This window comes from Afipia sp. MLSD5-FHT05B12 (assembly GCF_058793355.1).
In genome coordinates this window covers 57,470-172,812 of record NZ_JBXAFS010000002.1, presented here as the reverse complement: position 1 = coordinate 172,812, position 115,343 = coordinate 57,470, and the positions used below count along the sequence as shown (strand labels likewise).

At 61.6% G+C, this 115,343-nt stretch carries 99 protein-coding genes, 1 tRNA gene and 1 other RNA gene (1 of these 101 cut by a window edge); 31 read left to right on the top strand and 70 right to left on the bottom strand.

The annotated features are described in order from the left end of the window. The 4 genes from AC1Q6J_RS03095 to AC1Q6J_RS03080 all read right to left on the bottom strand — a co-directional run. Window positions 1-1,271: the 5' portion of an acetyl/propionyl/methylcrotonyl-CoA carboxylase subunit alpha gene (locus AC1Q6J_RS03095; RefSeq protein WP_492277867.1), read on the bottom strand. The gene continues 724 nt to the left of window position 1, outside the view; 1,271 of the gene's 1,995 nt are visible here — the first part of the coding sequence; its start codon is at window positions 1,269-1,271; its stop codon lies off the left edge, out of view. Further along, entirely contained in the window at window positions 1,268-2,887 is a 1,620-nt protein-coding gene (locus AC1Q6J_RS03090) for an acyl-CoA carboxylase subunit beta (RefSeq protein ID WP_492277866.1), read from the bottom strand. The genes AC1Q6J_RS03095 and AC1Q6J_RS03090 overlap by 4 nt, the downstream gene beginning before the upstream one ends. 15 nt (window positions 2,888-2,902) lie before the next feature. Next, the gene (locus tag AC1Q6J_RS03085) at window positions 2,903-4,507 is read right to left on the bottom strand and encodes an AMP-binding protein (protein WP_492277865.1); all 1,605 of its coding nucleotides are present in this window, start codon (window positions 4,505-4,507) and stop codon (window positions 2,903-2,905) included. Window positions 4,508-4,568: 61 nt separating this feature from the next. After that, the gene (locus tag AC1Q6J_RS03080) at window positions 4,569-5,432 is read right to left on the bottom strand and encodes a beta-keto acid cleavage family enzyme (protein WP_492277864.1); all 864 of its coding nucleotides are present in this window, start codon (window positions 5,430-5,432) and stop codon (window positions 4,569-4,571) included. Window positions 5,433-5,598: 166 nt separating this feature from the next. On the opposite strand from AC1Q6J_RS03080, the gene AC1Q6J_RS03075 reads away from it, so the two are divergent. From AC1Q6J_RS03075 to AC1Q6J_RS03065, 3 genes are read left to right on the top strand one after another with little or no spacing between them, the layout of a single operon-like run. Beyond that, on the top strand, window positions 5,599-6,765 hold the full coding sequence (locus AC1Q6J_RS03075; RefSeq protein ID WP_492277863.1) for an acyl-CoA dehydrogenase family protein: 1,167 nt from the start codon (window positions 5,599-5,601) through the stop codon (window positions 6,763-6,765). A gap of 27 nt (window positions 6,766-6,792) precedes the next feature. Beyond that, window positions 6,793-7,944, top strand: coding sequence for an acyl-CoA dehydrogenase family protein (locus tag AC1Q6J_RS03070; RefSeq protein ID WP_492277862.1), 1,152 nt, complete (start codon window positions 6,793-6,795; stop codon window positions 7,942-7,944). Window positions 7,945-8,003: 59 nt separating this feature from the next. Next, window positions 8,004-8,666: a glutathione S-transferase family protein gene (locus tag AC1Q6J_RS03065; protein WP_492277861.1), complete on the top strand. Its 663-nt coding sequence runs from the start codon at window positions 8,004-8,006 to the stop codon at window positions 8,664-8,666. On the opposite strand, the gene AC1Q6J_RS03060 is transcribed toward AC1Q6J_RS03065, so the two are convergent. Together AC1Q6J_RS03060 and AC1Q6J_RS03055 are read right to left on the bottom strand one after the other, a co-directional pair. Next, complete coding sequence (locus AC1Q6J_RS03060; protein WP_492277860.1) at window positions 8,663-9,442, bottom strand: helix-turn-helix domain-containing protein; 780 nt, start codon at window positions 9,440-9,442, stop codon at window positions 8,663-8,665. The genes AC1Q6J_RS03065 and AC1Q6J_RS03060 overlap by 4 nt on opposite strands. A gap of 93 nt (window positions 9,443-9,535) precedes the next feature. Further along, window positions 9,536-10,831, bottom strand: a complete 1,296-nt coding sequence (locus tag AC1Q6J_RS03055; protein ID WP_492277859.1) for an acyl-CoA dehydrogenase family protein — start codon at window positions 10,829-10,831, stop codon at window positions 9,536-9,538. 216 nt (window positions 10,832-11,047) lie between these two features. On the opposite strand from AC1Q6J_RS03055, the gene AC1Q6J_RS03050 reads away from it, so the two are divergent. Next, window positions 11,048-11,827 carry an enoyl-CoA hydratase-related protein gene (locus AC1Q6J_RS03050; protein WP_492277858.1) on the top strand — a complete coding sequence of 260 codons (780 nt, stop codon included), beginning with the start codon at window positions 11,048-11,050 and terminating at the stop codon, window positions 11,825-11,827. Between the two features lie 140 nt (window positions 11,828-11,967). Here AC1Q6J_RS03050 and AC1Q6J_RS03045 read toward each other — a convergent pair whose 3' ends face one another. The 17 genes from AC1Q6J_RS03045 to AC1Q6J_RS02965 form a co-directional block, all read right to left on the bottom strand. Beyond that, window positions 11,968-12,351: a DUF6285 domain-containing protein gene (locus AC1Q6J_RS03045; RefSeq protein ID WP_492277857.1), complete on the bottom strand. Its 384-nt coding sequence runs from the start codon at window positions 12,349-12,351 to the stop codon at window positions 11,968-11,970. A gap of 24 nt (window positions 12,352-12,375) precedes the next feature. Continuing rightward, entirely contained in the window at window positions 12,376-13,371 is a 996-nt protein-coding gene (locus tag AC1Q6J_RS03040; RefSeq protein ID WP_492277856.1) for a phosphotransferase family protein, read from the bottom strand. Window positions 13,372-13,464: 93 nt separating this feature from the next. Next, entirely contained in the window at window positions 13,465-14,664 is a 1,200-nt protein-coding gene (locus AC1Q6J_RS03035) for an ABC transporter substrate-binding protein (RefSeq protein ID WP_492277855.1), read from the bottom strand. Between the two features lie 116 nt (window positions 14,665-14,780). Continuing rightward, complete coding sequence (locus AC1Q6J_RS03030) at window positions 14,781-16,619, bottom strand: AMP-dependent synthetase/ligase (protein ID WP_492277854.1); 1,839 nt, start codon at window positions 16,617-16,619, stop codon at window positions 14,781-14,783. 127 nt (window positions 16,620-16,746) lie between these two features. Continuing rightward, window positions 16,747-17,526, bottom strand: a complete 780-nt coding sequence (locus tag AC1Q6J_RS03025; RefSeq protein ID WP_492277853.1) for an ABC transporter ATP-binding protein — start codon at window positions 17,524-17,526, stop codon at window positions 16,747-16,749. Window positions 17,527-17,536: 10 nt separating this feature from the next. Then, complete coding sequence (locus AC1Q6J_RS03020; protein WP_492277852.1) at window positions 17,537-18,295, bottom strand: ABC transporter ATP-binding protein; 759 nt, start codon at window positions 18,293-18,295, stop codon at window positions 17,537-17,539. Then, a complete protein-coding gene (locus tag AC1Q6J_RS03015) occupies window positions 18,292-19,443 on the bottom strand; it encodes a branched-chain amino acid ABC transporter permease (RefSeq protein ID WP_492277851.1) in 1,152 nt (383 codons plus the stop codon). The genes AC1Q6J_RS03020 and AC1Q6J_RS03015 overlap by 4 nt, the downstream gene beginning before the upstream one ends. Before the next feature lie 10 nt (window positions 19,444-19,453). Beyond that, the gene (locus AC1Q6J_RS03010) at window positions 19,454-20,329 is read right to left on the bottom strand and encodes a branched-chain amino acid ABC transporter permease (protein ID WP_492277850.1); all 876 of its coding nucleotides are present in this window, start codon (window positions 20,327-20,329) and stop codon (window positions 19,454-19,456) included. Window positions 20,330-20,571: 242 nt separating this feature from the next. Further along, window positions 20,572-22,314: an ABC transporter substrate-binding protein gene (locus AC1Q6J_RS03005; RefSeq protein WP_492278151.1), complete on the bottom strand. Its 1,743-nt coding sequence runs from the start codon at window positions 22,312-22,314 to the stop codon at window positions 20,572-20,574. Window positions 22,315-22,578: 264 nt separating this feature from the next. Next, window positions 22,579-22,905, bottom strand: a complete 327-nt coding sequence (locus AC1Q6J_RS03000) for a DUF2160 domain-containing protein (RefSeq protein ID WP_492277849.1) — start codon at window positions 22,903-22,905, stop codon at window positions 22,579-22,581. A gap of 2 nt (window positions 22,906-22,907) precedes the next feature. Continuing rightward, the gene (locus tag AC1Q6J_RS02995; protein WP_492277848.1) at window positions 22,908-23,714 is read right to left on the bottom strand and encodes a carbohydrate ABC transporter permease; all 807 of its coding nucleotides are present in this window, start codon (window positions 23,712-23,714) and stop codon (window positions 22,908-22,910) included. Then, a complete protein-coding gene (locus AC1Q6J_RS02990; RefSeq protein ID WP_492277847.1) occupies window positions 23,714-24,616 on the bottom strand; it encodes a carbohydrate ABC transporter permease in 903 nt (300 codons plus the stop codon). The genes AC1Q6J_RS02995 and AC1Q6J_RS02990 overlap by 1 nt, the downstream gene beginning before the upstream one ends. After that, window positions 24,616-25,701 (bottom strand): ABC transporter ATP-binding protein, encoded by a 1,086-nt coding sequence (locus tag AC1Q6J_RS02985; RefSeq protein ID WP_492277846.1) that lies wholly within the window; start codon window positions 25,699-25,701, stop codon window positions 24,616-24,618. Before AC1Q6J_RS02985 ends, AC1Q6J_RS02990 begins: the two co-directional genes overlap by 1 nt. Beyond that, the gene (locus AC1Q6J_RS02980) at window positions 25,688-26,782 is read right to left on the bottom strand and encodes an ABC transporter ATP-binding protein (protein WP_492277845.1); all 1,095 of its coding nucleotides are present in this window, start codon (window positions 26,780-26,782) and stop codon (window positions 25,688-25,690) included. Before AC1Q6J_RS02980 ends, AC1Q6J_RS02985 begins: the two co-directional genes overlap by 14 nt. Then, window positions 26,779-28,323 (bottom strand): glycerol-3-phosphate dehydrogenase, encoded by a 1,545-nt coding sequence (gene glpD, locus AC1Q6J_RS02975; protein ID WP_492277844.1) that lies wholly within the window; start codon window positions 28,321-28,323, stop codon window positions 26,779-26,781. The genes AC1Q6J_RS02980 and glpD overlap by 4 nt, the downstream gene beginning before the upstream one ends. Before the next feature lie 236 nt (window positions 28,324-28,559). Continuing rightward, on the bottom strand, window positions 28,560-29,348 hold the full coding sequence (locus AC1Q6J_RS02970) for a DeoR/GlpR family DNA-binding transcription regulator (protein ID WP_492277843.1): 789 nt from the start codon (window positions 29,346-29,348) through the stop codon (window positions 28,560-28,562). A gap of 121 nt (window positions 29,349-29,469) precedes the next feature. Then, the gene (locus AC1Q6J_RS02965; RefSeq protein ID WP_492277842.1) at window positions 29,470-31,830 is read right to left on the bottom strand and encodes a thiamine pyrophosphate-binding protein; all 2,361 of its coding nucleotides are present in this window, start codon (window positions 31,828-31,830) and stop codon (window positions 29,470-29,472) included. A gap of 135 nt (window positions 31,831-31,965) precedes the next feature. Here AC1Q6J_RS02965 and AC1Q6J_RS02960 point away from each other — a divergent pair, with 135 nt between their 5' ends. Continuing rightward, on the top strand, window positions 31,966-32,427 hold the full coding sequence (locus AC1Q6J_RS02960) for an Lrp/AsnC family transcriptional regulator (protein WP_492277841.1): 462 nt from the start codon (window positions 31,966-31,968) through the stop codon (window positions 32,425-32,427). A gap of 6 nt (window positions 32,428-32,433) precedes the next feature. Here the strand turns inward: AC1Q6J_RS02960 and pcaG are convergent, their stop codons facing one another. From pcaG to AC1Q6J_RS02910, 10 genes are all read right to left on the bottom strand, one after another. Next, a complete protein-coding gene (gene pcaG, locus AC1Q6J_RS02955; protein WP_492277840.1) occupies window positions 32,434-33,018 on the bottom strand; it encodes a protocatechuate 3,4-dioxygenase subunit alpha in 585 nt (194 codons plus the stop codon). Continuing rightward, a complete protein-coding gene (pcaH, locus tag AC1Q6J_RS02950; protein ID WP_492277839.1) occupies window positions 33,018-33,719 on the bottom strand; it encodes a protocatechuate 3,4-dioxygenase subunit beta in 702 nt (233 codons plus the stop codon). The genes pcaG and pcaH overlap by 1 nt, the downstream gene beginning before the upstream one ends. A 42-nt stretch (window positions 33,720-33,761) precedes the next feature. Continuing rightward, window positions 33,762-34,475 carry an ABC transporter ATP-binding protein gene (locus AC1Q6J_RS02945; protein ID WP_492277838.1) on the bottom strand — a complete coding sequence of 238 codons (714 nt, stop codon included), beginning with the start codon at window positions 34,473-34,475 and terminating at the stop codon, window positions 33,762-33,764. Further along, window positions 34,456-35,220 carry an ABC transporter ATP-binding protein gene (locus tag AC1Q6J_RS02940; RefSeq protein WP_492277837.1) on the bottom strand — a complete coding sequence of 255 codons (765 nt, stop codon included), beginning with the start codon at window positions 35,218-35,220 and terminating at the stop codon, window positions 34,456-34,458. Before AC1Q6J_RS02940 ends, AC1Q6J_RS02945 begins: the two co-directional genes overlap by 20 nt. Beyond that, the gene (locus tag AC1Q6J_RS02935; RefSeq protein ID WP_492277836.1) at window positions 35,217-36,218 is read right to left on the bottom strand and encodes a branched-chain amino acid ABC transporter permease; all 1,002 of its coding nucleotides are present in this window, start codon (window positions 36,216-36,218) and stop codon (window positions 35,217-35,219) included. Before AC1Q6J_RS02935 ends, AC1Q6J_RS02940 begins: the two co-directional genes overlap by 4 nt. Window position 36,219: 1 nt before the next feature. Further along, window positions 36,220-37,086 carry a branched-chain amino acid ABC transporter permease gene (locus AC1Q6J_RS02930; RefSeq protein ID WP_492277835.1) on the bottom strand — a complete coding sequence of 289 codons (867 nt, stop codon included), beginning with the start codon at window positions 37,084-37,086 and terminating at the stop codon, window positions 36,220-36,222. Further along, window positions 37,086-38,711, bottom strand: a complete 1,626-nt coding sequence (locus AC1Q6J_RS02925) for an amidohydrolase (protein WP_492277834.1) — start codon at window positions 38,709-38,711, stop codon at window positions 37,086-37,088. Before AC1Q6J_RS02925 ends, AC1Q6J_RS02930 begins: the two co-directional genes overlap by 1 nt. A 77-nt stretch (window positions 38,712-38,788) precedes the next feature. Beyond that, the gene (locus AC1Q6J_RS02920) at window positions 38,789-39,964 is read right to left on the bottom strand and encodes an ABC transporter substrate-binding protein (RefSeq protein ID WP_492277833.1); all 1,176 of its coding nucleotides are present in this window, start codon (window positions 39,962-39,964) and stop codon (window positions 38,789-38,791) included. A 51-nt stretch (window positions 39,965-40,015) separates the two neighbouring features. Continuing rightward, window positions 40,016-41,473 carry a glutamine synthetase family protein gene (locus tag AC1Q6J_RS02915; RefSeq protein ID WP_492277832.1) on the bottom strand — a complete coding sequence of 486 codons (1,458 nt, stop codon included), beginning with the start codon at window positions 41,471-41,473 and terminating at the stop codon, window positions 40,016-40,018. Between the two features lie 15 nt (window positions 41,474-41,488). After that, the gene (locus AC1Q6J_RS02910) at window positions 41,489-42,847 is read right to left on the bottom strand and encodes an aromatic ring-hydroxylating dioxygenase subunit alpha (RefSeq protein ID WP_492277831.1); all 1,359 of its coding nucleotides are present in this window, start codon (window positions 42,845-42,847) and stop codon (window positions 41,489-41,491) included. Window positions 42,848-43,282: 435 nt separating this feature from the next. On the opposite strand from AC1Q6J_RS02910, the gene AC1Q6J_RS02905 reads away from it, so the two are divergent. The 3 genes from AC1Q6J_RS02905 to AC1Q6J_RS02895 all read left to right on the top strand — a co-directional run bounded on the left by AC1Q6J_RS02905 (window position 43,283) and on the right by AC1Q6J_RS02895 (window position 45,703). Next, the gene (locus tag AC1Q6J_RS02905; RefSeq protein ID WP_492277830.1) at window positions 43,283-43,606 is read left to right on the top strand and encodes a 2Fe-2S iron-sulfur cluster-binding protein; all 324 of its coding nucleotides are present in this window, start codon (window positions 43,283-43,285) and stop codon (window positions 43,604-43,606) included. After that, window positions 43,603-44,841 carry an NAD(P)/FAD-dependent oxidoreductase gene (locus AC1Q6J_RS02900; RefSeq protein ID WP_492277829.1) on the top strand — a complete coding sequence of 413 codons (1,239 nt, stop codon included), beginning with the start codon at window positions 43,603-43,605 and terminating at the stop codon, window positions 44,839-44,841. The genes AC1Q6J_RS02905 and AC1Q6J_RS02900 overlap by 4 nt, the downstream gene beginning before the upstream one ends. A 64-nt stretch (window positions 44,842-44,905) precedes the next feature. Next, window positions 44,906-45,703 carry an IclR family transcriptional regulator domain-containing protein gene (locus AC1Q6J_RS02895; RefSeq protein WP_492278150.1) on the top strand — a complete coding sequence of 266 codons (798 nt, stop codon included), beginning with the start codon at window positions 44,906-44,908 and terminating at the stop codon, window positions 45,701-45,703. Here the strand turns inward: AC1Q6J_RS02895 and AC1Q6J_RS02890 are convergent. Then, window positions 45,700-46,068 (bottom strand): 5-carboxymethyl-2-hydroxymuconate Delta-isomerase, encoded by a 369-nt coding sequence (locus AC1Q6J_RS02890; RefSeq protein WP_492277828.1) that lies wholly within the window; start codon window positions 46,066-46,068, stop codon window positions 45,700-45,702. The genes AC1Q6J_RS02895 and AC1Q6J_RS02890 overlap by 4 nt on opposite strands. 365 nt (window positions 46,069-46,433) lie before the next feature. Here AC1Q6J_RS02890 and AC1Q6J_RS02885 point away from each other — a divergent pair, with 365 nt between their 5' ends. The 3 genes from AC1Q6J_RS02885 (at window position 46,434) to AC1Q6J_RS02875 (ending at window position 52,300) form a co-directional block, all read left to right on the top strand. After that, window positions 46,434-48,632: a TonB-dependent receptor gene (locus tag AC1Q6J_RS02885; protein WP_492278149.1), complete on the top strand. Its 2,199-nt coding sequence runs from the start codon at window positions 46,434-46,436 to the stop codon at window positions 48,630-48,632. A 202-nt stretch (window positions 48,633-48,834) separates the two neighbouring features. Further along, entirely contained in the window at window positions 48,835-51,174 is a 2,340-nt protein-coding gene (locus tag AC1Q6J_RS02880; RefSeq protein ID WP_492277827.1) for a Tex family protein, read from the top strand. A 223-nt stretch (window positions 51,175-51,397) separates the two neighbouring features. Then, complete coding sequence (locus AC1Q6J_RS02875; protein ID WP_492277826.1) at window positions 51,398-52,300, top strand: hypothetical protein; 903 nt, start codon at window positions 51,398-51,400, stop codon at window positions 52,298-52,300. 39 nt (window positions 52,301-52,339) lie between these two features. Here the strand turns inward: AC1Q6J_RS02875 and AC1Q6J_RS02870 are convergent, their stop codons facing one another. Next, complete coding sequence (locus tag AC1Q6J_RS02870) at window positions 52,340-52,981, bottom strand: alpha/beta hydrolase family protein (protein WP_492277825.1); 642 nt, start codon at window positions 52,979-52,981, stop codon at window positions 52,340-52,342. A gap of 404 nt (window positions 52,982-53,385) precedes the next feature. On the opposite strand from AC1Q6J_RS02870, the gene amaB reads away from it, so the two are divergent. After that, entirely contained in the window at window positions 53,386-54,903 is a 1,518-nt protein-coding gene (amaB, locus tag AC1Q6J_RS02865; RefSeq protein ID WP_492277824.1) for an L-piperidine-6-carboxylate dehydrogenase, read from the top strand. A 170-nt stretch (window positions 54,904-55,073) separates the two neighbouring features. On the opposite strand, the gene AC1Q6J_RS02860 is transcribed toward amaB, so the two are convergent. The 8 genes from AC1Q6J_RS02860 to AC1Q6J_RS02825 form a co-directional block, all read right to left on the bottom strand. Next, a tRNA-Lys gene (locus tag AC1Q6J_RS02860) sits at window positions 55,074-55,149 on the bottom strand. A 178-nt stretch (window positions 55,150-55,327) separates the two neighbouring features. After that, window positions 55,328-55,921 (bottom strand): Spy/CpxP family protein refolding chaperone, encoded by a 594-nt coding sequence (locus AC1Q6J_RS02855; RefSeq protein ID WP_492277823.1) that lies wholly within the window; start codon window positions 55,919-55,921, stop codon window positions 55,328-55,330. A 182-nt stretch (window positions 55,922-56,103) separates the two neighbouring features. After that, a complete protein-coding gene (locus tag AC1Q6J_RS02850) occupies window positions 56,104-57,393 on the bottom strand; it encodes a TRAP transporter large permease (RefSeq protein ID WP_492277822.1) in 1,290 nt (429 codons plus the stop codon). Continuing rightward, on the bottom strand, window positions 57,390-57,947 hold the full coding sequence (locus AC1Q6J_RS02845; RefSeq protein WP_492277821.1) for a TRAP transporter small permease: 558 nt from the start codon (window positions 57,945-57,947) through the stop codon (window positions 57,390-57,392). Before AC1Q6J_RS02845 ends, AC1Q6J_RS02850 begins: the two co-directional genes overlap by 4 nt. A 70-nt stretch (window positions 57,948-58,017) precedes the next feature. Next, a complete protein-coding gene (locus AC1Q6J_RS02840; RefSeq protein ID WP_492277820.1) occupies window positions 58,018-59,016 on the bottom strand; it encodes a TRAP transporter substrate-binding protein in 999 nt (332 codons plus the stop codon). Between the two features lie 193 nt (window positions 59,017-59,209). Then, window positions 59,210-60,775, bottom strand: coding sequence for a 2-isopropylmalate synthase (locus AC1Q6J_RS02835; RefSeq protein ID WP_492277819.1), 1,566 nt, complete (start codon window positions 60,773-60,775; stop codon window positions 59,210-59,212). A gap of 371 nt (window positions 60,776-61,146) precedes the next feature. Beyond that, window positions 61,147-61,788, bottom strand: coding sequence for a hypothetical protein (locus AC1Q6J_RS02830; RefSeq protein WP_492277818.1), 642 nt, complete (start codon window positions 61,786-61,788; stop codon window positions 61,147-61,149). A 109-nt stretch (window positions 61,789-61,897) separates the two neighbouring features. Then, complete coding sequence (locus AC1Q6J_RS02825; RefSeq protein WP_492277817.1) at window positions 61,898-62,866, bottom strand: polyphosphate kinase 2 family protein; 969 nt, start codon at window positions 62,864-62,866, stop codon at window positions 61,898-61,900. Between the two features lie 88 nt (window positions 62,867-62,954). Here AC1Q6J_RS02825 and AC1Q6J_RS02820 point away from each other — a divergent pair, with 88 nt between their 5' ends. Continuing rightward, window positions 62,955-63,740: an ATP-binding cassette domain-containing protein gene (locus tag AC1Q6J_RS02820; RefSeq protein ID WP_492277816.1), complete on the top strand. Its 786-nt coding sequence runs from the start codon at window positions 62,955-62,957 to the stop codon at window positions 63,738-63,740. After that, on the top strand, window positions 63,737-65,299 hold the full coding sequence (locus AC1Q6J_RS02815) for a glycine betaine ABC transporter substrate-binding protein (RefSeq protein WP_492277815.1): 1,563 nt from the start codon (window positions 63,737-63,739) through the stop codon (window positions 65,297-65,299). The genes AC1Q6J_RS02820 and AC1Q6J_RS02815 overlap by 4 nt, the downstream gene beginning before the upstream one ends. Here AC1Q6J_RS02815 and AC1Q6J_RS02810 read toward each other — a convergent pair. From AC1Q6J_RS02810 to miaA, 8 genes are all read right to left on the bottom strand, one after another. Continuing rightward, window positions 65,296-67,032: an LTA synthase family protein gene (locus AC1Q6J_RS02810; RefSeq protein WP_492277814.1), complete on the bottom strand. Its 1,737-nt coding sequence runs from the start codon at window positions 67,030-67,032 to the stop codon at window positions 65,296-65,298. The genes AC1Q6J_RS02815 and AC1Q6J_RS02810 overlap by 4 nt on opposite strands. 18 nt (window positions 67,033-67,050) lie before the next feature. Continuing rightward, window positions 67,051-68,772: a sulfatase-like hydrolase/transferase gene (locus AC1Q6J_RS02805; RefSeq protein ID WP_492277813.1), complete on the bottom strand. Its 1,722-nt coding sequence runs from the start codon at window positions 68,770-68,772 to the stop codon at window positions 67,051-67,053. A gap of 300 nt (window positions 68,773-69,072) precedes the next feature. Then, window positions 69,073-70,092 (bottom strand): ketol-acid reductoisomerase, encoded by a 1,020-nt coding sequence (gene ilvC, locus AC1Q6J_RS02800; RefSeq protein WP_492277812.1) that lies wholly within the window; start codon window positions 70,090-70,092, stop codon window positions 69,073-69,075. Between the two features lie 152 nt (window positions 70,093-70,244). Beyond that, window positions 70,245-70,850, bottom strand: a complete 606-nt coding sequence (locus AC1Q6J_RS02795; RefSeq protein ID WP_492277811.1) for a LysE family translocator — start codon at window positions 70,848-70,850, stop codon at window positions 70,245-70,247. A 2-nt stretch (window positions 70,851-70,852) separates the two neighbouring features. Continuing rightward, a complete protein-coding gene (locus AC1Q6J_RS02790) occupies window positions 70,853-71,725 on the bottom strand; it encodes an EamA family transporter (RefSeq protein ID WP_492277810.1) in 873 nt (290 codons plus the stop codon). Between the two features lie 19 nt (window positions 71,726-71,744). After that, entirely contained in the window at window positions 71,745-72,287 is a 543-nt protein-coding gene (ilvN, locus tag AC1Q6J_RS02785) for an acetolactate synthase small subunit (RefSeq protein WP_492278148.1), read from the bottom strand. Window positions 72,288-72,304: 17 nt separating this feature from the next. Continuing rightward, window positions 72,305-74,083 carry an acetolactate synthase 3 large subunit gene (locus AC1Q6J_RS02780; RefSeq protein ID WP_492277809.1) on the bottom strand — a complete coding sequence of 593 codons (1,779 nt, stop codon included), beginning with the start codon at window positions 74,081-74,083 and terminating at the stop codon, window positions 72,305-72,307. A gap of 278 nt (window positions 74,084-74,361) precedes the next feature. Beyond that, complete coding sequence (gene miaA, locus AC1Q6J_RS02775; protein WP_492277808.1) at window positions 74,362-75,351, bottom strand: tRNA (adenosine(37)-N6)-dimethylallyltransferase MiaA; 990 nt, start codon at window positions 75,349-75,351, stop codon at window positions 74,362-74,364. A gap of 9 nt (window positions 75,352-75,360) precedes the next feature. On the opposite strand from miaA, the gene serB reads away from it, so the two are divergent. Next, on the top strand, window positions 75,361-76,254 hold the full coding sequence (gene serB, locus AC1Q6J_RS02770; RefSeq protein ID WP_492277807.1) for a phosphoserine phosphatase SerB: 894 nt from the start codon (window positions 75,361-75,363) through the stop codon (window positions 76,252-76,254). A 1,118-nt stretch (window positions 76,255-77,372) separates the two neighbouring features. Here the strand turns inward: serB and AC1Q6J_RS02765 are convergent. From AC1Q6J_RS02765 to AC1Q6J_RS02715, 11 genes are all read right to left on the bottom strand, one after another. After that, complete coding sequence (locus AC1Q6J_RS02765) at window positions 77,373-78,890, bottom strand: DegQ family serine endoprotease (protein ID WP_492277806.1); 1,518 nt, start codon at window positions 78,888-78,890, stop codon at window positions 77,373-77,375. A gap of 223 nt (window positions 78,891-79,113) precedes the next feature. Beyond that, a complete protein-coding gene (locus tag AC1Q6J_RS02760; RefSeq protein WP_492277805.1) occupies window positions 79,114-79,314 on the bottom strand; it encodes a DUF2065 domain-containing protein in 201 nt (66 codons plus the stop codon). A 42-nt stretch (window positions 79,315-79,356) separates the two neighbouring features. Next, complete coding sequence (hflC, locus tag AC1Q6J_RS02755; RefSeq protein ID WP_492277804.1) at window positions 79,357-80,256, bottom strand: protease modulator HflC; 900 nt, start codon at window positions 80,254-80,256, stop codon at window positions 79,357-79,359. Then, a complete protein-coding gene (gene hflK, locus AC1Q6J_RS02750; protein WP_492277803.1) occupies window positions 80,253-81,395 on the bottom strand; it encodes an FtsH protease activity modulator HflK in 1,143 nt (380 codons plus the stop codon). The genes hflC and hflK overlap by 4 nt, the downstream gene beginning before the upstream one ends. Before the next feature lie 344 nt (window positions 81,396-81,739). Then, window positions 81,740-82,270 carry a dihydrofolate reductase gene (locus AC1Q6J_RS02745; protein ID WP_492277802.1) on the bottom strand — a complete coding sequence of 177 codons (531 nt, stop codon included), beginning with the start codon at window positions 82,268-82,270 and terminating at the stop codon, window positions 81,740-81,742. Then, complete coding sequence (locus AC1Q6J_RS02740) at window positions 82,267-83,061, bottom strand: thymidylate synthase (protein WP_492277801.1); 795 nt, start codon at window positions 83,059-83,061, stop codon at window positions 82,267-82,269. The genes AC1Q6J_RS02745 and AC1Q6J_RS02740 overlap by 4 nt, the downstream gene beginning before the upstream one ends. A 210-nt stretch (window positions 83,062-83,271) precedes the next feature. Beyond that, window positions 83,272-84,258: a tripartite tricarboxylate transporter substrate binding protein BugD gene (locus AC1Q6J_RS02735; protein WP_492277800.1), complete on the bottom strand. Its 987-nt coding sequence runs from the start codon at window positions 84,256-84,258 to the stop codon at window positions 83,272-83,274. A gap of 130 nt (window positions 84,259-84,388) precedes the next feature. Continuing rightward, window positions 84,389-85,903, bottom strand: a complete 1,515-nt coding sequence (locus AC1Q6J_RS02730; protein ID WP_492277799.1) for a tripartite tricarboxylate transporter permease — start codon at window positions 85,901-85,903, stop codon at window positions 84,389-84,391. A gap of 7 nt (window positions 85,904-85,910) precedes the next feature. Further along, window positions 85,911-86,405, bottom strand: a complete 495-nt coding sequence (locus AC1Q6J_RS02725; RefSeq protein WP_492277798.1) for a tripartite tricarboxylate transporter TctB family protein — start codon at window positions 86,403-86,405, stop codon at window positions 85,911-85,913. An 86-nt stretch (window positions 86,406-86,491) separates the two neighbouring features. Continuing rightward, on the bottom strand, window positions 86,492-87,025 hold the full coding sequence (locus AC1Q6J_RS02720; protein ID WP_492277797.1) for a chromate transporter: 534 nt from the start codon (window positions 87,023-87,025) through the stop codon (window positions 86,492-86,494). After that, the gene (locus AC1Q6J_RS02715; RefSeq protein WP_492277796.1) at window positions 87,022-87,624 is read right to left on the bottom strand and encodes a chromate transporter; all 603 of its coding nucleotides are present in this window, start codon (window positions 87,622-87,624) and stop codon (window positions 87,022-87,024) included. The genes AC1Q6J_RS02720 and AC1Q6J_RS02715 overlap by 4 nt, the downstream gene beginning before the upstream one ends. Before the next feature lie 113 nt (window positions 87,625-87,737). Here AC1Q6J_RS02715 and ssrA point away from each other — a divergent pair. The 6 genes from ssrA to AC1Q6J_RS02685 all read left to right on the top strand — a co-directional run bounded on the left by ssrA (window position 87,738) and on the right by AC1Q6J_RS02685 (window position 91,685). Continuing rightward, window positions 87,738-88,104, top strand: a transfer-messenger RNA (tmRNA) gene (ssrA, locus tag AC1Q6J_RS02710). Window positions 88,105-88,292: 188 nt separating this feature from the next. Further along, the gene (locus AC1Q6J_RS02705; RefSeq protein WP_492277795.1) at window positions 88,293-88,796 is read left to right on the top strand and encodes an SspB family protein; all 504 of its coding nucleotides are present in this window, start codon (window positions 88,293-88,295) and stop codon (window positions 88,794-88,796) included. 143 nt (window positions 88,797-88,939) lie between these two features. Then, on the top strand, window positions 88,940-90,343 hold the full coding sequence (fumC, locus tag AC1Q6J_RS02700) for a class II fumarate hydratase (RefSeq protein WP_492277794.1): 1,404 nt from the start codon (window positions 88,940-88,942) through the stop codon (window positions 90,341-90,343). Window positions 90,344-90,614: 271 nt separating this feature from the next. Next, window positions 90,615-90,803, top strand: a complete 189-nt coding sequence (locus tag AC1Q6J_RS02695) for a DUF4169 family protein (protein WP_492277793.1) — start codon at window positions 90,615-90,617, stop codon at window positions 90,801-90,803. Further along, window positions 90,800-91,072, top strand: coding sequence for a ribbon-helix-helix domain-containing protein (locus AC1Q6J_RS02690; RefSeq protein ID WP_024576336.1), 273 nt, complete (start codon window positions 90,800-90,802; stop codon window positions 91,070-91,072). The genes AC1Q6J_RS02695 and AC1Q6J_RS02690 overlap by 4 nt, the downstream gene beginning before the upstream one ends. A 274-nt stretch (window positions 91,073-91,346) precedes the next feature. Next, window positions 91,347-91,685 carry a ribbon-helix-helix domain-containing protein gene (locus AC1Q6J_RS02685; RefSeq protein WP_492277792.1) on the top strand — a complete coding sequence of 113 codons (339 nt, stop codon included), beginning with the start codon at window positions 91,347-91,349 and terminating at the stop codon, window positions 91,683-91,685. A gap of 33 nt (window positions 91,686-91,718) precedes the next feature. On the opposite strand, the gene AC1Q6J_RS02680 is transcribed toward AC1Q6J_RS02685, so the two are convergent. Continuing rightward, window positions 91,719-95,387, bottom strand: coding sequence for an AsmA family protein (locus AC1Q6J_RS02680; RefSeq protein WP_492277791.1), 3,669 nt, complete (start codon window positions 95,385-95,387; stop codon window positions 91,719-91,721). 113 nt (window positions 95,388-95,500) lie between these two features. Between AC1Q6J_RS02680 and AC1Q6J_RS02675 the strand changes: the two genes are divergently transcribed. Then, on the top strand, window positions 95,501-96,361 hold the full coding sequence (locus tag AC1Q6J_RS02675) for a class I SAM-dependent methyltransferase (RefSeq protein WP_492277790.1): 861 nt from the start codon (window positions 95,501-95,503) through the stop codon (window positions 96,359-96,361). Window positions 96,362-96,365: 4 nt separating this feature from the next. Here AC1Q6J_RS02675 and AC1Q6J_RS02670 read toward each other — a convergent pair whose 3' ends face one another. Next, on the bottom strand, window positions 96,366-97,190 hold the full coding sequence (locus AC1Q6J_RS02670) for a 2-keto-4-pentenoate hydratase (protein ID WP_492277789.1): 825 nt from the start codon (window positions 97,188-97,190) through the stop codon (window positions 96,366-96,368). Further along, complete coding sequence (locus AC1Q6J_RS02665) at window positions 97,187-98,599, bottom strand: FAD-binding oxidoreductase (RefSeq protein WP_492277788.1); 1,413 nt, start codon at window positions 98,597-98,599, stop codon at window positions 97,187-97,189. Before AC1Q6J_RS02665 ends, AC1Q6J_RS02670 begins: the two co-directional genes overlap by 4 nt. 96 nt (window positions 98,600-98,695) lie before the next feature. Between AC1Q6J_RS02665 and AC1Q6J_RS02660 the strand changes: the two genes are divergently transcribed. Next, window positions 98,696-99,214 carry a thioesterase family protein gene (locus tag AC1Q6J_RS02660; RefSeq protein WP_492277787.1) on the top strand — a complete coding sequence of 173 codons (519 nt, stop codon included), beginning with the start codon at window positions 98,696-98,698 and terminating at the stop codon, window positions 99,212-99,214. A gap of 46 nt (window positions 99,215-99,260) precedes the next feature. Here AC1Q6J_RS02660 and AC1Q6J_RS02655 read toward each other — a convergent pair whose 3' ends face one another. Further along, window positions 99,261-99,434 carry a DUF1328 domain-containing protein gene (locus tag AC1Q6J_RS02655; protein WP_040426347.1) on the bottom strand — a complete coding sequence of 58 codons (174 nt, stop codon included), beginning with the start codon at window positions 99,432-99,434 and terminating at the stop codon, window positions 99,261-99,263. A 394-nt stretch (window positions 99,435-99,828) separates the two neighbouring features. Between AC1Q6J_RS02655 and AC1Q6J_RS02650 the strand changes: the two genes are divergently transcribed. The 3 genes from AC1Q6J_RS02650 to AC1Q6J_RS02640 all read left to right on the top strand — a co-directional run bounded on the left by AC1Q6J_RS02650 (window position 99,829) and on the right by AC1Q6J_RS02640 (window position 104,238). After that, a complete protein-coding gene (locus tag AC1Q6J_RS02650) occupies window positions 99,829-102,351 on the top strand; it encodes an ATP-dependent helicase (RefSeq protein WP_492277786.1) in 2,523 nt (840 codons plus the stop codon). A gap of 143 nt (window positions 102,352-102,494) precedes the next feature. Next, complete coding sequence (locus tag AC1Q6J_RS02645) at window positions 102,495-103,418, top strand: ABC transporter ATP-binding protein (protein ID WP_492277785.1); 924 nt, start codon at window positions 102,495-102,497, stop codon at window positions 103,416-103,418. 58 nt (window positions 103,419-103,476) lie between these two features. Beyond that, a complete protein-coding gene (locus AC1Q6J_RS02640) occupies window positions 103,477-104,238 on the top strand; it encodes an ABC transporter permease (protein WP_492277784.1) in 762 nt (253 codons plus the stop codon). 58 nt (window positions 104,239-104,296) lie between these two features. Here AC1Q6J_RS02640 and AC1Q6J_RS02635 read toward each other — a convergent pair whose 3' ends face one another. Beyond that, window positions 104,297-104,620, bottom strand: a complete 324-nt coding sequence (locus AC1Q6J_RS02635) for a hypothetical protein (protein WP_492277783.1) — start codon at window positions 104,618-104,620, stop codon at window positions 104,297-104,299. Window positions 104,621-104,849: 229 nt separating this feature from the next. After that, window positions 104,850-105,173 (bottom strand): hypothetical protein, encoded by a 324-nt coding sequence (locus AC1Q6J_RS02630; protein WP_492277782.1) that lies wholly within the window; start codon window positions 105,171-105,173, stop codon window positions 104,850-104,852. 213 nt (window positions 105,174-105,386) lie between these two features. On the opposite strand from AC1Q6J_RS02630, the gene AC1Q6J_RS02625 reads away from it, so the two are divergent. Then, window positions 105,387-106,178, top strand: a complete 792-nt coding sequence (locus AC1Q6J_RS02625) for a L,D-transpeptidase (protein WP_492277781.1) — start codon at window positions 105,387-105,389, stop codon at window positions 106,176-106,178. 9 nt (window positions 106,179-106,187) lie between these two features. On the opposite strand, the gene AC1Q6J_RS02620 is transcribed toward AC1Q6J_RS02625, so the two are convergent. Further along, on the bottom strand, window positions 106,188-108,464 hold the full coding sequence (locus AC1Q6J_RS02620; protein ID WP_492277780.1) for a spermidine synthase: 2,277 nt from the start codon (window positions 108,462-108,464) through the stop codon (window positions 106,188-106,190). A 293-nt stretch (window positions 108,465-108,757) separates the two neighbouring features. Between AC1Q6J_RS02620 and AC1Q6J_RS02615 the strand changes: the two genes are divergently transcribed. Both AC1Q6J_RS02615 and AC1Q6J_RS02610 read left to right on the top strand, forming a co-directional pair. After that, a complete protein-coding gene (locus AC1Q6J_RS02615) occupies window positions 108,758-110,359 on the top strand; it encodes a phytoene desaturase family protein (protein ID WP_492277779.1) in 1,602 nt (533 codons plus the stop codon). A gap of 217 nt (window positions 110,360-110,576) precedes the next feature. Continuing rightward, window positions 110,577-111,467 carry a 50S ribosomal protein L11 methyltransferase gene (locus AC1Q6J_RS02610; RefSeq protein ID WP_492277778.1) on the top strand — a complete coding sequence of 297 codons (891 nt, stop codon included), beginning with the start codon at window positions 110,577-110,579 and terminating at the stop codon, window positions 111,465-111,467. Between the two features lie 140 nt (window positions 111,468-111,607). Here AC1Q6J_RS02610 and AC1Q6J_RS02605 read toward each other — a convergent pair whose 3' ends face one another. Then, on the bottom strand, window positions 111,608-111,811 hold the full coding sequence (locus AC1Q6J_RS02605; RefSeq protein ID WP_492277777.1) for a hypothetical protein: 204 nt from the start codon (window positions 111,809-111,811) through the stop codon (window positions 111,608-111,610). Between the two features lie 221 nt (window positions 111,812-112,032). Here AC1Q6J_RS02605 and AC1Q6J_RS02600 point away from each other — a divergent pair, with 221 nt between their 5' ends. Continuing rightward, complete coding sequence (locus tag AC1Q6J_RS02600) at window positions 112,033-113,868, top strand: aminopeptidase P family protein (RefSeq protein WP_492277776.1); 1,836 nt, start codon at window positions 112,033-112,035, stop codon at window positions 113,866-113,868. 46 nt (window positions 113,869-113,914) lie between these two features. Then, on the top strand, window positions 113,915-115,189 hold the full coding sequence (locus tag AC1Q6J_RS02595; protein WP_492278147.1) for a multidrug effflux MFS transporter: 1,275 nt from the start codon (window positions 113,915-113,917) through the stop codon (window positions 115,187-115,189). The last annotated feature ends 154 nt before the right edge of the window (window positions 115,190-115,343 follow it).

The window sequence follows — 115,343 nt, the reverse complement described above, 5'->3', positions numbered from 1 at the left end:
ACACCCAAGGCTGTCATCTGCGTCAGGCCCGACGTCAGCCTGCGCCGCGCCTCGTCCCGCGTCGCGCCATGGCTGATGATCTTGGCGATCATGGAGTCATAGAACGGCGAAATCTCGCCTCCGGATTCCAGCGCGTCTTCGACACGCGGCTCTGATGGCGTGCGCCAGCGCAGCATGCGGCCGGATTGCGGCATAAAACCATGCGCGGCATCCTCCGCACAGAGCCGCACCTCGATGGCATGGCCTTCGAGCCTCACGTCCTCCTGCGTCAGCGGCAACGGTTCGCCGCCCGCAACATGAAGCTGCAATTCGACCAGATCAAGCCCGGTGATCGCCTCGGTCACCGGATGCTCGACCTGCAGCCGCGTGTTCATCTCCATGAAGTAGTAATTGCCTGCATGATCGAGCAGGAATTCCAGCGTGCCCGCGCCCTCATAGCCGATGGCCTTCACGGCGGCGACAGCCGTCGCACCCATCCGCGCGCGCAACTCCGGAGACACCGCTGGCGACGGTGCTTCCTCGATCAGCTTCTGATGCCGCCGCTGCACCGAGCAATCGCGCTCGCCGAGATGGATCGCGTTGCCATGACGATCCCCGAACACCTGGATTTCGATGTGGCGCGGCTGAACGATGGCGCGCTCCAGAATCACATTTGGGTCGCCGAACGCGTTCTGGGCCTCGGAGCGCGCTGCGCGCAGCGCATCCGGGAATGCAGCCTCGTCCCTCACCAGACGCATGCCGCGTCCGCCACCGCCGGCCACGGCCTTGATCATCACCGGAAAGCCGATCCGCTTCGCGGCGGCGAGCATCGTGGCGTCGCTCTGGTCCTCGCCCTGATAACCGGGCACGCAGGGCACGCCTGCCTTCTGCATAAGGTCTTTCGCGCCGGCCTTGTTGCCCATGGCGTGGATCGCTTCGGGCGAAGGTCCGATGAACACCAGCCCGGCTTCGCGGCAGGCTTTGGCGAAATCCGCATTCTCTGCGAGAAAACCGTAGCCCGGATGAACGGCATCCGCGCCGCTCGCCTTCGCCGCTTCAATGATGGCGTCGATTCGCAAATACGACTGTGACGGCTGCGACTCCCCGATCCACACGGCCTGATCGGCCTCGCTGACGTGACGCGCATCGGCATCAGCGGTCGAATAGACCGCGACGGTCTCGTAACCGAGGCGCTTTGCCGTGCGCATGACGCGCAGCGCGATCTCGCCGCGATTGGCGATCAGTATCCTGCGGAACGGTGTCAGCTTTATCCCACTCCCGGTTGTTTTCATGGCCGCGCCACCGAGAACTGGACCTTTTGCGGATTGCGCTGTTCCGCCTCGCGGCAGATCGCCAGCACATTGGCCAGCACGGCACGGGTATCGCGCGGATCGATCACGCCGTCATCGAGCAGCCGTCCGCTGGTGGCAAACACATCCATCTGTTTTTCAAACACGTCGATGATCTGCGCCTTCATCGCCTCCAGCTTCTCCGGCTCCATGGGCTTGCCGCGCCGCGCGGCGGCGGCTTCCGCGACAATCGCCATCGTGCCGGCCGCCTGCTCACCGCCCATCACGGCGGTTTTGGCGTTGGGCCAGGAGAAGCAGAATCGCGGATGAAAGCCTCGCCCGCACATGCCGTAGTTGCCCGCACCGAACGACGCGCCGCAATAGATGGTGATCTGCGGCACGGTGGCGTTGGTCACTGCCTGGATCATCTTGGAGCCATGCTTGATCATGCCGGCTTCTTCATAAGCCTTGCCGACCATGTATCCCGTGGTGTTGTTCAGATACAGGATCGGCGTGCGCGACTGGCAGCAGGCTTGAATGAAATGCGTCGCCTTGTTGGCGCCGTTCGGGTCGAGCGGTCCATTGTTGGTGATGATGCCGATGGCGTGGCCGCCGATGCGGCCGTGGCCGCAGACGGTCGCCGGTCCATAGTTCGCACCGATCTCGAGAAAATCCGAGCCGTCGAGAATGCGCGCGATGATCTGCTTCATGTCGACGGGCCGCTTGTGGTCCATCGGCATAATGCCGAGAAGTTCTTCAGTGTCGTACAACGGCTGGCGCGGCGGCTCGCCGCTGTCCGGCTGCGCGCGATCCCAGTTAAGATCAGCCATGATCTGCCGGGCGATGCCGAGCGCCTCGCGGTCGTCTTCGGCAAGATAGTCGCCGAGGCCGGAAATGCTGGTGTGCATCTCCGCGCCACCAAGTTCCTCTTCCGTAGCGATCTCACCTGTGGCGGCTTTCAGCAGCGGCGGCCCGGCCAGGAACGCGCGCGTCCGCCCCCGCACCATCACGATGTAATCGGACAGGCCGGTCTGATATGCACCGCCCGCGGTGGACGAACCGTGGGTCACGGTCACCACCGGGAGTCCGGCAGCGGAGAGCAGCGCAAGGTTGCGAAACGTGGTGCCGCCGCGAATGAAATCCTCGACGCGATAGCGCAGCAGGTTCGCACCGGCGCTCTCCACCAGTTGCACCGACGGCAGCTTGTTCTCCAGCGCGATCTCCTGCGAGCGCAGCCGCTTGTCGAGCCCCATCGGCTGTAGCGATCCGGCCTCGATGCCGGAATCGCTCGCCGTCACCATGCAGCGCACGCCTGAAACGAAGCCGATGCCCGCAATGGTGCCGCCGCCAGGAATGCTCTTTTCCGGGTCCGGCGTATCGAGGCAATATCCCGCCAGCGCAGAGAGTTCGAGGAACGGCGCACCGGGATCGAGCAGCAGCGCGATGCGCTCGCGCGGCAGCAATTGTCCCCGCTCATGAAACCGCTTCTTCGACAGTTCAGACGCAGCGCTGGTTCGCCCCACCACCGCATTGACCCGCGCGATCTGCGCGAGCATGCCCGCGCGATTGGCCTGATAGGTCTCGCTCGTGTGGGAAATCGAGTTCTCAATCACCGTCATAAATGGTCTTTACTTTCAAGCCGCCGACGTCGCGTTGAAGTGATCGACGAATTGCTGGCGCAACTCGACCTTGCGCAGCTTGCCGGTGGCGGTCATCGGCATTTCGTCAAGAATCCGCACCAGCTTTGGAATCTGGAATCCGCCGAGGGATTTGCGGCAGTGTTCAATGATGTCAGTTTCGCCCGCCTGCGATCCAGGTTTCAGCTTGACGAAGGCGGACACCGCCTCGCCCCATTGCGGATGCGGCAGACCGACCACCGCGGCATTCAGCACCGCCGGATGGGCCAGCAGCGTTTCCTCGATCTTCACCGAGGCGACGTTCTCGCCGCCGGACTTGATCATATCTTTCTTGCGGTCAATGAACAGCACCTCACCGTGCTCGTCGATCAGCGCCAGATCACCGGTGTGATGCCATCCAAACTTGCGCGCGGCAGCCGTCGCCTCCGGGTCCTTGTAGTAGCCCATCATCACGTTTGGCCCGCGATGGACGATCTCGCCGATCTGTCCAGGCGGCAACAAGTTGCCTTCGTCATCCATGATCGCGGTCTCGTTGACGATCATCGACTCACCCCAGTAATTGCCGAATCGCGCCAATTGCCGATCCGGTTGCGACATGGTGGTCGCCGGGTACATTTCCGTTTGTCCGCTCGGCTGCACGAATGTCGGACACAGTTCTGCAATGCATCGCTCCAGCAAGGGGCGCGGCATCGGCGCCATGGTGTAAATGCAGGTGCGCAAGGCCGAGAGATCGAACTCTTTCCGGCGCGGGTGGTCGAGGATCGCCTGATACATCGCCGGCAATCCGATAAACACCGTCAACCTGTCGCGCTGAATCGCTTCCAAGCAGGCCACCGGATCGAAGCCGCGCATGATCGCCAGCTTGCCCCCGACCGATAGATATGTCAGCAGCAGCACATGGGCAGCGCAATGAAACAGCGGGAATTGCCCGGTGATGCCGTCATTGCGATCGAGATGCATCTCGATGGCGTTACTCATCGCCGCCATCACCACTGCGAGATGGCAATGCATCGCGCCTTTCGGCCGCGACGTCGTGCCCGAGGTGTAGATGATCATCGCCAGATCGCGGTCGTTGAATTCGACTTCCGGTTCGATGTCGGACTGTCCCTTGATCAGGTCGTTGAAGCTCTCGAGACCCTGTTCTTTCGCCTTGCCGGTCAGGTCAACGGCAATGAGATCGACACCGCGCTTTTCCAGCGCCGCGCGCCGTTCCGGCTGCGCATACAGGTTATCGTCGATCAGCGCGAAGCGAACTCCGGCATGATCGAGGATGTAGTCCATGTCGGACGGGCCGAGCATCGTATTGATCGGAACCCAGACCAGCCCCGCGCGGTGAATGCCGAACAGCGCTTTGACGAATTCAACCGAATTATTGCAGATCGTGGAGATTTTCTCGCCGGGCTTGAGTCCGCGCGCCACCAGATAGTTCGCGAAACGGTTGGCGTCGTGTTCCATCTCGGTGAAGGTGACCTGCCGCGCACCATCGGTCAGCGCGATACGATTCGGAAACCGGCAAGCGGCGCGGCGCAGAATATCGCCCACGGCCACCCGTCCGATGCGTCCCGGACCGGGCACGCCGCCCGTTGCAGTCAGATCGTTCATGACGTTATCTCCCTGTCTCAGCCATATTCTTGGGTGTATGGCTCTTGGTCCGTTGTGGCCGTTATTGCATCAGCTTGAGAATCTTCCGTGCCTCGGAAGGTGACGCGATCTCGCGTCCCGCCTTGCGCGCGCATGCAACGATGCCCTCGATGAGCTGACCGTTCGAGGTCACCTTGGTGCCGTCCCCGAGATAGAACGTGTCTTCGAGTCCGGTGCGCAGATGTCCGCCGAGTTCGGCGCAGCGCTGATGCAGCGGCCAGATCTCTTCGCGGCCGATCGCCGTGACGCTCCAGTTGGAGTCCGGCAATTTCAGTTTCAGCAGAATCGGGAGCAGGTCGGGATCTGCGGGCATGCCGGAGGCGACGCCCATGACGAAATTGTATTCGAGCGGTCCGGAATACATTCCGTTCTGCTTGTACATCGCCACGCTGCGCACAATGCCGACGTCGAAACACTCGAACTCCGGCAGCGTCTTCGTGACCTTCATCACGTCGAGGTATTTCTGGATCTTGTCCGGCGGATTGTCGAACACGTGCGGCGGCCAGGCCCACGAACCGTCGGCCTTTACCTTGAGATAGTTCAGCGAGCCGGCATTGCAGGCGGCCATTTCCGGCGCGGTCTCGCGCACGCAATCGAGCGCGCCCTGATAGTTCGGCCCGCTGACGCCCGTGGTGTGATTGATGATAACGCCGGGACACGCTTCGCGGATCGCCTGCTGAACCTCCTTCGACAGGTTCACGTCCCATGACGGCATATGCCCCTGATCCGGCCCTTGCTGGCGCAGGTGCATATGCATCACCGACGCACCCGCATTGAACGCAGCCTTCGCTTCCCGCGCCATTTCCTCGGGTGTGACCGGGACATGATGCTGCTTCGGATTGGTCAGCACACCATTGAGCGCGCAGGTAACAACGGCTTTATCCATTTTCGGCCCTCAGGTTCATCGCGAATTGATCCGAACGGTAGGAGGCCGGGACCGCCAACGTCTTGTGAAAACTAGCTGGCCTTGCCACAATTTTCCTGGCGTGGCGGCTTAACGCAAGTCTGCGCCGCAGGAACGGGCCATAAAACTCCTGACGAGGAGAATGAAAATGAACGCCCCGGAACAGTTCATTGATGAGCCGGCCAGCCCCTTTCTGACCCCGGAACATCTGGCGTTCCGCGACATGCTGCGGCGCTTTGTGGCGACCGAAATCGAACCTTTTGCAGCGCAATGGGACGAGGCCGGAGAGTTTCCCCGCGAGCTGTATCTGAAAGCAGCCTCCATCGGCCTGCTGCAGCTCGGCTTCCCGGAAGAATACGGCGGCGTGCCCTGCGACCGCTTCATGTCCATGATCGCGGCGCAGGAACTGGCCCGCGCCGGCTGCGGCGGCATCAGCGCCAGCCTGCAAAGCCATACCATCGGCTCGCCGCCGATTGTCCATGGCGGATCGGATGAGTTGAAGGCACGCGTGCTGCCGGACATTCTCGCAGGCCGGAAGATATCCGCGCTCGCGATCACCGAGCCCGGCGGCGGATCGGACGTGGCCAATCTGCGCACCGCCGCACGGCGCGATAGCAGCCACTATGTGGTCAAGGGCGAGAAGACGTTCATCACCTCCGGCATGCGCGCGGACTATTACACCGTCGCAGTGCGCACCGGCGGCGAAGGCGCCAGCGGCGTTAGCCTCTTGCTGATCGAACGCGACACGCCAGGCTTCTCACGCACTCCGCTGAAGAAAATGGGCTGGTGGGCGTCGGACACCGCAACGCTCTATTTCGACGAGTGCCGCGTGCCGGCCGGAAACCTGATCGGACAGGAGAATGCCGGCTTCAAGCTGATCATGAAAAATTTCAACAGCGAGCGGCTTGGCATGGCCGCGGGTTGCGCATCGGCGGCGCGAGTCTGCGTCGAGGAAGCTATCGCCTACGCCCGCGAGCGTAAAACCTTCGGCAAGCGCCTCGCCGATCATCAGGTGATCCGCCACAAGATCGTGGACATGGCGCAGCGCGTGGCAGCGACGCAGGCGATGCTCGAAATGCTGATCTGGCGGCTTGAGCAAGGCGACAATCCGGTCGCCGAGGTCTGCATGTGCAAGAATCAGGCGACACAGACGCTCGCTTACTGCGCCTCAGAAGCGGTACAGATTTTCGGCGGCGCGGGTTTCATGCGCGGGCCGAAGGTCGAGCGCATCTATCGCGAGGTCAAGGTCAACGCCATCGGCGGCGGCACCGAGGAAATCATGAAAGATCTGGCAAGCCGCCAGATGGGACTTTGAGAACATAAGAAAACATCAGGAAACGCAATGCAGTTCACGCAGGAACACGACGCCATCCGCCGCACCATGCAGCAGTTCATCAAGAACGAGATCAATCCGTTCGTCGATGAATGGGAGCGCGACGGGATCTATCCGGCGCATCAGGTATTCAAGAAGATGGGCGATCTCGGCCTGCTCGGCCTGTGCAAGCCGGTGGAATACGGCGGCGCAGGCCTCGATTACAGCTATGGCATGGTAATGGCGGAGGAACTCGGCGCGATCAACGCGGGCGGCGTCGGTATGTCGATCGGTGTGCAGACCGACATGGCGACGCCCGCGCTGGCGCGGTTCGGATCCGACGAGATGAAGCGCGAATTTCTCGCGCCGTCCATTGCGGGCGATTACGTCGCCTGCATCGGCGTCTCGGAGCCCGGCGCAGGATCGGACGTCGCCTCGATCAAGACCACCGCCCGCTCCGACGGCGACGATTACATCATCAACGGCGGCAAGATGTGGATCACCAACGGCACGCAGGCCGACTGGATGTGCCTGCTCGCCAATACCGGCGAAGGCCCGGTCCATCGCAACAAATCGCTGATCTGTCTGCCGATGAAGACCAAGGGCGTGGAGGTTCTGCGCAAGCTCGACAAGCTCGGCATGCATTGCTCGGACACCGCTGAAATCAAATTTACCGACGTGCGCGTCCCGAAGCGCAACCGCATCGGAGACGAAGGCAAGGGCTTCACCTACCAGATGCTGCAATTCCAGGAGGAGCGGCTGTGGGCGGTGGCGGCGTGTCTGAAGTCCCACGAAAAGACCATCGACGAGACCATCGAGTATACCCGCGCACGCAAGGCGTTCGGCAAGCCGCTGCTCGACAATCAGGTGATCCACTTCCGTCTCGCCGAATTGAAGACCGAAGTCGAGTTGTTACGCTCCCTGCTCTATCGCGCTTGTGAGGAGTACATCAACGGCAACGACGTGACCCCGCTGGCGACCATGGGAAAACTGAAGGCCGGCCGCCTGGGCCGGGAGATTCCCGACGCCTGCCTGCAATACTGGGGTGGCATGGGCTTCATGAATGAAACCCGCGTCAGCCGCGCCTATCGCGACCGGCGGCTGACCTCGATCGGCGGCGGCGCCGACGAGGTGATGCTTAGCGTGTTGTGCAAATACATGGGTACGTTGCCGGAGCAGTAAGCGCTTGCGCCAGATCGCGATACGCGCTGTATAGCACTGTAATCAGGGACACATCCAACATGCTCACGCTTTTTCACTGCGCCAGCGCGCGTTCGTTCCGGCCGCTCTGGACGCTGGAAGAACTCGGCATTCCCTATGACCTGAAAATGTTACCCTTCCCGCCGCGATTCCTGAAGCGCGAGTATCTCGAACTCAATCCGCTCGGCACCATTCCACTGCTGATCGATGGCGCGACCCGAATGACCGAGTCCTCGGCCATGTGTCACTACCTCGTGACGAAGTACGGCCCGACCCCGCTGAATGTCGCCGTCGATGAACCCGCCTATGGCTCCTATCTGAATTGGCTGTTTTTCGGGGAAACCACGCTGACATTTCCCCAAACTATCTACTTCCGTTATTCGCAGCTTGAACCCGACGAGAAGAAAAATCCGCAGGCCGCCGCCGATTATGCGCGCTGGTTTCTCGCCCGGCTGCGCGCGCTGGAGACAGCCGTCTCGCAATCTGACTGGGTCTGCGCCGGGCGCTTCACCGCTGCGGACATTTCGGTTGGCTACGCGCTGATGTTCGCGCAGTCCAATGGGCTGTCCGCGCAATTTACTCCCGCTGTCGCCGCCTATTGGGAGCGGCTCAAGCAGCGCGACGGATTCCGCAAGGCGATCGCGGCGCAGGACCGCGCGGGAGCCGAGCAAGGCGTCGCGCCGAGCGTGCCGGCTGCGACCTAAGCCCTCATCCCTGTCGCATCACTCGCAACATCCCTGCCGCTGATGATCTGCAGCCGCCGCGAGCCGGAAAACAGCGCGCTCGGCTGCAATCCATAAATGCGGCGCAGCGAGTGGCTGAAATGCGTCGAGTCCGGGTAACCGGCATCGAGCGCGAAATGCGCGAGGTTTCGCTCGACATTGACGTGATGCAGGATATTCCGCGCGCGCTTCCAGGCGCGGAAGGTCTTGAAATTCATGCTGGTCTCGTCCTTAAACAGATGCAGGAAGCGCGACAGCGAGAGCTTGACGCCGCTGGCGCAATCGTCGCCCGAGATGCTGCTGGACGGCTTGGCCTGGAAACGCGACACCACCGTTGAAATACGCGTATCGAGTTCGCGCTGCCTCAGGCGGCGCTGGAGAAAGATCTGGTCGAAATCAGCCGAGGTGAAACCGCTCGTGCCGCTGAGCGCCATGGTCGCATAGATCTCACGAAACCGCGCCGCGAGGCGGGTGGCCGCGACCGGGTCGTCGCATTGGCGGATGATCTCGGCGAGATCTTCATCGCTGACCGACTCCGGCTCGATCAGAAGTCCAAGAATTTCGCGGGACTCCGACGTGATCTTGTGCGGCAGATAAGCCGGGACGGCGAGGATCTCGCCAACACGCGGCGCCTGCCCTGCGATCTCGAGACGAGCTGTCCCATGCAAGGGCACGCAGACCGCGAGCGCACCCAGCGTGCGCACCGAGGGTTTGCCGTGCAGGCCGGCATAGAATACCCGCTCCGAACTGATCAGCATGAACCGGTCGGACCGGCCAGACGTACACCTGCGCATCGTTTCCTCCAGAAACATTCTTCACGGGCGATTGTTCGCCTCTTGTGAAACCTGAATTTAGCGGCTCTTTTCCGTCGTCTCGAATTTTCCCGCACCCATATAGCCGAACAGGAAACCCGCGACTTTGCGCTTCTGGATTTCCTCGCTGCCCTCGGTGATGCGATAGCGCCGGTGATGGCGATAGATGTGCTCGAACGGCTTGTGCCGCGAGTAACCCATGCCGCCATGCACCTGCATTGCGCGGTCGGCGGCTTCGCAGCACAGCCGGTTCGCCCAGAAATTGCACATCGACACCTTGTCGGACAGCCGGTGCTCGATCTCGGCCTGCGTCATCCGGTCCATTTCCCACGCCGTCTTGCGGATCAGGAGACGCAGCATCTCGGCCTGGGTCGCAAGCTCGACCAGCGGAAACTGGATCGCCTGGTTCTCGGCCAACGCATGGCCGAACGGCTTGCGCTCGCGCGCGTAGCGCACGCTTTCGTTAATGCAGTAGACGGCCGCGCCGAGCGAACTGGCAGCTTGGCGAATCCGGTTCTCATGCACAAAGCACTGCGCCAGTGACAGGCCGCGCCCGATCTCGCCAAACAGCGCATCGTCTGGCACGAACACATCCGTGAAGCTGACACGCGGATGGTCGGTCGGCATGTTGAAGGTCCAGAGATACTCTTCAACCTTCACGCCCTTCGCATTTGCCGGCACCAGAAAACACGTGATGCCGCGCGCGTCGCCGTCATTGCCCGACGTGCGCGCGAACGTCGCACAGTGGGTGGCGACATGCATGCCGGTGGTCCACATCTTCTCGCCGTTGATGACCCATCCGCTCACGCCATCGCGGGTGGCCTGAACGGCCCGTGTCTCCATATGGGTGGCATCCGATCCGTGGTCGGGCTCCGTCAAACCAAAGGTGATACGGTATTTGCCGATCAGCGAGCCTTCGATCATCGCCTTCTGGTCGTCGCGGCCATAGCGGTCCAGCATGGTGACCAGCGGAAAATTTCCGACGATGGAATGCTCGTTCTGCAAATCGTTGTGCAGGCCGAGACCCTTGGCGGCGAAATGCTCGCGGATCACCGCCATCCAGAGATTCGAGCCGTCCTTGCCGCCATAGCGCGCCGGAATCGCAAAGCGTAAATGCCCGGCTTCGTCGGCGAGAGTCTTCGCCTGACGCAGCAGGTCTTCCCACTCATGGCGCGGCAGGCCGCCCTTGTCGAAATCCGTCCGCGCCCATTCGCGGCGGTGATCGAAGAAGCGGATGTTGTCATCGCGCCGCTCGAGCGGCCCGATCTTTTGATCGATGAACCGATCGAGTTCAGAAAGATACGCAGTCAGATCGTCAGGCAGCGAGAAATCCAACGCGCAACTCCCGGACGTCCATCTCGGACCTGGTTTTTCCTTCCGCCGCCGGACATGCAGAGGCCGGCAACGGATGGCGAATTAAGGTAAGCCCGGGAGCGTTAGTCAAGCGCTTAATTAATTTGTGAAGCGGCTTCTTTGCTGGTCTAGTTTGAGCACAACAACGTCGCTCAGGTGTTGCAACGCAGCGCAAGAAACTATTCAAGGAAATCGCTCATGGCCTATGAATTCGCCAAGGTGGACCGCAAAGGTCCGCTGACCATCATCACGCTCAATCGCCCCGAGGTGATGAACGCCGTACATTCACCGATGCACTTTGAAATGCACCGCGTTTTCGACGAGTTCAACAAGGACCCCGATCAGTGGATCGCGATCGTGACGGGCGCAGGCGACCGGGCGTTTTCCGCAGGCAACGATCTGAAATGGCAGGCCCAGGGCGGCCAGCGCGGCTGGGATACCAGTGGCTTTGCCGGACTGACCCACCGCTTCGACTGCGACAAGCCGATCATCGCCGCCGTCAACGGTGTGGCGATGGGCGGCGGTTTTGAAATCGCGCTGGCGTGCGATCTGATCATCGCGTCTGAAAATGCGACCTTCGCCCTGCCCGAGCCGCGTGTCGGCCTCGCTGCGCTGGCCGGCGGATTGCACCGCCTGCCCCGCCTGATCGGCCTCAAGCGCGCCATGGGCATGATCCTGACCGGACGCCACGTTCCGGCGCGCGAAGGGCTTGAGCTTGGCTTCGTCAACGAAGTGGTTCCGAAGGGCGAAGCCCTTGCCGCCGCCGAGCGCTGGGCGAATCTCATTTTGCAGAACGGCCCGATGTCGATCCGCGCCTCGAAACAGACCATGCATCGCGGCCTCGGCGTATCGCTGGAACAGGCACTCGCGGAACAGTTCGAATACCCGGCGGTCAAGGCGCTGGCCGCGTCCGAGGATTATATCGAAGGACCCAAGGCGTTCGCGGAAAAGCGCCCGCCGCAGTGGAAGGGGCGGTAACGCTCACGCGACGCAGGTCGACTCCCTCTCCCGTGGGGAGAGGGGTGGGGTGAGGGCGTAGAATCTATCGTGAGAGCGTCCCCTCACCCGGATTGCTTCGCAATCCGGCCTCTCCCCACGGGAGAGGTGAAGGAAGGATACTATCGATTGCCGCAAGCCTCTCGCTCTCGCCTGTACGACGCATAATTCGGCTGGTCGATGGCCAGCTTGTCCATGGTGGTCTGCCAGACATGTTCGGTTAGCCCCGGCGTCTGGAAGCCCATCTCGCCGCTTGCGATCCGCGCCGACAAGAGGCGGTTGAGTTCCTCCAGCGAACCTGACGCGCCAAGCAGCTTTGACAGCCGCTCAAGCTCGGCAGCATCGCCGGATGATTCATGCGTGAGCTGCCGTACAACCAAATCGAGTGCATTGAGCCCGACGCGCAGCTTGAACGCGGCATGCCCGGACAATTGCGGCGCGACATCGGCGCGGAGAAATTCCGCCACCGCATTGATCAGTTCGACCGGCGTGGGCTGATCCTGCATCTCACACGTCCTTTGCCATCGGCGTCATGCCCCGCGACGCGGCGCCAGCAGCCGCAACAGATCGATTTCGGTTTCCGAGGCGCGGCGGCCGATCATGGCGCGCTCCATCGAATGATCCGGGCCGGCGCGAAACCGCTGCATCATGCCACAACACATGATGCCCCATCGCAAGGTGCCCAGCGTCTCCCAGAACATCACCCGCGCCCTGTCCACTGGATGACCCGATGCCGCTTCATATGCCGCGAACAAATCCTCGCGCGATCCAAATCCTCCGACCGGCTTGTCGATCTCGCCGAAGCGCCAGGAGTTCACGCAGATCCATCCGAGATCTTCCATCGGATCGCCAAAGTGCGCCAGTTCCCAGTCGAGCACCGCACGAACGCCTTCCGGGCCGATGATGAGATTGCCGTGCCGGAAATCACCATGCACCAGCGTCACGGTATCCGAGGTGGCAGGCGCGTTGCCGCGCAGCCATCGCAGCGCCAGATCGAATACCGGCCGCGGCCAGCCGAATGACTTGTATTCGGCGGCAAGATCGTCGAGTTCGCCCGCGACCGTCATCAGCCGCAACTTGGGCAGCCGCTCCCTGTCGAGGGCATGAATCCCCGCCATTACCTTGCCGAGCTGACTCGCCAGCAACTTGCGCGCCTGCGCGAAGTCCGCATCGCGCAAAATCTTGCGCGGGATGGTTTCGCCCTCGACGCGGTCCATGATGAAGCCGCTGCCAAGGCCATCCTCGAACTGCAGGACGTGGCGCACGCGCGGCGACGGAATTCCAGCCTCATAGGCCTGCTGCATCAGAACAGCTTCGGCCTCAAGCCCGGCGGCGCGACCGGGTGCAGCGCCATAGCCCGACGGCGCGCGGCGCAAAATCACGGCGATGTTTCCAGACGGGTGCAGGACGTCGAACGACCAGGTCTCCTGGCTTGCGCCGCCGGACAACCGGGCCAGGCGATCGATGCCTGTGGCTCCCGGAAACCAGCGCGCGATGCTGGCCTTGAGCGAACTTTCAATCGTCATTGGGCTTGTTGGCTCTCAAGTTGGAGCCGGACCGTAAAGAAGATCGCGTGCGCAGGCAATCCCGCGCACGCGATGTCACTCAGACCGGAAAGCTCAGAACATCAGGCCTTCCTTCACCAGCACCCAGCGGCCGTTCTTGACCTGCTGAACCTGCGTCACCGTACTGGCGAGATGGTTCGTCTTCGAGAATTTGGTCGGCGGCGAGTTGAAGATGTCCTTGAACACGTCGCCGGACTCGAGCGAATCCAGCATCTTGGCGCCGGTCAGATCCTTGCCTGCCTTGTTGGCATAGTGGGCGAAGGTCATCATCGCATTGTAACCGATGATAGCCTGCGTGTTGGCGTCCGTGCCGAACGCCTTTTTGTAGTTCACCAACCAGTCCTTTACCTTGCCCTTTGCGGTGTCCTCATAGGGAATTTCAAACCCGGACGCCGCATAGAGCCCTTCAACCATATCCTTGCCGAGCGCGGGCACTTCGAGCACGTTGGTCGGCGTGGCACCAAGGAACGTCACGTTCCAGCCGAGCTTCTTGGCTTCCGCCATTGCACCGATGGTTTCGCGGATCACGGTTCCGAGTACGACGAGATCGCAGCCGTCGGATTTCATCTTCGCGACCTGCGCACTGAAATCGGACGCGCCGCGCTTGTAGCTGGTGACCGACGCCGGCGTCAGCTTCATCGCGGCGACCTGCTGATTGAAGCCATCGAGGACGCCTTTGCCGTATTCGTCATCCTGATGCAGGATGCAGGGCTTGGCGAACTTCTTTGCCTCAACCATATACTTGACCGCAGCCCGCGTGCTTTCGACGTAAGGCAGGATGTTGTTGAACTTCAGCCGTTCCTGCGGTTTGGCGGGATCGAACTTGAAGGTGAACTCGGCGGCCGTCAGCGGGAAAAGCTGCAGCACGCCCGCGTCGAACAGGATATCCTGCGCGGCGAGAACAGTCGGCGAACCCATCGGGCCAACCATGGCGAAGATCTTGTCCTTCTCTATCAGCTTCTGCGACGCCAGCACCGCGCGCTTCGGATCGTAGCCGCTGTCTTCCACGATCAGCTTGATCTTGCGACCGTTGACACCACCCGCGGCGTTGATCTCGTCAGCGGCCATCTTCATGCCGTTGGATACCGGCACGCCCCAGCCCTTGATCGGGCCGGATAGATCCTGATGCGATCCGATCACAATCTCCGTCGGCGAGATGCCCTCGCTGGTCACCTTGGTTTGCGCGAAGGCCGACGACTGGGTCAGCGCCAGCGCGCCCACCGCAAGGCCCAACGCCTTGAACGACTTCGACATAACGGTCTCCTCTCTGTTGGCCCATATTCAGCGAAGGCCGGGCCCTGTTACCTTCGCCGTTGAACGGCCTTTCAGGCCGCGAAATGCGTTTCTCGTGACGCAATAATGCCGAAAGACTACGCCATCGCGCTCGCCCGGTACATTGCATCGATCTCGGCTGCGTAGGATTTGTTCACGAAACTCCGCTTCAGTTTCATGGTCGGCGTCAATTCCTCGTCCTCGGGGGTCAATTGCCGCTCGATCAGATGGAACTTCTTGATGGTTTCGACGCGAGCAAAGTTCGCGTTGACGGCTTCAATCTCGCGCCGGATCAGGTCCTGGATTTCCGGAGCGCGGCACAGGCTCGCATAGTTCGTGAACGGAATATCGTAGTCCTGCGCGAACTTCTCGACGTTCTCGTGATCGATCATCACGAGGCACGTCAGATAGGGCCGCTTGTCGCCGATCACCACCGCGTCCGAGATATAGGGTGAGAACTTGAGCTGGTTCTCGATCTCGGAAGGCGTGATGTTCTTGCCGCCGGACGTGATGATGATGTCCTTCATCCGGTCGGTGATCCTGACGAAACCTTCGTTGTCGATGGTGCCAACGTCGCCGGTATGCAGCCAACCCTTCTCGTCGATGGTCTCGGCGGTTTTCTCCGGCTGGTTCAGATAGCCCATGAACAGGAAATCGCCCTTGATGAGAATTTCCCCTTTCGGGCAAATCTTGACCTCGCCCCACGGCGCGGCCTTTCCGACCGAGCCAAGCTTGATGCGATCATTGGGCATCAGAGTCGCAACGCCGCAATTCTCGGTCTGACCATAGACCTCGCGCATGTCGAGGCCGATGGCGAGATACCAGCGGATCAGATCGGGCGAGATAGGCGCGGCGCCGGTGAAGGCGATGCGGACGCGGTCGAGTCCGAGCATGCGCCGGATATTGCGGAACACCAGCCAATACGCCGCCTTGCCCGCGAGCCGTAGCGACAGCGGCGGTGTTTTACCCTCAAGCCTGTACTCGGTCAGATGCTGGCCGATGCCGAGCGCTTGGCGATACATCCACTGCTGGAGCGGCGTTGCGTCCTTCAAGGCAATGGTAATGGCCGAATAGAATTTCTCCCAGATCCGCGGCACCGCCAGAAATGCGGTCGGCTGCACCTCGCGCAGATTGTCCGGCACGGTCTCCGGACTTTCGGCAAAGTTCATCACCGAGCCGACCGCGACCGACAGATAGTAGCCACCGATGCGCTCAGCGACATGGCATAGCGGCAGGAACACCAGCCGTTCTTCGTGATCGGTCGGCACCAGCAGATAGTCCGCATAGCGCATCTGGTGCGTGACGCTGCGGTTGGAATGCATCGCGCCTTTCGGCGGCCCCGTCGTCCCCGAGGTGTAGACGAGAATGGCGAGATCGTTCGTCCCGCGGCTGGCGATCATCTCGTCCCACAGCGCCTCGCGGCCGTTCATATGGTTGCGCCCGAGCGCCATGAACTCGTCCAGCGACATCACCATCGGATCGCTGAAGCCGGTCAGGCCTTCCATGTCGAACACGACGATCCTTTCAAGAGTCGGGCAGCGGGCGCGGCAGGCCAGCACCTTGTCGAGTTGCTCGTCATCCTCGGCGAAGATCACTTTGGTGCGGGAATCGTTGATCAGATATTCAACCTGCGCTGCGGAGTCGGTCGGATAGATGCCGGACGACACGCCACCCGCGCAGAGCACGCCCATGTCGGCGAACACCCATCCAGGGGTGGCATTCGAGACGATGGACGCAACATCGCCCGGCTTGAAGCCGACCGCGTGAAGCGCGTAAGCGATTTCCCTGGCTGTCTTCAGCCACTCGCGCCAGCTTGTCGATTGCCAGACGCCGAGATGTTTTTCCCGGATCGCCGGCTTGTCGCCGCGCATCTCAACCGCGAGCAGAAAACTCTTCGCGATTGTATCCGCGACGGTGATCACTGCGGGTCTCGCCATGGCTCGCTCCCTGTCTTTCGCCGCGCACAAGCAACGCGGCGCCGATGTCTCCTGCCCTTTTACGCCCGGTCTTGTCGCCGGACTTTCATCGCCAGCGCTTTATCGCCGGGTCTTTATCGCCGGGTCTTTACCGCCACGTCTTTTTCTTCTTCCAGCGCCGTTCGCCTCGCGCACCGCTTTCCTTGGCGCCGAGGTAGAATTCCTGGATGTCCTGCGACATCATCAGGCGTTCGCAGGTGTCGTTCATCACCACGCGCCCGATTTCCAGGACGTAACCGTAATCCGCGGTCTCCAGCGCCACCTTCGCATTCTGCTCGACCAGCAGGATCGACATGCCCTGCTCCTTGTTGACGCGCTTGATGATGGTGAATATCTCCTTCACCAGGATCGGCGACAACCCGAGCGACGGCTCGTCGAGTAGCAGCAGTTCCGGGCGGTTCATCAGCGCGCGGCCGATCGCCAGCATTTGCTGCTCGCCCCCGGAAAGCTGTCCGGCAGGCTGGTTGATGCGTTCGCGCAGGCGCGGGAAATATCCGTAGACCCGCTCCAGATCGTCAGCGACACCGTCGCGGTCCTTGCGTGGATAGGCGCCCATCATCAGGTTCTCACGCACGCTGAGGAACGGAAACACCTCACGGCCCTCCGGCACATGGCTGAGGCCAAGGCGTACAATCTTGTCCGCCTCCATGCGCTGGATCGATTGCCCCTTGAATTCGATGGAGCCCTTCTGCGGATCGAGAATGCCCGAAATCGTCTTGAGCACCGTGGTCTTGCCCGCGCCGTTGGCACCGAGCAGCGTGACGATCTTGCCGCGTGGGACTTCGAGGCTGATGCCGCGGATGGCCATGATCGGCCCATAATAGCTTTCGATGTTGCTGAGCTTGAGAATGGTCTCGGGCGTGCTCATGACATCGTCCTCATGTGCCGAGATAGGCGGCGACGACATCGGGATGCGCCTGCACCTCGGCCGGCGCGCCCATGGCCAGCACCTTGCCGTAGTTCAGCGCGATCACCCGGTCGGAGACGCGGTTGACCAGCGTCATATCGTGTTCGACCATCAGCACGGTGATGCCAAGCTCGGTTTTCATGTCGCGGATCCAGAACGACATGTCGTCGGTCTCCTCCACATTCAGCCCGGACGAGGGCTCATCCAGCAGGATCAGCTTCGGCTCGGTGCATAGCGCGCGGGCCAGTTCGATCACCTTGCGCACGCCGTAGGGCAGCCCGGAGATGAGCTTGTCCCGATGGGCGGCAAGGTCAAGGAAATCAATGACCTGCTCGACGCGGCGGCGATGCGCTTTTTCGTCGCGGCGCACGTTCGGCAGAAACAGCAACTCCTGCCAGAGGCTGGTAGTGGAATGGCGGTGCCGTCCGACCAGAAGATTGCTGAGAACTGTGGCGTTCTCGAACAGCTCGATGTTCTGGAAAGTCCGGGCAATGCCCAGCCCGGCGATGCCATAGGCCGGCTCCTCGGTAATATCCAGATCCTCGAAATAAAGCCGGCCCGAACTCGGCTCGTAGAGCCGCGAGATCAGATTGAAAATCGAGCTCTTGCCGGCCCCGTTGGGGCCGATGATCGAGAGGATTTCGCCCTTCTCCACGGCGAAGCTGACGGAATCCACCGCCTTCAGGCCGCCGAAGTGGAGCGAGAGATTTTCGGCGCGGAAGCAGCTCATCGGTTCCGCTCCGATTTGACGTAGATCTTCTGCCGCTTGAAAGTCGCGCGCTTGTAGAGCGGGAAGAGCTGAAAGAAGAGCTTGATCTTCAGCCAGCGGCCGTAAATCCCGTAAGGCTCGAACAGAATGAATAGCATGATGATCAGGCCGTAGATCGCGCCCTTCAGGCCGTTGGCAGAGGCGATCGCCGCGACATTCGCCTTGATCTGCGCCACCTGCTCCGCGCCCGCACCGAACGTGGCGGCAAGACCCGCGATTACCCCGGGGATGTCATCCTTCAGAAAAGTCAGGAACGGATCGACCATCACGATGAAGATCGCGCCCAGCACCGCGCCGTGCAGACTTATCACGCCGCCGATGATGATCACCATGATGAACTCGATGGAGAGCTGAAGCGTGAACATCTCCGGGCTGATGAACGTGAGCTTGTGCGCGAACAGGCAGCCCGCAAGCCCCGTGATCGCCGCGCTGATGGCGAACGATTTCACCTTGTAGCGCGCGACATTGATGCCCATGCTCTTGGCCGCCGTCTCGCTGTCGCGGATGGCGACAAATGCACGCCCGGTCGGCGACCGCATCAGGTTGAGCGTGCCGATAATCACCAGCACCAGGAGGCCGAGACAAAGGTAGTAGAAAATCGGCCCGTCGCGCGGAATGCTGTTGCCCAATATCTGGATCGGACGCACGCGCATGCCTTCATTGCCATTGGTCACATGCTCCCAGCGCGCCATGATCTCCTCGACGATCAATGCGAACGAAATCGTGGCAATCACCAGATAGATGCCCTGCAACCGCAGCGCCGGGAATCCCACCATCGCGCCGATGATGCCGGTCAGAATGCCGGCGGCGAGGAAGTAGACCGGAAACGGTACGCCGAGCTGCTGCAAATAGGCGGTCGTATAGGCGCCAATCGCGAGAAACGCGGCGTGCCCTAGCGAAGCCTGGCCGGTGAAGCCGGTAAGGATCATCAGCCCAACGCCCACCGTCGCATAGATGCAGACGAACACCAGCTGACTCATGAGATAACTGCTGAGCGTGAACGGCGCGATCACCAGCAGCACCAGCAGCGCGCCGTAGGACCAGAGGTAACCGCTATGCGGGATCAGCCGGATGTCGTCATTGTAATCGGTTTTGAACAGAAACCGCATGCCGCGCCCCTCAGACTTTCTTCCGCACATGAATCCCGAAGATGCCTTCGGGTTTCAGCAGCAGCACCGCGAGCAGCACGATGTAGGGCGCGACGTCCTTCCATCCCTGCGGCAGATAAAAGCCGGCCATGCTTTCGATCACACCGATCAGAACCCCGCCGACCACGGCGCCGGGGATCGAGCCGAAGCCGCCGAGTACGGCTGCGGGAAATGCTTTCAAACCAAGCACGAGGCCGACGTTGGAATGGATGAAGGTGATCGGCGCCAGCAGCACGCCGGCGCAGGTCGCGACCGCGGCGCTGATCGCCCAGACGATCGAAACCACGCGCTTCACCGGGATGCCCATGTAGTAGGCGGCGAGCATGTTCTCGGAGCTTGCCCGCATCGCGGTGCCGAGCGTGGTCTTGTTGAAAAAGAGATACAGCACGCCGCAAAGAATGATCGTCGCGGCGATCACCGACAGCTTGTCGTGGGCCAACACCAAGCTGCCGAGCCGCAGCACGCCGTGACTGAACGGCGTCTCGATCTTGAGATCGTCGGTGCCCCAGATCATTCCGGCGACCGAGCGCAGGAAGAAGCCGAGTCCGATGGTCGCCATGATGATGGAGAACTGGGGATAACCGAGAATCGGCCGGACCACGAGACGTTCGGCCAGCATGCCGAACAGCGCCATCGCGGCGACCGCGGCGATGAATCCAAGCCAGTAATTAAAGCCGAGCAGACTGATGAAGGTGAAGGCGAAGAAGCCGCCCAGCATCATCAGATCGCCTTGCGCGAAGTTGACGACCTCGGTCGCTTTGTAAACAAGAACAAAGCCAAGTGCGATCAGGCCATAGACACAGCCGAGCGCAATACCGCTCACCAACTGCTGAACGAAGTCCAGCATTCCGGGTATCCCTCCCCCAACGTGCCGCGATTCTGTCGATCGCCTTGGTCACGTTGCGATCCTACCGATCGCCTCACTCATATCTTGTGTCGATTAGCTATGCGTTTTTGTGTACGCTTCCGGCAATCAGAACCAAACCGCGGCGACGTGTCAACAACAGCCGACAGAGTGCGCTGCATTAAAAAAAGGAAAAGGCCGGGATCGCTCCCGGCCTTTGTAAAGGTGCTCAGTTCTGTTGCAGCTTACTTGGCTGCGGCGCGCTTCGGCGGCGAGGCCGGCCACGACTTGATCAGCGTGTCGTAGTCGACGGTTTCGCCCTTCGGCTTTTCGTTCGCCAACTTGCGCTGCGGAGCAATGTTGCCGTCCTTCTCCGACTTGGCGAACCAGAACTCAGCCGTTTCCTTCTTGTTGAGCTTGGGTCCGCAGGCGCCCTGCACGCCCGACTTCTCGAGACGTTCAAGCACCGAGTCCTGGGCCGCAGCCAGCGAGTCCATCGCCGCCTGCGCAGTCTTCGCACCGGACGACGCATCGCCGATGTTCTGCCACCAGAGCTGGGCCAGCTTCGGATAGTCAGGCACGTTGTTGCCGGTCGGCGTCCACTGCACGCGCGCGGGCGAGCGGTAGAATTCGACAAGCCCGCCGAGCTTCGGCGCGCGCTCGGTGAAGGACTTGTCCCAGATGTCGGACTCGCGGGTAAACGTGAGACCGACATGGCTCTTCTTCAAGCTCACCGACTTGGAGTTGATGAACTGGAGATAGAGCCAGGCCGCCTTGCGGCGATCCGCCGGGGTTGACTTGAGCAAAGTCACCGAGCCGGCGTCCTGATAGCCGAGCTTCATGCCTTCCTTCCAGTACGATCCGTGCGGCGACGGGGCCATGCGCCACTTCGGCGTGCCGTCGGCATTCACTACCGGCAGACCGGGCTTCACCATGTCAGCGGTGAAGGCGGTGTACCAGAAGATCTGCTGGGCGATATTGCCCTGCGCAGGAACCGGGCCGGCTTCGGAGAAGGTCATGCCCTGCGCCTGCGGCGGGGCATACTTCTTCAGCCAGTCGAGATACTTGACGATCGAGTAGACCGCTGCGGGACCGTTGGTGTCGCCGCCGCGTTCGACGGACGAGCCGACCGGACGGCAGCCCTCCATGCGAATGCCCCACTCGTCGACGGGCTTGCCGTTCGGGATGCCCTTGTCGCCGTTGCCCGCCATCGACAGCCAGGCGTCAGTGAACCGCCAGCCGAGGGAGGGGTCCTTCTTGCCGTAGTCCATGTGACCATAGACCTTGACGCCGTTGATTTCCTTGATGTCGTTGGTGAAGAACTCCGCGATATCCTCATAGGCCGACCAGTTCACCGGAACACCGAGTTCGTAGCCATACTTGGCCTTGAACTTCGCCTTGTACTCCGGATTGGTGAACCAGTCGTACCGGAACCAGTACAGGTTCGCGAACTGCTGGTCCGGCAACTGATACAGCTTGCCGTCCGGTCCGGTGGTGAACGACTTGCCGATGAAATCATCCACGTCGAGCATCGGGTCGGTGACAGCCTTGCCCTCGCCCGTCATGTAATCCGACAGCACAACGGTCTGATTATAGCGGAAGTGGGTACCGATCAGATCGGAGTCGTTGATCCAGCCGTCATAGACATTCTTGCCCGACTGCATCTGCGTTTGCAGCTTTTCGACAACGTCACCTTCCTGGATCAGGTCATGCTTGACCTTGATGCCAGTGATTTCCGTGAAGGCCTTCGCCAGCGTACCGGCTTCGTACTCATGCGTCGTGATCGTTTCCGAAACGACATTGACGTCCATGCCCTTGAAAGGCTCAGCGGCCTTGATGAACCACTGCATCTCCTTCATCTGGTCTTCCTTCGATAGCGTCGAAGGCTGGAATTCCGCGTCGATCCACTTTTTCGCCGCCGCTTCATCAGCGAAAGCTGGCGCACTGATCGCAGCCGACGCCGCCATCAATGCCACCGCGCTTGTCATCGTCAAAAGACGATTCCTTTTTGTAACGTGTCGCATGGTTTCCTCCGTTGAAAACACAACCTCAGGTCCGGGTTGATCCCCGGATCTGCCTTTTCTCCACTTGCGTCCCGAAGCCGGCATTCGCATTACTCCGCAGCACGTTCCGCGCGAATGCCGGATTCGAAAGGACGCAAGCAAACTCACAATTCCAGTGATCCCTTGGTTCTGACATTCGTAAAAGTGCCGGCAAAAAATCTCATACGAATGTCAGAACCGGATCACCGGCTAGACGTTGCGAAATATAACAACAGCCGAGACGAGCGAAATTACGGTGGCGATCCACAAACTCGAAACCTCGACGCCCTCGCCGATTGGCAGCGTCGCAATCGGGTTCGTGCCCGCAAATGCAATCCACAAAAGATGAATGACCGCCGTGGCGATCAGCGAAATGAACAGCCTGTCGCCGCGTGTGGTCGGAATGCGCAGGATCCCGACCCGCTCGGCCTCGGGGTAACGCATCGCGAGCCAGGTCATGACTCCAAGCGTTCCAGCCAGCAGGCAGAAGAAGATCGCCGTTGGTGCCGTCCAGGCCATCCATGCGATGTGTTCCATGGTCACACCCGTCCAAGCGCGAAGCCGCGCGCGATATAGTTGCGGACAAACCAGATCACCAGCGCGCCCGGGATGATGGTCAGGACGCCGGCCGCGGCCAGCAATCCCCAGTCCATGCCGGACGCCGAAATCGTGCGGGTCATGGTCGCGGCGATCGGCTTGGCATTCACCGAGGTCAGCGTGCGCGCCAGCAGAAGTTCGACCCAAGAGAACATGAAGCAGAAGAACGCCGCGACGCCGATGCCGCTCGCGATCAGCGGCATCAGGATTTTCACGAAGAAACGCGGAAACGAATAGCCGTCGAGAAATGCGGTTTCGTCGATTTCTTTCGGCACACCCGACACGAAACCTTCGAGAATCCACACCGCCAGCGGCACGTTGAACAGGCAGTGCGCCAGTGCGACCGCCCAGGGCGTGTCGAACAGATTGATCGCCGAGTACAGGTTAAAGAACGGCAGCGCGAACACCGCCGGCGGCGCCATACGGTTCGACAGCAGCCAGAAGAACAAATGCTTGTCGCCGAGGAAGCGATAGCGCGAGAACGCATAAGCCGCGGGCAGCGCGAAAGAGATCGAGAGAACGGTGTTGATGATGACGTATTTCAGCGAATTGATGTAACCGGAGTACCAGCTCGAGTCCGTGAAGATGCGTTTGTAATGAACCAGCGTCGGGTTGTTCGGCCACAACGTCATGGTCGTGACGATTTCCGTGTTGGTCTTGAAGCTCATGTTGACGAGCCAGTAGATCGGCAACAGCAGGAAGATCAGGAACAATGACAGGATGATGCGCCGTCCGGGAATCGTATGCATCACGCGCCTCCCGCCGGTTGCGCGCGCTCATTGTCGGCGTTTGTCATCACTGTGTAGAACACCCAGCACACGATCAGAATGATGATGTTGTAGACAAGGGACAGCGCCGCGGCCTTGCCGAGATCGAACTGGCCGAGCGCGATCTTGACCAGTTCGATCGATACGAAGGTCGTGGAGTTGCCGGGCCCCCCGCCGGTAACGACGAACGGCTCGGTGTAGATCATGAAGCTGTCCATGAACCGCAGCAGCACTGCGATCAGCAGCACGCGCTTCATCTTGGGCAACTGGATCGCGGTGAACACCGCCCAGCGCGACGCGCCGTCGATCTGCGCCGCCTGATAATAGGCATCGGGAATGGATTTCAGGCCGGCATAGCACAACAGCGCAACGAGGCTGGTCCAGTGCCAGACGTCCATGACGATGATGGTACACCATGCGTCGAAGCTGTTCGACACATAGTTATAGTCGAACCCCATCTTGTTCAGCACGTAACCCATCAGGCCGATATCGGGACGCCCGAAGATTTGCCAGATGGTGCCGACCACATTCCAAGGAATCAGCAACGGCAGTGCGAGAATGACGAGACAAGCCGCGACGCGCCAGCCTTCGCGCGGCATCGACAGCGCGACCAGAATGCCGAGCGGAACTTCGATCGCGAGAATGATCGCGGAGAACAGCAGATTGCGTCCGAGCGACGCCAGGAAGCGGTCACCGAGATCGGTCGAGGGATCGAGCAACTCCTTGAACCAGCCCACCCCGTTCCAGAAGAACTGATTGTTTCCAAACGTATCCTGTACCGAATAGTTGACCACGGTCATCAGCGGCAAGATCGCGGAGAACGCCACGATCAGGAACACCGGCAGCACCAGGAGCCAGGCCTTGTTGTTGATCGTCTTGTCCATCACGCGCGCCCTTCGGCCAGAAGACTGTCGGCATAGACGTGAACATGGGCCGGATCGAACACCAGCCCGGCGGTGTTGTCGGGAACAGAGAAACCATTCGGCACGCGGGCAGCGAACTTCACGTCGCCGATGCGAACGCGCGCGAAGCGGACGCGGCCGAGATCATCGATCCGCTCGATCTGCGCCGACAGAAGCCCGGGCGCGGGCGCCGCGACATGCACGAACTCAGGCCGCACACCGATTTCAATTTTCGCGCCGAGCGGCAGGCTGTCGTAGGTCCGGTTCAGCCTGATGGTGTGGCCGTCGATCTTCGCCTCATTACCCTTTACCTCTGCCGGAACGATATTCATGCCGGGCGAGCCGATGAAATATCCGACAAAGGTATGCGCCGGTTTCGCGAACAGTTCTTCCGGCGTCCCGCTCTGCACCACGCTGCCATCGTGCATCACCACCACGGTGTCGGCAAAGGTCAGCGCCTCGGTCTGATCGTGGGTGACGTAGATCATCGTGAGATCCAGCGCCTGATGCAACGCCTTGAGCTTCGAACGCAGTTCCCATTTCAGGTGCGGATCGATCACCGTCAGCGGCTCGTCGAACAGCACCGCCGCTACATCCGAGCGCACCAGACCGCGGCCCAGCGAGATCTTCTGCTTGGCGTCGGCGCTGAGCCGCACCGCCTTGCGGTTCACGTAGGGCGTGAGATCGAGCAGCTTGGCGATTTCCTTCACCCGCGCGTCGATCTCGTTTCGCGGCAGTCCTCGGTTCTTGAGCGGGAACGCGAGATTCTCGCCGACCGTCATGGTGTCGTAGATCACCGGGAACTGGAATACCTGCGCGATGTTACGCTCGCGCGTAGTGGAGCGCGTGATGTCGGCGCCGTCGAACAGCACCTTGCCGTGCGACGGCGTGACGATGCCAGAGATGATGTTCAACAGCGTGGTCTTGCCGCAACCAGACGGACCCAGCAGCGCGTAAGCGCCGCCCTGCCGCCAGGTCATGGTCATCGGCTTCAGCGCATAGGATGCCTGGTCGGCGACGTTGCCGCCGTAGGAGTGCGCCAGATCGACAAGATCAATGCGAGCCATGCGAGTGTCCCGCCGGCGCGGCGACGAGCCGGCCGGATTGATCGAAGATGAAAAGGTCGTTCGGATCGAGCACGGCATCCAGTTCCTGCCCCGGCAGAAACTCGTGGATGCCGGGCAGCACCGCGACCCAGTTGTAACCGTCTCGCTTGAGATGCACGAAGCTCTCGGAGCCGGTGATCTCCGTCACGCTGACCGTCGTGACGAACGCATGGCGGCCGGAAGAAGTGCCCGCAACCTCGAGCTGGTGCGCGCGGAAACCGACCTGATAGGCCCCGTCGCTCAAGCCTTCGTAGAGACCCGCCACCGACGCGCGTTCGCCGCCGGAATAGAAGATCGATCCGTTTTTCTTCTCGATGCCGACCGTGTTGAGCGGCGGATCGGAAAATACTTCCGCCACTTCCACCGTGTCGGGACGCCGGTAGACCTGTGGCGTCGCACCGGCTTGCAGCACCCGTCCTTCTCCCATGCAGATCGTGCGGCCGCCCAGCAGCAAAGCTTCCGAGGGTTCGGTTGTCGCATAGACGAAGATCGCGCCGGACTCCTCGAAAATGCGCGGCAGTTCGGTGCGCAGTTCCTCGCGGAGTTTGTAGTCGAGGTTGGCGAGCGGCTCGTCGAGCAGCACGAGGTCCGCGCCTTTCACCAGCGCCCGCGCAATAGCGGTGCGCTGCTGCTGGCCGCCTGAGAGCTGCAACGGCGTCCGGTTGAGATAGGGTTCGAGCTTCAGAAGCTTTGCTGCGTTCCTGACGCGGGTCTCGATCGCGTCACGCGCGACGCCCTGCACACGCAGCGGCGACGCGATATTCTCGTAAACCGTCAGCGTCGGATAGTTGATGAACTGCTGGTAGACCATCGCCACCGAGCGCTTGCGCACGTCGAAACCGGTGACGTCGTTGCCGTCGACAAGCACACGGCCGGAGGTCGGCTTGTCGAGGCCCGCGAGCAACCGCATGATCGAGGTCTTGCCTGCCAGCGTCGGGCCGAGCAGCACGCTCAAGGTGCCGCGCTCAAGCGTCAGCGAGACATCGCGAATCCAGGGAACGCCGTTGACCTCGCGCGAAACCTTTTCGAGGGTGACGCTCATGCACGGCCTCCCGCTTCCTTCAGCGGCCGGTCGAGGCCGCTGCGATGCGTGGCGATCCAGTCATCGAGCGCCTTCACTTCATCGGTTGTCAGACGCAGACCCAGCTTGGACCGTCGCCAGACGATATCCTCGGCGGTGCGCGCAAACTCGTGCGCGATGAGATAACGGACTTCACGCTCCGTCAGCGTGTCGCCGAACAACCGTCCGAGCTCCGCCGCCGACGACGCCTTGTCGAGAACCTTGCTGGCCCGCGTACCATAGGCGTGTGCGAGACGGAGCGCGAGGGAGCGCGACAGGAACGAATTGTCGCGGATCAATTCATCCGCCAGCGCCGGGATCGCAGACACATCAAGGTCGCCGCCGGGTAGCGGCGTTGTGCCAGACCAGCCGGCCGGCTTCGCCTTGCCCGGCAGATATTGCTCCAGCCGCTCCAGCGCCTCTTCGGCGAGACGCCGATAGGTGGTGATCTTGCCGCCGAAGATCGACAGCAGCGGCAACCCGCCCGGCGCATCGAACTCGAAGACATAGTCCCGTGTCGCGGCTTTCGCTTCACTGGCGCCGTCGTCATAAAGCGGGCGCACGCCCGCATAGGCCCACACGACATCCGCCGGCTTCACCTGCTTGGCGAGATAGTCATTCACGGATTGGCACAGATAAGCGATTTCTTCCGCCGACGCCGTTACCTTGGACGGATCGCCGTCGTAATCGCGATCCGTGGTGCCGATCAGCGTAAAATCGTTCTGGAACGGGATGACGAAGACCACGCGGCCATCGCTGTTCTGGAACGTGTAGGCGTTATCGTGGTCGTAGAGGCGCGGCACGACGATGTGCGAGCCCTGCACCAGACGCACCTTGGCCTTGGCATTGATGCCTGCACGCCGGCTCAGAACATCCTCGACCCATGGGCCGCCGGCATTGACCAGCGCACGCGCCTTGATGCTGCTTTGCGCTCCGGTGACGGTGTCCTCGAGTATCACTTGCCAGCAATCGTCCAATCGCCGTGCCTGAACCGCGCGGGTTCGTGTGCGGATCACCGCGCCGCGATCCGCTGCGTCACGAGCGTTGAGTACCACGAGACGCGCATCGTCGACGAAGCAGTCCGAATACTCGAAACCTTTTGTGAAGCGGCCCGGCGCCAGTGGCTGGCCGACCGGATCGCACGTCAGATCGACCGTGCGCGTCGCCGGAAGCAGGCGTCGTCCGCCCAGATAATCGTACATGAAGAGACCGAGCCGCAGCAGCCAGGCCGGACGCAGACCGGCGTGATGCGGCAACACGAACCGCAGCGGACGGATGATGTGCGGGGCGATCTGCCACAACACCTCCCGCTCCAGCAGCGCCTCGCGAACCAGACGGAATTCATAATACTCGAGATAGCGAAGGCCGCCGTGAATGAGCTTGCTCGACCACGACGACGTGCCACTGGCGAGATCGTTCATCTCGCACAGGAATACGGAATTGCCCCGGCCCGCGGCGTCACGGGCGATGCCGCAGCCGTTAATGCCTCCGCCGATGATTGCGAGGTCGAAAACCTGGTCCAACGTCTCCCCCGGCGCTCGCTACTTTCATTTATAGCGATTTCGCTTTCGAATTGGATTAAATCACAACTTGAAACGAAAGCAAGCGACATGATGATTTCGCGGGAAAGCACGCCATCACTCAGAAAAGTGAAGATATATGAGTTAGTTAAGGGTTTCGTGGCAACCCAGGGGCAAGGCGCGCTAACTGTCCACGAGCCGAAAGCCGAGCCCGGCAAAAAAACAAGCAGCGGCAGCTATCAAGTCACGTCGGCGGGTTTGTCCGGCATCGCCGCGATGACGTCGATGCCCCTGCTGTTGCAAATGGCCTGAAGGCTGGCGGGCAGCGGCAGATCGGTCACGAATGTATGGATCTGGCTGAGATGCGCGATGCGAACCGGCGCGTTGCGGCTGAGCTTGGTGCTGTCGGCCACCAGCATCACACTGCGCGCATTGGCGATGATCGCCTGCGCGGCCTGCACCTCGCGATAGTCGAAATCGAGCAGCGCGCCCTCCTCGTCGATCGCGGACGCGCCGATGATGGCGTAGTCGACCTTGAACTGCGTAATCAGGTTATTCGCGGTCGATCCGATCACCGCGCCGTCCGCACGCCGCACCGTGCCGCCGGCGACGATCACCTCGATCCGGGGGTGGCGATAGAGCAGCATCGCCACGTTAAGATTGTTGGTGATGACCAGCAGATCCTCATGCGCCGTCAGCGCGCTCGCGACTTCTTCCGTCGTGGTGCCGATATTAATGAACAGCGAGCAGCCGTTGGGAATTTGCGCCGCCGCCGCCGCACCGATGGCTTTCTTTTCCTCCGCTGCGACGAACCGCCGGGCCTCGTAGGCGAGGTTTTCGACGCCCGAAGCGATGATCGCGCCGCCATGAACCCGCGTCATCGAACGGCGATCGCACAGATCGTTCAAGTCCTTGCGGATGGTCTGCGCTGACACTTCAAAGCGCCGCGCCAGATCCTCCACCGTCACCCGCCCGGAGGCGCGCGCGATGTTCAGGATGTCGGACTGGCGGTTGGAAAGCTCGGTCATTCAGCACCTTAACCCGTATCGGGCAATGGTGCTGCGGTTGCCGCGTCGGGTCAACTCGGCATTTCACCGGTCAGCTCACGGACGCCGCGTGTGGTTAAAAACCGTGCCCGAGAGCCACTCGTCACACCGCCATCTTGCGATGCCGGATCGGCGAGCCGAACGTCAGGCCAGCCGCCGCATCGATGATGGTGTTGGCATCGAGGCCGTAGTGGGCATAGAGATCGCCGATGGTGCCGGTCTGGCCGAACTTTTCCACGCCGAGCGCTTCGACGCGGTGGCCATGCACGCTGCCGAGCCACGCCAGCGTCGCCGGATGCCCGTCGATCACGGTGATGAGCCCGCAATCGCGCGGTAGCGGCGACAGCAACCGTTCGACATGACTCGGCTCGCGCGGCCCGCCACTGCGGCGAAGCTTGCGCGATGCGCTCCAGCCGGCGTGCAGCCGATCCGCCGACGTGATCGCAAGCAGGCCGATGTCCCGGCGTGACTCGCCAAGCAATCCTGTCGCCTCGATGGCCTCCGGTGCGACCGCGCCGGTATAGGCGATCGCCAGTTCCGCGTTCGGACCGGGTTTGCGCAGCCAGTACGCGCCCGCTGCAATGTCGCTCGCAAGTTCTGGCGTCATCGCTCGCTGCGGCTGATCCAACGTGCGTGTCGACAGCCGCAGATAGACCGATCCGCCATCCTCATCGCGCTGCATGTGCTCGAAGCCCCAGCGCATGATGACCGCCAGTTCGTCCACAAACGCTGGCTCAAATGACGAGAGCCCGTCCTGCGCCATGCCGATCAAAGGTGTTGCGATCGACTGATGCGCGCCGCCTTCAGGCGCCAGCGTGATGCCCGACGGTGTCGCCGCCACCATGAAGCGCGCATCCTGATAGCAGGCGTAGTTCAGCGCATCGAGACCGCGCTCGATGAACGGATCGTACAAGGTGCCCACCGGCAGCAGCCGCTCGCCGTTGATCGCATGCGACAGGCCGAGTGCTGAAAGCATGATGAAGAGGTTCATCTCCGCGATGCCAAGCTCCATGTGCTGGCCCTTCGGCGAATAGTCCCACGCGAATGTCGATGGAATCTTCTCCTTGCGGAACAGATCAGTGTTCTCTGCCATCGCAAAGAGGCCACGCCGGTTTACCCATGGGCCGAGATTGGTCGAGACCGTCACGTCCGGGGATGTGGTGACAATGCGCTCCGCGAGCTTCGTGTCGCTGCGTGCGAGTTCGTTCAGCACAAGGCCGAAGCCCTGCTGCGTGGCCATGCGCGGCGTCAGCGTCACGCCCAGCTTCGCAGGCACCTCGATCTTCGGCGCATCGAGCCGCCGTGCGCCGTCGCGCGCGAACCTCACGTTCTTGAGGAAGGTCTCAATACGCTTGTGATCGAGCGAAAGACCTTCCAGCCGGTCCCATTCATGGCCAGGACGGATGTTCTGCGCCGCACGGAAGGTTTCCATCTGCGCGACGGTCATCAGCCCGGCGTGATTGTCCTTGTGGCCCTGGAACGGCAGACCGACGCCCTTGATGGTGTAGGCGATGAAACACACCGGCCGATCGTGATCGATCGCCTCGAAGGCCTCCAGCATGCTCGCCATGTCGTGACCGCCAAGATTTGACATCAGCGCCAGCAGTTCGTCGTCGCTGCGCTTCTCGATCAACCTGGTCACCGCGCCCTGATCGCCGATGTCGTCGAGCAGATGCTTGCGGAACGCTGCACCGCCCTGGAAACACAGCGCGGCGTACATCTGGTTCGGGCAGCTATCGATCCACTTGCGCAGCGCCTCGCCGCCCGGCTCCGCGAACGCGGCCTGCATCAGCTTGCCGTATTTCACGATCATCACGTCCCAGCCGAAATTGCGGAACATGGTCTCGAGCTTTTCCCACAACCCTTCGTGGATCACCGCGTCGAGACTCTGGCGATTGTAATCGATCACCCACCAGGTGTTACGCAGGCCCTGCTTCCAGCCTTCCAGCAGCGCCTCGAAGATGTTGCCTTCATCGAGTTCGGCGTCGCCGACCAGCGCTATCATGCGCCCCTCGGGACGATCCTTCATCCAGCCGTGCGATTTCACATAGTCCTGCACCAGCGACGAAAACAGCGTCTGCGCCACGCCGAGGCCGACCGACCCGGTGGAGAAATCCACGTCGTCGATATCCTTGGTGCGCGAAGGATAGGACTGTGCTCCCTTGAAGCCGCGAAAATTCTCCAGCTTCTCGCGCGTCTGCTGCCCGAGCAGATACTGGATCGCGTGAAACACCGGACTGGCATGCGGCTTCACCGCAACGCGATCCTCCGGCTTCAGCACGCCGAAATAGAGCGCCGACATGATTGTCGCCAGCGATGCCGATGAGGCCTGATGGCCGCCGACCTTCAGCCCGTCGGAATCCGGCCGGATGTGATTGGCATGGTGGATGGTCCACGACGACAGCCACAGCACCTTGCGGGTCAGCGCGGACAGAATTTCCAGACGAGAGGGTTCGATAGGCATGGCGATCACCGGAATAAGGGTCCGAGACCGATGCTATTCCTCACCGGGCGCTGAAAAATCTCAAATCATCTCGACTGGAATCCAGATATTAGTATATCATACCAACAATTATGTAATTTGTGAGATTTAGTTCTAATGACTGAGCTTGATGCAATCGACCGCAAAATCCTAGCGATTCTTCAGTCCGATAGCCGTGTCACCATGCAGGATCTTGCCGATCAGGTCGGCCTCTCGGTGTCGCCCTGCCACCGCCGGGTCAAACTGCTCGAGGAACGCGGCGTGATCTCGCGCTACATTGCGATGGTGGACCAGAAATCGGTCGGGCTTCCGGTCAGTGTGTTCATCTCGATCAAGCTGGAGCGGCAGAAGGAGGAAGACCTCAACCGCTTCGCCAGGGCGATCTCGAAGTGGGAGGAAGTGCTGGAATGCTATCTGATGACCGGCAACCGGGATTACCTGCTGCGCGTCGTCACCGCCGACCTTCCGTCCTATGAAGCATTCCTGAAAACCAAACTGACACGGCTCGAGGGCATCGCCTCGATCGAGTCGAGTTTCGCTCTCAGTCAGGTGAAGTACTCGATCGCGCTGCCGGTCTAGCGCACGCTACAGATCGAAGAACACGGTTTCCCTGTCGCCCTGCAAATGGACGTCGATCCGGTAGGTTGCAACGTCCCCCTGCTCGCGCTTCGCAATGAGGGTCGCGCGGCGCTCCGCCGGCACCAGCGCAAGGATCGGATCGGCCGCGTTTGCCTCGTCTTCAAAATAAATCCGGGTGATCGCCTGCTGAGTCATGCCGCGCGCGAACACCGCGAGAAGAATATGAGGCGCCTGCGGTCTGCCGCCGGGCCCCGGCACCGGACCGGGCTTGATGGTGCGGAATTCAAATCCCCCCTTCGCATCCGCACCGCAGCGCCCGAAGCCCTTGAACACGGCGTTCGGAGCGGCGCGCGTATCCTGCGGATCGGCAAAACGTCCCTGCGCATCGGCCTGCCATATCTCAAGCATGGAATCGGGGATGACCTTGCCCTCGCCGTCGAACACCTGCCCGACAATGCGGATACGTTTACCGGAGACATCCGGCGTCACCAGATCGTTGCTGAACGCGTCGTTCCACGCGTAGTCGTTACCCGGCGTCAGGCCATACTTGAAGTAAGGACCCACGGTCTGGGAAGGGGTGATGTTGCTCATCAATCGTTATCCAGCGGCGTGGCGTTGCGCCCACGCAATACAATGTCGAAACGATAGCACAGCGCCCAGTCGGGCTTGGTGTTTTCGAGATCGAAACTCGAAACCATCCGCATCCGCGCCTTCTCGTCCGTCACCGAATTGAAGATCGGATCGTAGGCGAACAGCGGATCGCCAGGGAAATACATCTGTGTCACGATGCGCGAGATGAAGGAATGCCCGAACACCGAGAAGTGGATATGGGCCGGCCGCCACGCGTTGGGATGATTGCCCCACGGATAGGCACCGGGCTTGATGGTGATGAAGCGGTAATAACCCTGCGCGTCCGTTTGCGCACGGCCAGCGCCAGTGAAATTCGGATCGAGCGGAGCCGGATGCTGGTCGACGACATGGATGTAGCGCCCGCAGGCGTTGGCCTGCCACACCTCAAGCAGCGTATTCGGCACGCCGCGGCCGTCCTCGTCACGGACGTGGCCGTGGACGATGATGCGCTCACCGAGCGGCTCGCCCTTGTGCTGGATGGTGAGATCGTTGTCATTCTCGCGCACCGCCTCTTGGCCGTAGACCGGCCCGGTCAATTCCGACAGCGTGTGCGGTATGATAACGAGCGGCCTGGTCGGCGAACGCAGCACCGTGCTCTTGTAGGCTGGCGACAATCGCGGCGCATGCGCCGCGTTGCTTTCCCGCGGATAGATCAACGTCATGGGCGTCTTCTTTTCGTTGTTCCAGTCAGCATATCAATTCAATCAGTGGATGCCCACACCGAGCAGCCGATTCACCAGCGCCCGATCCGACTTCAGTTCCGCGGACGCACCTTCCCAGACCGCGCGGCCGCGCTCTACCACCATGACGCGATCCGCGAAATTCAGCGCACGCTCAATCTGCTGCTCAACCAGGATGATCGTCATATCACCGCTGGTTGCGAGCCGGGAGATGGTTTCCATCAACTGATCGCAGATCACCGGCGCCAGCCCTTCCAGCGGCTCATCCAGCAGCAGGACGGACGGTTTGCCAAGCAGCGTCCGCGCCATCGACAGCATCTGCTGCTCGCCGCCGGACAATTGAAGGCCGAGATGACGGCGCCGTTCCGCGAGGCGCGGAAACATCTCGTAAATTCCGGCAAGACCGTCCCGTTCGCGCGTCTTGAAGCCCGTCGACAGGTTCTCTTCCACCGTCAACGAACCGAAAATGTCACGCGTCTGCGGCACATATCCCATGCCGCACAACGCGCGTGCCGAGGTTCGCATCGCGCTGATGTCCTGTCCGTTCGCAACAATGCGCCCGTGATGCCGCGTCGACAGCCCCATCAGCGTCGCCAGCAGCGTCGTCTTGCCAACACCGTTGCGACCGAGGATCGCGAGGCGGCCACCAGCCGGCACCTCGAACGACATGTCCGAGACGATCTGTGTCGGGCCGTAACCCGCGCTCAGGCGCTCAACTTCAAGCCGTGCGGCTGGCATCGGCATAGCTCCCCAGGTAGGCGCGGCGAACCTCGTCGTCCTTCGTGACATCCTCCGGGCTGCCTTCGAAAATCATGCGGCCATTGGCAAGCACGAGCACGCGCTTCGCGAACCTGAACACAAGGTCCATGTCATGTTCGATCATCAGAACGGCGATATCGGACGGCAGGCGATTGATCGCGTCGAGAATCTTGGGTGCTTCGTCGTGCGGAACGCCAGCGGCCGGCTCATCCAGCAGCAGAACCTTCGGCGTCAGAGCCAGGCCGATCGCGAGATCCAGCAGCCGTTGCTGGCCGTAGGCAAGCTTCGCGACAGGAAGCTGCGACAGGTGCGCAATGCCGAGAATGCCAAGAATGTGCATCCATTCGTCGCGGACACCTGGCGCGAAAGTCGCCACCGACAGGAACTTCCGCGTCATGCCTTTGCGCTGCATGACAGCCAGCGCGACATTTTCCGCAACCGTCAGGCTGGTGAACAGGCGCGTGATCTGGAAGGTTCGCGCCAGACCGTGCCGAACACGTCCCGGAATGGAAATGTTGGTAACGTCGTTGCCCTCAAAGAATACGCGGCCATCGGATGGAGCAAGATCGCCGGAAATCACATTGACCAGCGTGGTCTTGCCCGCGCCGTTGGGGCCGATCAGCGCCACACGATCGCCTTTGCCGAGACTGAAGGAGACATCACGGTTGACGTGCAAACCGCCGAACGACTTCGAGACATTTCGCAGCTCGAGCAGCGCACTCATGGGCGAGACCTCCGCTGCGAGAACAATGCCCAGAGAGAGGCGATGCTGTGCCCGAGGCCACGCGGCGCGAAGATGACAATGATGATCAGCAGCAGCCCGACCAGAGTCATCCAGTGGAAGGGATTAGCAGCCGAAACGATATGTTCGAAAATCTGGAAGATCACGGCACCTGCCAGCGCGCCCCACAGGTTTCCGGCTCCGCCCAGCACCAGCATGACCAGGACTTCGGCGGATCGCTCGAAGCTGACGCTATCGAGCCCGACGACGCCGGTGTTGATCGCCATCAGAGCTCCACCGAGACCCGCAACGATTCCGGACACGCCGTACATCACGACTAACCGTGGATAAGCCGATGCTCCAATCATCAGCGCGCGCAGAGAGTCGTCCTTGATCCCGCGGCACAGCAAGCCAAACGGAGAGCGAACGAATCTCAGCAGCAGCACCATGACGACGGCGAGCGTCACCAATGAGAAGATGTACGACGTCCTGCTATACATATCGAACGAAAACACACCGAAGATCGGCGCTGGCGTGATACCAGACAGACCGTCGCTACCGCCCGTCAGCGAAGACAGCTTGTTGGCGAGCGAACTGACGAGTTGGCCGATCGCGATCGACAGCACGAGCTGCGGCAATCCGTGGAAGCGCGTGATCAGCGCGCCGGAGATCAGCCCCATCACGGAGCCGGTAAAGGCGCCGATCGCGAGCAGGACCAGCGGATTCGTAACGCCGGCGATACAGGCGTTGCCGACCGCATAGGCGCTGACGCCGAACAAAGCCGCTTGCCCGAGTGTCGCGACACCGCAATAGCCGGTGACGAGATCGAGCGAGAGAACGAGAAAAGTGATGCTGATCAGCCGCGTCAGGAACGCGAGGTCGTCAGGAAACGCGAAATAGCCGATCGCGCCCACCACCGCGACTGCGAGCAGACCAAAAGCTTCCTGCTGGAGCGGAAATCCGGACCGCGGCACATCGTATTTGATGGTCTGCTCGGTCATGTCAGTGCGCCCGTCCGAGAAGGCCGCGCGGAAACAGGAACACCGTCAGGATCACCGCGAGATAGAAGAAAAACTCGCCGAACTCCGGCGCCAGATACTTTCCAGTGGTGTCCGCAAGCCCCAGAAACAATGACGCTGCAAGCGCACCAAGGATCGATCCCGCCCCGCCCACCGAGACGACCACAAGGAACGTAACCATGTAGCGCAGCGCATAGAACGGCTCGATCGGCAGCATCTCCGCGCCGAGTACGCCGCCGAATGCCGCGAGGCCAACCGCCAGCGCAAAGGTCGCCGAATAAATCCACTGTGTGCGAATGCCGAGCGATTCCGCCATGTCGCCATTGTCGACGGCGGCGCGCATCCGCACGCCGAACTCCGTCTTGTCAATCAACAGCCATAACGCCAGCGCCGTCACGAGCCCGCACGCGATCACCACTAGCCGGTGCGTCGAAATCATGCGGAAGCCGAGATCGAACGGACCGCTGAGCGCAGCCGGCAGCGGGATCGGCTTCGAGGTCGGACCGAGCGTGAAGTTCGCCAAACCGATGATAACGAAGGTGATGCCGATGGTAAGCAGGAGCTGGGTCAGCGCATCGGAGTGCCGATAGATGCGACGATACAGCAAAACCTCGAACGGAATCGAGATCAGGATCGTGCCGATGACGGCGAGGACAATGGCGATCGGATAGCTGATGCCGAGCGTCTTCAGCGCATATGACGCGAGATACCCCCCGATCATTGCAAATGCGCCATGGGCCAGATTCACGACGCGCATCAGACCCATCATGATCGACAGTCCGATGGAGATGGTGAACAACACCATGCCGTAGGAAATCGCGTCCAGCAGGATGCTCAGAGCGGTCAGCATTAATGCACCTCCGCCTGCATCTTGGCAGCGGCTGACAGCGTGTCATGGCGCACGGTACCACGAAGCACTGTCATCAGGACCTTAGTCGCCGCAAGATCGTTGGATGCATCGAAAGGATCACGGTCGACGGCGATGAAGTCCGCCGACATGCCCGGCACGAGCGTGCCACGCCAGTCCTCCTGCTTCATCGCGAATGCGCCGCCATGGATGTAACTGCCGATAGCCTGCCGGCGTGTCAAAGCTTCGCTCGCACCGATCGGCGTCCCCAGGGACGCGCCGCGATCCACGGCATTTGCCATGCCGACCCATGGCGACACATGTCCCGTCGGCGCATCGGAGCTTCCGACATAAATAACACCGGCATCGATCACGGAACGTGCGGGATATTTGCTGTGAGCATCCGGCCCGAATGCTTCAAGGATCGAGCGGCGCATGCGCGTCAAGAAGCTCGGCTGGGTGACAACCAGAGCACCCAGCGCCTTCATGCGCGCAAGACCGCCATCGGGTGGGCAGAAATAATGTTCGATGCGGTGACGCGACTGTTGTCCCGGCAGCGCCTTTTCGGCCCTCTCAAATGCCGAAATGACCCGTGCAGACGCGCGGTCGCCAACGCAATGGGTCGCGGTTTGCCAGCCGCCGAGATGCGCTTCGACAATAACGCGCTCAAGATCTGCTTCATCGCGCATGAAGAAACCGAGCGAGTTGGTGTCGGCAAACGGCTGGCTAATCGCCGCGGTGCGCGCGCCGACAATGCCGTCCGCGAAAAACTTCAGCGTCATGGCCTGCCAATCAGGGTCGCGGCGCGGCATGAACCCGCGCATAGCGGCATCTTTTGGATCGAGCTGATACATGAATCCAAGACGGATCGGCGAGAACGAAGAGTCCTGACGAAGCAACTTCCATACCGCGAATTCATCGTCGAACCCGCTGGTGAAGCCAACGGCGGCTTCGACGGCCGCGGTCAAGCCCATACGGATGCTGTCTTCGATGGTTTCACGCAACGAAGTAGCCATCGCTGCCGGATCGATGGCCGGAATCGCGCGAAACACCGCTTCCGCAGCACTCTCCTTGGCGCTGCCATCCAGGCGCCCCGTCGCGTCGCGTCCATACGATCCGCTCGGCGGATCGGAGACACCATCGCTGATCTGAAGAAGCCTTAGCGCAGCGCTATTGAGTATCGCGGTGTGCCCGCAAAAGCGGCGAATGATGACAGGATGATCAGGCGAAGCGGCGTCGATCTCATCCCGCGTGGGATAACGATGCTCGGCGAGATTATTCTCATCGAAACCCACCGCCCTGATCCATCGAGCGGGCGGCGTGGCTATCGCCGCCTCCGACAGCCGGTTTAAAACATCGCGCACGGTGCGCACGCCCGATGCATTGAGTGGAATCTGTTGCCGCTCGTTGGCGATAGCGAACAGATGGACATGCGCATCCGTCAAACCCGGGATGATCGTCGCGCCCTGCATGTCGATGGTGCGGGAGGCTTCCGGCGCGTCCGGTCCGTCGCCAACCCAGTGAACAGCGCCCTTTCGAGTGACAAGCGCATTGGCCGGCCGCGTGTCATCGGCGGATCGGTAAATCCGCGCATTGAGGAATCGCAGGGAGTCCGGGCTGTGCAGCATTGCTCGGCCAATTTGTCCGCTAGCTAAAAGATTGGCGCGAGCGAACTCGCGCCAATCTTGAGAGGAAAGTATGTGGCTTAGTTCTTGACCAGCGCCCAGTCGGGCTGAGCTTCAAACGTCTGAAGCTCTTTGTTGATCAGTTTTCCGTCCTGCTTGGTGACTTCGCGCAGGTAGACATTCTGCGTGATGTGCCGCGTCGCCGGATCAATCGATACCGGACCGCGCGGGCTAACCCACTTCATGCCCTTGACCGCGGCAACGGCCTTCTCCGGATTGCGCTGGCCATTGGTGGCTTCGATCATCTTGTAGATCACGCGCGCACCGTCATAAGCGGCCACCGATGTCATCGTGACGTTGTCAGCCGACGTCCCGACCTTGGCGAGCCGCCCAAGGAACGCCTTGTTTTCCGGCGACGCGTGCGACACCGCATAGTGATAGGTCGACAGAATGCCGAGGCCGTTGTCGCCGATATTCGGAAGATCCGGCTCCGTCACCACGTCACCGGTCGAGATCAGCTTGACGCCAGCCGACTTCAAACCGTTATCGATATAACCTTTCACGAAACCCAGCGTCGGAGGCCCGGCAGGCAGAAACGTGAAGATGGTGTCAGCGCCCGAGCTCTTGATGCGCTGCATGATCGGGCTGAAGTCGGTGGTGGCGATCGGCATGCGAATGGCTTCAACGATCGTTCCGCCGTCAGCTTCGAAGGTCTTTTTGAACGCAGCCTCCGCATCAATACCGGGACCGTAGTCGGTGACGGCGATCGCTACCTTCTTCGCGCCCTTTGCCTTCGCGACCTTGGCGGCAGGAACGGTATTCTGCCACATGGTGAAGGAAGTGCGGACAATGTACGGGCTCTTCTCGACAATCGCGGATGTCGCCGCATTGAAGACAATCATCGGCGTCTTTGCTTCTTCAAGCAGCGGCGCGACCGCCATGGCGTCAGGCGTGAAATAAAGGCCCGCGATGTACTGCACCTTGTCCTTGACGATCAATTCCTGCGCGAGCGCCTTGGATTTTGCGGGATTCGGCGATTCCTCGTCGCGATAAATGAACTCGACATCGTGGCCCGCGACCTTGGTGCCGTTCTCGGCAACCCAGGCGTCGATACCCGCTTTAAAGTTCTGGCCGAACAATGCATACGGCCCCGACATGGTCCCGATGACGCCAACCTTGATCGTGTCGGCATGACCCGCGCCCGACATCAGTCCGGCGACTGCCAGAGTACACGCGTATTTTACAGCCTTGTTCATGTGGTCCCCTGCTCCTGTTTTGTTTTATTCAAGCTCGTTCGGCGCCAGCCATCAGAACATCTCGAAATACTCGCGCTGCTCCCACTCGGTGACTTCGGCCTGGAAGCGCTCGATCTCGGCGTTCTTGATATGCACGTAATAATCTACCAGTTCCGCGCCCATTGCGTTCCTGAAAAATGGATCGTCGTTCAACGCGAAAACCGCTTCGCGCAGCGACTTCGGCAACAGGCTGGCCTTGGTCTCGTAAGGTGTATCCGCGGAGGGTCCCGGGTCAATGGCACGGTCCACGCCATCCAGTCCCGACAGGATTTGCGACGCCATATAAAGATACGGGTTTGCCGCCGGCTCGCCGACCCGGTTCTCGAACCGTGTGGCCGGGTCTTTTGGACCGCCCAGGACGCGGATCATAACGCCGCGGTTGTCCCGGCCCCAGATCGCGCGATCAGGCGCCAGCGAATAGGACCGGTAGCGCTTGTAACCGTTGATGGTCGGCGTCGTGAACACGGTGGCTGCGCGGGCGTGTTCGAGCAACCCGCCGAGATAGCCCTTGCCGAAGTCCGAGAGGAACTCCCCATCGGTATCGGACATGAAGGCATTGCGGCCGTCGGCACGGGATACCAGCGACTGGTGCAGATGCCATCCTGATGACACAACATTCGGAATGCGCGGGCGGCACATGAAAGTCGCGTGATAGCCGTGGCGATGACAGATCTGTTTAACCGCACTGCGGAACAGCACCATCGTATCTGCCGGATCGAGCCCGACCGCCGGCGCGAAAGTGAACTCGCACTGGCTGGGACCGAACTCGACCTCGATCGACCGTAGCGGCAGACCCAGCGCCACCACGTCACGCCGGATCAGTTCGAGCACCGGCTCCATCTGGTCGTAGCGCTGCTCGGTCAGATATTGATAGCCGTGCGACAGAAGACTGACATCCGGCGGTTCGCCGGGCTGACCGGCATGCCCCGGCTGCATCTTCGGGTCGTTGACCTTGAAAACGTGAAACTCGACTTCGAGCCCGGCCATGAAATCATAGCCGCGCGCGGACAGTTTCTTCAGGACCGACTTGTAGAGACCGCGCGTCGCGAACGGCACCGCGCGCCCGTCGGCGAAATGAACGTCGCACAGAATCCAGCCCGTGGTCGGCGCCCAGGGCAGCACCCGGAAAGTCATTGGATCGGGAATCATCAGGACGTCAGCGGCGCCCTGCATCTCGGTCATCCCGAAACCGCCGCCGGCGGTGAACACCGGGAACACGGTGCGGTGCGACGTATCCTTCGCAAGCATCGTGGTCGTGATCGTGCAGCCGCTTTCAAGAATGCGCAAAGCCTCGCTCGCGACCAGCGTCTTGCCACGCAAAATCCCGTGCTGATCAGGGAACGACAACCGGATGGTGTCGAGTCCCTTCTCTTCGACAATCCGCCGAAGGCGGACCGCCGCTTCGTTCTGCTCCTCGGACCAAAGACGATGCCGCGCGACAAAGCTCAATGACGTTGCTTTCCTTGACATTGGCTCAGCAGATCCTTACTCGGCCGCAGTGAGATGCGGTACTTTTTCGGCGATCTCGGCTGGAATCGGCGCAGCCCACGGCGCACCGCGCCGCCGCTTCACGTCGACTTCCATCCAGTAGATTTCCCAGCCGCGCGTTGGGCCGATGCCATCCATCGTCGCAGGCCCCTGAATGCTGCGTGCGTGCGCTTCATCGAGGAACAGCAGCGGCTTGCCGCCGGCAACCGCCTTCTCGATTTCCTGGCGCAGCAGCCGGCGATACTGCACGATCGCCTTGTCGGACTGCCCGAGATGTTCGCGCGTGCGGTCCTGGATCGCCCCCATGGATTCGACGGCCCACTGATCGTGGACGTTGATGTCGAGGCCCATGCCGGTATAGGTCTCGGTGGCCTGCTCGTGCGGATCGAAGCCGTAGTCGTTGGTCTTGTTGCGGCGCGACTTGTAGTCCGGCAGTTCGTACAGTTCGAGACGCTGCTCGCGCATCTTCTTCTTGTCGACCGGCGTCGTGTAGCTGGTGAAAATCGCATACCAGTAGCAATGCGTGTCATCGACCGGCACATGCCACTGCGTGATCGTCATTTCCTGACTCATCGGAATGACGAAGCCGTGCGGGAACAATTGATTGGTGACGCGGACATGGGTGCGCTCGTCATCGATCTGGCGCAGCGCCACAAGACGAAGCCCGTACTCTGTCTTCTCGACGTTGATAATCGGGCGATCGTACTCGCGAAGGATCTTGGTCATCGGCAGATCGCTGCCGGCTGACGCGCTGCGGAACTGCTTGCCGTAGGACTTTTCCAGGTCCTCGTCTTCAAAGAAGCGATGCAGGAACGAGGCGTGCGCCGGATCGATGCCGACCTCGAGCGCCTGTAGCCAGTTGCATTCGATCAGCCCCTTGAACGCAAACGTATAGGCACCCGGCGCGACGAAGCAGTCGATCTCCGGAAACGCGGGCGGCTCGCCCTCGCCCAGATATGCCCACAGGATGCCGCCCTTCTCGACGACGGGGTAGGCACGCTGCTTGATATTCTTGCACAGAACCGATCCAACGGGCTCGGCGGGCGTCTCAAGACAATTGCCCTGAACGTCGAACAGCCAGCCATGGAAGGCACAGCGCAGGCCGCCATTCTCAAGCCGGCCGAAGGCGAGATCCGCGCCGCGATGCGGGCAATCGCGATCCATCATTCCGTAACGGCCCTGCTCGTCGCGGAACAGAACGAAGTTCTCGCCCAGCAGCCTAACCGCCCTGATCGGTCGCAGGCCTTCGAGTTCGTCAACCAGCGCCGCCGGCTGCCAGTACATCCGCAGCAACTTTCCTGCGGGATCGGCCGGGCCTGTGCGGGTGATCAGATCGTTTTGCTCTTGGCTCATCATGGCTGTTGCTTCCTTCCGGTCCCGAGACGATTCCTTGCCGAAGACATCGATGACCCGCGTTGGGCCACGTTGAAGCCGCGAAGCTTCAACGATTGAAAACCTTTCCACCGCAACACGCGAGGCCCGGCAGATGAAAAATTGCCGCAAGCAGCAATTTCCAACCTGACCTCACACCGGCGAGCCTTGCTCTTGGCTCTCCGCGTTTCGCGCCTCGCATTCATTTGTTCGATGAATGAACATATGTGCGATATTTGTTAGACTGTCTCCAAACTGGAAAACGTGCAAGTGCAATTTGCAGGCTGTGAGCGCCTATTTATGCTGCAAATGCGAAGTCAATCAATGGAAGGCCTCGCTTGTTTGGCTTGATTTGTTCGTTTAACGCCCATATGTTCGTTTAATGAACTTTGCATGTAGAGCTCAGCAGCGGACATGGTCATGGCCCGGATCACATTCATTCAGCCCGACGGTTCAGAGAATGTCGTGAGCGTCGATAGCGGGACGAGCGTCATGCTCGCCGCCATCCGCAATGGCGTTTCTGGAATCGATGGCGAGTGCGGCGGCTGCCTCGACTGCGCCACCTGCCATGTCTACATAGATGACAGCCATTCTGGCGTTCTGGCGCCACCGCAGCCGGAAGAACTCGAGCTGCTTGGCTCGGTTACCGCCACCCGCAAACCCACCAGCCGGTTGAGCTGCCAATTGAAACTCCCGCCTTCGATCACGGCCCTGACCGTCCATATTCCGGGGGCGCAATCATGAGCGGCCTCGTTGTCGTGGGTGCATCCTACGCCGGCATCCAGGCCGCACTGTCGGCACGCGACAGCGGCTATGCGGAGCGCATCACGGTCGTCGCCGACGATCATCTGCTGCCCTATCAGCGCCCTCCGCTGTCCAAGGATTTCCTGCTCGACAAGGTCACGCAGGATGGTCTGGTCCTTCGCGACGACGCATTCTTCAAGCTCAAGCAGATCGATCTCATTCTGGAAACGCGCGTGCATGCGATCGACCGGCGGGCGCGGCAACTTTCGATCAACGGCAGCACCGCGCTCGATTTCGGCAAGCTGTTCATCGGCGCAGGCTCTCGCGCGCGGCGGCTGGCCCTTCCCGGCTCGAACCTGGACGGCGTGTGCTATCTGCGCTCGATCCGTGACGCGATCGAGCTGAAGGAACGGCTGCGCAACGCAGCCGAGATCGTTGTCATCGGCGGCGGCTTCATCGGCCTCGAGGTCGCGGCGTCCGCCAGCAAGCTCGGCAAGAAAGTTACCGTTATCGAGAGCGCCTCACGGCTGCTGGAACGCGCGGTGTCGCCGGTCGTCTCGCAATTCCTGCTCGATCTGCACACCCGCCACGGCGTCGATGTGCGGCTCAACGAGAGCGTTGCGGGAATCGAGGAGCACAACGGCCGCGCGGGCTTCGTGACCACGCAAAGCGGCGCACGGCTGCGCGCGGATCTCGTTCTGGTGGGAATCGGCGGCGTGCCGAACGACCAGCTGGCGCGCGATGCGCAGTTGAACTGCACCGACGGGATCGTTGTCGACGAGCACGGCATGACCAGCGACCCGGATATCTATGCAGCGGGCGACTGCGCCAATCACTACAACGCCCATGCGCAAGGCTGGCTTCGTCTGGAATCGGTCCAGAATGCGCAGGATCAGGCCAAGGCCGCCGGACTCGCCATCGCGGGAAAAACCGGACCTTACGACAGCGTGCCGCGCTTCTGGTCCGATCAATACGACGCGAAATTGCAGACCGTGGGACTGTCCCGGAATTTCAACCGGCACGCCATCCGCGGATCGCTGGAAGACGGGCAGTTCTCGGTTTTCTACTATCGCCAGGACAGGCTCTGCGCCGTGGATAGCGTCAACCGCGCCGGCGACCAGATGGCGGCCAGACGGCTGATCGGCAGCGGCATATCACCAACGCCGGAACAGGCGGCTGACCTCTCGTTCGACTTCAAGTCACTTTTGACACCAATCAAAGCGGTGGGTGCATAATTCGGCGAAGTATGGTCTCGTCTGGGCAGATCGACTCATGACCGGAAAGAATGGCCGACCGAGCATGCCCCGCGTGAAGCGCACCGCAGAGGAAGAAGAAGCCAGACGCGAGGGCGGCGAGTTCATCGAAAGTCTCGACCGCGGCCTTCGGGTGCTGCAATCGTTCGGCACCGAACACCGCCCGATGACCCTGAGCGATATCGCCAAGGCATCCAATCTGCCGCGCGCCACCGCCCGAAGAATTCTGCTGACCCTCCAGAAGTCCGGCTTCGTCGCCGGCGACGAGCGACTGTTTTCGCTCACGCCGCGCGTGCTGGCGCTGGCTTCGGCCTATCTGTCGTCCAACCAGATCGTCGCTGTCATGCAGCCGCTGATGGACGACATCTCGACAAAGGCCAAGGAAGTCTGCTCGCTCGCGATTCTGGACGGGCAGGAAGCCGTCTTCGTCGCAAGAGCCAGTCCGGCGCGGGTTTTTTCCGCCGGCATCGACATCGGCTACAGGCTGCCCGCCTATTGCACATCGGTGGGCCGCGTTCTGCTCGGCCGCCTCTCCAATGAAGAGCTAAAATCCGCAATCGATGCCATGACGCTGACAGCCCAGACGCCGGAAACCGTCACGGACAAGTCCACCGTCGTCGCCACCATCATCAGCGACCGAAGCAAGGGTTATTCGCTGGTCGACCGCGAAGCCGAACCCGGCTTCCGCTCGATCTCGGTGCCGATTCATCGTTACGACGGTGCGGTCGTGGCGGCGGCAAACATCGGCGCGCATGTCGACCGCATCACCACCGGCGAAATGATCGACCGCTTCCTCCCGCTGCTCAAGGACATGGCTGTCACGGCCAAACCGCTGCTGGTTTAGCCCTGCCGTGCGGAACGGGACGGAATGTCGAGCAGCCGCTTCTTGTAGGCCTGCGGATCCATGTCGCGAATGTCGATGCTAATGCTGTGGATGCCCGGCAGAAGCTCCGAGAGTTCCTGCCGCAGTACGATGCTGAGACGCTCCTTCTGCTCCGGGGTCCTGCCAGCCAGCAGATACAGCGAGACGTGAAAGAACGAGCGTTCCTCGCCGGCGACCAGATAATCCGTGAACGGCTGCGCACGGATCTTGAGATCATCAGCTTGAACCACGCCGGTCGACGCGGCAGCGCGATGAAGCCCCAGCATCACATCGAGAACTGGCGGCATATCGGACGACGCGGAGTAATGGCAGACGATATGGGGCATGGCTTCCCTCCAGCTAGCTGCCTGAATTCGCATCTGCCTGTGCGCCGGTCAATCGGGCATCAAGAACTGGCAGGCGGATCATCAGTTCGCGCCAGGCCTGAGAATCCGCAGCCTCAAGGAGGCCGATCCAGCATCCCTGCCCAATTTATCGGCTCTCTCAATTGCGCTCCTTGTGTATGATGATTTATAAATATCGTCATACTAGAGCCCCCGGCGTGACGACGTTGCGCGCATCGATGGAATACAGGTCAGCAGTGGGCGTGATCGTGCTTCGAGGGTTGACAGATGGGCCGCGTCAGCCATTCGCCCGGCGCTTCAAGGCCGATGCCGCACAGGCTGGAGCTATCGCCCTTGCCTCCATGCTTATGTTTGCATCCGAAACGGCCGCACAGGACGCTTCCGCCGCGAGCCCGCTCCCCTCGATCGAGGTTGTCGGCAACCGGCGCGGCAACAGTTCTACGACAAGAGTCAACAATACGCCCATTCCTGCCGACGGATCGGCAGACGAACCTGTCTCCTCGGCCAGCGAGGAAAACGTCAGCGGAGAGAAGGTCAACGCGCGGCCGCTCTCACGGCCCGCCGAAGCCCTCGAGATCATCCCCGGCCTGATGATCACGCAGCATAGCGGCGAGGGCAAAGCCAACCAGTATTTTCTGCGCGGCTTCAATCTCGACCATGGGACCGATCTCGCCATTTCCGTCGACGGAATGCCGGTCAACATGCGCACCCACGGCCACGGACAGGGCTATGCCGATCTGAATTTCCTGATCCCGGAATTGATCCAGTCGGTCAACATCAAGAAAGGCCCCTACTTCGCCGACGAAGGTGACTTCTCATCGGTGGGAGCCGTGCAGGTCAATCTCATCGACAGTATCGCGAAGTCGATGACGTCGGCGACCATCGGCAGCTTCGGCTATCGCAGGCTTCTTGGAATCACGTCCGCGAAAGCCGGAGACGGCACGCTGCTCGTTGCCGGTGAAGCCGGCACCTACAACGGCCCGTGGGACAGCCCCGACAAGGTGCGCAAGCTGAACAGCGTTGTCCGCTACACGCAAGGCACGCCCGATAACGGCTTCTCGCTGACCGGCATGGCTTACAGCAACAGCTGGAATTCGACCGATCAAATTCCACTGCGCGCAATCTCGCAAGGAGTGGTCGGCCTCTACGGCGCGCTCGATCCGACCGACGGCGGCAGATCCAATCGTTTCTCGATTTCAGGCCAATTTAGGAAGACCGATGCAGAAGGAACCACAAAGCTCAATTTCTACGTCATCAGGAGCTCGCTCGACCTCTACAACAACTTCACGTACTTCCTTAACGACGCCATGATCCCGCCCGGAGATCCTCTTAATGGCGATCAATTCCACCAGCGCGACAGTCGCGTGATCGGCGGGCTGAACGCATCCCACACCTTCAACCACACGTTCGCCGGTCTGCCCATAAAAGCAGAGGTCGGCATCCAGAACCGCTACGACTCCATCAGGTCCGGCCTCTCGAACACCGTTCAGCGCCAATTCCTGTCCGGCACGAGAGACGACAAGGTGCAGGAAGGCAGCACCGGACTTTTCATACAGAACACCGTTCACTGGACCAGTTGGCTCAGGACCATTGTCGGCTATCGCGGCGATTTCTATGCGGCCAACGTTGACTCACTTCTCACTTCAGCCAATTCCGGCAAGGCGACGTCCTTGATCGGCAGCCCCAAGGCCAGCATCGTGTTCGGACCGTTCGCGAAGACCGAATTTTTCATCAATGCCGGCGAAGGTTTCCACAGCAACGATGCCAGAGGCGTGACCATCAAGGTATCGCCGACCGATCCCGGCGAAGCTGTGTCGTCGTCGCCATTCCTGGTCAAAACACGCGGTGCCGAGGTCGGCGTTCGCACCAAGATCATTCCGGGTCTGGAAAGCTCACTCAGTCTGTTCGTGCTGGATTCCGCATCCGAAATTCTTTTCGTCGGCGATGCCGGCGACACCGAACCAAGCCGTCCCAGCCGGCGCTACGGCATCGAATGGACCAACCATTATCAGCCCACCTCCTGGCTGGCGTTCGATGGCGACATCGCTGTTACCCATGCGCGATTCCGTGGCACCAATCCGGATCAGGCTGCGGCATACGCCGAACTGGCAGGTTATCCCGAGGCCCAGATCGGAAATGCGCCGGGCAACTATATTCCGGGTGCGCCCAACATGGTCGCGTCCGCTGGCATCAGAATCGGCGAGCGAACTGGGTGGTTCGGCGCTCTGCGCTACCGCTATTTCGGCCCAAGGCCGCTCACCGAAGACGCAGCTTTCGTTTCACCCGCGACGGGCCTTCTCAACGGCCAGGTCGGCTACCGTTTTGGGAACGGGTGGCGCGTTCAGCTTGACGCCTATAATCTGACCGACAGCAAGTCCGACCAGATCACCTACGCCTATGGATCGCTGCTGAAGACTGACGCGCTGTTCGCGCAATGCCAGGCAGGCACCGCGCCTCCGGCTGTGTGCGCGAACGGAGTTATGGACCAGGTCCTGCATCCGGTCGAACCCTTCGCCCTTCGCTTGACTGTGGCTGGTCAGTTTTGACAACACGACCACCCGACCGGGACAATCCTCGGCAAAGCAACCGAGCTACGGCGCCACGGCCTGTGCCCGAGATTCAACATAGTTGATCCACAGATTCCTTTTCCCCTGTAATGGGGTTGATGAATCGCCGATCCGTGGTCCATATGCCGTCTCCCTGCGGTCGCGATTCAGACCGAGAGTTTCACGTTAAGAAAGACGCCGCGTGGCCAAGACAATCTCTCAACAAATCGCCGACGAGCTTGGTGTTCGTGAACAGCAGGTCGAGGCCGCTGTTACCCTGCTTGATGGCGGCGCCACCGTTCCGTTTGTCGCGCGATATCGCAAGGAAGCCACCGGCGCGCTTGACGACGCACAGTTGCGCACGCTGGAAGAGCGTTTGAATTATCTGCGCGAACTTGAAGAGCGCCGCGTTACCGTCCTCAATTCGATTCGTGAACAAGGTAAGCTCGACGCGGCGCTGGAAGCGGCGATTCTGGCGGCGGACAGCAAGGGCCGCCTTGAGGACATTTACCTGCCTTTCAAGCCCAAGCGCCGCACCAAGGCGGAAATCGCCAAGGAAGCCGGACTGGAGCCGCTGGCAGAATTGCTGCTCACACAACCAGAGAACGACCCGCATACGGTGGCGCTGTCCTTTGTCGACGCAGACAAACAGGTTGTCGATGCGACCGCGGCACTCGACGGCGCACGTTCGATCCTGGTTGAACGCTTCGCGGAAGATGCCGACCTGATCGGCGGACTGCGCGAACATATGTGGTCAAATGGGCTTCTCGCGTCCAGATTGCGCGACGGCAAAAAGGAATCCGGCGCCAAGTTCAGCGATTATTTCGACTTTAGCGAGCCTCTGCACAAGCTGCCGTCGCATCGCATCCTCGCGATGTTTCGCGGCGAGAAGGAAGAAATTCTCGACCTTCAGATGCTTCCCGAAGCTCCCGCCGCGACACCTGCCGCTGTCAGTTCATACGAATTACGCATCATGCATCGCTTCGCCATTTCCGATAAGGGACGCGCCGGCGACCGGTGGCTGGCTGAAACGGTGCGCTGGGCATGGCGCACCAAGATCCAGATGCATCTCAACATCGATCTGCGGATGCGGCTGTGGACCGCCGCCGAGGAGGAAGCCGTTCGCGTGTTCGCCTCGAACCTGCGCGATCTGCTGCTGGCGGCACCCGCCGGCGCACGTGTCACCATGGGTCTCGATCCCGGATATCGGACCGGCGTCAAGGTCGCCGTGGCCGATGCAACCGGCAAGGTTGTCGCCACGACGGCGATTTTCCCGCACGAACCGCAGCGGCGTTGGGATGAATCCCTCGCGACGCTCGGCAAACTCGCACGCGAGCATCGCGTCGAACTGATCGCCATCGGCAACGGCACCGCATCCCGTGAAACCGACAAACTGGCGACCGAGCTGGTGAAGCTTTTGCCAGAGCTGAAGATGTCGAAAATCGTGGTGTCGGAAGCCGGCGCATCGGTCTATTCGGCATCCGCGTTCGCTTCCGAAGAGCTGCCAGGGCTGGACGTGACATTGCGCGGCGCGGTTTCGATCGCACGGCGGTTGCAGGACCCGCTGGCCGAACTGGTCAAGATCGATCCGAAGTCGATTGGTGTGGGCCAGTATCAGCACGATCTCGGCGAGACCAAGCTGTCCCGTTCGCTTGATGCGGTGGTTGAGGATTGCGTGAATGCGGTTGGCGTCGATGCCAATACGGCCTCTGCACCGCTGCTGGCGCGGGTGTCGGGTATTGGATCAGGACTTGCACAAAGCATCGTCCAGCACCGCGACGCGAACGGCCCCTTCAAATCACGCAAGGCGCTCAAGGACGTGCCGCGACTCGGTCCGAAAGCGTTCGAGCAATGCGCCGGCTTTCTGCGCATCACCAACGGCGAAGACCCCCTCGACGCATCCGGCGTTCACCCTGAAGCCTATCCGGTCGTGCGGCGAATTCTCACTGCCACCAAGAGCGATATCAAGGCGCTGATTGGCAATGCCGAGATTCTGCGGCAGATCAAGCCTCAGACATTCGTCGACGACACGTTCGGCCTGCCAACGGTGACCGACATTCTGCGCGAGCTGGAAAAGCCCGGCCGCGATCCGCGCCCGGCCTTCAAGGCCGCAGTGTTCAAGGACGGCGTCGAGAAGGTCAGCGATCTCAAGCCCGGTATGGTGCTGGAGGGCGCGGTGACGAACGTGGCGGCATTCGGCGCGTTCGTCGACATCGGTGTCCATCAGGATGGACTGGTGCATATCTCGGCAATGTCCCGGACCTTCATCAAGGATCCGCGCGAGGTTGTGAAATCCGGCGATATCGTTCGCGTCAAGGTTCTGGAAGTTGACGTTCCGCGCAAACGCATCGCGTTGACGTTGCGGCTCGACGACGAACTCGGTGCAAAGCCCGATCGCAACTCCAGAAGCGAGCCGCGCACCGATACCCGCCCGCCCGCCAAATCGCCAGCACCACGCAAGGCGCCGCAACCCGCCGCAGCCACCGGCGGCGCGCTGGCGGAAGCGCTGCGCCGGGCGGCTGAGAAAACACAAAAGCGGTAGAACGAAGTCTTGCCGGAAAGACCGCAGGATCACATTTAGCCGCACTTTTTCGGCGCTGGCCTCCAATAAGTCGGCGCTCTTTGCACGCCTAACGCTCCTGGTTCCACTGCCTCACAGTTTTCATGATGCCGCCTTGCTGCGGTCAAAGCGCGGTGCCCCCTTATTGGCGCGGATACTCCGGATAGTCACCGAGCATCGCACCTTTCACAATCACGGAGCGCCAATGCAATTCAAGTTGCAACACGCTGACTCGCCGACCGACGATCCGCATGACATCATCGCCGCTCAGCTTCGCGATCTGGCGCCGCGCCGCTCGCAAGATCTGCCTGAGACTCAAGCGACGCCGAAAGCGCTGCCGGAACCAGCCCCAGCCAGCGAACCGTCGCCCGTCGACACTCCCCTGAATGACAACATCGGCGATATTCGCACTCCAATATCGGGCGCGGGTTTTGGCCGAAGCGTGGTGCGCTTGCTCCTGATCGTGTGCGCGGGCTGCGCCACGGCTGCGGCTTGGTATTATTACGGTGAAGCTGCAAAGCAGAGGTTGTCGCACTTCGTGCCGCCGCTCTTTACAGGCGCATCGGCTCCCGCGCAGGACGCCAAGGCTGCCGGGCAACAGGACACCGCCTCCCCGATTGCGGAATCTCAGCAGGCGACCGTCCCCGCATCAGCGCAAGAGACTGTCGCCTCGGCATCGGTATTGCCAGCGGAAACCGGGACGGCGCCTTCCACGCAGCCGGTGGAAGCCCCGCCGGCGCAGGCTGAACTTTCGCCCGAACTTGCGAAGTCGATTGAAGCCATGGCGAGCGAAATCGCTTCACTCAAGGAAACCGTAGAGCAATTGCAAGCCGGCCAGCGTCAACTGAGCCGCGATATCGCAAAAGTCACAGATCAGGCGGCGCATCGCAAGCCCGTTGCGCAGTCAGCAAAGCCGGCTCCGTCTCCGCGGCCCGCTGCGGTGTCGCGCACCTATGCGCCATCGCCACCACAGGCTTATCCGCAAGGTACGGCTTATCCGCAAAGTGCTGCGCAACGTGAGACGTACATTCCGCCGGCGGCCCCCACCCAGCTTCCGCCGCAGCCCGGCGATACCAGCGTCCCCCGGCCGCCGATGCCGCTGCGGTAACATGATCGACGCATGCGCTACGATCCCGGCTGGCCGCACTCAGGAAACGATCCTGCCGGCCCAGGATGTGACTGCCTCGCCAAGTGTCTTTAAGTGATCTGCCGCAGAGTAGCCGGATACGCTCTTGCGCGGCTTCAAGTCGTGATCGCCATCTTCGAGCCAGAGAATTTCAATCTCCTTCGACAGCGAGTACGATGAAACCTCTTCTCTGGTACCGAACGGATCTCGTGTCCCCTGCACAATGAGCGCCGGCACTTTGAGATCGGCAAGATGCTCGGTGCGCAACTGATCGGGTTTTCCCGGCGGGTGAAACGGATAACCAAGGCAGAGAAGGCCTTCGATTCGCCCGGAAGCGTACAGCTTATCGCCGACCATACTGGCGACGCGGCCGCCCATAGACTTTCCACCGATGATGAGTTTGCCTTTTCCGCCGAGTGTATCGATAGCAGCGATATACTCCGTGGTCAGCAAATTCGCACGAGGTGGCGGCTTTCGTGAACCCGATGTCCGCCGAGCGGCCATATAGTCAAACTCAAAACGCGCGACGCGGAAACCGGAATGAGCCAGCACTTTCACGCTCGCTGTCATCGCCGCAGAATCCATCGCGCCGCCGGCACCGTGCGCAAGAAGAATTGTCATTTTCGCATTTTCAGACCCATCGACCAGAAACTTCGTTGTCATCCGAGCATATCCTGAAGCGGGAAAGTGATTTTATATCCAGTGCGGATCATTAGGGAATGGCCTTTGAAGATGGCAACCTTCAACATCAACAAACGCTTCCAAACCTGCTCAGGCGGCTAAGGTAACGCGAGCCGGACATGTTGCCTTCAGGAACTGACGTGCAGGGCGTCAGCCCTCCCTGAAATGGAGCTTTCAAAAGCGGGCCATTGACCAACCGCATGCGAGCGCTGCCGCATCCGTCAATTTCTGGTAAGCTGCCTGAAGCATCATGCCATGCGACGCGCCATGAACCGTCCTGCGGACAACTCGGGGCGTCCAGCGTAGACGGGTAGTCTTCGAAGTCATTGCGCGACGCATCTTGCCTTGTAAGATTGACGGCCGCACGCTTTGCTCGGAGCTTGGCAATGACTCTCGCGAACGATGTCGATCTGCTTCTTCAGGGTCTGGGCGTTCCGCGCGACCGCTACGCCCGGGGTTCGCGCACGGTGCGCTCGCCGCTGACAGGCGAGACGATTGCCAGCGTGCAGGATGCAGACGCCAGCAGCGCGACGGAAGCGATCACCCGGGCGCAAAATGCGTTTCTCGAATGGAGAGCCGTTCCCGCACCGCAACGCGGCGAACTCGTTCGCGTTCTTGGCGATGAATTGCGTAGCACCAAGAACGCGCTCGGACGCCTGGTCACCATCGAGGCCGGAAAAATCCTGTCAGAGGGACAAGGCGAGGTTCAGGAGATGATCGACATCTGCGACTTCGCGGTCGGTCTCTCCCGCCAGTTCTACGGTCTCACCATCGCGAGCGAGCGGCCCAATCACCGGATGATGGAGCAGTGGCATCCACTTGGCCCTGTGGGAGTCATCACCTCTTTCAACTTCCCTGTTGCGGTCTGGTCGTGGAACGCCGCCCTCGCCCTTGTCTGCGGCAATCCGGTGATCTGGAAGCCATCGGAAAAGACGCCGCTGACGGCGCTCGCCATGCACGCGCTGTTCGAGCGCGCAGCGGCAAAACTCAACGGCATACCGGCCGGCCTCTCGGCGGTGCTGATCGGCGGGCGAAATATCGGCGAGCTACTGGTCGATGACTCGCGCGTTCCGCTGGTCTCGGCAACCGGCTCCACCGCCATGGGGCGAATGGTCGGCCCGCGCCTGGCGCAGCGTTTTGCCCGGAGCATTCTGGAACTGGGCGGCAACAACGCCTCGATCGTGTGCCCATCGGCGGATCTTGACCTCGCCGTTCGCGCCATCGCCTTCGCCGCCATCGGCACCGCCGGCCAGCGGTGTACATCGCTTCGCAGACTGCTCGTTCACCACAGCGTTTATGATGCCTTTGTCGGGAGGCTGAAGCAGGTCTACGCGTCGGTCCGGATCGGCAATCCTCTCGCGAAGGATGATGTACTCGTTGGCCCCCTGATCGACGAAACTGCCTTTTTGAAAATGCAGGAGGCGCTGGCGGAAGCGCGAACATTCGGCGCAGCGATTTTCGGCGGCGAACGCGTCGATGCAGAACAGTATCCGGCGGCATACTATGTCACACCCGCCCTCGCCGAAATGCCGGCGCAGACCGGGCCGGTGCTGCGCGAAACATTCGCGCCGATTCTCTACATCATGAAATATTCGGAATTCGACCAAGCGGTGGCGCTGCACAACGACGTGCCGCAAGGGCTTTCATCCTCGATCTTCTCAACCAACATGCATGAAACTGAAAAATTTCTCTCGGTCAGGGGCTCCGACTGCGGCATTGCCAATGTCAACATCGGCCCATCCGGCGCTGAGATCGGCGGTGCATTCGGCGGCGAGAAGGAAACCGGCGGCGGCCGCGAGGCCGGGTCGGATTCATGGAAGGCCTATATGCGCCGGGTCACCAGCACCATCAATTTCGGCCACGACCTTCCGCTCGCCCAGGGCGTGAGATTCGATATCGGCTGACCTCGTGACACCATTACTGCCGACAAGAGCATCCGCTTTGACGATATGCCCCCAACCACCAACTTGCGGGGACAGCACCGCATAAGGCTTTTGGCTAAATCGAACGGAAACGATCTGCAAAAATGCGGCTCGTTCCGGCAAATCGAAAACAGCTAGCTGCCTGATTTGAATGGTGGGCGCACCAGGGCTCGAACCTGGGACCCGCTGATTAAGAGTCAGCTGCTCTACCAACTGAGCTATGCGCCCGGATCCAATCCGGATGTCCGTTGAGGACGGCGTCGTTTAGCAAAGCGAAACGGCCATGTCCAGCAAGGTTGCAGGGTTTTCCCGGCCTTGAGCAACAGGAAATCGGGGTGGTTCCGGACACGAAAAACCGCCGGGAATCCGGCGGTTTTGTCGTCGCGAGAGGCTTTCAGCCAGTCTGTCAGAGGCGTTCGGAGCCCCCGGCGCCGCGGTCACGATCAGGACCGCGATCCCGGTCGAATCGGTCGCCGTCCAACCCGCGCTGGAAGCCCCGTCCGCGCCAGCCATGGTGCCCGCCCATGCGGGTCAGCATCGTCAGCCGGCGCTTCTGGGCATCATCAAGGCTCTTGTATAGCGGGTCCGCTGCATCGGCGATCTTCTTCAAGCCAGCAGCGGTCTCGGCCATCCTGTCGGCCCGGTCACGCAGACGGGCCATCGGATCGCGGGTCTGATCGGCAGTTGCCGGCTTGCCGTCCTGAGCGCCCTTCTGGTCCCGCTCGGCGCGGCGGGCATCACGTTCGCTGGCGCGCGCATTGGCCATCGCAATGCGCTGCTTGGCGAAATCGCGCACCGCCGCCTCGACCGGCGGCCACATCTTTTCCTGATCCGGCGTCAGTTGCAGACCGGCCTTCACCGCCGCGATCTTCGCGTCAACGAAGGCGGCGCGGTCTTCCGTACTCATGCGGTGGTGGTGATGATAGCGGTGCTGCGCGTAGACGGCGGTCGAGCCGACGATCGCGACCGCAGCGACGCCGGCGAGAATGACTTTCTTCATGGGATATCTCCGGAGTGAACTCTCGCGAAGATGACAGCGACCGGCCGGCTTTCAACTTACCGATTGGACAGAATGGCCTGTCTTACGAAGATGTAACATTGCTGAACGGATGTTTATCTTCACAACGAAATCCCGCGCGAAACGGTTCTGGTTTCGCGCGGGATCGGCTTTGGCGAGACGCCCTAACGCGCGGCGCCAAAAATCGCGTTAGGCAATGCCAGCGAGATTTCCGGCACATAGGTCACGATAATCAGGAAGCCGAGCAGAAGCATCAGCCATCGCCAGGAGGCTGCCACAACCTGCAGGAGACTCATGCCGGTGATACCGGATGCCACAAACAGGTTGAGCCCCACAGGCGGGGTCACCATGCCGATTTCCATGTTGACCACGAAGATAATGCCTAGATGAACCGGATCGATGCCGAGCTTGACGGCCGTCGGAAAGACAATCGGCGCAACAATCAGGATGATTGCCGACGGCTCCATGAAGTTGCCGGCGATCAGCAGGATGATGTTGACGATGATCAGGAACTGCCATGGCTTCAGATCCGCATCGATGATCGCGCGCGCGATGTCCTGCGGGATCTGCGCCGTCGTCAGGACGTGACCAAACAGGAACGCGTTGGCGATGATGAACATCAGCATCACGGTGACACGCGACGAGTCCGTCAACACCTTGGGCACGTCGATCATCTTGAGATCGCCGTAAATGAAGACGGCGCAAATGAAGCCATAAACCGCGGCGACCGCGGCCGCTTCAGTCGGTGTAAAGATGCCGCCATAGATGCCGCCCATCACGATGACGATGAGCAGAAGTCCCCAGATTGCATCCCGGAAAGACAGCAGCCGTTCACTCCAGCCCGCCTTGGGCTGCCGCGGCAGGTTTTTGATCCGGGCGATAATGTAGATCGCCACCATTAAAAGCGCGCCGAGCAGGATGCCGGGCAGAACACCCGCCATGAACAGACGGCCAACGGACGTTTCCGTCGTCGCCGCGTAAACCACCATCACGATCGATGGCGGGATCAAAATGCCAAGCGTACCGGCATTGACGATCACACCCGTCGCAAACGATTGCGTGTATCCAACCTTGACCATGCCGGCGATGACGATCGATCCGATCGCCACAACGGTTGCGGGAGACGATCCGGACACTGCCGCAAAGAACATGCAGGCCATGACCGAAGCGATCGCGAGGCCACCCGGCAAATGGCCGACGGTTGCTACGGCGAAATTGATCATGCGCTTTGCAACGCCGCCGGTAGTGAGGAAATTTCCCGCGAGAATAAAAAACGGAATCGCGAGCAGTGTCGTCTGCTCCATCGTCTGGAAGAATTTAAGAACCAGCGAAGCGATGCTGTCCGGCTCGAACAGCAGGATCACGGCAATCGACGAAAGGCCGAGCGCGATCGCGATCGGCATGCCCAGAAACAGGAGTGTGAAGAGAAGAAAAAACAGGACCGTTGTTGTCATCGGGACACCACCGTTCCGTCCGGATTTTCATCCCCCGCAATATCGCGGATGGCATCATGCGCCTCATCTGCAAGCTCATAGCCAGGCGATATCCCGGTGGCGATCCGCCATGTCATTTCCAGCAAACGGTACAGAAGCAGCGCGAAGCCAATCGGCAGGCACAGGCTGAGAATCCAGCGCTCGACGGGAATGTCCTCGGCCTCGACTCCCATGATCTGAAGGCGGTGCAGATAAACCCATGCACCGTAGAGCATCAGGCAGGTGTAGAGGATGCAAAGGAACACAACGAGCAACCCGACAGCGCGCTGCAAGCCTGGCGGAAAGAGACGGACGACTGCATCAACGCCAATGTGTGCCTTGACGCGGACGCCGTAGGAGATGCCGATCAGCACCAGCCATCCGAACAGATAGAAATTGACCTCAAGCGCCCACAGCCAGCCAGCATTGAAGCCGTAGCGCATCACCACCTGGCTGAATGTCAGGATGGTCATCGCGCATAGAAGCGCGGCAAGAAAGCTCTCTTCGAGCCGGTGCAGTACCGATCGAAACGACACAGTGCCCCTCCCCAGGAACATACCAAAATCGGCGGCCGCGGATGACCGCAGCCGCCGTATCACCAGATCATCAGCTCTTGCCCGCGCCGTTGGACTTCTGGGCAGCCTTGATCAGGTCCTTGCCAATCCCGCCTTCGAACTTCGCCCAGACCGGCTCCATTGCCTTTTTCCACTCGCCGCGCTGTGCTGGCGTCAGCGTATGGATTTTCGCTGTACCGGACTCTGCGATCTTCTTGCGGGCGTCCTGATTCAACTGGTCAGCGACGTCGTTGTTGACCTTGGTCGCAGCCTTCATGGCTGTCTTGAGGCCCGCCTGAATGTCCTTCGGAAGACCATTCCACCAGCTCGCATTGGTCACCACCATGTAGTCGATCACGCCATGGTTGGTTTCAGTGAAGTCCTTCTGGACTTCCTGATATTTCTGCGAGAAGCAGTTCGACCAGGTGTTTTCCTGGCCGTCGACGGTGCCAAGCTGCAACGCCTGATAGACTTCAGCGAATGCGAGCTTCTGAGGGTTGGCACCGAGCTGCTGGAACTGCGCTGCCAGCACGTCGGACGGCTGCACGCGGAACTTCAAGCCCTTGGCGTCAGCCGGAACCAGCAGCGGCTTGTTCGCCGACATCTGCTTCATGCCATTGTGCCAGTAGTCCAGACCGATGAATCCTTTCGAAGCCATCGAGGTCAGAAGCTTTTGACCCTCGGGCCCCTGCTGGAAGCGGTCGATCGCGCCCACATCGTCGAACAGGAACGGCAGATCGAACAGCTGAAGCTGTTTGGTAAATTTGTCGAATTTCGACAGCGACGGCGCAATCATCTGGACGTCGCCGAGCGCCAGGGCTTCCATTTCCTTGGCATCGCCGTAGAGCTGCGAGCTTGGATAGACCTCGACCTTGACCTTGCCGGGGAGAAGCTTTTCGGCCTCTTCCTTGAATTTCAGTGCCGCCTGCCCCTTCGGGGTCTTTTCGGCAACCACATGGCTGAACTTGATGACGATCGGCGACTGCGCCGATGCCGGTCCGACAAGGACCAAAGCCGCGACTGAGGCCGCAGCCAGAATGAGTTTTTTCATGCTTCCTCCGATGATGATTGAGAACCACTGGTGTCACCGCAGTTCTGAACCCTTGACGACCCGATCATTTCAGACGGGGCCGGTCAAGACTATTGCTCGTTAGAAGGGCGCAACACCTCGTTGCTGCAACGCAAAAGGCGGCGCATTGTTAAGATGCACCGCCTTCTCAGGATACCTGCGCAGGATCGAACGATCAGTGGCCGGCAGCGGCCACCGCGGGCATGTCACGCTGCTTCTTCATGACGATCTTGTTCAAAGCACTGAGATACGCCTTCGCCGAAGCCACCAGGGTGTCAGGATCCGCAGCGCGCGCCGTGACGGAACGTCCATCCTGCGACAGCCGCACCGAAACCTCAGCCTGCGCATCGGTGCCGGCGGTTACAGCATGAACCTGATAAAGTTCCAGCTTCGCTTCATTCGGCACCAGCGACTTGATGCAGTTGAACGTCGCGTCCACCGGACCGTTGCCCTCGGCTTCCTCGATTTTGATTTGACCTTCGATGTCAAGCTTCATGGTCGCGCGCTGCGGCCCATGCGTGCCGGCGATCACTGTCAACGACACGAGATGAATCCGATCGTGCGATTCTGCGATCTCCTGATCGACCAGCGCCTCGATGTCTTCGTCGTAGATATCCTTCTTGCGGTCTGCCAACGCCTTGAAGCGCACAAAGGCATCTTCCAACTGGTTGCTGGCGAGCTTGTAGCCCATGTCTTCCAGCTTGTGGATGAAAGCATGGCGGCCGGAATGCTTGCCCATTACCAGCGAGGTCTGCTTCACGCCGACCGTCTCCGGCAGCATGATCTCGTAGGTCTGCGCGTTCTTGAGCATGCCGTCCTGATGGATGCCACTTTCATGCGCGAAGGCATTACGCCCGACGATGGCCTTGTTGTATTGCACCGGGAACGACGTCGCCGCGGCCACCGACTTCGATGCTCGCGTCAGCATCGTGGTGTCGATATTGTTCCAGTACGGCAACTTGTCGTTACGCACGCGCATCGCCATCACGACTTCCTCGAGCGCGGCATTGCCCGCGCGCTCGCCGATACCGTTGATGGTGCATTCGATCTGCCGCGCACCCGCACGCACACCAGCCAGCGAATTCGCAACCGCCATGCCGAGGTCATTGTGGCAATGGACCGAGAACACTGCCTTGTCGGAATTCGGCACCGTCTCGCGCACGCGCTTGAACAGATCGTAGTATTCCTCCGGCACGCTATAACCGACGGTGTCCGGAATGTTGATGGTGGTCGCACCGGCCTTGATCGCCGATTCGACGCAGCGGCACAGGAAGTCGAATTCCGTGCGAGTGCCGTCTTCCGACGACCACTCGACGTCATCAGTGTGATTGCGCGCCCGGGTGACCTGCGAGATCACCAGTTCATGCACATCCTCCGGCTCCATCTGCAGCTTGTACTTCATATGCACCGGCGAGGTGGACAGGAAGGTGTGGATGCGGCCACGGCGTGCCGGGCGGATCGCTTCGGCGCAGCGGTCGATATCCTTGTGGGCAGCGCGGGACAGGCCGCAGACCACCGCATTCTTCGTGCGCCTGGCGATTTCGCGGACAGCTTCAAAATCACCATCAGAGGCGATCGGAAAACCGGCCTCGATAATGTCAACGCCCATGGAGTCGAGCAAATCCGCGACTTCGAGCTTTTCCTCGAACGTCATGGTAGCGCCCGGGCATTGCTCGCCGTCGCGCAGGGTGGTGTCGAAGATAACGACGCGGTCCTTGTCGGACTTGTTCGTGGTGGTCATCGGGAAAATCCTTTGGTCAGATGCGCCACATCAGGGCGCTCGGGTTTCGGTGCTGTCGTCGAACCCCTGAGTGCCCAGGCGCAAATGCCCAGACGGCCCTCAGGGGCAGATAAGAAGCAGAAGCCCGCCAAGAAGGGACGAAATCGGCGCAGCAGGAATCGCGTCGAGGCCGGCGGCGAATGCCACCGTTCCCTGCTGTCCCTGAATACCGCCGCGAATCATCGATTCAATCCCCGAAAAACGCATAATCGGCCCAAACCATTGAAGGATGGTTGCCGAAGCGCTCCGTGAGCCGTTCTAGACGAGAAAGGCGCGGCCCCGCAACGCCAAAAATTGGTCAGGAAGGTTGTCCTATCGGCTCGCCGGATTCGTCACGCTCCGCCAGCGGATGCAGGCCGGGCCCGCGAGAGGCCACTAGGTGGACGTCTCATGCCGGAATCCGAGCCCAGCACGGCATGCTTCAGATTTTTCACGGTATCCGTGATTTTCGCTAACCCGCACGACAAGGCACCATCTTTGCAGACGTCCTTCTTGCGAACCCGCGTCGGCGGAGCGGCAACAGGCTGCGTCTCCACGGTCCTGGTCCGCGCCGGTTTCTGATCAATGACCGGCTTCATCTGGTTGGTGATCGCCGCGAGTGCCTGGCCGGCATCCACGACTTCGGCCGGTATTTCCGGGTTCGTTTCGAGATAGGCCAGATAGTCCTGATCCATCCGCTTCAGTTCTTGCGGCGTCGGATTAGGGCCTGCGATGTCGAAGTGGCGATTTTGCATGAAATCAAAATACGTGTAGCCACCGCCAGCTTTGCGGCGGCCCGCGAATTTTGAATCGCACTCCGAGATGATCTTTGCCTGGGCGTCCTTCGACAAACCGGGTTGTCCCGCGCTTTGGGAACATTCCTCGAAGTCCTTCGGCGCGTAAGGTTTCCACCACTCGGCATGCGCCATCGGACTCAATGCGGCGCCAAGGCCGATCAAGAGCAGCAAAAAAACAAGCGCACGCAGGTTAGCCACAGAAAGAATCCTCGCCCGCCTGCATAATATTTTCTGCAGTCCCCCTCTGCAACCCGCGATGTGGCCACTGTGAATTACGGGGGCAGACCGAGATCGGGTCGCATTCCAATCACACAGTTCCCTTTCTGGCTCCTGCAACCTTTGCCCTCGGCGCGCGGGCGGCACTCCGCCCTTCTCCTTCGAGAGCGGCCTTCACCTTTTTCAGTTCCCCGGCATCGCTCTTGTCCACCTCGGGGAATTTCAGATTCAGCTTTTCCATCGCGCTCACGATGGCTGAACTGATTACAACGCGGGCAAACCATTTGTGGTCCGCAGGCACCACTATCCACGGCGCATGCTTTTCCGACGTGTGATGGATCAGATCCTGATAGGCCGCCTGATACTTGTCCCACAGCTTGCGCTCGGCAACATCACCGAGCGAGAACTTCCAGTTCTTCGCCGGCTGATCGAGCCGATCGAGAAAGCGCTGACGCTGTTCTTCCTTCGAGACATTGAGAAAGAATTTCAGGATTAGCGTGCCGTTGCGCGCAAGGTACTTCTCGTACCCCGCAATGTCCCCGAAGCGTTCGCGCCAGATGTTCTTCGTCACCAGCTCGGGCGGAATCCGCTGCTTCGCCAATATCTCCGGATGCACGCGAACTACCAGCAACTCCTCGTAATAGGAGCGATTGAAGATCCCGATACGCCCGCGCTCGGGCGCGCACTTCGATGTGCGCCACATAAAGTCGTGGTCGAGCTCCTTCGTGGACGGCTGCTTGAACGAATAGACCTGACAACCTTGCGGATTGATGCCCGACATCACGTTTTCGATGGCGCTGTCCTTGCCTGCGGCGTCCATACCCTGAAAGATCAGCAGCACCGACCAGCGATCCTGCGCATAAAGCTTTTCCTGCAACTCGCGCAGTCTTCCGCGATTGGCATCGACGAGTTCACGCGCCCCGTCCTTGTCGAGGCCACCCTTCTCGCCGGGCTTATATGACTTGAGATGAAACTCCCGCGAACCGTCGACCCGGAACGGGTCCACGTAGGACTTCAACTGCTTCGCGCTCGATTGCGAGGACTTGCCGTTCCTGGCCATGACAAGACGTTCTCCGATTGGTGGCGACGACGCTACATGGCGGCGCATGGCCCGTCGACACCCTATCACCGATGGTCCATCATGCGGCATGATCAAAGCCGCGCCTTCCATCGCCTACGAGAATGTCGGCAAGAGTTTCGAGCGGGGCCGTATCAAGGCCGTCGACGACGTCTCGCTCGATGTGGCGGCCGGAGAGTTTCTGGCTGTGGTCGGCGGCTCGGGCTCCGGGAAAACCACGCTGCTGCGATTGGCCAACCGTCTGATCGCTCCCGACAGCGGCACCGTTCGCATACACGGCGATGATGTGCGCGGACTCGATCCCATCGCGCTGCGCCGGAGCATCGGTTATGTATTCCAGAGCAACGGATTGTTTCCGCACATGACGGTCGCGGGAAACATCGGCATCACGCCGAGGCTGCTGGGCACCCCGGCGCAGAATATTTCCACTCGTGTTGACGAATTGATCGATCTGGTGCGACTGGACCGCGCGCATCGAGACAGGTTTCCGCACGAACTTTCCGGCGGCCAGCGCCAGCGCGTCGGGGTGGCGCGAGCCTTGGCGGCACACCCCAAAATCGTGCTGATGGATGAACCGTTCGGGGCGCTCGATCCCCTCACCCGCGATGCGCTGGGCGAAGACTATCGCGCGCTTCATCGCAACCTCGGTCTGACCACGGTGATGATCACCCACGACATGGCGGAAGCGCTGCTGCTGGCCGATCGTGTCGCGGTCATGCGCGCCGGGCGTCTGATCGCGCAAGGCACTGCGCAGGAGCTATCAAACAGCAACGACGGTTATGTCGGTGAACTGCTCAACGCCCCCCGCCGTCAGGCGGAGCGGTTGCAGGAGTTGCTGCCGAGAGACAGCGCATGAACTTCGCGTCCGATCCTCGCTGGAGCGACGCGCTGGCGCGCCTGCCCGACTATCTCGGCAGTCATGTCCGCGTCAGTCTGACCGCACTGGCGCTCGGCCTCGTGATCAGTTTCCCGCTGGCGCTGATCGTCCGGCGGCGTCCGTTGCCGCGCGATATCGCGCTCGGCGTCGCCAGCATCGTGCAGACCGTCCCGGGCCTCGCCCTGCTCGCGCTGTTCTATCCGCTGCTGCTGGCGCTGGCTGGACTGTCACTGCAATGGTTCGGCCATGGCTTTTCGGCCTTCGGTTTCCTGCCCTCGGTTCTGGCGCTGGCGCTCTACAGCATGTTGCCGGTGCTGCGGAACACCATCACCGGATTGCAGGGGATTGATCCTGCGATCATGGAGGCCGCGGAAGGGGTCGGCATGACGCCGCGGCAATCGCTCACGATGATAGAACTGCCACTGGCGCTGCCGGTGATCATGGCCGGCATCAGGACCGCCGCTGTCTGGGTGATCGGCACGGCGACGCTGTCGACACCGATCGGCCAGACAAGCCTCGGCAACTACATCTTCGCGGGATTGCAGACGCAGAACTGGGTATTCGTGCTGTTTGGCTGTGCCGCGGCGGCCTTGCTGGCACTCGCGGTCGATCAGTTGCTGGCGCTGATTGAAAGCGGCGTGAAGCTGCACAGCCGCATCCGCATTGTCCTCGGCTGCCTCGGCCTTGCCGCGCTGATCGCCGCCACGCTGATGCCTTCAATGGTCCGCGCGAAGACAATTTACATCGTCGGCGCCAAGACTTTCACGGAACAGTACATCCTGTCGTCGCTGATCGCCCAGCGCTTGCAGGCAGCGGGTCTGGCCGCCAGCCCGCGCGAGGGTCTCGGCTCCAATGTGGTCTTCGAGGCACTCGCCGCCGGCGACATTGACGTCTATGTCGATTATTCCGGCACGCTGTGGGCCAACCAGCTCAAGCATGCTGACATCAAGCCGCGCAAGGAATTGCTGGGCGACCTGACGGCAACGCTCAACGACAGATACGGGATCTCCCTGCTCGGCGAACTCGGCTTCGAGAACGCCTATGCGCTGGTGATGGCGCGGAGGCGCGCCGAGGAACTCGGCATCCGCACCATTGCCGATCTTGCGCCGCGCGCATCCTCGCTCTCGATCGCCGGCGATTATGAATTCTTCTCCCGGCCGGAATGGGCGGCGCTGCGCCGGAGCTACAATCTCTCGTTTCGCCAGCAGCGGCAGATGCAGCCCGACTTCATGTATGCCGCGGTGGCATCCGGCGAAGTCGATGTGATTGCGGGTTACACCAGCGACGGACTGATCGCAAAGTACGATCTTGTCGTGCTGGGCGATCCGAAAGCTGCGATCCCGCCCTACGACGCCGTCATGCTGATTGCACCGAATCGCGCCAGTGACGCGAAGCTGCGCGAGGCCTTGCAACCCTTGCTTGGCAAGATCGATATCGCCACAATGCGCGAGGCCAACCTGCGCGCCAGCGGCGGCGACGGCACGAGTTCGCCGGATGCGGTGGCGCGATGGTTGTGGGAGAAGATCGCAAAGCGCTAGAGGTTCTTCACGAACCCCGCATCCATCAGCAGGCGGTTGAACCGCTTCGCTTCCGCGCCATCCTTGCATGAATAGAACAGCCCGCGGCAGCGGAGCATGATCTTCTTCTGCTCGATGAACGACGGATCGAGCGGGATGCCCGCAGCATCCTGAATCGCGAGCGGCAGATAGGCCGCATCCAGCGTCTCCAGAGCCGATGACATGTCCGGCCTGTAGTTGAGCGCATCGATCGCATAGTAGGTTTTGTAGTAGCGCGGATCGTGCGTCATGATGCGGTCGGCCAGCAGCGGCTGCGGCAGCTTCGGCTCCAGCAGCTTCTGCGAGATCGCCGGCTGATGGTCGCCGAACCGCACCAGCAGGAACGGCTCATCCGGGTGCTCGCTCTTCAGCCGCGCCACGAAGCCCGCATAGTCCTTGGCCGTCATCGCCTGACGCCGGATGTACTCGTCGACTTCCGCGGTGTTGCCCGGCGCTTTCCATCCGGCCGGCGTGAGATCGGAACGATACGTCGACGTCCATGGAAAATGATTGGCCGTGAGATAAACGAAGACGAACATCGGCTGCTCGGCCTTGCGCTCGCGCGCGATCAGCCGCAGCGCCTGATCGAAATAGAATTTGTCGGGCTGCATGTCTTCGCTGACGCCCATGTCGGCCATGTCGATGAACTGGCCGACACCGGCGGAGGTCTGGAAGCTGCGCGCGCTGAGAAAATTACCGTAAGTCGGATACAGCGAGAACGTCCGGTAGCCGCAGCGCTGCAACGCCTGCGGCAGCCCGCGCGAAATCTTTCCAGCCGTGATCCGCGTCACATAGAACTTGAGCTTGCCGAATGACCGCGCCGACAGGCCTGTCAGCACGTTGAATTCGGTGTACCAGGTCGGCCCGCCGCTGGATTCCGTGACGAACGAACGCCTCTGCCCGTCCGAGGATTTGAAATAGTTCCGGTAGTCTTCCGGAACCTTGATGCCCGGGGCCGCCGTGATGTCGAAGCTGGACTCGTCGAGCACCATGATGATGTTCGGACGCTTCCCGCGCGGCGCGCAGGTGGTGAGCGGCGTGGCCTGTGCGGACCCAACAAGGCTTTTCGAGTCCGATTCGATCCAGCCCGTCGCCGATGTCAGATGCGAAACCGAAACAACGCCGGACCGCGCGAGATTGGAAATGTGATTGACGCCCTGGAACGGCTCCCATGGCTGTTCAGGATTGGCCACCGACAGGCCGACGATGCCAAGCATGCAGACCGCCGCACCGGCGGCGGCGGTCGCGCGGCGAACCCGGAACGGGTCCGCGCGCCAAACCAGCCACGTCACTGGTACGGCGATCGCCGCAAGTACGATGGACTGCGTCTTGAGCTGCGGGAAAATCGAATGCAGGAACGAAACCGTGTCCCGATCGATGATCAGAAAATCCAGAAACGTCAGCGTGAGCTGCGTGATCCCGTACTTGAATTGCGATAGCACGATCAGGGCTGCAACCAGCGCCAGCGACAACGCCGCGGCAACACCGGGACGGCGGAACGCGACAAGCCAGAGGAAATTCAGCAGCCCCCATGTCAGCAGCGCCAGCGTCATCGCGAACGGGCCGTATTCGACCGACGCCAGAATGTAGACAGCGGTGAGGTGCATCGCGGCAATCAGCGCGACGCGCAGGCGCCAGAGCCAATCAGACGCACCGAGCCGCTTCAATAGGAACCGGTGTCTGCCGCGCTGTATCGATGTCGTGACGTTTGACATGGAGCGGGTCCGTTGCGGCTAAAGGTTCTTGATGAACCCGGCGTCAATCAGCAGGCGATTGAAGCGCCGCGCCTCCGCGCCGTCCTTGCAGGAATAAAACAGACCCTTGCATCGGAGCATGATCTTCTTTTGCTCCTCGAAGGACGGATCGAGCGGAATACCGGCAGCGTCCTGAACAACCAGCGGCAGATAGGCCGCGTCGATGGTTTCCATCGCAGTCGAGCTGCCGACAGGTTTGAAGTTGACGGAATCGATGGCGTAATAGGTCGCGTAATAGCGCGGGTCATAAACCATCAGCCGTTTCGCAATGTCATCCTCGGTCAGATTCGGCTCGATGATGAGCGACGAGAATTCCGGCTGGTGATCGCCATAACGCACAATCAAAAATGACTCGGTGGGAAACTGCTTCTTCAGTTTCGCGACGAATGCATTGTAATCCTGCGCGCTCATGGTCTGGCGGCGCAGGTATTCATCGATCTTCGGTTCGTTACCAAGGCTGCGCCATGCCGGCGTCTGCTCGGGGCGGAAGGTGGACACCCACGGGAAGTGATTGGCACCAAGATAGACGTACATGAAGACCGGCGTGCCCTGCTTTTCCTGTGACAGCAGCCGAATCGCGTTGTCGTAGAAGAAGCCGTCGGGCTCAAGACCCTTCGCACCGAGATCGCGCGCGTCGTAAAATTTCTGGATGCCGGTGGTGGTTTGGAAATTCCGCGCACTCATAAAAGCGCCGTAAGCAGGGTAAAGCGAAACCGTGCTGTAGCCGCAACGGCGCAACGCCAGCGGCAAACCACGCTCGACCCGGCCGGACGCGATGCGCGTCACAAAATATGAAAACCGCCCGAACGAGCGTGACGAAAGACCGGTCAGCACGTTGTATTCAGTCAGCCAGCTCGAGCCACCGTTGCTTTCGGCGAGAAACTTTCGCACCTTGCCGTCACCGGATGCGAAATGCCTGCCGTATCCGGCAGGCACCTTGATCTGCGGTGCCGAGCGGATGTCGTAGCTCGACTCATCGTGGATCATAATGATATGCGGACGCCGGCCCGCCGGGTGGCACGCTTCTTCCAATGGAAGCTTCAATCGTTCGAGTGTTGCCGCGTCAGAGTCCATGAACCCGCCATTGGCGAAATCGGACATCGCGATCACGCCGGAGCGCGCAAACTTCGAAACGAAATTGTCGGCGTAGTATCCGCGCCAGTCTTCCTGCGGCCACGTCAGCGAGAAGCCTGCAAGTCCCGCCACGCAGCCAAGTGCAATGGCCGTCGCCGGCAGCCGCCGAATACGAAACGGATCGAGCAGCCACAGCGCCACCATCAGCGGAAGGATCAGCAGTGCTGAAATCACCGCCGACCAGCGCAGGTTCGGGAAGATCGTAAAAAGGAACACGACGCTGTCGCGGTCGATCATCATGAGATCGACGAAGTTCACGGTCATCTGTACAATGTCGTGCTTAAGGCGCGACAGCAGCACCAGCACAACGACCATCGTCAGCGACAGCGCCCCCGACAGCGCAGGCCGCCGCAGCAACGCGATCCAGGAAAAATTCAGCGCCCCCCAACAAAGCAGGAAGACGAGACGCGAGCCGAAGTCCGTTTCGGTTTGCAGCAGAACGCCGAGGGCCGCGAGATGCGGCATCGCCACCGCGATCACCCGCCAATATCCAATAGGCGCAAGCGCGCCGGGGACCGCACTTGCGGGGGGCAGCGTAGGCGGCACTGAGGTTGGCGGGGGCAACATTGCCTTTGACGCGAACTACACCCGGCACTGTCCTGACGCCTTTACTGGCGGCGGCCAGGAGGCAAACCGTGCGGCCGGAAACCGCGACGTGTCACAAAACCGTAGTAGAACCGTCATAGACGCGCAACTTGATCTTTAGCCGCAGGGGTTTACCGGCGCCGTTCAGCGCCCGTTCAGCCCACCGGACCCCTACTATGCTGCGACCTCGCCCTGGTACCCGGCAACGAAAACGGGGCCCGCAGAGCCGGCCCCGTTAACGAATGCTTGCTGCATATCCCCGTTTGCGGGGGAAGTGGAGGGTCAGTTCTTGGTCTTGTCGACCAGCGCGCCCTTCTTGATCCACGGCATCATATCGCGGAGCTTGGCGCCGACCGCTTCGATGTCGTGCGCGTTGGCGCGCGCGCGGGTCGCCTTGAACGACGCCTGGTTAACCTTGTTCTCCAGCATCCAGTCGCGGGTGAACTTGCCGGACTGAATGTCGTTCAGCACCCGCTTCATCTCGGCCTTGGTCTCGGCGGTGATGATGCGCGGGCCGGTGACATACTCACCGTATTCGGCGGTGTTGGAGATCGAGTAGTTCATGTTGGCGATGCCGCCTTCATAGATCAGGTCGACGATCAGCTTCAGTTCGTGCAGGCACTCGAAGTACGCCATTTCCGGCGCGTAGCCGGCTTCCACCAGCGTCTCGTATCCGGCGCGGATCAATTCGACCGTGCCGCCGCAGAGAACAGCCTGCTCACCGAACAGATCGGTCTCGCATTCTTCCTTGAACGTGGTCTCGATGATGCCGGCGCGGCCACCGCCGATAGCCGACGCATAGGACAGGCCGAGGTCATGCGCATTGCCGGACGAATCCTTGGCGATGGCGATCAGGCACGGCACGCCGCCGCCGCGCTGGTATTCGGAGCGCACGGTGTGGCCGGGGCCTTTCGGAGCGACCATCAACACGTCGAGGTCGGCGCGCGGATCGATCAGATTGAAATGCACGTTGAGGCCGTGCGCGAACAGCAGAGCCGCGCCCTGCTTCATGTTGTCATGCAGGTGATCGCGATAGATGTCGCCCTGCAATTCGTCCGGCGTCAGCATCATCATGACGTCGGCCCACTTCGCAGCCTCGGCGACTTCCATCACCTTGAAACCGGCGGCTTCAGCCTTCTTGGCAGATGCCGAGCCCTTGCGGAGCGCGATGGCGACGTCCTTCACGCCGGAATCTTTCAGGTTCAGCGCATGGGCATGGCCCTGGCTGCCGTAACCGACGATGACCACCTTCTTGCCCTTGATCAGGTTCAGGTCGGCATCGCGATCGTAATAAACACGCATTTTCGTTTTCCTTCTCAGGCGGCCCCGATTGGCCAAATATCGAAAGTTTTCGGGTGGATCGGGCCAGAGGCCCGGATAAATTGCCGCCGTTGTGTAGGGCGGCTGGTGCCGCGAGACAAGCCCGCGACGCCGATTTCTGCGGTGCGGTAAGCTCACGGCTCCTTCAGAACGGGGTAAAGCGAGGCCAGCAAAAGCAGGGCCATGACGACGTTGAAGATGCGCACCGCGCGCGGGGATTTTACCAGCGCTTGCAGCGAGGTGCCGAGCAGCACCCAGGTCAGCGAGGAGCCCAGCCCGATCAGGAACAGCATGATCGAGAGCGCCGCGATGTTCAGCGGATAGGCCGCGATGGCGGCATAGGCGGTGATCGCGCCCACCGCGATCACCCAGCCCTTGACGTTAACCCACTGGAACATCGCCGCGCCGAGAAACGTCATCGGCCTGCCCTCCCCGGTGCCGTCGGCATCCGCAGGGCCGGACATCGCAATCATGATCGCCAGGTAGATGAGATAGGCCGCGCCCGCATATTTCAGGATCGTATGCAGCACGGGATAGGCCGCGAATACCGCGCCCAGCCCGAGCCCGATCACGGCCACCAGAAACGAGAACCCGAGGGTGACGCCCGCGACATGCGGCAACGTCCGCCGGAATCCGTAGTTCAGTCCCGACGCCATCAGCATGATGTTGTTCGGCCCCGGCGTGAACAGCGCCGCGGCGGCAAAGACGATAAAGGCGATGGCGAGTTGCTGTGAGATCATGGTCAGGCCACTTCAACGAGAGGCGGAGGACGACGCGAGAGCAACATGACGGCAATGCCGAACACAACGACGATCATGCCGGTCAGGCGCAGCGTCCCGAACGTCTCGCCGAAAACGAGGCTCGACGCACCCGCACCGAAGAAAGGCACCAGCAGTGCGAACGGCACCACCTGCGCGGCAGAATACCTCCGCAGCAGCCGGCCCCAGATCCAATAGCCCAGCGTCGTCCCAAGCAGCGCCAGCGCCAGCACGCACACCGCCGTCAAGAGCGAGATGTGCGTCAGCGCATGCCATGTGACGGCAGGCCCATCCACGGTGAACAGAACCACAAGCAGCGGCAGCATTGCCAGGAGACCAATCCATGCGAACAGGTCGAGCATTGATACGTCCTGCGCACGGCGCAGCAGCAGGTTGGAAACCGCAAAGCAGATCGGCGCAGTCATCGACACCGAAAATGCCCATACACTGAAGTCGTAGCCGACCGTAAAACAGATCAGCAGCAGCCCGCACATTGCAATCGCAATGCCGAGCATCTGAAGCCGTGTCGGCAATTCGCGAAGGAAAAAGGCCGCAAAAGCCACCGTGAACAGCGCCTGGCTCTGCACGATGACTGCGGTCAATCCCGCCGGCACGCCATGGGCCAGACCATAGGTCTGCGCCAGAAACTGCGCCACCAGCAGCCAGCTGATCGCGATGATCAGGCCCCATGACAGCTTCGGGCGCGGCAGAAACAGGCACGGCAGCGCCGTGATGCCGAAGCGCAGCGTGGTCAGCAGCGTCGCCGACATCTCGTCGACCGCGATCCGCGTCAGCACGAAGCCAACTCCCCAGACCACGGCAATCGCAATTGCGAGTGCGATATCGATCGGTTTCATGGGCAAGATGCGCGCGAGACTACATTTTTTCCGGACCGCGCGAGATGGCAGCAACGCCAGTGCGCGACACTTCGACGAGACCGAGCGGGATCATCAGGTTGATGAACTGGTCGATCTTTGCGGTGCCGCCGGTGATCTCGAACACGAAGCTCTCAGTGGTGGCGTCGATCACGCGCGCGCGGAAGGCTTCTGACAGCCGCAGCGCCTCCATCCGCAGATCGCCCGTCCCCTTGACCTTCACCATCGCAAGTTCGCGTTCGATGGCGCGGCCGGTGAGCGTCATATCGACCACGCGATAGACCGGGATCATCCGGTCGAGCTGATGCTTGATCTGCTGGATCACCATCGGCGTACCGGTCGTGACGATGGTGATCAGCGACATGTGCTTGGCGTGTTCGGTCTCCGACACCGTGAGACTGTCGATGTTGTAGCCGCGGCCGGAGAACAGGCCTATCACGCGCGCGAGCACACCCGGCTCGTTCTGCACGAGCACGGACAACGTGTGCGTCTCGTTCGGATCGTGACGCTCCTCCATGAAGTACGCGGATGCAGGCTGTTCCATTGTATCTGCTTTCATTGTCACACCAGCGCCTTGCCGCCGGCGAACGCCGCAGCCGTTGCTTCTTCATTTGCTTCCGCCGGAAGCAGCATTTCGTTATGGGCCTTGCCCGACGGAATCATCGGGAAGCAATTTTCCAGCGCGGCGACGCGGCAATCGAACAGCACCGGCTTCTTGACCTTGATCATCTCGTTGATCGCACCATCGAGATCACCGGGCTTCGTCACCTGAAGTCCGACGCATCCGAACGCATCCGCGAGTTTCACGAAATCCGGCAACGCCTCGGAATAGGAATGCGACAACCGGTTGCCGTGCAGCAGCTGCTGCCACTGGCGCACCATGCCCATGTACTGGTTGTTCAGAATGAAGATCTTGATCGGCAGTTCGTGCTGAACCGCCGACGACATCTCCTGCATCGTCATCTGCACCGAGGCATCGCCCGCGATATCGATCACGAGACTGTCCGGATGCGCGACCTGCACGCCGAGCGCGGCCGGCAGGCCGTAACCCATGGTGCCGAGGCCGCCGGAGGTCATCCAGCGGTGCGGCTCCTCGAAGCCGAAGAACTGCGCCGCCCACATCTGATGCTGGCCGACTTCGGTCGTGATGTAGGTGTCGTGTTTCCTGGTCAACTCGAACAGCCGCTGGATTGCGTACTGCGGCAGGATGATGTCGTCGTTTTTCTTGTAGGCGAGCGAGTTGCGCGCGCGCCAGCGCCCGATCTCGAACCACCATGGATCGATCTTCGGCTTCTTCGCTTCCGCCTTGAACACCGTCAGGATGTCGCCGAGCACGTTGGCGACATCGCCGATGATCGGCACATCGACACGGATGTTCTTGTTGATCGACGACGGATCGATATCGATGTGGATCTTCTTCGAGTTCGGCGAGAAGGCATCGGTGCGGCCGGTGATGCGGTCGTCGAAGCGCGCGCCGACGCACAGCATGACGTCGCAATCGTGCATCGCCATGTTGGCCTCAAAGGTGCCGTGCATGCCGAGCATACCGAGCCAGTTCTTGCCCGATGCCGGATAGGCGCCAAGGCCCATCAGGGTCGAGGTGATCGGAAAACCAGTGACCTCGACGAGCTCGCGCAGCAGCTTCGAGGCTTCCCGGCCGGAATTGATCACGCCGCCGCCGCTGTAGATGATCGGACGCTTGGCCGAGGCGAGCAGCGCCACCGCCTTGCGGATTTGCGCGGCATCGCCCTTCACGCGCGGATTGTAGGAAATATGCACGTCCGATTTGCGCGGCGGGTGATAGGTCCCGGTGGCAAACTGCACGTCTTTCGGCACGTCCACCACCACCGGACCGGGACGGCCCGTGGTCGCGACATAAAACGCCTCGTGCAGCACCTGCGGCAAATCCTCGATCCGCCGCACCAGCCAGTTGTGCTTGGTGCAGGGCCGGGTAATGCCGACGGTGTCGCATTCCTGGAACGCGTCGTTGCCGATCAGATGCGTCGGCACCTGCCCCGTGATGCAGACCAGCGGGATCGAATCCATCAGCGCGTCGGTCAGCGGCGTCACCATGTTGGTGGCGCCGGGCCCGGACGTCACCAGCGCAACGCCGGGCCGGCCGGTGGAGCGCGCGTAGCCCTCCGCCGCGTGGCCTGCGCCCTGCTCGTGCCGCACCAGAATATGCTCGACATCGCTCTGCTGGAAAATCTCGTCGTAAATCGGAAGCACCGCGCCGCCCGGATAGCCGAAGATGTGCTTGACCCCATGGTCCTTGAGCGCGCGGACGATCATCGCGGCGCCGGTCATCTGGTTGGGGTCGTGTGTCTTGCTGTCGCTCATGGTTCGCTCCGGGGCGCCGCTGGCGCTGATTTCTGGTCGAGGCTTTCCTTAACGCATGACCTGATCTGAAAACCGCTTCACACTTTTCAGGGTCATGCCCGAAATAAAAAAGGGCCCGAGAGGGACCCTTCGCACACCGCCTTCTCGTGGGTAGCCGTCAGCTACCCCCAGCGGTGCGCCAGGGTACGACGGTAATAAGAAGGCTGGTAATTTTATTGCGCATGATCGCTTAAGTGTTTCCAAAGGTTGCGCGGGTTATACGACCCACAGGCCGAAAGTCAAGCCCGCGCTTGCCGTTCCGAGCTTACCGGTTTCCAGGCATTTGGCGAGAGCGAAAGTGCATGGGTGAGCCATTCCCACGCCGCATCGGGCGCGACCCACTCAAACTCCGGCAACTGGTGCCTGAACCAGGTGAACTGCCGCTTGGCGTAGTGGCGGGTATCGGTCTGGCCGATCTCCACCGCCTGCTCGCGGGTGATCTCCCCGGCGAGATACCGGATCAGGGCCGGCACGCCGTGCGCCTTCATTGCCGGCAGCATCGGATCGAGATGGCGCGCCGCCAGCGCCGCGACCTCTTCCAATGCACCCTTCTCGAGCATGGTCTCGAAGCGCGCATTGATCCGCGCGTAAAGCTCCTTGCGGTCTGGCGCGAGAAACAGCGCCACGATTCCTTCAGCAGCCAGCAGCGGCGGCAGGCCTTCGCGATGCCAGTCTGGCAGCGCGCGCCCGGTCGCCTCGATCACCTCCAGCGCCCGCGCGACACGCGCGCTGTCGCGCGGCTTGAGCTTGTCTCCCGACACCGGATCGCGGCGAGACAACTCCGCGTGAAGCGCTTCGACGCCGTCGCGTTCCATCCGCGCCCGCACATCGTCACGCACCTCCTGCGGGATCGGCGGCACCGCCGAGAGTCCGCGCGTCAGCGCCTTGAAGTAGAGCCCGGTGCCGCCGATGAAGATCGGCAGGCGACTGGCTGTCCTTGCCTCCGCCAGCGCCGCTGCGGCATCCGCCACCCACGTGCCTGCCGAGCAGTTCACCGCGGCGTCGTAATATCCGTACAGCCGGTGCGGAACACGCGCCTCTTCTTCCGGCGAAGGCCGCGCCGTGATGATCCGCAAGTCGCGATAAACCTGCATGGAATCCGTATTGATGACGATGCCGCCGGTTGCCTCCGCAAGAGCGAGCGCCAGCGCCGACTTGCCGCTGGCCGTCGGCCCTGCGATAAGCACGGCCTTGGTGCCGCCCTTCCCGTCTACATTATCCTTCAACATCGAGCCGTCATGTCTCTCGTCGCCACGCTGATCTGCAATCCCGCCGAGCCCGAACTCGACTCCACCGCGATCGATGCCGCCCGCTCCGCGCTGACCTCGCCCGAACATGGCGACTGGCTGTTCGAGGGCGTCGCCGCCGACATCCGCTTTAGCAGCACCGACGACATTCGCACAATTTCAGATCGCCTGCGCGAGGCGATGAGCGACATCCGCGTCGACATGGTCGTGCAGCCACAACTCGACCGGCGCAAGAAGCTGCTGCTGGCGGACATGGATTCAACCATGATCGGCCAGGAATGCATCGACGAGCTCGCCGACTTCGCCGGCCTCAAGGCGCACGTCGCCGCGATCACCGAGCGCGCCATGCGCGGCGAGATCGAATTCGAACCCGCGCTGCGCGAGCGCGTGGCGCTGCTGAAGAATCTTCCGGTCTCGGTGGTCGACGAAGTTCTCAAGAGCCACATCACGCTGACGCCAGGCGCGATCCCCCTCGTCCGCACCATGCGTGCGCACGGCGCCTATACCTGCCTCGTCTCGGGCGGCTTCACGCTGTTCACGCAGCGCGTTGCCGAGATGATCGGATTCCAGGAAAACCGCGCCAACCGGCTGCTGGTCGAAGACGGCAGGCTGACCGGACAGGTCGCCGAACCGATCCTGGGCCGCGAGGCGAAGCTCGCGACGCTGGTAGACCTGCGCGAATCTTTCGAGCTCGACAATCTGGACACCTTGGTTGTCGGCGACGGCGCCAACGATCTCGCCATGATCGAACAGGCAGGCACCGGCGTTGCCTATCACGCCAAGCCCGCGGTCGCCGCCGCCGCCGGCGTGCGGATCGATCACGGCGACCTCACCGCGCTGCTTTATATGCAGGGTTACAAGCGCTCGGAATTTGTGGCCGAGTAGTTTCAGTCTCGCTCTCGTTGGCGGGATGGCCGCAACAGGTCCGGCCATGACATTGGTTATGCGGGCGTCTTCATCACCCTTCGCGATTTTTCTCCATGTCGTCCCCGCGCAAGCGGTTCTTATCCCTCCCCCTTGTGGGGAGGGTGGCGCGTTGTGAGCAAAGCGAACAACGTGCCGGGTGGGGGAGCCTAAGGCGTTGCAATTGACCCCCACCCCGGCCTCCGCTTCGCTCGGCCGACCCTCCCCACGGAGGGGGAGGGAGATGTCGGGCATCACGCACTCCATTCAGATTCAGTTTTCAAACAGCCACTTCATTTGCGCACGCGCGATCGTTCTCGCGCACTGCGCGAGGTGAGCTTTTAGTCTCGCCCCTCACAGCGCGCGCGAGGCCTGCCTCGTTCGCGCCCCTAACGAGGGGCATGGAGCGCCGCGAGGCGCAAATGTGTTGTCTCGCTTCCCTCTGCGAAAAGGGAAGCGCGTCGCCTCACGGCGCTCCACAGTCAGGTTTGCGCAGTCTGCGCAAGCTTGACTGCTATTTGGCGGCGATTTTTGGCGAGGGGAGCGTGCTTCCGGGACAGGACGGACGCTTTCACGCCCCGATCCGGCGGCTTTCGCCGCGTTCGTGCCTGTCCGCGTCCAGCCATTGAAGGCAGAGCCACGTAGTTGGCCCGGTCGCTGACCCCAGCCTCCCGGACGACACGGGTGCGAACCGTGCGCGCAGGCGCCGCATCCTGCTCCGCTTCACAAGCGCCCTCGAGAAGCGCCCCTCACGACCAAGACGACAAGAATATATTCCTATGTGAAGGAATGTCAAGTATCGCGTCATCCCCGCGAAAGCGGGGACCCATACTCCCTGAGCGATCGATGCTGTCGCGATAGCGGGTCAACTCTTTCCCTGATTCTCAGCGAGGACGGTGGTTATGGGTCCCCGCTTTCGCGGGGACGACATCGCGTGTGTGGCGCTGTCCCGCTTCATCCGGGCTACGCTCGCTTTACATGCAAGGGAACAAACGCAGCGGGTTCGTTGCGGGCTGACGTTGTCTGTGGCCCGCCGCTGTCGCAAACGAAAATGCCCGGCGCATGCCGGGCATTTTTGATTGTCCTGGTGATCTGACGCGTTACTTCACCGTCAGCGCGACGAAGCGCAATTCACCGCTGCCATTGGACACCAGCAGCAGCACGGACTTCTTGCCGTCCTTCTTCAACTGATCGATCCGCTTCTTGACGTCGGCGGCATTCGTCACCGCCTCCTGCGCGACCTCGACGATGACGTCGCCCGCGCTGAGCCGCTTTTCGGCGGCATCGGATCCATCGTCGACGCCGGTGACGATCACGCCCTTGACGCTGTCCTTGATCTTGTAGCGCGTCCGCAGATCCTTGCTGAGACCGGCGAGATCGAGACCCAGCGCCTTTTGCGTCACCGGCTTCTCGGCCTCGACCGGGCTGGTGGTCTTGGCAGAGGCTTCGACCGGCTTCTCGCCATCGTCGAGACGGCCGAGGGTCACCTTCCTGGTCTCTTCCTTGCCCTTGCGGATGATGACGACATCCACGGCCTTGCCGACCGGTGAGTCGGCGACGGCGCGCGGAAGATCCTTCATTTCCTTGATGTCCTTGCCGTCGAACTTGACGACGACGTCACCGGGCTCGATGCCGGCGGGCTTGGCGGGGCCCTTGTCATCCACGCCGGCGATCAGCGCGCCGCGCGCAGGCTTGATGCTGAGGCTTTCGGCGATTTCGTCGGTGACCTGCTGGATCCGGACACCGAGCCAGCCGCGGCGCACTTCCTTGAACTGGCGCAACTGATCGACCACCGCGACAACGGTCTTCGACGGCACGGCGAAGCCGATGCCGATCGAACCACCGGACGGCGAGATGATCGCGGTGTTCACGCCAATGACCTCGCCATCGAGATTGAACAGCGGGCCGCCGGAGTTGCCGCGATTGATCGCCGCGTCGGTCTGGATGTAGTTGTCATACGGCCCGGAGTTGATATCGCGGTTGCGCGCCGAGACGATGCCGGCCGTGACCGTACCGCCGAGGCTGAACGGGTTGCCGATGGCAATCACCCACTCGCCGAGACGCAGGCTGTCGGAATTACCAAACTTCACCGCGGTGATCTTCTTCTCGGGCGGAGTGAACTTCAGGACGGCAAGATCGCTCTTCTTGTCCCGGCCGATCAGTTCGGCCTTGATCTTGGTGCCGTCGTTGAGAATGACGTTGATCTCGTCGGCGTCGGCGATCACGTGATTGTTGGTCACCACGGTGCCGTCGGTATCGATGATGAAGCCGGAGCCGAGCGAGTTGACCTTGCGCGGCGAGTTGCCTCTGGAATCCGGGCCGCCACGGCGGTTCTTGAAGAACTCGTCGAAGAACTCGCTGAACGGCGAGTCCGGCGGCAGTTGCGGATTGGCCCCGCGCTTGTTGCCGCGCTCGTCGCTGCCCTTCTCGTTGTCGGTGTTCTTGGCGTCGACGGTCTGCGAGGTGGAAATGTTGACGACCGCGTCGATCACCTTCTCCGCGACGTCGGCGATGCCATCCGGTCCACGGGCCAGCGCAGGCGTCGCAACGATGGCGAAGCCGACAGCCGCGGCGAGCGGCAACAGGCGGCGACTCAATGCTTGAAACGCATCGGACATGGTCGAAAAGTCTCCTGAAAAGGGGCGGATCATTTGCATCCAGATTGCGCCTGAAAACGATGGGTGCGCAAGCGCCACCATTGCGCGTGATTCAAGCGATCAACTCTTAGATTAAGGCGAAAACCCGGCCTTGCGCCTGCGAGGCTGCGCCCGGCCTCCGCGCCAGCGTCAGCATAACGCAAAAGCCGGCTTTCGTATTGAGGCATGAGGTGGAAACGCGACCCTAGTGCCGCACCAGCCAGATCAGGATGAGGCCCGCCACCGCCGAGACAAGTCCGACGGCGCGCAGGATGTTGTCCGGCGAGGATAGCGCGCTTTTCATCGCCGAACGCATCCAGTTCGGGAGCGCCGTGAACAGCAAGCCCTCCAGAACCAGCATAACTCCGACCCCGACAAGGAGGTCACCGTATCCGATCGACTTCATCCGAAGACGACTCCTGCCCGATCCTTTTCCCCGCGCCGCATATTAACGCGCGGAACCGGCAGCGGCGGAAGGCTTGCCCGCCGGGTTGGCGAAGTAGCGGAAGAACTCGGAGTCCGGACGCAACAGGAAGCGCGTGTCGTTGCTCTTCATGCTGTTCTCGTAAGCCGTCATCGAACGATAGAACGCGAAGAAGTCCGCATCCTTGCCGTAGGCCTCGGCAAACAGCCGGTTGCGCTCACCGTCGCCTTCACCGCGGACCTGCTCGGCCTGCGAATTGGCATCGGCGATAATGACGGTGGCTTCACGATCGGCCCGCGAGCGGATTTCCTGCGCCTTCTGGCCGCCCTGCGCGCGGAACTCGGCCGCTTCGCGCTGACGCTCGGTCTGCATGCGCTGATAGACCGCCTGGCTGTTCTGCTCCGGCAGGTCGGCACGGCGAATGCGGACGTCAACGACCGAAATGCCGTAGCTGGTGGTTTCGCGATCGAGCTGTTTCTGGATTCTGTTCATCAGCACATCGCGTTCATCACGCACCACGTTGATAAACGTCACCTCGCCGAGCACGCGGCGCATCGCAGCGTTCAGCAATGTCGTGAGCTGGATGTTGGCGGCCTGGATCGACCCGAGGGTCTGATAGAACCGCAGCGGATCCTTGATCCGATAGCGTGCGAAGGCGTCAACGACGAGACGCTTCTGGTCCGACGCGATCACTTCCTGTGCCGGATTTTCCAGATCGAGAATACGCTTGTCGATGCTGATGACGGTGTCGATGAACGGCACCTTGAAGTTCAGGCCCGGCGTCGTTACCACGCGCACCGGCTCACCGAGACGCACAAGCAGAACCTGCTGCGTTTCGCTCACCGTGAACAGCGAACTGTAGCCGACGACGGCGGCGACCAGCAGAACGAAAAGGGAAACGATACCTGCGATGCCGTTTTTCATCGGTTGCTCCCGCCCTGTTGCGGCGCAGCCGGTGTCGTGCGGCGTCCGATCTCGTTCAATGGCAGATAAGGCACGACGCCCGGCGCAGAGCCATTCGCGCCCTGATCGAGCACGAGCTTGTCGGCTCCACCGAGAACCCGCTCCATCGTTTCCAGATAGATGCGCTGCCGCGTGACGTCCGGCGCCTTCTTGTATTCCTCGTAAACCTTCAGGAAGCGCGCGCTCTGGCCCTTGGCCTCGGCAACAGCCTGCTCCTTGTAGCCTTCAGCGACTTGCAGGATCTGCGCGGCGCGGCCGCGTGCATCGGGAACGATGCGGTTGGCATAGGTCTGCGCTTCGTTCTGCAAACGCTCGAAGTCGGCGCGTGCCGCCTGCACGTCGCGGAACGCATCGATCACCTGCGACGGCGGATCGACCTTCTGCATTTGCACCTGCTGAATCAGGATACCCGAACCGTAGCTGTCGAGCGTCTTCTGCATCAGCTCAAGCACCGCGGCTTCCGTTTGCGTGCGCGCACCTGTGAGGATCGGCTGGATCTGTGAGCGGCCGATGATGTCGCGCATCGCGCTTTCGGCCACGGCCTTCACGGTGCCTTCCGGATTCTGGATGTTGAACAGGAAGTCGCCGACGCCGTCGGGCTTGATGCGCCACAGCACGGTGAAGTCCACGTCGACGATATTTTCGTCGCCGGTCAGCATCAGGCTTTCCTCGGGAACGTCGCGAATGGTGGTGCCCCCGCCACGGCGCGAGTCGTCGACGACGCGCATGCCGATGCTGAGTGTCGAAACGCGCAGCGCCTTCGGCAGCAGCACGGTCTCGATCGGATAAGGCAGATGATAGTTCAGACCGGGCTGAACCGTGCGCACGTGCTTGCCGAAGCGCAGTACCACACCGAGTTCTTCCGACTGCACGCGGAAGAAGCCGGACAATCCCCAGACCGCCAACGCGCCGACGAGGATCAGCGCAATGCCCATGCCGCTGAAGTTTCCTCCCGGCAGCATGGTCTGAAGCTTGTCCTGCCCGCGGCGCAGAAGGTCCTCAAGATCGGGCGGCCTCGGTCCTGGCGATTGCGGTCCGGAGCCCCAGGGACCTTTCGGACCGGAGCCCCAGGGGCCTCCGCCTTGATTCTTCCACGGCATCGTCGATCTCCTCCGCGCGGAGCTGACGCTCCGCAAACTCTTGGGGCCTTATAGGGGACGCGCCCGGTCCTTACAACGCGGGACCGTTGCCACTAGTGGCCCGGTTTTGACATTCGCATCCCGTCTCAGCAGCCCCTCTGCGAATGTCAGAACCAAAGGGCCACTAGCAATTATAATTTCCAGTGTCCTTTAGAATCCGACGTTCGCTACAGACGATGCTGCGAAACAAGGCGAACGTCAGATTCAGGACACTGGTTAGAGCTATGATCCGGGGCAAATTTGTCAATGCAAACATCGCGAAACGGAGTTAATGCTGCACTCTGCGGCACTTTGCATCGCAGGTCCTAGCGCCGTCTTTCATATGTGACGTAGGAGAAATCGACCGTATCTCCCTCGGCCTTCGAATGGCGGGTTCTTGCCGTTTCCCGCCATTCCGCGAGATCAACCGGCTTCAGGAACGTGTCGCCTTCCGGCGCCGCATGCACCTCGGTGATTTCCAGCCGGTCGGCTTTCGTCAGCCATTGCGCAAAAATCTCGGCCCCGCCAATCACCATGATCTCAGTGACGAAACGCCGCAGCGCATCGCCCAGCGCAATGTCGTGCGCGGCATCAAGCGACGGCGCGACGACGATGCCCGGCGCCTGAAAAGCCTTGTCGCGGGTTACAACAATGTTGGTGCGTCCCGGCAGCGGCCGGCCGATCGAGGCGAACGTCCTGCGGCCCATGATGACAGGCCGCCCCAGCGTGATCGCCTTGAGGCGCTTGAGATCGGATCTGAGATGCCACGGCATCGCATTGTCGCGGCCGATGACGCCGTTTTCAGCGACAGCAACAACGAAGACGATCTGTGGACGTGAAGCCGTCGGCGCGTTCACACCGCGACCTCGGCCTTGATATGCGGATGCGGATCGTAATTCTCGAGTTTGAAGTCCTCGTAGCGGAACGAGAAGATATCCTTCACGTCAGGATTGATCTTCATGACCGGCAGCGGGCGCGTCAGGCGCGTGAGCTGCAGCCGCGCCTGATCGAGATGGTTCGAGTAAAGATGTGCATCGCCGAGCGAATGCACGAAGTCGCCGGGCTTCAGCCCGGTCACTTGCGCCACCATCATCGTCAGCAGCGCGTAGGACGCGATGTTGAACGGCACGCCGAGGAACACATCCGCCGAACGCTGATAGAGCTGGCAGGACAACTTCCCGTTAGCGACATAGAACTGAAACAGGCAATGGCATGGCGGCAGCGCCATCTTGTCGACGTCGGCGGGATTCCACGCGCTGACGATCAGGCGGCGCGAGTCGGGATTCTTGCGGATCATCTCGATCAGATTTGAAATCTGGTCAATGCTGCGGCCGTCCGGCGCGGGCCACGAGCGCCACTGCGATCCGTAAACCGGGCCGAGATCGCCGTTGGCATCCGCCCATTCATCCCAGATCGAGACGCCGTGGTCCTTCAGGTATTTGATGTTGGTGTCGCCGGCGAGAAACCACAGCAGCTCATGCACAATGGATTTCAGCGGCAGCTTCTTGGTGGTCAGCATCGGAAAACCCGATGCCAGATTGAAACGCATCTGATGGCCGAACACGGACAAGGTCCCGGTGCCGGTGCGGTCGGTCTTTTCCGCGCCGTCGCTGAGAATCCGCTCGAGCAGGTCGTGATACTGGTTCATGGGTTTATCTAGCCGTGCAATCCGGTTCGCGTCTGCGGCGATCTGATTCCCGCCCGGTAATTATACCCCGAAAAGTGACCTCCCGCGGCTCAGGCGCATGATCCGGAAAAGCGGAAACCGGCTTTCAAAAGATCATGCTCCAAGCCATAAAAGACAAGGGGCGGAACCTGCGTCCCGCCCCTGCTAAACTCAGGTTATTTCGGCCAAATCTCAGTTGGAGAGCGGCTTCAGCACTCCGGACCACTTGGTGATTTCGCTGTCGACCAGCTTCTTCAGCGATTCCGGCGTGCGCTCGGCAGGTTTCGGGATCACGCTGCCAAGGTCCAGCAGCCGCTTTTGAACGCCCGGGTCGTCCAGCGCCTTCACAAGCGCGGCGTTCAGCTTGGCAACGACCGGAGCCGGAGTGCCCTTCGGCGCGAAGATCGCGTTCCATGCCTGTGCCTGATAGTCGGGCAGGCCGGCTTCCGCAGTGGTCGGGACGTCCGGCAGCGACGGGTTGCGCTCCGGAGTCGCCACCGCATAGGCCTTGATGGTGCCACCCTTGACCTGCGGCACGGCGTTGACGATCTGGTCGCACATGTAATCGACCTGGCCGCCAACCAGCGCATTCATCGCCGGCCCGGTGCCGTTGAACGGAACGCCGGTCGGGCTGATCTTCAGCACCGCGTCCAGAAGCTGGCACGAGGAGTAGGACACCGAACCGACGCCCGCGTGAGCCTCATTGAGCTTGTCGGTGTTGGCCTTCAGATAAGCCACGAATTCCTTGAGATCCTTCGCCGGGAAATCCTTGCGCGCCAGGATCAGGATCGGCGTGCCGGCGATCAGGCCGACAGGCTCGAAATCCTTGGACGGGTGATAGGCCAACTTCGGATACAGCGGCACCGACGCGGCGTGCGTGCCCATGTGGCCGGTGATGAGCGTGTAACCATCCGGCGCGGCCTTCGAGGCGCGGGTCGACGCAGTGGTGCCACCGGCACCAACCACGTTTTCGATGATGATCGACTGGCCGAGCGTCTGCTGCATATGGCCGGTCACGATGCGGGCGATGACGTCGGTCGGGCCACCGGCCGCGAACGGAACGATCATCGTGATGTTGCGCGTCGGATAGTCCTGCGCCTGAGCGGGCGCAGCGGCCAGGCCGGCCGCGGCCAGAACCGAAAGCCCGCACGTCGCGAGCATACGTTTAAGCAAATTCATAACGCTCTCCCGAATGTTATTGATCGATTAAGTCCCGCCCGCAGTCTCAGCATCACAGGGTTGGACGAGTCCATTCAACTTGATATCTAAAAGAGGCGAAGAGACGCGGCTCAACGCCACGCCTCTACAGTCAGTTCTCGGACTCCACGAACACCTCGTCGCGCTTCTTTCGTAGCGCCGGCAACAGCGACAGTATCAGCAGGAATGCTGCGATCGCCATCAGGGTCGCGGACAACGGACGGGTCAGGAAGACCGACCAGTCGCCGCGCGAGATCAGCAGGGCGCGGCGGAGGTTCTCTTCCATCAACGGACCGAGGACCATGCCAAGCAGCATGGGTGCCGGCTCGAAATCATGCTTCACCAGCCAGTAGCCGACGAGGCCGAAAGCGGCCGTCAGAACCACGTCCATCGGCGCGTTGTTCACCGAGTAGATGCCGATGGCGCAGAAGATGACGATGCACGGGAACAGCAGCCGGTAAGGCACCCGCAGCAATCGCACCCAGATGCCGACCAGCGGCAGGTTGATGACCAGCAGCATCAGGTTGCCGATCCACATCGAGGCAATCATGCCCCAGACCAGCTCGGGCTGCTTCTGCATCACCTGAGGGCCGGGAACGATGCCGTGAATGGTCATCGCGCCCACCATCAGCGCCATCACCGCGTTGGGCGGGATACCGAGCGTCAGCAGCGGGATGAACGAGGTCTGCGCCGCGGCGTTGTTGGCGCTTTCCGGCGCAGCCACGCCTTCGATCGCACCGCGGCCGAAGCGTTGAGGGTGTTTCGATATCTTCTTCTCGAAGGTGTAGGCCGCGAACGACGCGATCACCGCACCGCCGCCCGGCAGGATGCCGAGGATCGACCCCAGCACCGTGCCGCGCAGAATCGCAGGCGTCGAATCCTTGATGTCCTTCTTGGTCGGCATCAGACCGGAGATCTTCTGCTGAACCAGACTGCGCTCCATCGACGCGCCGTGATCGAGATTGCGAATGATCTCGGCGAAACCGAACAGGCCCATCGCCACGGTCGCGAAGCCGAGACCGTCGGCGAGTTCCGGAATATTGAACGACATGCGCGACGCGCCGGTCTCGATGTCGGACCCGACCATCGACAGCAGCACGCCGAATGCAATCATCGCGATGGCCTTGAGTACCGAACCCTTCGCGAGCACCACGGCAAAGATCAGGCCGAGTACCATCAGCGAGAAGTACTCGGCGGGGCCGAACGCCAGCGCGAGCTTGGTCAGCGGCGCGCCGAGCAATGCGATGAGAACCGTCGCGACGCAGCCCGCGAAGAACGAGCCGATGGCCGCGATCGCCAGTGCCGGACCGGCGCGGCCCTGCTTGGCCATCTGGAAGCCATCGAGCGCCGTCACCACCGAGCCGGCTTCGCCGGGAATGTTGACCAGGATTGACGTGGTCGAGCCGCCATACTGCGCACCGTAATAAATGCCGGCAAGCATGATGAGCGCGCCGACGGGCGGCAGTCCGAACGTGATCGGCAGCAGCATCGCCACCGTGGCGATGGTGCCGATTCCCGGCAGCACTCCGACCAGCGTGCCGACCAGCGCGCCGATCAGACAGAGACCGAGATTGACGGGTGAGAACGCGACGCCGAAGCCAAGCGCGAGATTTGCAAAAATATCCATGACGCCCTCAGCGCAGAATGCGTGGGAAGAGATCGAGCGGAAGCCCGAGCGCATACGGGAACAGCAGGGCGCAGCCGATTGTCAGACATATTCCAACGATGACGGCTTCCTTCCACTTCGTCTCGTCGGACCCCATCGCCGCGATCATGAAGCTCACGAAGGACGAGACGATCAGACCGAGGGGACGAATAGCAACTGCGAAAGCCAGGATCGCCAGCGTCACGAAGACGGGCCCGCGAATGCCGTAGCGTTGCAGCGGCGGCCCTTCCATCAGGAAGCCGGTAAGGGCGACGCCTGCACCGAGCGCCAGCAGCAGATAGGCGAACATGCGCGGCGCGGTGCCGGGGCCGAATGAAAATCCCCGCATGCCCTGAAGATCGCTGGATGCCCACAGAGCGAACAGCGCAATCGCCATCAGCGCCAGGCCGCCGTAGAAGTCCTGCGGTCCTTTGATAGGTCCCGGCGCGGGTTTTCCCGCAGCGCTATCTGGCGCTTCACTCATCGACATCCCCCTCAATCACAGGCTTGAGCCCGGTCTATTCTTGTAGCGCAGGCAGTCCCCTCGCGCCCTTTGCTTATCGATTTTCGTCAGACGACGCCAGCAAAACCGAGAATGCCGCCGACAGTCAGCATCCACAGCGGGTTGAGCCGGGTCGCCAATGCAAGCGCCGCCGCGCCGGCAATAACGACCGCCCCGACCCACGTGCCGCCAGTCGTTAACGCGAGAATGAAGCCGCTGGCGCACATCAGCCCGATCGAGATCGGAACCAGCGCGGCCTGAAGGATCGCAGGCCAGATCGATTGGCTCGAACGCGTCAGCATGCTGCTGACGAAATAGGCAAAGACCGCGGACGGACCACACATTGCGAATGTGGCAACCAGTGCGCCCGCGATCCCGGCCACATGGTATCCGATCAGCGTCACGATCAGGACATTCGGCCCCGGCGACAATTGCGAGATCGCAAACATGTCCGCGAACTGCGTATTCGACATCCAGTGTTGCACATCCACGGCGACCCGATGCATTTCCGGAATCGTGGAATTGGCGCCGCCGATGGCGAGCAGCGACATCAGACCGAACGTCCACGCCATCGTCAGAAGCGTCCCCGCGGGCGAGTTCACGAACCCCCCCGCTTTCGCATCAGGAATGTCACGGCGATGCTGAGCGGGATTGCGGTCAGCAGAACCGCTACCAGCGGCAGCCGCAACAATCCGATGGCAATAAAAACTGCGACGAGCAACGCAAGCGCGATGGGGTCGCGTTTCTTCAGCAGCGGCATCATCATGCGCAGGATGACCGCAAGGAATAGCCCGACCGCAGCGCAAGACACACCCGCCAGTGTGCGTTGCAACGCCGGAATCTCTCCGTAGCGCGCGTAGATTGCGGCCAGCACGGTGACAATCACCACAGGCGGGCCAACCAGCCCGAAAAAGGCGGCGATGCTTCCCGGAATGCCGCGGAAGCGAGCACCGAACACCACGGACAGATTGACGATGTTTGGGCCCGGCAGGAAATGGCAGAGCGCGAAGGCTTCATTGAACTCGTCGGGCGTCATCCAGCGGTGCTGATCGACGATGGCGCGCCGCGCCCACACCAGCACCCCGCCAAAGCCCGCGAGCGACATCCTGGCGAACGCCACGAACAGCTCGAGCAAGCCCGGACGCTCCGGCGTCAATGCATCAGCGGTTTCGGGAATCGCCGGAGCGGTGTCTTGAGGCATGGCCCGATTTAGAATGGCTCCTCACGGCGGCCAAACGATATTCCGGTGCGGCGCGCATGCGCTGGACGCGGATCGGACGGCCCGCGCGAACCTGGTGCCGAAAGCGGAAACGAGGCCTTTTGTCGTCAGGGTTTGCCCCCTATATTGAGGGTGCCGGTTCGCCGGCTATGGAAATAAACGGCCGTCGCAATAAACCATTCGGACCCGGGGGCAGCACCCGGCGCCTCCACCAAAACCCGGATTTCCCGGCCTGAACGGGCAGGTTTCGGCGGGGGCGAAACAGGATCGACGAGGGCGTAAAGGGCTCGCTTTTTCTCGGTATGGTTCCGCCGTTATCGGGCTATGCAATAGTTGCAAACGACAACTATGCTCCGGTTGCTCAGGCTGCGTAACGCAGTTTGAAAAACCAAGTCTAAAGTCCTAGGGGATTAAGCCCCTCTAGGCGGGGTTCGGAGGCACCTGGCAACAGAAGCCTCCACTTTCATCTTGTTGCATTGAATTTGTCAGACGGACGCGTTGCAGCGCGTGAGAATATCTGCGATCTGCCGAGCGCAGGTGCTGACCTGCGGGCCATGACCGGATAGCATGGATCAAAATCGCGAGTCGGGACGTTCACGGCTGAAGACCTGAATCCCGGCCAGACCACACCCTTCGACAGGACGACATTGATGGCGACCGATCACATCCGTTACGACGTCCTTGCGCGCGACGCCTTGCGTGGCGTGCTGAAGCAGGTACTCGCGGACGCCGCCGAGCATGGTCTGCCTGGCGAACATCATTTCTACATCACGTTCCTGTCCAAAGCCGAAGGCGTGAAGATTTCTCCGCGCCTGCTGTCGCAGTATCCGCAGGAAATGACCGTCATTCTCCAGCATCAGTTCTGGGATCTTGTCGTGACCGACGATCGTTTCGAGGTGGGACTGTCGTTCAACGGGATTCCCGAGCGCCTTGTCATTCCGTTCAGCGCGATCAAGAGCTTCTTCGATCCGTCGGTGCAGTTCGGCTTGCAGTTCGAGCCCGTCGAGGAGTCCGCCGCGGCGGCCGATGCGCCCGCCGTGGAGACGCTGCCCGTTGCGGCTGCACCCGAAGCCCCCGCCGATACGGACGGCGAGCCCGCCAAGCAGGGCGAAGGCGCCGAGGTCGTCCGGCTCGATCGCTTCCGCAAGAAGTAATCCGGCGCGCCATCGCCTCACATCATCTTGAAGCTTTCTAATGTGCGACACGCGTTTCCGCTGAAGCGGAAGCGCGCGACGGTTGCATGCATCACGCGTGAAGTCCTAGACTTCAGCATCCCCGCGACGCATCGGAAAGCATCATGGCCACCCAGAAAAAAACAACGCGCACCGAGACCGACACGTTCGGGCCGATCGAAGTGCCGGCGGATCGCTACTGGGGCGCGCAGACCGAACGCTCGAAACACAACTTCAAGATCGGCAGTGAGCGCATGCCGATGCCGATCGTTCGCGCGCTGGCGATCGTGAAGCTGGCATCGGCACAGACCAATCTCGAACTCGGCCTGCTCGACCAGCGCCGCGCACGCGCCATCGTCCGCGCGGCTAGCGAAGTCATCGACGGCAAGCTTGACGATCATTTCCCGCTGGTGGTCTGGCAAACCGGCTCGGGCACACAGTCCAACATGAATCTCAATGAGGTGATCGCCAATCGCGCCAGCGAATTGCTCGGCGGCGAGCCCGGCACCAAGAAACCGGTGCATCCGAACGATCACGTCAATATGAGCCAGTCGTCGAACGACTCGTTTCCGACCGCAATGCATATCGCCGCCGCCGAACGCATCACCCACGACCTGATCCCGGCGCTGACCGTGCTGCTGAAAGCGCTGCGTCAGAAAGAGAAAGCCTTTGCCAGGATCGTCAAGATCGGCCGCACCCATACCCAGGACGCAACGCCGCTGACCCTTGGCCAGGAATTCTCCGGCTACGCCACGCAGGTCGAGAGCGGCATCGCGCGAATCCGCGCCGCGACGAAGGACCTCTACCCGCTGGCCCAGGGCGGAACCGCGGTGGGGACCGGCCTCAATTCCAAGCCGCGATTCGCCAGGCTGTTCGCCAGGCAGGTCGCTACGCTGACCAGGCTGCCGTTCACCAGCGCGCCGAACAAGTTCGAGGCTCTGGCGTCGAACGACGCCTATGTGTTCGTGCATGGCGCGATCAATTCCATGGCTACCGGCCTGTTCAAGATCGCCAACGACATCCGGCTGCTCGGCTCGGGACCGCGCTCCGGCCTCGGCGAACTGATCCTGCCCGAAAACGAACCGGGGTCATCGATCATGCCCGGTAAGGTCAACCCGACCCAGTGCGAGGCGATGACCATGGTGTGTTGCCAGATCTTCGGCAATCAAACGGCCATCACCGTCGCCGGCAGCCAGGGCCACTTCGAACTCAACGTCTACAAGCCGGTGCTGGCGCATTGCATGCTGCAATCGATCCAGTTGATGGCCGACGCCGCACGTTCATTCACCGAACACTGCGTCGTCGGCATCCGCGCCGACGAAAAACGCATCGACGAGCTGATGCGGCGTTCGCTGATGCTGGTGACGGCGCTGGCGCCGAAGATCGGCTACGACAATGCTGCGAAGGTCGCGAAAACTGCACACGCGCGCGGCACGACGCTGAAGGAAGAGGCCGTGCGTCTCGGCTTCGTGTCGGCAGCAGAATTCGATCGGCTCGTGAAGCCCGACAAGATGACGCATCCCGGCTGATTAGAATGAATCTTTGCGCACATTAACTCGCCGTAACATTTCGGACATCTCGTCGCACCGCCTAAAGTCCTACGCCAATTGGCTACCATCCGCAGCTTATCACATGCTAACTTTTTAAAGCTGCCGCACTGCACGTGCATACCGAAAACGAATGATTTCTTTAAAACGGACTCGCGAGATCAACCTTGCTCGGATGAGTCGCAGGACAGAACAAACCGCGCCGCTGCATGCCGCGCCTTTGTTGCAGCTGTCCTGAAATAAAGGAGGCGTCATGGGCGACCTGGTCAACCTGAAACAAATCAAAAAGCGTATCGCGCGCGAAGAAGCAGAGAAGCAGGCCGAGACCAATCGCATTCGCTTTGGCCGCACCAAGGGCGAGCGCAGCCGCGACGAACAGCAGGCGCAGCGCGCCAGCGACATCCTCGATCAGCACCGCATCGATGATGGGACGCCAGCATGAAATCCCCCGTCGTCAAGCGATCGATCGTTGTCGCCGGCCACAAGACCAGCGTCAGTCTTGAAGAAGCGTTCTGGAATGGCATGAAGGAAATCGCTTCGGTGAGAAGCCTGACCTTGTCCGAACTTGTCGGTGAGATCGACGGCGGTCGTCAGCAGGGTAACCTGTCCTCCGCGATCCGTCTGTTCGTGCTGGATTACTTCCGCTCGCGGGCGCTCCCTGCTGCCGGAAACGGCAGCGGCCGGATGCAGGTGGAAGATTCCCATCCGTAGTTTTGCGCACGGTTCAGCTACGATCCTGACTCCGCCGTAGGTTTTAGCACGAATATCGCAGGTAACTGATTTCAGTTACTATGTACCCATGTCTCGAACCATATACCGTTTCGAGATCGGCTGCGGCGCGGCAGTACAGTTTCCGCAACAGCGGTCTGTATCCTGATCCGCAGCCCGGGGGGCGAACATCGTACTGAATGTGCCAGAGCTTCATCTCCGGCGAGACAGCGTCTCGCCGCATGCGGACGCCTGGCCGAAGTGAAAGGATACTTCGATGCGGGACGACACGATCATGCGGGACATGGATGCCGCGGAAGCCAGCCGGCCCCGGGGCGTGAAAGAATTCGCGGTGGTCAAGCGATCCGTCGTGGTCGGCGGCCACAAGACCAGCGTCAGTCTCGAAGACGCCTTCTGGACCAGCCTGAAAGATATCGCCACGCGCCGCGGACTGCCGCTGTCGACGCAGATCGACGCCATCGATCGCACCCGCAAGACCAGCAACCTGTCGTCCGCGATCCGGTTGTTCGTATTGGATCACTTCCGCGCGCGCGCCGTGACTTCGGTCTTCATCGGTGAACGGCAACCGTCCCCCAGCATCGTGCCCACAAGCTAGAACTGATTCAACATCACCAAATCGCGCGCCAGATCAAAACGTGCCGGCAGACGGTGACGTGGCAGGACGCTGCTTCGGTAGCCTCATGGCACCCGGCGCCGGCTTGATATCGATCGGCGGCGGCAGCGGCTGCACCAGCGTGCTTCCGCTTGGGGGAGCGGGTTGCGGGATCGGCGGGGCAACAACAGGCGGCGCGGTAACAGGTGGAGCGACCGGCGTGCGCGGCGACGCGGCCTTCGTTCCGGAATTCTTCCGCCGCGGATCGCGATTTGGGATCTTCACCTCCGATGGCGGGATGGGCTCGGCCTTCGGCAAGTCCTCCTCCCACAGATCGTCGGGTTCGAGCCCCGGACCAACACCACGCTCAAGCTGATCGAGGCGCCGCGTTTCGCGATCGATCGCACGCATTCCGAGCCAGGACGACAGCGCGGCAACATCGACTGCACGCGCCAGCCGGTCCGGCGACCCATTCAGATCGACGCGAATTTCCGGACGGCCCTGAATCGGCCGCGTGGTGACCGGCGACATCACCGCACGCAAATCGGCCTGATCCGCCGACAGGTCGTATCCACCGGCAATCACGACTCGGGCGCGCGCAGCGTCGAGCGTCGCCGCTTCGATCCGCAAGCGGCCATCCTTGACGGTGAAGGGAATCTGCGCCGACGGCACTTTCAATGCGCCCGCAACCAGCACCGGCTCGACAATCTCCTTCAGCTTGAGATCGTCGGTCGCCTGCCCGCCGTCACTGGCGCGAACCGCAGCTTCAAACGCACGCGGATCGAGCCCGGCGATCCGCGCATCCGTCAGCGTCAGCGTGCCTGCGCCCGAGATCGCGCCGGTTAGCCCGGCGGCACTGCGGCCCTGTCCCGCCAGCGTCATTTGCAGCGCCGCCTTGCCTTCCGGCACCGCGAGGCCGCGGTAGCGAAGCGCCGCGCCATCGACACCGGTCAATTGCACGCGCGCATTGAACGATGTTCCCTGACCGGTTCCCAGCGCTGCCTGACGCGCATCGAGATCGATCGCCGCTTCGCCGCCGCCGATGCCCGCTTTGACATTCTCCAGTACGAGAGATTGTCCGTCGCCCTTGATCGCGCCGCTGACGGGACGCAACTCCCCGCCTCCGGGCAGCACCCCGCTCAAGGCCTGAAACGCGAGACGTCCGCGCCAGCCGCGCAGCCATCCACGGCCAAGCGGCGCCGAGGCATCGCGGCCGATAGCTCCGAACGCAACGCCGGTCACCGCCGCAAGATCGAGTGTGTCGAGACCGACCTCGCCGTCGACGCCGATCTCATCACCGCGCGTCAGAACGAGTCGTCCGCGCATCCGCGATCCGCCCACCGTGGTGTCGAGATCGTCGAAGGTGAAGGTGTTGCCCGCCACACCAAGGCGAGACGACAGCGAAACCGCGACCGCCGGTACGCTTGCGGGTTGCAGATCGAACAGCGCGGCGAGATCGGCGCGGCGCACCGCGACAGTCAACGCCGCTGCCGGCTGATCCGCCCACGGATTGCCGGTGCCTTGAATGTCGCCATCGACACCCGCTCCGGTCAGCCTGGCTTTCAGTTGCAATGGCGAACCCCAGACGCCGGTGACCGACGATTCAAATTGCGCTGGGCCATCGCCCGGCGAAATGATCCGGTCGATGCCCAGCGATGCCGCCATCGTGGTGGTCTGCCTCGCGGTCAGGCTGCTTTCCAGCTTGAATGCGTTGCCCCGCAACGCCGCGAGATCGAACCCGCGCGCGAGATCGATATTCGGCGTCGCGCTCAGCTTGATCGTCCCCTTGAGCTGCGGGGCTTCGATATTGAGCGCAACCTCCGCATCGGTGCGGCTGGAACGGTCCTTTGCCTTGCCAAGTGTGGCGGCCACCAGCATCACCGCGAGTCCGGGCTCTTTCGGAACCGCTGCCAGCCGCTCCGCGAGCGCGGGGGCAAACGGTGAGACGAGACTTCCAACCCGCTCCAGCGATGACGCCGATGCATACAGCCCAAGTTTGCCGCCCCCCTCGGCGCGATCGAACGATCCTGTTCCGCTGACGGCCAGATCGCTGCTCGCATTGCCAATCTCAATGCGATCGAGTGCGAATTTCGTGGGACCGTAACTCAGACTGACAGCGAGCGGGCGAACCGTCTCTCCCGCCAGCACGGCGCTCTCGGCGTTGAGCGTGACTTGCCCCTCGTCCGGCCATCCGGATTGCGGACCGGCCAGCGCGCCAGCAAGCGGCAACACCGCGTCGAGATCGAAGCTCGGAGCCTTCAGCGCCGCTTCGAACCTCGTCTTGCCGCCAGCCACATTCAACAGCGCGAGACGGCCCTCCATCGTGCCGCCATTGATATCCGCCTTGATCCCGTCCAGCGCGACGCGATCCGCCGCCACCGTCGCATCGCCGCGCAGGCGCAGCGGTTTCTGATTGCGATACGTCGCGTCGCTGCGGCCCTGCAACCATGCCGCCAGCACATCAGGATCGGACGATTCGATGCTGACCGGCCCCGTGAAACGCGCTGACGCTCCCGGCTGCGCAATGCTGCCGTTCGCCGAGACGCGCGTCGCACCAGGGGCGCGCATCTCCAGCTTTCCAACGGTCCACGCCTGCCCGTCGCCGCGCAGTTCGACGGCAACATTCTGGAGCGGGCGCCCGCCGAGTGCGATCTGATCGGCGCTGAGTTCAATCTGTGCCGGAAGCGGCATCACTGGCAGCGACGTTACCAGCGTCCGCAGCGCGGGAAGCAGCCGCAGCGGTTCGGCGCTCGCCGCACCTTTCGCCAGCAAGCGATCCGCATCGAGTTGCCGCGCGGACAAGGCGAGATGCAGCAACGGCGATGCACCGAACTTGATGTCACCGCTACCCGTCAACCGCAGTGCATTGTCCTCCGGACCATACGCAGCTTCGACCTGCTCGAACGCCGCCGACGACGGGCTGGCTTTCAGGCGCGATGTGATCCGCCACGGCTGTTCGGGCTCCGCGGATTTGGCATCGGCTGGCCGCGCCAGTGTCAGCCCACCCTCGAAATTCGGCACGGAGTTGTCGAACGTCAGCACGCCATCGAGATCGGCCAGCAGCGGCCGCTCACCCGGCTCGGCGACGAAGCGCACGCGCGTGCCCTTGCCGTCACCGCCCTGCCCCGACGAGATGCGAAACGGCGTCCGCGCCCCGAGCAGCGTGAACGATCCGTCCCCGCGCAGGCTGCCGGCCAGCGCGCGCACATCGCCGCTGAACTTCAGATCGTCCATCAGCAGCGTCTTGCCGCTGGCTGCATCGTGCAGCGCGATCCGCCCGGCGACATTCATCCGGTCGATGGCGAGCGAGCCGAGGTTGAAGCGGCCCGCCGTGGAAGGCCACTCGAAGCGGCCCTGCCGGTCGAGGCCGAGATCGAGCGCAAAATCGTCCAGCGACAGTTCGCTGGCGCGCCATTCGCCCCGCATCAGCGCGCCGAGACTGAACTCGACGTCCAGCTTGCCGGCCCGGACCCTGGCGGGATCATTGTCGCCGCCGATGGCGACCGACCGCAGCCGCAGCGTCGGTGTCGGCAACAACAGGGCGTCCAGCTTGCCGCCGACGCGCACTGGCGCACCGACGATACGGGACGCTTCCGCCTCGAATTGCGGGCGGAACTGGTTCCAGTCGACGAAATACGGACCGACCAGCGCCGCGATCAGCGCTAGGATGAAGGCGATGGCCAGTCCGAGCAGCGTGGTCTGCAAGGTCTTTCCTCAGTGGGATCGGACACCGGATGGCACGAATATTGAACCTGTTTGCGGCTTGGAATACTAAGTTTAACAGGCCCGGTTCACAACCCTGTAACCCAATGGGGAAAATGTCCGAGAAGATTGCGCGGCCAGCGGAAAGAACAGGCGCCTCGCCCGAGGCGATCATGTCGCACTACGACATGGGCAATGACTTTTTCCGGCTTGTGCTCGATCCAGAGATGATCTACTCGTGCGCGCTGTTCGAGGACGGTGACGATCTCGTCACGGCACAACGCCGCAAACTCGATCATCATATCGAAGCCGCCGGTGCAGCGAACGCCGCGCGCGTTCTCGACATCGGCTGCGGATGGGGCGCGATGCTCCGGCGGCTGGTGGATCATGCCGGCGCCGCTCATGCTGTCGGGCTCACGCTCAGTCCATCGCAAGCCGGCTGGATCCGCGACGGCAAGAATCCAAGGATCGAGGTGCTGGAGCAGGACTGGCGCGACCACAGGCCTGAACGCCGTTATGACGCCGTCATTTCGGTCGGCGCGTTCGAGCATTTCGTCCAGAAGGGACTGAACCCCGCAGCCAAGCTCAAGGCCTATCGCGAATTCTTCGCCTATTGTGACGGCGTGCTTGCGATCAACGGAAAACTGTCGCTGCAGACCATCGCCTATTCCGAACGGACCAGGGTTCAGCCGCTGCTGGACAAGACGTTCCCGGAAAGCGATCTGCCGCTGGAATGGGAGCCGATCGCAGCTGCCGAAGGCACCTTCAGCCTGATCGCGGCACACAACGACGCCGATCACTATTACCGGACGCTGGTGCTGTGGGAACAGAACCTGCTTGCCAATTACGATAAAGCCGTTGCACTGGTCGGCCAGGCACGCACCGATGAATTCCGCCGCTACCTGCGCATGTCGGCTGGCGGCTTCCGGGCCGGAATGGTCAGCCTGATGCGCTACAGTTTCCGCAAGAAGTACTGACCTTTCAACCGAAGCGGACGCTGATACTGCCGAGCGGGATACCCGAGACCGTTGTAGTCCACGTCTCACCTGGCTTGATCGGCATCGCACGCGTCAATGTCCCGGTGGTGACGATTTCTCCGGATGCGAGGCCCGGGTTCACGTCATCCTTTGCCAGCACACCGACGAAATGGCGCAAGGCCGACAGCGGACCACCGAGCACATTGCGCGCGTGACCGCGATCCACGACATCGCCGTTGCAGGCGAGTTCGACATCGAAGTTTGAAAGCTGATCAATCCATAACTCGGCATTGCCGGATATCGGATGCCGCTCGCCGATGAGCATCGCGCCATGCAGGCCGAAAGCCGCCACGGTATCGGACGCGGCGAACTTCCAGTCGGGATAAATCGACTGCACGACCTCATAGCCGAGCGCCACCCATGCGATGCAGGACACGAGTTCACGCTCGTTCATTGCGGCATCGGGCGCAGCCGACAGACCGAATACGATTTCAGGCTCGATCCGCGGATCGGTCAGTTCGGCAAGAGAAGCTGTCCCGCCGATCTCGCTCAGATTGCGAACGGTGCGGTCGTACATGTAGCCCCAGACCGGGCCGTTGACGTTGTACTGCTCCCAGATCGTGCTGTTGGTGAAGCCGATCTTGCGCCCTATCGCCTTTTCGCCCCGCGCCTCGCGCATTTGCCGGACGATCGGCGTGACCTTGTAGGCTTCGTCGAGACCGAAGGCCGGATCGCGCGACGAGAACGGCGCAATCTGCCGGCCCTGACCGAGCACCGACAACGCCTCGGCGGCAATGCTCTTCGCGTCCATGGCTGTCGTCGCGGTCATGACGGCAGAATCTTGCCGGGGTTCAGAATATTGTGCGGGTCGAGCGCCACTTTGAGCGCGCGCATCGCCTGCACCGCTTCCGGCCCGAGTTCAGTTTCCAGATATTCCTGCTTGCCCTGCCCGATGCCATGTTCGCCGGTACAGGTACCGCCCATCGCCTGCGCCCGCTCGACCAGACGATGCAGGAACGCATCGGCGCGGCGAACCTCGTCGGGATCGTTGACGTCGCACAGCATGGAACAATGGAAATTGCCGTCGCCGACATGGCCGACAATCGGAGACAGCAATCCGACCGTCTCCAGATCCTTTTCGGTCTCGACCACGCATTCCGCCAGCCGCGAGATCGGCACGCACACATCGGTCGCCACTGCCTGCGCGCCGGGACGAAGCCCGCGCACCGCCCAGTAGGCATCATGCCGCGCCTGCCACAGCCGGGTGCGATCTTCCTGCCGCGTCGTCCATTCGAACGCACCGCCGCCGCATTCGGCGGCGATCTCGCCGAACATTCGCGACTGCTCTGCGACGTCGGCCTCGGTGCCATGGAATTCCAGCAGCAGCAGCGGCGTCTCCGGCAGCGACAGTTTCGAATAAGCGTTGCAGGCCTTAACCTGCGCCGCGTTCAACAGCTCGATGCGCGCCACCGGAATGCCGGTCTGGATCGCAAGAATGGTCGCGTTGCACGCCCCCTCGACACTCGCGAACGAACACGACGCAGCGGCGATGCTCTGGGGAATGCCGCGCAGCTTGAGCGTAATCTCGGAAATGATACCGAGCGTCCCCTCCGCTCCGATAAACAGATGCGTGAGGTCGTAGCCGGCCGAGGATTTCTTGGCGCGCGTGCCGGTGGTGATGATCTCGCCGTCAGCGCGCACGACCTTCAGCGCGAGAATATTGTCCTTCATCGTGCCGTAGCGCACGGCGTTGGTGCCCGACGCGCGGGTTGACGCCATGCCGCCGATCGACGCATCGGCTCCGGGATCGATCGGAAAAAACAGGCCCTGGTCGCGCAGATGCTCGTTGAGCGCCTTGCGGGTCACACCCGGCTCGATCACGCAATCGAGATCGTCGGCATGCACGGCGAGAATGCGGTTCATCTCGCGCAGATCGATGCAGACGCCGCCCGCCGGCGCGTTGACCTGCCCTTCCAGCGAGGTGCCGGTGCCGAACGGGATCACCGGAACGCGATGCTTCGCGCAGATCCGCACCACGTCCTGAATGTCTTCCGTGGTCCGCGCCATCACCACCGCATCCGGCGGCTGCATCGGCAACCAGGTGGTGGTATGGGCATGCTGCTCGCGCACCGCCTGCGACGTGATCAGATTGTTGCCGAACCGCGCGGCGAGGGCTTCGATGGCGCCGGAGAGCGCGGACGGTGCGGGACGTGTCAGGACGGAAGCGGTAAAGGCCACGGTTGATCTTCTTGTTTCGAGGCTGTTGTGGCGCGAACCGTGGCAAAGGATATATAGCGGGTCAAGAGAGAGTGCCGACGCCAACCGGGAATTGAGATGACATCAAGCACACTTCAGAAAAACAATGCACCGCAACATATAGCTGCGCCGTTCCTGACCACGGTCATGCCGATCGAACCGCAGTGGATCGATTACAACGGTCATCTCAACATGGCGTACTACAACGTGCTGTTCGACCGCGGCATCGACCAGATGTGGCTCGAACTCGGCATCGGCCCCGACTACATGAAGACACGTCACGGATCGACGTTCACAGCCGAGGCGCATGTGCGCTACCTGCGCGAGGTTCATCTCGGCGACCCGGTGCAGGTGTCGGTTTATCTGATTGAGGCAGACGACAAGCGTATTCACACCTTCGAGGAGCTACGCCACGCAACGGAAGGCTGGCTCTCGGCAACATCCGAAAACATGACGCTTCATGTGGACATGAACGCGCGCAAAACCGCGCCGTTTCCGCCTGATATCGCCGCGCGCATCCGCGACGTCGTCACCGCGCATGGAACTGTCGCACGGCCCGATGGCATCGGCCGGCGCATCGCCATGCCGGCCAAATGACGCCATCGCGCCGCCGTTTGTAACCACGCGCGCGAACGTCCGCGCATCACGGGCCGCTGCTGCGGCGGGCGAGGCCCACCACCGCCGAGATCAGGAACAGGATCAGGGCGACAAAGAAAACGATTTTGGCGATTTCGATCGACGCGCCCGCGATGCCGCCGAAGCCCAGCAGACCCGCGACCAGCGCGATAATCAGGAATGTCACCACCCAACTCATCATGACACGCTCCTGCGTTTCATTTTCGGGCGCGGAAACCAGCGCTCCGACTAAGAAAACAATCCGCCAAAGCCGCCATGGTTCCAGCCCCGGGGTCTCGCCTGGAAAGTCAAAAATCAGGCCGAAATGGAACAAAAAGGGCGAGACAGCCTCCGCGCCAGCCACTTTGCGGGGAAATCAGCCGTGTCAGGCGAGCCCAATCATGCCTATATGTCTCCGTACCCTGATATGAAGCCTCCCTTTCGGGCGTCGGCGCACGATCCGCCGAAGTGCGAAGCGGTTTGGCGATAAGATCGTGCGCTATATCACTATTTTGGAGCGCGATCGGACGCAAAACCGGCTTCCACTTTTGCTGATCGCGCTCCGAAGTGCCATCGTGACGGCAAAGACGAATCGCATGACCGAACCGAACAAACTGCCGCCACGAGACCTTTCCCGCGACGTGCCGAGCCACCAGCCCGCCGCTGGCGGCATCGCTGCGCGGGCGCGCGCATCGGCTGCACCGCAATACCTGACCGCTCTCAATCCCGAGCAGCGGGAGGCTGTGGAAACGCTCGACGGGCCAGTGCTGGTGCTGGCCGGAGCGGGCACCGGCAAAACGCGCGTGCTGACCTCGCGGATCGCGCATATTCTTTCCACCGGCCGCGCACGGCCGCACGAAATTCTCTCGGTCACCTTCACCAACAAGGCCGCGCGGGAGATGAAGCACCGCCTCGGCCAGATGCTCGGCCAGGCGGTCGAAGGCATGCCGTGGCTCGGCACCTTCCATTCCATCGGCGGACGGATTCTGCGCTATCACGCAGAACTGGTGCAGTTGAAATCCAACTTCACCGTGCTCGACGTCGACGACCAGATCCGTCTGCTGAAGCAGTTGCTGCAAGCCGAAAACATCGACGACAAGCGCTGGCCCGCGCGCATGCTGGCCGGCCTGATCGACGGCTGGAAAAACCGCGGACTGACGCCCTCGCAGGTGCCCGCCGGCGAAGCCGCCGTGTTCGGCAACGGCAAGGGCGGCAAGCTCTATGCGACCTATCAGGAGCGGTTGAAGATTCTCAACGCCGCCGACTTCGGCGATCTATTGCTCGAGAACATCCGGCTGTTCCGCGAACATCCCGACGTGCTGCGGCAGTATCAGCAGCGCTTCAAATACATCCTGGTCGACGAATATCAGGACACCAACGTCGCGCAGTATCTCTGGCTGCGGCTGCTGGCGCAGGCGCCGTCGCCACAACCCGTCATTCCGGGGCGCACCGAAGGTGCGAACCCGGAATCCACCGTGCAGTCACTTCTGGATTCCGGGTCTGCGCCTGCGGCGCATCCCGGAATGACAAAACCAAAGAACATCTGCTGCGTCGGCGACGACGACCAGTCGATCTACGGCTGGCGCGGCGCGGAGGTCGACAACATCCTGCGCTTCGAACACGACTTCCCGGGCGCGAAGGTCATTCGCCTCGAACGCAACTACCGCTCGACCGGTCATATCCTCGCCGCGGCCTCGCACCTGATCGCATACAATGAAGGCCGCCTCGGCAAGACGCTGCACACCGAAGACGAGGACGGTGAGAAAGTCACCGTCACCGGCGCATGGGATTCGGAAGAGGAAGCCCGCGGCATCGGCGAGGAAATCGAGCAGCTTCAGCGCGCCGGCCAGAAGCTGAACGAGATCGCCATTCTGGTGCGCGCCTCGTTCCAGATGCGCGAGTTTGAAGACCGTTTCGTTACGCTGGGCCTGCCCTACCGCGTCATCGGCGGCCCCCGCTTCTACGAGCGCGCGGAAATCCGCGATGCACTGGCCTATCTGCGCGTCATCAATTCCCCCGCCGACGATCTCGCCTTCGAGCGTATCGTCAATGTGCCGAAGCGCGGCCTCGGCGACGCCACCGTGCAGATGCTGCACGACGTCGCGCGCAAGCGCCGCATCCCGCTGACCGAAGCGGCGCTGTCCGTGATCGAGACCGACGAACTGAAACCGAAGGCGCGCGGCAGCCTGCGCGACGTCATGACCAATTTCGACCGCTGGCGCGCGCAACGCGACATCGTTCCGCACACGCAGTTGGCCGAGATCGTGCTGGATGAATCCGGCTATACCGAGATGTGGCAGAAGGACCGGTCCGCCGACGCCGCCGGCCGCCTCGACAACCTGAAAGAACTCGTGCGCTCGATGGAGGAGTTCGAGAACCTGCAAGGCTTCCTCGAACACATCTCGCTGGTGATGGACCGCGAAGGCGGCGCCGACGAAGACGCTGTGTCCCTGATGACCCTGCATTCAGCCAAGGGACTGGAATTCGACAATGTGTTCCTGCCCGGCTGGGAGGAAGGCCTGTTTCCGAGCCAGCGCACCCTCGACGAGCAGGGCCGCGCCGGGCTCGAAGAAGAACGCCGCCTCGCCCACGTCGGCATCACGCGCGCGCGCAAGCGCGCCATGCTCTACTTTGCCACCAACCGGCGCATCCATGGATCATGGACGACCACCATCCCCTCGCGCTTCCTCGATGAACTCCCGACAGCCAATGTCGAGATCACCGAAAGCAAGGGCGGCTCGAGCTGGGGCGGCTCAGGCGGCTACGGCGCGTCGCGCTTCGACAATGTGGAATCGTTCGGCTCGACCTACACGACGCCGGGCTGGCAGCGCGCGCAAGCCAATCGCGCCCGCAACGGCGGCGGCGGCTTTGATGAAACCGGCGCACGCTATGACTCCGGTTCGCGCGGCAGCTTCAGCAGCCGCAAGACCACGGTGATCGAGGGCGAGCTGATCGCCAAGTCCACCGGCGCGAACTCCGAATTTTCCCTCGGCGACCGGGTGTTCCACCAGAAATTCGGCTACGGCAATGTCGCCAAGGTGGACGGCAACAAGCTGACGATCGCCTTTGAGAAGGCCGGTGAAAAGAAGGTGGTCGACAGCTTTGTGACGAAGGCATAGCGGGCGCGACTGCAGCGCATGACAAATTTGAATTCGTCGCCATAGAATTTTCAGTGCGCGCATCAGCTGCGCAAGAGCCATTATGTATTGCGCACGGGCCTTCCCAAGCCTATGTCATGCTCCCGCCCCGACAGATTGTTCCCATGTCACCCATCATCTCCGTTTCCAACGTCTCGAAGACCTATGCGTCCGGCTTCACCGCGCTGAAGAATATCAATCTCGATATTCGCCGCGGCGAGATCTTCGCGCTGCTCGGTCCGAACGGCGCCGGCAAGACCACGCTCATCAGCGTGATCTGCGGCCTCGCGGTCCAGACAGCAGGCACGGTAACAGTGGACGGCCATGACATCGTCAAGGATTACCGGGCCGCGCGCTCGCTGATCGGGCTGGTGCCGCAGGAACTGCATACCGACTCATGGGAGTCGCCATGGTCGACCGCCTCTTTCAGCCGCGGTCTGTTCGGCAAGCCGAGCAATCCCGCGCATATCGAGAAGGTCCTCAAGGAGCTCTCGCTCTGGGACAAGCGCAAAAGCCAGATCATCACGCTCTCCGGCGGCATGAAGCGCCGCGTGATGATCGCCAAGGCGCTGGCGCACGAGCCGCAGATCCTGTTTCTCGACGAGCCGACGGCGGGTGTCGACGTCGAACTGCGCAAGGCGATGTGGGAGGTCGTGCGCGGACTGCGCGACGCCGGCGTCACCATCATCCTGACCACGCACTATATCGAGGAAGCCGAGGAGATGGCCGACCGTGTCGGCGTCATCAACAAGGGTGAGATCGTCCTGGTCGAGGAGAAGGCCAAGCTGATGCAGAAGCTCGGCAGGAAGCAGCTCAAGCTGCACCTGCAAGAAAAGCTCGCCGCAATCCCCGCCGTTCTTGCCGCGCATCATCTCGAACTGTCGCCGGGTGGCGAGGAACTGATCTACACCTACGACACCAAGGGCGAACGCACCGGCATCACGGCCCTGCTCAACGACCTCAACAGCGCCGGTGTCCGCTTCAACGATCTCAACACCACCCAAAGCTCGCTCGAAGAAATCTTCGTCAGTCTGGTGCATCGGGCATGATCCGGAAAAGTGGAAGCCGGTTTTCCGGTCAGATCATGCCCCCCAAGAGAACGATTCAATGAATCTTTATGCCATTCGCGCGATCTACAAATTCGAAATGGCGCGCACCTTTCGCACGCTGCTGCAAAGCGTCGTCTCGCCGGTGATCTCGACATCGCTGTACTTCGTGGTGTTCGGCTCGGCGATCGGTTCGCGCATCACCGAGATCGACGGCGTCAGCTATGGCACGTTCATCGTGCCGGGCCTGATCATGCTGTCGCTGCTGACGCAAAGCATCGCCAACGCATCGTTCGCGATCTACTTCCCGAAATTCACCGGCACCGTCTACGAATTGCTCTCCGCGCCCGTGTCGTCATTTGAAGCCGTGGTCGGCTATGTCGGTGCGGCGGCGACCAAATCGATCATCCTCGGCCTCATCATTCTTGCCACGGCGGGACTGTTCGTCCCGCTGAAGATCGCGCATCCATTCATGATGATGACCTTCCTGGTGCTGACATCGGTGACGTTCAGCCTGTTCGGCTTCATCATCGGCATCTGGGCCGATGGCTTCGAGAAATTGCAGGTGATCCCGCTGCTGGTCATCACACCGCTGACCTTCCTCGGCGGCAGTTTCTATTCGATCCACATGCTGCCGCCGCTCTGGCAGACCGTGACCCTGTTTAACCCGGTGGTCTATCTGGTCAGCGGCTTCCGCTGGAGCTTCTTCGAGATCGCCGATGTCAGCGTCGCCGTCAGCCTCGGCATGACGCTGGGCTTTCTCGCGCTGTGCATGATCGTGGTGTGGTGGATCTTCAAGACGGGCTATCGGCTCAAGACCTGACGCCGGACGAAACACGCCGCGCAAGCGGGGCGTGTTGGACGAGGGCGGCTGTGCCGGTTCAGTTCGGACGCCAGTTTCCGTTTCTGTCGTAGGAGCCGCTTGGCCCGGTGCCGGGCGGTGGCGGTACCTGCACCGGCTGCACCACCTGGCTGACGCCATTACCGACCACGCCGAGCGTGCCGGCCACGGCGCCAACACCAGCACCCAGCGCGCCGCCGACCAATCCTCCGACCGGTCCAGCCGCGGTTTTCCCCTGGTACGTCCCTTGCGCAGCGCCGCTAATGGCGCCGTTGATGGGATCCTGCTGCTGAGCGGCGGCAGGAACTGCCAAAAGGGCCAGCGCGAGACCCGAAATCGATATGAACGAAGCTGCAATTTTCATGAAGAAACCTCCCTGCCCGGCCGAATCCCGGCCCCGAAGCAAATCAGCAATGCCAAGGTTGCGTCAGGTCTGGGAGAAACACAATGCGGGACAGTATGGTGTCTGGAGCGTTTCTCATCGCAAATTTGGCTCTCAAGCCGTCACCCCGCGCGGCGGCTCGGAAAAATCGGCGCATGGAAAATGGCGCATCCATTTCTGAATGCGCCATTTGAAACGATCTTGCATCAGGTTAGCGATATCGCCTGTGATGACGATAATGGCGACTGCGATAGTGGCGGCTGCGGTAGCTACGGCGGTTGTCGATGCCGAGTACACCGTTCACACCTCCGACAACACCGCCCACACCAGCTCCAACCGCGCCGCCGACGACACCACCGACAGGTCCGGCCGCGCGATTGCCCCGGTGAACACCTTCATTTGCGCCGCCTTCCATCCCTCTGAAGACGCCTTGCGCATGCGCCGCGATCGGCAATGCAAGGATCGCCAGAGCCGCCGCGATAAACGTAAAGCGGCGATGCGCCGCGGTGAACATGAACAAAGCCTCAGTCTTCATCGTGAAAGGTCTCCATGAGCGGCCGAATTTTGAACTGTCGTGCAACGTCTTAAGCGCCGGAAAGTTGCGTCAAGTTTGGCGAAAAGACGCCATAAAGACGCGCCGTTCACGAAACTGTATGACCGTGTCCATCAACCTTAAGACGAAGTGGCTGTTAAAAAAGCCACTTTCCGTGCTTTATTGAGAGTGAGGGGCAGAGACGAGGCAACAGTCATGCGTGCAGTCTTGATTTCAGTTACAGGCTTGATGTTGCTCTCCGGCAGCGCCGCGCAGGCTGCGGTGTCGATCCTCGTCAACAAGGATACGCAGCAGATGACCGTCTCGGTCGATGGCGCGACGCGCTACACGTGGCCGGTCTCCAGCGGAAATCCCTCACACGAAACGCCCAACGGCAGCTTCAAGACCTTCCGCATGGAGGAAGATCATTATTCGAAGGAATTCGATGAAGCGCCGATGCCGAATGCGATCTTCTTCACCAAGCAGGGCCATGCCATCCACGGTACGGATGCGGTGAACCGCCTCGGCAGCCCGGCTTCACATGGCTGCGTGCGGCTGTCGCGAGCCAACGCGCTGAAGCTCTGGGATCTCGTCAAGACGGAAGGATTGCTCACCACCACAGTGACCTTGACGGGATCGTCGCGGGTCGCGCTCGCGCGCAATCCCAAGCCGCGCACCAATGTCGCGACCACGCGCGGCGACGTCGATGCTTATGGCCGGCCGCTGCAGATCGCGCCCGCCGCACAAGATAGCTACAGCGAAGACCTCAACGCCAGTACGCGCGCACGTCAGGTCTCGCCCGATCGCGCCTATCGCGATCCGTCCTACCCGCAGGATCAGGCCTATTACGGCCCCAGCGATGCAGGCCCGATGCAGCGCCGTATTTATGGTGCGCAACGCGGCTATCAGCAGGGATATGCACAGGGCGGCTACTACGAGCAGGACGCGCGTTACCAGCAGCCGCGATATGCCAATCCTCGCGGCGGGTACTATTACTACGCTGACTAGTCCGGCGTTTTACTCGTCCGGATTCCTGAGCCTGCGCCACACAGCACCGAGCACGTTGGAATAGTCGTCGGTCCAGACCCGCTGGCCTTCGGCGGCTTCCGTCAGTACCCACTTTTCGTCCGACGCGATCTTGCCGACGTCGGCCTCCTCGCGCGCCGAGATCACGACATTGGTCGTGAAGATGTACTCTGCGTCGCGCCCGGAATCCTCATTGAAGACCCAGCTCCTGAGATCGTTCTCCTCGGCAATGCCGACAACGACGCTCGCCAGTTCGAGATGCCGGTTCGAGACATGCATCACCACCGCGCCCTGTGGCGCGAGCTTGGCCTTGTAGATCGCCATCGCTTCTTCGGTGGCAAGGTGGATCGGAATTGCGTCCGATGAATAGGCATCGACGATGATGAGGTCGTAGATACCGTCCTTTTCCCTGGCGAAGGTGAGTCGCGCATCGCCGATCACCGGCTTCATGTTCGGATCGCACGCACTGACGTAGGTGAAATATTTCGGATCGCGCGCGGTATCGACCATGGTCTGGTCGATCTCGAAATACGTCCAGTTCTCGCCAGGCATCGACTGGCAGGCCAGCGTGCCGGCACCGAGGCCGATCACCGCGACACGGATCGGACCGCCCTTGCGTTCGCGGATCGCGGCAATCGCCCGGCCCATGCCGCCATCCTTGTGATAGTAGCTGATCGGCTCCGGCCGGCCCTTCACCGGCGCGCCGTCGTCTTCCAGAAATTTCTCCGCGCCGTGAATCGTCGTGCCGTGCATCAGCACATGGTACTGGCCGTTCGAGGTCACCACGATCTTGTGGACGCCGAAAAAGCTGCGCACCGTCTCGACGCGGCCATCGTCCGCCGGGTAAACGCGGATCAGGACCAGTCCCAGCACCACCAGAGACGCCAATTTCCAACGGTCCAGTTTCAGGAATGCTGCGAGGACTGCCGCCGCAATGGCAAAATAGCCGACAACCCAGACGCGGTTGGTTTCAACATATTCCGTGACGGTCCCGTTCCGATATGACAGGACGATCAGCGCGATCGCGGCAACAGCAATCACCGCCCAGATCCACGCGCTGCTCCGTCTGATCGTTCCGGCTTGCGGCCGGCACAGCGCCGCCAGCGCCAGCAGGATCGGATATTCCGCGATCCACGAGAAGGCGTAAGGCGCGATCAGACCCGCGAACAATCCGCCGACCATGCCACCGAATGATAATGCAACGTAGAAGCCGGTGAGATAGCTGGCGGCAGGCCGCGTCCGCGCCAGTTCGCCGTGGCAGGCCATGGCGATGATGAAGAAACACAACTGATGCCCGCCCAGCGTCAGCAGCAGATTCTGTTCGCCACCGACCACCAGCAGGACCATGACGCCGGCGATCGCGAACGGCTGCAGCAGGAGCATCAGCCAGTGCGGCAGCAGCGGGCGCGACTGGAACACCAGCACCCATGTCAGCAGGTAGAGCGACAGCGGCAGCACCCACAGCAATGGAGCGGCGGCAACGTCGGTCGAGATATGCGCGGTGACCGCGATCAAAAGGCCGGACGGAACCGCTGCGAGGAATATCCAGCGCAGCCGCATCGGCCATGCCGGCGCGGGCGCGTCGCCCTCGCTGGCGCTGATGGCCGCCACCGTCATCGGCGGGGAACGCAACAGCAGCACGCCGCATGCCGCGATCAGAACGATCAGCAGCGCGTAGCCGCCGGTCCAGATCAGGTTCTGGGTCCGCAGCGAGAACATCGGCTCCAGCAGCACGGGATAGGACAGCAGCGCGAGGAAGCTTCCGATATTCGACGACGCGTACAGGAAGTAAGGATCTGGACCGTCGGGATGGCCGGTGCGGACGAACCAGGCCTGCAACATCGGATTGTTGGCAGCGAGCGCGAAAAACGGCAGACCAATCGAAACCGCGAACAGACCCAGCAGCCAGAACGCGTAACCGCTGGCCGGCGGTTCGCCCCACCCGCCGGCGATCGACAGCGGCAAAGTGAATAGCGCGACCGCAAGCAACACGAGATGAATAACCACCGGCGCAGTGCGGCTTTTCAGCGTCATCAGATAGTGCGCATAGGCGTAACCGCCGAGCAGCAGCGACTGAAAGAACACCATCGCCACCGACCAGACAGCGGGCGAGCCGCCGAGCCGGGGCAGCACCATCTTCGTGAACAGCGGCTGTACCGAAAACAGCAGCAGCGCGCTGGTGAAAATCGCGGCGGTATAGACCACCAGCACAAGCGTACTTCTCGCGCCGGAGGACTGGCTCGCGGTGTCGGACGGCACTGAAATCATGGAAGCTCCGGAATGACCCGGCAAATCACCGGACGCTGGCGTATCGAGTGGAGCATAGCCGCCAATGGCGGGCAATAACATGCGCGTGACAGAAATCACTCGCGCGTGACGTCATGGTGTCCCGAATCCGAAGTTCGCCTCACTTTACAGCCGCTCCGTAGCGAACTTCGGATTCAAAAGGACACCAGAAACTATAATTCTGGTGTGGCTTTGGTTCGCAAGCCCGCGAATGAACGCGCCGAGAAGACAGCGCGGACTTGCGAACCACCACACCAGGCGATTATGACTGGCGCATGTCGGAATATGATGCACTCATCATCGGCACGGGCCATAATGGCCTGACCTGCGCGGCCTATCTCGCGATGGCTGGCTTGCGCGTGAAGGTGTTCGATCGCCGCAAGGTGGTTGGCGGCGCGGCGGTCACCGAGGAATTCCATCCGGGTTTCCGCAATTCTGTGGCCGCCTATACCGTCAGCCTGCTCAATCCGAAAGTCATCGCCGACCTGCAGTTGCATCACCATGGACTGCGGATCGTGGAACGCCGGGCGCAGAACTTCCTGCCTGCGCCGGACGGACGCTATTTGCTGACCGGCGACGGCCGCACGCATCAGTCGATCGCGAAATTCAGCGAGCACGACGCGCTGCAAATCGACGATTTCAATCGCGAACTGGAAGCCATCGCCGACGTGCTGCGCGCATTCGTGCTGCGCGCGCCGCCGAACCTCGTCGAGGGCTTCGGCGTGCAGGCGATCCGCGAAGCCTTCAACGCGCTCGGCACCGCCAACATCCTGCGCGGTCTTTCGATCGAGAACCAGCGCACGCTGCTGGATCTGTTCACGCGGTCCGCCGGCGACATGCTCGACGATGTTTTTGAAAGCGACCTCGTCAAGGCCCTGTTCGGCTTCGACGCCATCGTCGGCAACTATGCCAGCCCCTACGCGGCAGGCTCGGCCTACGTCATGCTGCATCACGCGTTCGGCGAGGTGAACGGCCGGAAGGGACTGTGGGGCCACGCCATCGGCGGCATGGGGGCGATCACGCAGGCCATGGCAGCCGCGGCCCGTGCCCACGGCGCGGAGATCGAGACCGATGCCGGCGTCCGCGAGGTGATTGTCGAGAACGGCCGTGCCGTCGGGGTGATCCTGGATAACGGCCAAACGGTTCGCGCAAGCTATGTCGCCTCCAGCGTCAATCCGAAGCTGCTATACACCCGGCTGATCCCGGCGGACGCCTTGCCGAAGCCGTTTCTCGACCGCATCGCGAACTGGCGCAACGGCTCCGGCACATTCCGGATGAATGTGGCGCTGTCGGCGCTTCCCTCGTTCAAGGCACTGCCCGGCCCCGGCGACCATCTCACGGCGGGCATCATCCTCGCGCCGAGCCTCGGCTACATGGACCGCGCCTGGCTCGATGCCCGCCAGCATGGCTGGAGCCGCGAACCGGTGGTCGAGGTGCTGATCCCCTCCACGCTCGATGACTCGCTGGCACCATCAGGTCAGCATGTCGCCAGCCTGTTCTGCCAGCACGTCGCCCCGCAGCTTCCGGACGGCCGGTCATGGGACGACCACCGGGACGAGGTCGCCGATCTGATGATCGCCACCGTGGATCGCTACGCCCCGGGATTTGCCCGCAGCGTCATCGAGCGGCAGGTGCTGTCACCGCTCGATCTGGAGCGGGAATTCGGGCTGCTCGGCGGCGACATTTTCCACGGCGCGCTGTCGCTCAACCAGTTGTTCTCGGCCCGTCCGATGCTCGGCCATGCGGACTATCGCGGGCCGCTCAAGGGGCTCTATCACTGCGGCTCGGGCGCCCATCCGGGCGGCGGCGTCACCGGCGCGCCCGGGCACAATGCGGCAGCCGTTATCCTCAAGGACCATCGGGGAATCTTCTCCTGAAGGAGCGTGTAAAGAACGCCCGCCGGCTGTTGAGAAGATGTGGATAACCCTGTGGATAACCTGTGAATTTCCCTTTGGTTAAAGCTTCACTAACGTGTGGAAAGCCCGGGTTAACAAAATGTGAAAAAGCCCGGTATGTTCAGCGCGTAACCGGTGGACAGGCTGTGGGGAAATAGGCCAAGCAGTCCGTGATTTCAGCCATTTGGACCTACCCCTGATGTCATCTCCTTCCTCTCCCGCGACGCAGGCCACCTTCGCCATCGGCGATGAGTACACCGCCAGCCGCATTGTGGATGCCATCACCGAACGCTACCCAAGCCACGACCTGGCCATCGCCGCCTTCGAGACGCTGGGAGGCCGCTGGGACATCACCATGCATTTCGCCGAGGCTCCGGACGAGGACTTCATCCGGGCGCTGGTGACGGAGACCGCAGGGGACGCCGCGGCTCGGTCGATCGTCTTCGGCACGGTCGAGACGAAGGACTGGGTCAAGGCGAGTCTCGCGGATCTGGTCCCCGTGAACGCCGGACGCTTCATCGTCCACGGCGGCCACGACCGCGAGCGCGTCCCTCCGAACAAGATCGGGATCGAGATCGAAGCCGCGCTGGCATTCGGCACCGGCCACCACGGCACCACGCGCGGCTGCCTCCTGCTGCTCGATCAGGTGCTTAATCAGCGGACGCCGAAGCGGGTGCTCGATCTCGGCTCGGGCACGGGCGTCCTTGCCATCGCTGCTGCGAAAGCGCTGCGGCGGCACGTGCTGGCGAGCGACATCGACCCACGCTCGGTGATCGTGGCGCGCGAGAATGCACAACTCAATGGCGCCGGGAATTGGGTCGAGGTGATCCACGCCACCGGATTTCAGTCGCCGCATTTTGCGGCCAACGGCCCGTTCGGGCTGGTGCTGGCGAATATTCTCGCCAACCCGCTGCGGCAGCTCGCGCCGGCACTCACGGCGCATCTGGCTCCGCAGGCGTTTGTAATCCTGTCAGGATTGCTGCCGCACCAGGCGAACAGCGTGGTCGCCGCCTATCGCGGCGCAGGATTGAAGCTGCTCAAACGCATTCAGATCGACGGCTGGAGCAGCCTCTTGATGCAACGGCGCTGAAAGCGCGTCATTCCGGGGCGCGAGCCGTTACGAGCGAACCCGGAATCCTGTTGCCACAGCAAAACTCTTCCGGATTCCGGATCAGTCCGCGACATGCGGACTGTCCGGAATGACAATGTTTTGCTGGATAACCGGGTACCCTATTCGGACCTCGTCCGGTGAGGCGTGATGTCGGCCTCGGTATAGCCAGCTTCAGATCGTGCTCGCCGTGCTTCCCGCCGCAGCCGGCCTTCCGTCAGACGGTCAAGCATCTGGACGATGACCCCGCGCGGCTCCTTGATTGTCACCGCCGGAATGTTCGCGCGAGCCGGACCTGAAATTTTCTCAAACATAAAAGCTGGCATGCCCTATCCCCTCTTCATTGAGTTGGAAAACACACCCCTCCGCATTTCCTGGCGGCGCAGTAACCTCAACAGTTGCAGTCGCCAAATCGTTCCCCGTCACCTGTTAGTCCCCACAACCGCCGTTGGATGCAGGGTTGAGTATGTATAAGCACAGGTCATGCCACCCTTGCGGACGGCGGCAGCCGATTGCCGCCCCGGCCCCGGAATCCTAAGGTCGCCAGATGTTCGAAGCCCAGTTCCAGACATTTGAAGAACCCGAAGGCGGCGTTGCGCTGACCGCGCGGCTGTCGGCATTCCGTGAGGAATTGCTGCGCCGGCAACTGACGGGGTTCGTGATTCCCCGCGCCGACAGCCAGCAAAACGAGTATGTGCCGCCCTCCGACGAGCGGCTGGCGTGGCTGACGGGTTTTACGGGCTCGGCGGGAATGGCGGCGGTTCTGACCGGAAAAGCCGCGGTTTTTGTGGACGGACGCTACACGATCCAGGCCGCCAAACAGGTCGATACGACGGCCTGGACCATCGAATCCCTGATCGAACCACCGCCGGAAACCTGGCTGACCACCCACCTGTCACCGGGCGACCGCCTCGGATTTGACCCGTGGCTGCACACTTCGGCGGCAACGGAGCGCCTCGCCAAAGCCTGTGCAAAGGCCGGAGCGGAGCTGGTCGCGGTGGACAGCAATCCGGTCGATTCGATCTGGCATGACCGCCCCGCCCCGCCGCTCGGGGCGGTGAAAGTCCACCCCGCCCGGTTCGCCGGCGAAAGCGAAAGCGACAAGCTCGCGCGCATCCGCAACGAGATCGCAAAGCTCAACGTCGATGCGCTGGTGCTGTCGGATTCCCACGCGGTGGCGTGGACATTCAACATCCGCGGCGCGGATGTCGCGCATACGCCGCTGCCGCTGTCCTACGCGCTGGTGCCGAAAGACGGCAGGCCAACCATCTTCATCGATCACCGCAAACTATCGAACAGCGCGCGCGATCATCTCGAAAGGAATGCCACCGTCGAAGAGCCCGATGCCCTGATGCCGAAGCTCGCCGAGCTGGCGCGCACCAAGGCCGCCATCGGTCTCGACGCCGCGACGGCCGCCGACGCGCTGAGCCGGATGATCACGGCTGAAGGCGGCAAGCCGGCGCGCGTGACCGATCCGGTCGCCATGCTGAAGGCCGTGAAGAACAGCGCAGAGATTGCAGGCACCCGCGCGGCACACAAACGCGATGGCGCGGCGCTGGTGCGGTTTCTGGCGTGGATCGACCGTGAAGCACCGGGCGGCAAGCTCACCGAAATTGACGCCGTCGAAGCCTTGGAAACCTTTCGCCGTGAAACCGGCGCGCTGAAGGACGTGTCCTTCCCCACGATTTCCGGCACCGGCCCGAACGGCGCCATTGTGCATTACCGCGTCACCCGCAAGTCCAACCGCCGCATCGCGCCGGGCGACCTGCTGCTGATCGACTCCGGTGCGCAATACGAGGACGGCACCACCGACGTCACCCGCACCATCGCCGTCGGCGAGCCGACGGACGAGATGCGCGACCGTTTCACCCGCGTGCTGCGCGGGCATATCGCTATTTCACGCGCGGTATTTCCCGATGGCGTTAATGGCGCGCAGATCGACGCCTTCGCGCGGCAATTTCTGTGGCATGCCGGCATCGACTTCGACCACGGCACGGGGCACGGCGTCGGCAGCTATCTGTCGGTGCATGAAGGCCCGGCGCGGATTTCCAAGCTCGGCGCCACGCCGCTGAAGCGCGGCATGATCCTGTCCAATGAGCCCGGCTACTACAAGACCGATGCCTTCGGCATCCGTATCGAGAATCTCGAACTGGTGGTCGAGGCGAGAATCGAAGGCGCGGAAAAGCCGATGAACGCGTTCGAGACCCTGACGCTGGCGCCGATCGACCGCCGGCTGATAAACGCCAACCGGATCAGCAAACAGGAACTGCGCTGGCTCAACGATTATCACGCGCGGGTGCGTCAGGAGATCCGCCCGCTGGTCGATGAGGCGACGAAAGTGTGGCTCGACGCAGCGACCGAACCCATGACACACGAGAGATAACACCAAGAGCGCTACTCTGAATAAGACCAACAAGAGTCCGGACAACCTGACCGATCCAGAGACCGCGGCCGTGAAAGCTGCAAGCCCGACCTCGTGGAAACTGCTGCTGATGCTGGTGGCGATGAACGGCCTCGCGCCGGTCTCGCTCTACATCCTCGTTCCAGCGCTTCCGATCCTGGCGAAGACGCTGGGCAGCGACGTTTCCGCCGTGCAGCTCAACGTCTCGCTGTTCATGGTCGGGCTTGCGATCTCGCAACTGGTGACCGGATCATTGTCGGATCGTTTCGGACGGCGCCCGGTGCTGCTGGCCGGTCTCGGACTGGCAGTGATCGCAACGGTTATCTGCATGTTCGCGCAGACCCTGCCGCAACTCATCGCCGGGCGTTTCCTGCAGGCGCTGGGCGGCGCCACCGGCATGGTGATGAGCCGCGCCATTATCCGTGATCTCTATCCGCGCGAGCGCGTCGGCGGCATGATCAGCCTCGTCATCGCGGTGATGATGATCGCGCAGTTGCTCAGCCCGCTGATCGGCGGCTTGCTGGAGACCAGCTTCGGCTGGCGCACAATTTTCTACTTCATGGCGGCAACATCGGTCGCGATCGCGGCCGGCATTGCGCTCGGCCTGCCGGAAACCCGCCCTGCACCAGGACCGGCGGACGACGGCGGCTTCTTCAAGGACGTGCGCGCGCTGTCGGCAAGCCGCGTATTCTTCGGCTACGTGCTGTGCCAGATGCTCGCCTCGGCGATCATTTTCACCTTCGCGGGCGGCGGACCCTACATTGTCGTCAATCAGATGGGCCGCTCGACCGCCGAATACGGATTATGGTTCGCGACATCGGGTTTGGCTTACCTGCTCGGCAACCTGGTGTCGGTACGCCTGTCTCCCCGTCACGGCATCGACCGCATGATCTGGCTCGGGATCGCGCTTCAGATCGGCGGATCGATCCTCAATGTGATCTGGGGCGTTACGGGCCTCAACCAGATGCCGTCATGGCTGTTCGGCACCCATATGATCGTGATGTTCGGCAATGCGTTCGCCATGGCCAATGCATCCGCCGGCGCGATCAGCATTCGTCCGCAGGCCGCGGGCACGGCCGCCGGCACGATGGGTTTCCTGCAAATGGGCTTCGGTTCGCTCTGCTCGCAGCTCGGCGCGTTCCTCGGCGGTCAGTTCGCGACACCACTGCCGCTCAATATCGCGATCCTGATGATTTCAGTATCATGCGCCGTCGTGATCGTGTTGCTGGTGCCACGCACGCATGTTCTTGTGACAACAGAAAAGATTGTCGAGGCGGAAGCCGAGGAGACGGGGTTGATTTAAGGCGATAAATCAAGATTGAGGTCTGCTCGCCGTCACCCTGAGGTACCGAAGCGAAGCAATAGGCGTTCATGGAACGCCGTTCTTCGAACGGCTATGGGCCTTGAAGGGCGACGGCGCGTCGTGATCCATCATCCTTCGAGGCTCGCAAGAGCTC

Excerpts from the sequence above, each read along its gene's own strand:
- AC1Q6J_RS03090 (WP_492277866.1), bottom strand. The coding sequence starts at position 2,887 with ATGACGGTGATTGAGAACTCGATTTCCCACACGAGCGAGACCTATCAG.
- AC1Q6J_RS03085 (WP_492277865.1), bottom strand. The coding sequence starts at position 4,507 with ATGAACGATCTGACTGCAACGGGCGGCGTGCCCGGTCCGGGACGCATC.
- AC1Q6J_RS03080 (WP_492277864.1), bottom strand. The coding sequence starts at position 5,432 with ATGGATAAAGCCGTTGTTACCTGCGCGCTCAATGGTGTGCTGACCAAT.
- AC1Q6J_RS03075 (WP_492277863.1), top strand. The coding sequence starts at position 5,599 with ATGAACGCCCCGGAACAGTTCATTGATGAGCCGGCCAGCCCCTTTCTG.
- AC1Q6J_RS03070 (WP_492277862.1), top strand. The coding sequence starts at position 6,793 with ATGCAGTTCACGCAGGAACACGACGCCATCCGCCGCACCATGCAGCAG.
- AC1Q6J_RS03065 (WP_492277861.1), top strand. The coding sequence starts at position 8,004 with ATGCTCACGCTTTTTCACTGCGCCAGCGCGCGTTCGTTCCGGCCGCTC.
- AC1Q6J_RS03060 (WP_492277860.1), bottom strand. The coding sequence starts at position 9,442 with ATGCTGATCAGTTCGGAGCGGGTATTCTATGCCGGCCTGCACGGCAAA.
- AC1Q6J_RS03050 (WP_492277858.1), top strand. The coding sequence starts at position 11,048 with ATGGCCTATGAATTCGCCAAGGTGGACCGCAAAGGTCCGCTGACCATC.
- AC1Q6J_RS03045 (WP_492277857.1), bottom strand. The coding sequence starts at position 12,351 with ATGCAGGATCAGCCCACGCCGGTCGAACTGATCAATGCGGTGGCGGAA.
- AC1Q6J_RS03040 (WP_492277856.1), bottom strand. The coding sequence starts at position 13,371 with ATGACGATTGAAAGTTCGCTCAAGGCCAGCATCGCGCGCTGGTTTCCG.
- AC1Q6J_RS03035 (WP_492277855.1), bottom strand. The coding sequence starts at position 14,664 with ATGTCGAAGTCGTTCAAGGCGTTGGGCCTTGCGGTGGGCGCGCTGGCG.
- AC1Q6J_RS03030 (WP_492277854.1), bottom strand. The coding sequence starts at position 16,619 with ATGGCGAGACCCGCAGTGATCACCGTCGCGGATACAATCGCGAAGAGT.
- AC1Q6J_RS03025 (WP_492277853.1), bottom strand. The coding sequence starts at position 17,526 with ATGAGCACGCCCGAGACCATTCTCAAGCTCAGCAACATCGAAAGCTAT.
- AC1Q6J_RS03020 (WP_492277852.1), bottom strand. The coding sequence starts at position 18,295 with ATGAGCTGCTTCCGCGCCGAAAATCTCTCGCTCCACTTCGGCGGCCTG.
- AC1Q6J_RS03015 (WP_492277851.1), bottom strand. The coding sequence starts at position 19,443 with ATGCGGTTTCTGTTCAAAACCGATTACAATGACGACATCCGGCTGATC.
- AC1Q6J_RS03010 (WP_492277850.1), bottom strand. The coding sequence starts at position 20,329 with ATGCTGGACTTCGTTCAGCAGTTGGTGAGCGGTATTGCGCTCGGCTGT.
- AC1Q6J_RS03005 (WP_492278151.1), bottom strand. The coding sequence starts at position 22,314 with ATGACAAGCGCGGTGGCATTGATGGCGGCGTCGGCTGCGATCAGTGCG.
- AC1Q6J_RS03000 (WP_492277849.1), bottom strand. The coding sequence starts at position 22,905 with ATGGAACACATCGCATGGATGGCCTGGACGGCACCAACGGCGATCTTC.
- AC1Q6J_RS02995 (WP_492277848.1), bottom strand. The coding sequence starts at position 23,714 with ATGCATACGATTCCCGGACGGCGCATCATCCTGTCATTGTTCCTGATC.
- AC1Q6J_RS02990 (WP_492277847.1), bottom strand. The coding sequence starts at position 24,616 with ATGGACAAGACGATCAACAACAAGGCCTGGCTCCTGGTGCTGCCGGTG.
- AC1Q6J_RS02985 (WP_492277846.1), bottom strand. The coding sequence starts at position 25,701 with ATGGCTCGCATTGATCTTGTCGATCTGGCGCACTCCTACGGCGGCAAC.
- AC1Q6J_RS02980 (WP_492277845.1), bottom strand. The coding sequence starts at position 26,782 with ATGAGCGTCACCCTCGAAAAGGTTTCGCGCGAGGTCAACGGCGTTCCC.
- AC1Q6J_RS02970 (WP_492277843.1), bottom strand. The coding sequence starts at position 29,348 with ATGACCGAGCTTTCCAACCGCCAGTCCGACATCCTGAACATCGCGCGC.
- AC1Q6J_RS02965 (WP_492277842.1), bottom strand. The coding sequence starts at position 31,830 with ATGCCTATCGAACCCTCTCGTCTGGAAATTCTGTCCGCGCTGACCCGC.
- AC1Q6J_RS02960 (WP_492277841.1), top strand. The coding sequence starts at position 31,966 with ATGACTGAGCTTGATGCAATCGACCGCAAAATCCTAGCGATTCTTCAG.
- pcaG (WP_492277840.1), bottom strand. The coding sequence starts at position 33,018 with ATGAGCAACATCACCCCTTCCCAGACCGTGGGTCCTTACTTCAAGTAT.
- pcaH (WP_492277839.1), bottom strand. The coding sequence starts at position 33,719 with ATGACGTTGATCTATCCGCGGGAAAGCAACGCGGCGCATGCGCCGCGA.
- AC1Q6J_RS02945 (WP_492277838.1), bottom strand. The coding sequence starts at position 34,475 with ATGCCAGCCGCACGGCTTGAAGTTGAGCGCCTGAGCGCGGGTTACGGC.
- AC1Q6J_RS02940 (WP_492277837.1), bottom strand. The coding sequence starts at position 35,220 with ATGAGTGCGCTGCTCGAGCTGCGAAATGTCTCGAAGTCGTTCGGCGGT.
- AC1Q6J_RS02935 (WP_492277836.1), bottom strand. The coding sequence starts at position 36,218 with ATGACCGAGCAGACCATCAAATACGATGTGCCGCGGTCCGGATTTCCG.
- AC1Q6J_RS02930 (WP_492277835.1), bottom strand. The coding sequence starts at position 37,086 with ATGCTGACCGCTCTGAGCATCCTGCTGGACGCGATTTCCTACGGCATG.
- AC1Q6J_RS02925 (WP_492277834.1), bottom strand. The coding sequence starts at position 38,711 with ATGCTGCACAGCCCGGACTCCCTGCGATTCCTCAATGCGCGGATTTAC.
- AC1Q6J_RS02920 (WP_492277833.1), bottom strand. The coding sequence starts at position 39,964 with ATGAACAAGGCTGTAAAATACGCGTGTACTCTGGCAGTCGCCGGACTG.
- AC1Q6J_RS02915 (WP_492277832.1), bottom strand. The coding sequence starts at position 41,473 with ATGTCAAGGAAAGCAACGTCATTGAGCTTTGTCGCGCGGCATCGTCTT.
- AC1Q6J_RS02910 (WP_492277831.1), bottom strand. The coding sequence starts at position 42,847 with ATGATGAGCCAAGAGCAAAACGATCTGATCACCCGCACAGGCCCGGCC.
- AC1Q6J_RS02905 (WP_492277830.1), top strand. The coding sequence starts at position 43,283 with ATGGCCCGGATCACATTCATTCAGCCCGACGGTTCAGAGAATGTCGTG.
- AC1Q6J_RS02900 (WP_492277829.1), top strand. The coding sequence starts at position 43,603 with ATGAGCGGCCTCGTTGTCGTGGGTGCATCCTACGCCGGCATCCAGGCC.
- AC1Q6J_RS02895 (WP_492278150.1), top strand. The coding sequence starts at position 44,906 with ATGCCCCGCGTGAAGCGCACCGCAGAGGAAGAAGAAGCCAGACGCGAG.
- AC1Q6J_RS02890 (WP_492277828.1), bottom strand. The coding sequence starts at position 46,068 with ATGCCCCATATCGTCTGCCATTACTCCGCGTCGTCCGATATGCCGCCA.
- AC1Q6J_RS02885 (WP_492278149.1), top strand. The coding sequence starts at position 46,434 with ATGTTTGCATCCGAAACGGCCGCACAGGACGCTTCCGCCGCGAGCCCG.
- AC1Q6J_RS02875 (WP_492277826.1), top strand. The coding sequence starts at position 51,398 with ATGCAATTCAAGTTGCAACACGCTGACTCGCCGACCGACGATCCGCAT.
- AC1Q6J_RS02870 (WP_492277825.1), bottom strand. The coding sequence starts at position 52,981 with ATGACAACGAAGTTTCTGGTCGATGGGTCTGAAAATGCGAAAATGACA.
- amaB (WP_492277824.1), top strand. The coding sequence starts at position 53,386 with ATGACTCTCGCGAACGATGTCGATCTGCTTCTTCAGGGTCTGGGCGTT.
- AC1Q6J_RS02855 (WP_492277823.1), bottom strand. The coding sequence starts at position 55,921 with ATGAAGAAAGTCATTCTCGCCGGCGTCGCTGCGGTCGCGATCGTCGGC.
- AC1Q6J_RS02850 (WP_492277822.1), bottom strand. The coding sequence starts at position 57,393 with ATGACAACAACGGTCCTGTTTTTTCTTCTCTTCACACTCCTGTTTCTG.
- AC1Q6J_RS02840 (WP_492277820.1), bottom strand. The coding sequence starts at position 59,016 with ATGAAAAAACTCATTCTGGCTGCGGCCTCAGTCGCGGCTTTGGTCCTT.
- AC1Q6J_RS02835 (WP_492277819.1), bottom strand. The coding sequence starts at position 60,775 with ATGACCACCACGAACAAGTCCGACAAGGACCGCGTCGTTATCTTCGAC.
- AC1Q6J_RS02825 (WP_492277817.1), bottom strand. The coding sequence starts at position 62,866 with ATGGCCAGGAACGGCAAGTCCTCGCAATCGAGCGCGAAGCAGTTGAAG.
- AC1Q6J_RS02820 (WP_492277816.1), top strand. The coding sequence starts at position 62,955 with ATGATCAAAGCCGCGCCTTCCATCGCCTACGAGAATGTCGGCAAGAGT.
- AC1Q6J_RS02815 (WP_492277815.1), top strand. The coding sequence starts at position 63,737 with ATGAACTTCGCGTCCGATCCTCGCTGGAGCGACGCGCTGGCGCGCCTG.
- AC1Q6J_RS02810 (WP_492277814.1), bottom strand. The coding sequence starts at position 67,032 with ATGTCAAACGTCACGACATCGATACAGCGCGGCAGACACCGGTTCCTA.
- AC1Q6J_RS02805 (WP_492277813.1), bottom strand. The coding sequence starts at position 68,772 with ATGTTGCCCCCGCCAACCTCAGTGCCGCCTACGCTGCCCCCCGCAAGT.
- ilvC (WP_492277812.1), bottom strand. The coding sequence starts at position 70,092 with ATGCGTGTTTATTACGATCGCGATGCCGACCTGAACCTGATCAAGGGC.
- AC1Q6J_RS02795 (WP_492277811.1), bottom strand. The coding sequence starts at position 70,850 with ATGATCTCACAGCAACTCGCCATCGCCTTTATCGTCTTTGCCGCCGCG.
- AC1Q6J_RS02790 (WP_492277810.1), bottom strand. The coding sequence starts at position 71,725 with ATGAAACCGATCGATATCGCACTCGCAATTGCGATTGCCGTGGTCTGG.
- ilvN (WP_492278148.1), bottom strand. The coding sequence starts at position 72,287 with ATGGAACAGCCTGCATCCGCGTACTTCATGGAGGAGCGTCACGATCCG.
- AC1Q6J_RS02780 (WP_492277809.1), bottom strand. The coding sequence starts at position 74,083 with ATGAGCGACAGCAAGACACACGACCCCAACCAGATGACCGGCGCCGCG.
- miaA (WP_492277808.1), bottom strand. The coding sequence starts at position 75,351 with ATGTTGAAGGATAATGTAGACGGGAAGGGCGGCACCAAGGCCGTGCTT.
- serB (WP_492277807.1), top strand. The coding sequence starts at position 75,361 with ATGTCTCTCGTCGCCACGCTGATCTGCAATCCCGCCGAGCCCGAACTC.
- AC1Q6J_RS02765 (WP_492277806.1), bottom strand. The coding sequence starts at position 78,890 with ATGTCCGATGCGTTTCAAGCATTGAGTCGCCGCCTGTTGCCGCTCGCC.
- AC1Q6J_RS02760 (WP_492277805.1), bottom strand. The coding sequence starts at position 79,314 with ATGAAGTCGATCGGATACGGTGACCTCCTTGTCGGGGTCGGAGTTATG.
- hflC (WP_492277804.1), bottom strand. The coding sequence starts at position 80,256 with ATGAAAAACGGCATCGCAGGTATCGTTTCCCTTTTCGTTCTGCTGGTC.
- hflK (WP_492277803.1), bottom strand. The coding sequence starts at position 81,395 with ATGCCGTGGAAGAATCAAGGCGGAGGCCCCTGGGGCTCCGGTCCGAAA.
- AC1Q6J_RS02740 (WP_492277801.1), bottom strand. The coding sequence starts at position 83,061 with ATGAACCAGTATCACGACCTGCTCGAGCGGATTCTCAGCGACGGCGCG.
- AC1Q6J_RS02735 (WP_492277800.1), bottom strand. The coding sequence starts at position 84,258 with ATGAATTTGCTTAAACGTATGCTCGCGACGTGCGGGCTTTCGGTTCTG.
- AC1Q6J_RS02730 (WP_492277799.1), bottom strand. The coding sequence starts at position 85,903 with ATGGATATTTTTGCAAATCTCGCGCTTGGCTTCGGCGTCGCGTTCTCA.
- AC1Q6J_RS02725 (WP_492277798.1), bottom strand. The coding sequence starts at position 86,405 with ATGAGTGAAGCGCCAGATAGCGCTGCGGGAAAACCCGCGCCGGGACCT.
- AC1Q6J_RS02715 (WP_492277796.1), bottom strand. The coding sequence starts at position 87,624 with ATGCCTCAAGACACCGCTCCGGCGATTCCCGAAACCGCTGATGCATTG.
- AC1Q6J_RS02705 (WP_492277795.1), top strand. The coding sequence starts at position 88,293 with ATGGCGACCGATCACATCCGTTACGACGTCCTTGCGCGCGACGCCTTG.
- fumC (WP_492277794.1), top strand. The coding sequence starts at position 88,940 with ATGGCCACCCAGAAAAAAACAACGCGCACCGAGACCGACACGTTCGGG.
- AC1Q6J_RS02695 (WP_492277793.1), top strand. The coding sequence starts at position 90,615 with ATGGGCGACCTGGTCAACCTGAAACAAATCAAAAAGCGTATCGCGCGC.
- AC1Q6J_RS02690 (WP_024576336.1), top strand. The coding sequence starts at position 90,800 with ATGAAATCCCCCGTCGTCAAGCGATCGATCGTTGTCGCCGGCCACAAG.
- AC1Q6J_RS02685 (WP_492277792.1), top strand. The coding sequence starts at position 91,347 with ATGCGGGACGACACGATCATGCGGGACATGGATGCCGCGGAAGCCAGC.
- AC1Q6J_RS02675 (WP_492277790.1), top strand. The coding sequence starts at position 95,501 with ATGTCCGAGAAGATTGCGCGGCCAGCGGAAAGAACAGGCGCCTCGCCC.
- AC1Q6J_RS02670 (WP_492277789.1), bottom strand. The coding sequence starts at position 97,190 with ATGACCGCGACGACAGCCATGGACGCGAAGAGCATTGCCGCCGAGGCG.
- AC1Q6J_RS02660 (WP_492277787.1), top strand. The coding sequence starts at position 98,696 with ATGACATCAAGCACACTTCAGAAAAACAATGCACCGCAACATATAGCT.
- AC1Q6J_RS02655 (WP_040426347.1), bottom strand. The coding sequence starts at position 99,434 with ATGATGAGTTGGGTGGTGACATTCCTGATTATCGCGCTGGTCGCGGGT.
- AC1Q6J_RS02650 (WP_492277786.1), top strand. The coding sequence starts at position 99,829 with ATGACCGAACCGAACAAACTGCCGCCACGAGACCTTTCCCGCGACGTG.
- AC1Q6J_RS02645 (WP_492277785.1), top strand. The coding sequence starts at position 102,495 with ATGTCACCCATCATCTCCGTTTCCAACGTCTCGAAGACCTATGCGTCC.
- AC1Q6J_RS02640 (WP_492277784.1), top strand. The coding sequence starts at position 103,477 with ATGAATCTTTATGCCATTCGCGCGATCTACAAATTCGAAATGGCGCGC.
- AC1Q6J_RS02635 (WP_492277783.1), bottom strand. The coding sequence starts at position 104,620 with ATGAAAATTGCAGCTTCGTTCATATCGATTTCGGGTCTCGCGCTGGCC.
- AC1Q6J_RS02630 (WP_492277782.1), bottom strand. The coding sequence starts at position 105,173 with ATGAAGACTGAGGCTTTGTTCATGTTCACCGCGGCGCATCGCCGCTTT.
- AC1Q6J_RS02625 (WP_492277781.1), top strand. The coding sequence starts at position 105,387 with ATGCGTGCAGTCTTGATTTCAGTTACAGGCTTGATGTTGCTCTCCGGC.
- AC1Q6J_RS02620 (WP_492277780.1), bottom strand. The coding sequence starts at position 108,464 with ATGATTTCAGTGCCGTCCGACACCGCGAGCCAGTCCTCCGGCGCGAGA.
- AC1Q6J_RS02615 (WP_492277779.1), top strand. The coding sequence starts at position 108,758 with ATGTCGGAATATGATGCACTCATCATCGGCACGGGCCATAATGGCCTG.
- AC1Q6J_RS02610 (WP_492277778.1), top strand. The coding sequence starts at position 110,577 with ATGTCATCTCCTTCCTCTCCCGCGACGCAGGCCACCTTCGCCATCGGC.
- AC1Q6J_RS02605 (WP_492277777.1), bottom strand. The coding sequence starts at position 111,811 with ATGCCAGCTTTTATGTTTGAGAAAATTTCAGGTCCGGCTCGCGCGAAC.
- AC1Q6J_RS02600 (WP_492277776.1), top strand. The coding sequence starts at position 112,033 with ATGTTCGAAGCCCAGTTCCAGACATTTGAAGAACCCGAAGGCGGCGTT.